The organism is Maritimibacter sp. HL-12, from assembly GCF_900177545.1.
Lineage (GTDB): Bacteria > Pseudomonadota > Alphaproteobacteria > Rhodobacterales > Rhodobacteraceae > Sinisalibacter.
On sequence record NZ_FXBQ01000001.1, the window covers coordinates 3,157,231 to 3,270,278 of the forward strand.

Genomic DNA, 113,048 nt, shown 5'->3' on the forward strand with positions numbered 1-113,048 from the left:
ATCGCGGCCTTGAACCGGGCGGCCTCGGCGAGGGTGCTCGCGTGCAACTCGGGGTAGCCGCCGGGCAGGAAAATGAAGTCGGCGGCCTCGTCCGGGGCTTCGTCGGCCAGCGGCGAGAACGGGATGATCTGCGCCCCGTCCGCGCGCCAGTCGTCGAGGATATGCGGGTAGGCGAAGGCGAAGGCGCGGTCGGAGGCCAGCGCGATGCGGCGTCCCGGCGCGGGCAGCCGGGGCGGCCTCGGCGCAGGCGGCAGCGGCGCGGCAAGGGCTGCGAGCGCGTCGAGATCGACCGCCGCCGCCACCGCGCCCGCCACGTGATCGAGCCAGGCATCGAGATCGGCGCGCTCATGCGCCTGCACCAGCCCGAGATGGCGCGAGGGGTGTTCGAGCCCCGGCTGGCGGTGCAGCGCACCCAGCACCGGCAACCCGAGCGGGGCGAGCGCGCGGCGCAGCATCGCCTCGTGGCGCGGCGAGCCCACCTTGTTGAGGATCACCCCCGCCACCTGCACACTTTCGTCGTGCCGGGCAAAGCCCGCCACCAGCGCCGCCACGCTCTGCGCCATGTGCGCGGCATCGACCACCAGCACCACCGGCAACCCGAGCAGGCGGGCGAGATCGGCGGTCGCGCCCTTGCCTTCGGGTGGCGCGCCGTCGAACAGGCCCATCGCCCCCTCGATGAGCAAAAGCCCCTCGCCCGCGGCAAGCGCGGCGATCCGGTCCCGCGGCATCGCCCAGGCGTCGAGGTTGGGGCAGGGCCGCGCGCAGGCGGCCTCGTGAAAACGCGGATCGATGTAATCGGGGCCGGACTTGGCACCGCGCACGGCCAGCCCCCGCCGGTGAAATGCGCGCAACAGCCCGAGCGTGAGCGTGGTCTTGCCGCTGCCCGAGCCGGGGGCGGCGAGGATCACCCCCCGCCCGGTCATGAGCCCTCGGCGGGGCCGAGGCCGAGCGGGTCGGGGTTGCGCGGGACCGCGCCCGCTTCCAGCGCCTGCCAGTCGAGCGCCTGACGCAGCAGCACCGCCTCGCCGACACAGACGATGGCGGGCGCACCGAGCCCCGCCGCCTCGGCTTGTGCGGCGCAGACCGACAGCCGGGTTTCAAGCACCCGCTGGTCGGGCAAGGTGGCATTCTGCACGATCGCCACCGGCGTGTCGCCCGCACGGCCCGCCGCCATGAGCTTCGCGGCAATCTCGTCGAGGTTGCGCATCCCCATGTAGATCACGATCACTTCCGCGCCGCGCGCGATGGCCTGCCAGTCGAGATCGGGCGCGCGGCCTTTCGGGTCGTGCCCGGTGACCACGGTGAAGCTGGCGTTGACGTCGCGGTGGGTGATCGGAATGCCGGCATGGGCAAGCCCGCCGACGCCCGAGGAAATGCCTGGCACCACCCGGATCGGCACGCCGTGCTGCACCAGCGTTTGCCCCTCCTCGCCGCCGCGCCCGAAAACGTAAGGATCGCCGCCCTTGAGCCGGAGCACCCGGTGCCCGGCGCGGGCGAGATCGACCAGTTCGAGCGAGATGTCGCGTTGCTTCGGCGAGACGGTGCCGCCGCGCTTGCCCATGTCGATCAGCCGCGCCGCCGGGTTGGCCCAGGCGAGGATCGCGGGCGCGACGAGGGCATCGTGCACGATCACCTCGGCCTGCCTGAGTGCGTTGAGCGCCTGCAGGGTCACAAGGCCGGGGTCGCCGGGGCCTGCGCCCACCAGCCAGACCCAGCCGGGGCGCATCTCGGGCCAGTCGCCCGGGGGGAGAAGGGAATCGGTCATGGAGTGATTTATGGCGCGGGCCGGAGCGGGGGGCCAGCCCCCCGGGGCCCGGGGGGCAGTTTTGGAAACATGAAAGGGGTGGAAGTCGGGCCGGGCTTGAGGTCTATCATCGCGGCATGGAGACGCCGAAGACAGAGTTGCGCCGGGGCTGGACCACGGGTGCCTGTGCCACCGCCGCGGTGAAGGCGGCGCTCCTGCGGCTCTGGGGCGGTGCCTTTCCCGAGACCGTGACGATCACCCTGCCGCGCGGCGAACGCCCGAGTTTTGCCCTGGCCGACCGGCGCGAGGGACCGGGCTGGGCCGAGGCAGGGGTGGTGAAGGACGCAGGCGACGACCCCGACGTGACCCACGGCGCGCTGATCCTCGCGCGGGTGTGTGAGGCCGGGGCGGGCGTGATCTTCCGCGCCGGTGCCGGGGTTGGCACGGTGACGAAACCGGGCCTGCCGATCCCCCCGGGCGAGCCCGCGATCAACCCGGTGCCGCGCCAAATGATGTTGCGCGCGGCATGGGAGGCCGGGCTTGCGACGGCGCGGTTCGCGGTGCCGCTGCCCGACGATGAAAAGATCGGGGCGCATTGGGCCGACGCCGGGCTGCCGGGCCTCGAAATCACCATCTCGATCCCCGGCGGCGACAAGATCGCGGCGAAAACCTGGAACCCGCGGCTCGGCATCGAGGGCGGGCTCTCGGTGCTGGGCACCACCGGCATCGTGCGGCCGTTCTCCTGCGCCGCCTGGATCGCCTCGATCCATCGCGGCGTCGACGTGGCGCGGGCGACCGGGCTGACCCATGTGGCCGGCTGCACCGGGGCGACAAGCGAACGCGCGGTGCAGGCGCTCTATGGCCTGCCCGATCACGCGATGCTCGACATGGGCGATTTTGCCGGCGGTATGCTGAAATACCTGGCCCGCCACCCGGTGGCGCGGGTAACCATCGGCGGCGGGCTGGCCAAGCTCGCCAAGCTCGCGCAGGGGGCGATCGACCTGCACTCGGCGCGCAGCCAGGTCAATTTCGTGCGGCTGGCGGACATGGTCGGGGACGCCCGGGTGAAAAACGTGAATACCGTCTTGGAAGCCTATGAGATCATGGGGAAACCGCTTGCCGAACGGATCGCCGAGTCGGCGCTGGAACAGGTGCGCGCACGCTTCGGGCATGAAATCGCTTTCGACGTGGTAGCGGTGTCGCGGGAGGGCGCGGTGATTGCGCGGGCGGGACCGTGAAGCTCTTGCTGCTGGCGGGCACGGCCGAGGCGCGGACCTTGGCCGCGCGGCTGTCGGGCGATCCGCGTTTCAGCGTGATCGCCTCGCTCGCGGGCGAGACGCGCAGGCCGCAAAGCCTCGCGGTTCCGGTCCGGGTTGGCGGGTTCGGGGGTGCGGCGGCGCAAGAAAAATTTATGAGTGACGAGGGGATAGAGGTTGTTGTGGATGCAACGCATCCATTCGCCGCAGAGATTTCCGCGCGCACGCAGGCCATCTGTGCTCGGCGCGGGATGGCCTATCTCCAGCTTCTGCGCCCCGGCTGGCAGCCCGGTGCGGGTGATTCGTGGTGCTTCGTGGATCGCGAGGAAGACGTGGCGGCGGCCCTGCCGGAGGGTGCGGCGGTGTTTCTCGCCACCGGGCCGAAGCGGCTCGACCGCTTCACCGGGCTGGCCGCGCACCGCGTGTTCTGCCGCCGGATCGACCCGGCCGAAGCGCCGTTTCCGCTGCCGCGCGGCGACTGGGTGACCGGCCGACCGCCGTTCTCGGTGGCCGATGAGATCGCGCTGTTCAGGCGGCTCGGGATAGGTGCGCTGGTCGTCAAGGACGCAGGTGGGGCGACAGACGCCAAGCTCCATGCCGCGCGCGCATTGGGCCTGCCGGTGGTGCTGATCCGCCGCCCCACGCCGCCACCGGGCGACAAGGCCGAGACGGTGGACGCGGCGCTGGACTGGCTGGAGCCGCGGCTGTGACTGGCCGGATCATCGCGACGGCGGCGGACCTCGCCGAAGGTGCCGAGGTGCTGGCCGCGCGCGAGCCGCGTTTCGCGGCGGCGCTGGCCGCGGTCGGGCCGCTGCCCCTGCGCCGTCGTCCGGAGGGGTTTGCGCACCTGCTCTGGGCGATCATCGGCCAGCAGGTGAGCACCGCGAGCGCGGCGGCGACATGGGCCCGGGTCGAGACGGCGGGGCTGACCGACCCCGCGCAGCTCGCGCTTGCCGGTGATGACACCCTGCGCGCCGCCGGGCTCAGCCGCCAGAAGGCACGCTATGCCCGGGCGCTCGCGCTGGCCGATATCGATTACCGCGCCCTGCGCCACCTGCCCGACGCGGCGGTGGTGGCCCGGCTCACCGAGGTGCCCGGGATCGGCCGCTGGACGGCGGAGATCTACGCCATGTTCAGCCTCGGTCGGGCCGATGTCTTCGCCGCCGGCGACCTTGCCTTGCAGGAGGCGGCGCGGGCGTTGTTCGGGCTGGAGGCCCGCCCGCGCGAGGCGGTCTTGCGCGCGATGGCCGCCGACTGGTCGCCCTGGCGGGGCGTTGCGGCGCGGCTTTTGTGGGCCTATTACCGGGTGGTGACAAACAGGGAAGGGATGCGTTGATGACGCGGGAGTTGAAGTTCAAGCGCCGGCCGCCGATGTCGGGCGAGGTGAAATCGGTGGTGCTCTTGCTGCACGGCTACGGCGCGGATGGCGACGACCTCCTCGGCCTCGCCGACCCACTGGCGCCGCACATGCCCGACACCGCCTTCATCGCGCCGGACGCGCCGGAGAAATGCGCGGGCAATCCCTTCGGCTTCCAGTGGTTCCCGATCCCCTGGCTCGATGGCTCGACCGACGAGGAAGCCTCGGAAGGCGCCTTTCAGGCGGTGCGCGACATCGACGCCTTCATCGACCAGGTGCTGGCGCAGGAGGGCATCGGCCCCGACCGGCTGATCGTGTTCGGCTTCAGCCAGGGCGCGATGCTGGCCCTGCGCGCCTTGCCGCTTCGCGACAAACCCGTGGCGGGGATCGTGGCCAGTTCGGGCCGGTTGCTCGACCCCGACAGCTTTGCCGACACGGTGCTGTCGAAGCCGCCGGTGCTGCTCATTCACGGCGACCAGGACGAGATGGTGCCGCCGGGGCATTTCAACGAGGCCGGGCAGGCGCTGGAGAAAGCCGGGTTCGAGGTGTTCGGCCACGTGATGGAGGGCACCGGCCACGGCATCGCGCCGGACGGCCTCTCGGTGGCGCTGGCCTTCATGGCCGAGCGGTTGGGAATCGCTCTGGAAGCGGGCTAGGACGGGATCGCCCCGGGCTGCGCCCGGGCCGATCCGCCGGGGGCGCTGCCCCCGGACCCCCGGAGTATTTGACCCAGGAAAAAAGCGCAGGGGGTCTTGCGCTTATGACCGGGTCTGGTCTGCGGCCTAGCGCTCGCGCCGAGCCATGAAGGCAAGCCGTTCGAAGAGGTGCACGTCCTGTTCGTTCTTCAGCAGTGCGCCGTGCAGTTTCGGCAGCGCGGAGGGGCCCTCGCGCTTGAGATCCTCGGCATCGAGGTCTTCGGCGAGCAAGAGCTTGAGCCAGTCGAGCACCTCGGAGGTGGAGGGTTTTTTCTTCAGCCCGGCCTGGTCGCGGATCTCGTAGAATTGCGTAAGCGCAGTGGTCAGAAGCCGCTCCTTGATGCCGGGGTGGTGGACCTCGACGATGCGCCGCATCGTGTCGATGTCGGGGAAGCGGATGTAATGGAAGAAACAACGGCGCAGGAAGGCGTCGGGCAGTTCCTTTTCGTTGTTCGAGGTGATGATCACCACCGGGCGGTGGCGGGCGCGCACCATTTCGCCGGTCTCGTAGACGTGGAATTCCATCCGGTCGAGTTCCTGCAACAGGTCGTTCGGGAACTCGATGTCGGCCTTGTCGATCTCGTCGATCAGCAACACCACCCGCTCCTCGGCGGCGAAGGCCTGCCAGAGCTTGCCGCGCCGGATGTAGTTGGAGACGTCGTGCACGCGTTCGTCGCCGAGTTGGCTGTCGCGCAGCCGGCTCACCGCGTCGTATTCGTAGAGCCCCTGCTGGGCGCGGGTGGTCGACTTGATATGCCACTCGATGATTTCCATGCCGAGCGCGCCGGCAACCTGGCGCGCCAGCTCGGTCTTGCCGGTGCCGGGCTCGCCCTTGACCAGCAGCGGACGCTCCAGCGTCACCGCGGCATTGACCGCGACGGAGAGATCTTCGGTGGCGACATAGGTGGCGGTGGACGTAAATTGCATCGGGGCTTTCCGGGGGTTGGCGCAGGGCTTGGTCTGGCTCCCATATGCCTCGAAGGTGCAGGTGGGGGCAAGCGCATTGGCTAGTGACAACCAACCAAGGGTGGGCTAAATGGGCGCGCAGGAGGACACCGGATGGTCGAGATTTTCGAAAACATGGCGGCCGCCGGCGAGCAGAAGGAGCCTGGGATGAAAGCTGAAGTGTTCCTGCCCGAGGATTACCGTCCCGCCGAGGACGAACCCTTCATGAACGCCCGCCAGCTGGAGTATTTTCGTCGCAAGCTTCAGGCTTGGAAAGCGGATCTGCTCGACGACAGCAAGTCCACGATCGAGGGGTTGCAGGAGGGCACGCGCAACATTCCCGATATCGCCGATCGAGCTTCGGAAGAGACCGACCGGGCGCTCGAACTGCGCACCCGGGATCGTCAGCGCAAGCTTGTCTCCAAGATCGACGCGGCGCTGCGGCGGATCGAAGAGGGCGAGTATGGCTATTGCGAGGAGACCGGCGAACCGATCTCGCTCAAGCGGCTCGATGCCCGTCCGATCGCGACCTTGAGCCTCGAGGCGCAGGAGCGCCACGAGCGGCGCGAGAAAGTGCATCGGGACGACTGAGATATGCGCGAGGCGATGAGCTGAACAGGCACCGGGGTGGCAACGCCCCGGTGTTTTGATGTGAGGGGAGGGCTGGATGCTCAAGGGTCAGGAAATCACCGTTCTGGGCGGGGGAATCGGTGGGCTCGCCGCCGCCGCCGCCCTCGCGATGCGCGGGGCCAAAGTGACCGTTCTGGAACAGGCCCCGGCGATTCGCGAGGTCGGTGCCGGCCTTCAGATCAGCCCCAACGGCGTGGCGGTGCTCGATGCGATGGGGCTTGGCGCCACGGCGCGGGCGCGCTCGGTGGCAAGCAAGGCCGTGGTGCTCAAGGACGGGGTCTCGGGGCGAGACGTGATCCGGCTCGACTTCGAGAAGTTGAAGCCCGGTCGCGAGTTCCTGATGTTCCACCGCGCCGACCTGATCGACATTCTCGCCGAGGCGGCGCGCGCGCAAGGTGTCACGATCGAGACCGGCGCGAAGGTAACCCGCGTCGACGTCGGCCAGAATTCGACTCTGGTCGAGATCGAGGGCCAGCCGACTCGCGAGGCGCATTTTGTCGTCGGGGCCGAGGGGCTGCATTCGCTGATGTATCGCGCCCTCAACGTGCCGCGCGACCCGGTGTTCACCGGCCAGGTGGCCTGGCGCGCGCTGGTGCCCGCCGAGGGGGACGAGGCGGCGGAAGCGACGATCTGGATGGGGCCGGGCCGGCACATGGTCAGCTACCCGCTCAGGGGCGGCCAGATCCTCAACATCGTCGCGGTGCAGGAGCGTTCGGGCTGGGTGGCCGAGGGCTGGAATCACGACGACGATCCGGCCAACCTGCGCAAGGCCTTCGCGATGTATGCGCCCGAGGCGCGGGCGCTGCTGGAGCGGGTCGAGACGGTCAACCTCTGGGGGCTGTTCCGCCACCCGGTGGCCGAGCAATGGCACAAGGGCAACTCGGTGATTCTCGGCGACGCCGCCCACCCGACGCTGCCGTTTATGGCGCAAGGCGCGGTGATGGCGCTGGAAGACGCCTGGGTGCTGGCCGAATGCCTCTCGGTCTCGGGGATTGAAGAAGGCCCGGCGCTCTACCAGGCGCGTCGCCGCCACCGGGTGATCAACGTGGTCGAGGCGGCAAACCGCAACGCCAGCAACTACCACTACGCCAGCCCGGCCTTGAAGTTCGTCGGCCACAATGCCCTGCGCCTCGCGGGGCGTTTCGCGTCAGCGCGGGTGCTCGGTCGGTTCGACTGGGTTTATGAGCACGACGTCACCAGGGCCTGAGCGCGCCGCCGGGCCATGCCGGCGGCGTGCCCGCATTCACCGCAAGCGGCGAGGGGCAGGGCGACGTGCCGCTTGAGGCCTCGCGGCGGTGCGGCAACAGACCGCCAACGCAATCTCGAAACCCTGTCGGAACTTTGACATCTTGGTGGTTTGGTGTGATGATTGATCAAGGCATCGCGCCTTGCGATGAGGCGCTTTGTTGCAGAAATTTGCAAAAGGAGGTGTCTCATGTTTCGACGTTTTCTCACAACAACCTCCATCGCGCTTCTTGCGGCCGTACCCGCCATCGCGGACGGCCCCTCCGATCCGGTGGTGGAACCCGCGCCGACATTCGATGTCGCCCAGCCTGTCTCGGACTGGACCGGCTTCTACGCAGGTGCCAACGTGACCGCCGGGGTGACCGGCGGCGGCACCCAGTTCTGGGGTCCCGGGATTCAGGCCGGCTATCTGTACGACACCGGCGAGTTCGTCTTCGGTGGCGAGGCGAGCTACAACTACCTTATCGGCGGCGATCATTTGGGGGCGGTGGATGCCATCTTCGGCTATGACGCCGGCAATGTTATGCCGCACCTGACGCTGGGTGGCACCTACCTCTCGAACGAGTTCGGCGTGTCCGGCGGTGCCGGCCTGTCGGTCAAGGCAACGGAGAACGTTCTTCTGAACGCGCGCTATCGCTACTCCTATTACCCGGGGGTTCCGGCGCACACCCACCAGGGCATCGTCTCGGTTTCCTACCGGTTCTGATCGGTCGACCCGGGCAGGAAAAAGAGGGCGTTTCGACGCCCCCTTTCGCGTGTGCTCGATTGCTGCCGGGCGCTCTGCGGACATTGTCGCGACTTGGCGCAGCGCCGCTTTCGGGCGTTATCGTCCCTGCCAGATCCAGCCGCCGCCAAACACGCGGCTGCCCTCGGGGTCGTAGAACACGCAGGCCTGTCCGGGGCTCACGCCTTCCTCCGGCGCGAGCAGTTCCACCTCCGCCTCGGTGTCCGAGATCGGCCGGACCACGGCCTCGCGCGGCGGCCTTGTGGAGCGCACCTTCACCGCGAGCCGCCATTCTGCCTTCGAGGTGAAGGGGGCGTCGCCCAGCCAGTTGATCTCGCGCACCGGCACGATCCGGGTGGCGAGCATTTCCTTCGGCCCGACGATCACCCGGGCATTGTCGACATCGAGCTTGACCACGTAGAGCGGGTCTGTCAGCCCGCCGATGCCGAGCCCGCGGCGCTGGCCGATGGTATAGTGGATCACGCCCTCGTGGCGGCCCAGCACCCGGCCCTCGGTATCGACGATCTCGCCGGGTGCGCCGGCACCGGGGCGCAGCTTCTCGATCACGCTGGCGTAATCGCCATTCGGCACGAAGCAGATATCCTGGCTGTCGGGCTTGTCGGCAACCTGCAGGCCGAAGCGGCGCGCGAGCGCCCGGGTTTCGTCCTTGGTTTTCAGGTGGCCGAGCGGGAAGCGCAGGAAGGCGAGCTGTTCCGGCGTGGTCGAGAACAGGAAATACGACTGGTCGCGTGCCGGATCGGCGGCGCTGTGCAACTGCGGACCATCCGCGCCATCGAAGCGCTGGATATAGTGCCCCGTCGCCATGCAATCGGCATCGAGATCGCGCGCCGTGGCGAGCAGGTCCTTGAACTTCACGCGCTCGTTGCAGCGGATGCAGGGCACCGGCGTGGCGCCGGCGAGGTAGCTGTCGGCAAACTCGTCGATCACCGCCTCGCGAAAGATGTTCTCGTAGTCGAGCACGTAATGAGGAAAGCCCATCTCCTCGGCCACCCGGCGGGCATCGTGGATATCGACCCCGGCGCAGCAGGCGTTCTTCTTGGCCAGCGCCGCGCCGTGATCGTAAAGCTGCAGCGTGACGCCGATCACGTCGTAGCCCTCGGCCTTCAGCATCGCCGCCACCACCGACGAATCCACCCCGCCCGACATCGCCACGACAACGCGGGTATCGGCCGGGGCCTTGGGCAGGCCCAGCGTGTTCAGCGGGGTTTCGGTGAGGGTTGTCATTGATCGGCTCGCGCTTGGAACGTCGCAATATAGGAAAATTCGAAGCAACAACAAGGCCGGGCTTCACCGGGCCTTAACCCGGTTTCGTGATTGTGATGCGCACAGACGACGAGGAACGCCCGATGTATCTGAAGAAAGTCGATGGCCCGCGGGCGGTGCGCCTGCCCGATGGCACGATCATGACCCGGGCCGACCTGCCGCCTGCAGACACCCGGCGCTGGGTTGCCAGCCGCAAGGCCGCGGTGGTGCGCGGCGTGCTCCATGGCCTCTTGCCCCTGGGCGAAGCGCTGAAGACCTACGGCTTGTCGGAGGAAGAGTTCGCCGCATGGCAACAGGCCGTCGAACGCCATGGCGAGGCGGCGTTGAAGGCCACGCAGGTTCAGAAGTATAGACAACCCTAGATTGTTTTCGCTAAAAGTTCCGCAACGGTAACGCGCTGTTAACCTATTCACGCCAAGGTGTTTACCAACGGAACGGATTGATAGCGGAGACAAGCAATGCGCATCCTGCTCGTTGAAGACGACCCCACCACTTCGCGCTCGATCGAGCTGATGCTGACGCATGCGAACCTCAATGTCTATGCCACCGACCTTGGGGAAGAGGGAGTCGATCTCGCCAAACTCTACGATTACGACCTGATCTTGCTCGATCTGGGTCTGCCCGACATGAACGGGCTCGAGGTTCTGCGCCAGTTGCGCAGCGCGCGGATCGACACACCGATCCTGATCCTGACAGGCTCCGACGATACCGAGGACAAGCTCAAGGGCTTCGGCTTCGGGGCGGACGATTACATGACCAAGCCGTTCCACCGCGAGGAACTGGTGGCGCGCATCCATGCCATCATCCGCCGCTCCAAGGGCCATGCGCAATCGGTCATCGCCACCGGCAAGATCGCGGTCAACCTCGATGCCAAGTCGGTCGAGGTCGAGGGCAAGCAGGTGCACCTCACCGGCAAGGAATACCAGATGCTCGAACTGCTCAGCCTGCGCAAGGGCACCACGCTGACCAAGGAGATGTTCCTCAATCACCTCTACGGCGGCATGGACGAGCCTGAACTCAAGATCATCGACGTCTTCATCTGCAAACTGCGCAAGAAGCTGGCCAGCGCGACCGATGGCGACAATTACATCGAAACGGTCTGGGGCCGCGGCTACGTGCTGCGAGACCCGGAGCCGGACCAGATCGACAGCCCGCTCGCGATGGGCGCCTGAAGGCCGATTGTTTCCTCCGGGCCCGGTGACCGCTTCGGCGGCACCGGGTTTGGCCTGTCCGGGCCGGTCTGCCGCCTGCTCATCATCGTGCGCTGCGCACCGGGCGAAAACCGCAACGCGGGCCATCCTTGCGGCGGCCCGGCGATTTCGGTTCGCACTGGACGGGGCAGGGGCCGCGTCCTAAACCCGGAGGAAGGCAATTCCGGGGGGATGACGTGGCCGAGAGTGATTTCTCTTCCATCGCGGTTTCGGATCTCGAAGCGCACCAGGCCGAAGCCGAACTGGCCCGGCTCGCCGACCTGCTCGACCGGGCCAACCAAGCCTATCATACCGAGGATGCGCCCGAAATCTCCGACGCGGCCTATGACGCCGCCAAGCTGCGAAACGCGGAGATCGAGGCGCGTTTTCCCGATCTGAAACGCCCCGACAGTCCGACCGAAAGGGTCGGGGCCGCCACTGCGCCGGGCTTTGCCAAGGTGCGCCACGCCCTTCGCATGCTCTCGCTCGCCAACGCTTTCGACGCGCACGATCTCACCGATTTCGACGCCGGCGTGCGCAGCTTTCTCGGCCTCGCGCCGGATGCGCCGCTTGCCTATACCGCCGAGCCCAAGATCGACGGGCTTTCGCTTTCGCTGCGCTACGAGGGCGGCAAGCTGGTGCAGGCCGCAACCCGCGGCGATGGCTCGGAGGGCGAGAACGTCACCGCCAACGCCCGCACCATCGCGGAGATTCCGCAATCGCTCACCGATGCGCCCGAGGTTCTGGAGGTGCGCGGCGAGGTCTACATGAGCCACGCCGATTTCGCCGCCCTCAACGAGCGCCAGGCGGCGGCGGGGCAAAAAACCTTCGCCAACCCGCGCAACGCCGCTGCGGGCTCGCTGCGCCAGCTCGACGCCAACATCACCGCCGCGCGCCCCTTGCATTTTTTCGCCTATGCCTGGGGCGAGATCAGCGCGCCGCTTGCCGATACCCAGTCGGGCGCGATCGACCGCCTCGCAAGCCTCGGCTTCGCCACCAACCCGCTCACGAAACGCTGCCAGAGCCGCGACGAGATGCTGGCGCACTACGGCGATATCGAAGCGCAGCGCGCGACCCTGCCCTACGACATCGACGGCGTGGTCTACAAGGTCGACGACCTCGCGCTTCAGGCCCGGCTCGGCTACCGCTCGACCACGCCGCGCTGGGCCATCGCCTTCAAGTTTCCCGCCGAAAAGGCCTGGACCTGGCTCGAAGCGATCGACATCCAGGTGGGCCGCACCGGCGCGCTCAGCCCGGTGGCGCGGCTGCACCCGGTCACCGTTGGCGGCGTGGTGGTGTCGAACGCCACCCTGCACAACGAGGATTACATCGCCGGGCGCGATTCCAAGGGCAACGAGATCCGCGGCGGCAAGGATATCCGCGTCGGCGACTGGGTCGAGGTCTACCGCGCCGGCGACGTGATCCCGAAGATCTCCGATGTCGATCTTGCCCGGCGCCCCGAGGATGCCGCGCCCTACGCTTTCCCCTCCACCTGCCCGGAATGCGGCTCGCAGGCCGTGCGCGAGGAGGGTGACGCCGTGCGCCGCTGCACCGGCGGCATGATCTGCCCGGCGCAAGCAGTGGAAAAGCTGAAACATTTCGTCTCTCGCGGGGCCTTCGACATCGACGGTCTCGGGGCGAAACAGGTCGAGATGTTCTACAATCTGGGTTGGGTTGAACATGCCTCCGATATTTTTCTCTTGGAGTCGCAGTATGGCAACGCGCTTAGGGAACTTGAGGGTTGGGGTGAAATATCAGCGACCAACCTGTTTGGTGCCATTGACCAGCGCAGAAGTGTGGAATTACCCAGGTTCATTTTCGCTCTCGGTATTCCCAATGTCGGCGAAGAGATCGCTAGGGACTTGGCCAAATACCACGGCACGTGGGCAGCAATTGAAAAGACTAACGAAGACGTCAGGAGGGCGCGCATCGAATTGGCCAAGGAAACTTGGGATGTCGCAGGAAGACGGGGCGATGTTAGATGGTTGGAAGTAGTCGAAACGGTGAATGAACTGCGGGAATTTGAATTGGATTTCTGGAATGAATTGTTCAAATTCAAGGGAGTAGCCGGGATTGGTTTGCTTGGGAACCTACGGACGGTCTTGGGGCGTCGCTTGGATGATATCAGCGGTGACCAGGCCGCCCAAATCTTCGAAAGGACTTTCAAAAACACGAAATCGTACCCAGACAAGTACGAAAAGGCACTTTCCGAATTTGGGAATATAGCGAATTTCGCGGAAACGCTGCGGGAGAAAGCAGACGCGCTACGCTTTCGGTGGAGCCGTCTATCTTCCCTACTGCACGCCAGTCGGCCGGAGGAGCTGTGGGCCAATCCCAGAGGGAGTAGTGCCGTGTCCACGGCGTCAAGCCACCACATCGGCGGTTGGAGCCTTGCTTCCAAGATACTTGAGAAACACGTCGAAGAAGATTCGAAAGTTTGCTCTTTGCTTCTACCGTTGGTGGGGCGCGGGCAAGTAGTGGTGGATTCGATCATTCGTTTTCTCGAGAACGACGAAAACAAAAATGAAATTCGAAGACTGTTGAAACAGGTTGAGCCGAAAGAGTTCGTCCAATCGATTGACACTGAAAGCTCGATTTTCGGCAAGACCCTCGTCTTCACCGGCACGCTCGAGAAGATGACCCGCGCCGAGGCCAAGGCCCGCGCCGAGGCCCTGGGGGCGAAGGTGGCCGGATCGGTCAGCGCCAAGACCGATCTGCTGATCGCCGGTCCCGGGGCCGGATCGAAGGCGAAGAAGGCTTCCGAACTCGGCGTCGAGACGATCGACGAAGACGGCTGGCTCGCCCTCATCGGTGCATCATGACAGGCCGGCCCGAGATCCTGTTTCCGCTCTTCGCGGAGCTTGAAACCCTCGGCGGCATTGGCGAGAAAACCGCGCGTGCTTTCGCCACGCTTGACATCACCCAACCGCGCGACCTGCTGTTCGCGCTGCCCTATAGCGGCGTCGACCGGCGGTTTCGCGCCAGCGTGCAGGAGGTGACCCCGCCGGCGACGGTGACGGTCGAGGTTGAGGTCGGCCGCCACATCCCGCCGCGCACCCGCAACGGGCCCTACCGCGTCGAGGCGCGCGATGCGCTCACCACCTTCCAGATAGTTTTTTTTCACGCCTCGGGCGACTGGCTGACCCGGCAGCTTCCAACCGGTCAGCGTCGGCTGGTCTCGGGCAAGGTCGAATTGTTCGACGGCGTCGCCCAGATGGTGCATCCCGACTACATCCTGCGGCCCGGACAGTCCGACCAGATCCCCGATTTCGAGCCGGTCTATCACCTCGCCGCCGGGATCACCCCGCGGCTGATGATGCGGGCGGTGGGCGAGGTGTTGGCGCGGGTGAAACCGCTTGCCGAATGGGTCGATCCGGCGCTGCTCGCGCGCGAGCACTGGCCCGCCTGGCACGAGGCGGTGGCGGCGGCGCACAGTCCCGAGGGGGCCGACGATCTCTCGCCGCAGGCCCCGGCGCGGCGCAGGCTGGCCTATGACGAGTTTTTCGCCCACCAGCTCACGCTGGCGCTAGCCCGCGCCCGGGTGCGGCGCGGCAAGGGCCGGGTGAGCCAGGGCGACGGGCGGCTGCGCGCGAAGGTATTGGCGGCCTTGCCCTATGCGCCGACCGGGGCGCAGGCCCGCGCGATGGAGGAGATCGCCGCCGACATGGGCGCAGGGCTGCGGATGAACCGGCTGTTGCAGGGCGACGTCGGCGCGGGCAAGACGCTGGTGGCGTTCATGGCGCTGCTGGTGGCGGTGGAGGCGGGCGGGCAGGGGGTGATGATGGCCCCCACCGAGATCCTCGCGCGCCAGCATCTCGCCGCGCTCCGGCCGCTGGCGGAAGCCGCGGAGGTGGTGGTGGAACTGCTCACCGGACGCGACAAGGGGGCCGAGCGAAAGGCCAAGCTCGCGGCGCTGGAACGCGGCGACATTCATATTCTCGTCGGCACCCACGCGGTGTTCCAGGACGACGTGGGCTATCACGATCTGCGCCTTGCCGTGGTCGATGAACAGCACCGGTTCGGGGTGGCCGAGCGGATGCGGCTCGGGGCCAAGGGCACGGTGACGGACGTCCTGGTGATGACGGCAACGCCGATCCCGCGCTCGCTGGCGCTGGCGCAATACGGCGACATGGACGTGAGCCTGCTCGACGAAAAGCCGCCCGGTCGCAAGCCGATCGCCACCGCGCTGATCTCGACCGCGCGGATCGCGGAGGTGGTCGCGCGGCTCAAGCGGGCCACGGCGGAGGGCCGTCAGGCCTACTGGGTCTGCCCGCTGGTCGGCGAGAGCGAGGTTTCGGAACTCACCGCCGCCGAGGAGCGATTCAAGGCGCTGCGCGCGGAGCTGGGCGAGGGCGTCGTCGGGCTGGTGCACGGCCAGATGCCGCCCGCCGAACGTGACGCGGCGATGGCGGCGTTCCAGCGTGGCGAAACCGGCGTGCTGGTGGCGACCACGGTGATCGAGGTGGGGGTGGACGTGCCCAATGCTTCGATCATGGTGATCGAGCGGGCCGAGCATTTCGGACTGGCGCAGTTGCACCAGTTGCGCGGGCGGGTTGGCCGCGGGGCGGCGGAAAGCACCTGTCTGCTGCTCTATCAGCCGCCACTCACCGAGGGCGGTACGCGGCGGTTGCAGACCATGCGCGAAACCGAGGACGGGTTTCGCATCGCCGAGGAAGACCTCGCGATTCGCGGCGCGGGTGACCTGATCGGCACCGCACAATCGGGCCTGCCGCGGTTCCGCGTGGGCGATCTGGAAACCCAGGCCGCGCTGATGGCAGTGGCGCAGAGCGACGCGCGCAACCTGTTGCGAGAAGACCCGAAACTGGCCTCGAAACGCGGCGAGGCGGCGCGGGTGCTGCTCTGGCTGATGCGACAGGATGAGGGGATTCGTTTGATTTCAGTCGGTTAAGGGGGAAGTGCCAAAAAGTTCCGTTTTGTTCTCAAAAAGTTCTTTACAAACGCCGGGGCGATATGAGAACAAAAGGTTAACAAAGGAACACAGCCGGAACGCCGGCACCCCGAGAGCAGGAGCCCGACATGCTGAAAGAGATCCAATCCGTTCTGTCCCGGTCCTCGGCCACGATCTGGCAGGATATCGCTGGCGGGCTCGGGCTCATGGTGGTGCTCTATGGCGGGTTGTACCTGCCGGGGATCATCTGACCGAATTCTGCCTGCGGATTGCCCGGTTCCCCGCATCGTCTGTCCGCGATGCCGGCGGCCCCCACCGCCTGATTCCCACCCGGCCACTGCCTCTGTCCCGGCCGGGACACGGAACCGACCGCACAACTGGCCGCCGCCTCCATCCGGAGCGCGGCGGTTTTTTCATGTGATCCGGTAGGCGAGGCGCAATCCGCCCCAGTGCCGTCCGTTCACGGTGATTGGGGCGGAGGCGTCTTTCATGATCACGAAGTCGCCGCCGCCCATGTCGCGCCGATACACCTGCACGAGGAAGGGCGCGGTGCTGCGCCCGGCCTTGAGGCCGACCCGGTCGTCGAAGATCCGCCGGTTGCGCGCGTGCGCCGCGTTCCAGACCGGGTCGCGCCCCTGGGGCTGCGAGAACCGGGCGTTGTGCGTGGGCAGGTAGCCGTTCACGTCGACGGCGGCGCAGAACACCACCTGTGGGTCAAGCCCGAGCGCATCTTCCTGGATCGACGGCAGCACCCGGTCGGTCAGCGCAGTGAACGGAGCCATGAGTTGTTCGGGGTCGGTCCCGGGGATCGGCGCATAGCTGTGGTCGAACAGGGCGTCGATGGTGATCTCGCCACTGGCGATGGCCTGTTCGAGGGCCTCGGAAACGCGCCCGGCATCGGCCTGCACCCGCTCGATGAACCGTTGATCCTTGGTGCCGCCGCCAAGCGAAACCGTGGCCTGCACCATTGCCTCGGAGCGATCGACCAGTGCCTGCACCCGTTTTGTCGCGGCGGCAACTTCGCGCGAGGTGGCCTCTGCCATGTCGGTGATGGCGTTGAAAACCGGCAGGAACTGGTCGATCGCGGTGCTGACGCTTGCCTGTTCGAGCTGGATGCGCCCGGTGCGTTCGGCGCTGGCACCGGCGGCTTCGGCGATGTTGCCCACCGCCCGGTCGGCCTCCGCGGCGCTCTCGGTGATCGCTTTCGCGGTGGCGGCAACCTCGGTGGTTTCCTGCGTCATCTCGGTGATCTGGCCGCTGAGCGCGAGCACGCGCGTCCCGATCCCCGCAGCGGCGACGGCGGTACGCCCCGACAGCTCGTTGATTGCCTCGGCGACCACGGCAAAGCCGCGCCCGGCATCGCCCGCGCGCGCAGCCTCGATCTTGGCGTTAATCGCGAGGATGTTGACCTGTCGCGCGATCGAGGCGATCTCGGTATTGGATGCGCGCACGGCGGAGAGGGCCTCGGCCATGCTTTGTATGCGCTGCGAGAAGGCCTGAACCCAGGCCGCGATCTCGCGCGCCTGCCCGACCGAGCCGCGCAGCAGGGCCGTCGACCCGGCCACCGTTTCGCGGGTTTCGCCGGCGATCGTTGCGAGGCCTTCGAGCCCTGCCGTCATCCGGGTGTTGGCCGCAAGCACCCCGCGCGCGGCACCGCTGACTTCGCCGATCGCGTCGCGCTGGCCGGCGGCGTGGCGGTTGACCTCGTCGAGAAAGCCCGAGAAATCGACGATCTCGAAGCCGAGGTCGGCCGCGTTGCGGGCGAGGGCCGAGATCCGCGGATCGGGCGCAGGGGTCATCTGGGGGTCGTGTTTCACGCGGGTTCTCCTGATTCCCGCGCAGTTTGGCCCGGCGCTGGTTTCGCCCCGGTTAATTCGCCTTTTCGGTCGAGACCGCCCGGGCCTGGTCGAAGGCATCGAGCGTGGCGTCCCAGGCCAGCAGGATCGAGGGGTGGCGGTTCTTGTAGGCCTGCGCCGGGCGCAGCGCTTCGAGTGCCTCGAAGGGCGCGGGCGGGGTGGGCCCGTCTTCCGTCAGCATCGTGCGCAGCGCCGCCCGCCCGGCCTCGATGGTGGCCCGGTCGAGCCCGACCACCTTTGCACCGAGCACCGCGGCCGAGGCCTGCCCCAAGGCGCAGGCCTTCACGTTCTGGGCGAAATCGGCCACCTTCCCGTCGGCCAGGGTGAGATCGACGGTTACCGTCGAGCCGCAGAGCGGCGAGCGCTTGCGGACGCTGGCATCGGCGGCGGTGAGCTTGCCAGCATGGGGAATATCGCACGCGAGCGCGAGGATCCGCTTGGAATAGAGCTGTTCGAGGCTTTGGTCGGTCATGGGTTTCCCCTCGGGTCTGCAGGTTCTAGATAGAGGTCGGGCACGGTTTTGGAAAGGGAATGCCATGGGGTTCGATCCCGCAACTTTGCGTTACAACGAGGCGGGCCTGGTGCCGGTGATCGCGCAGGAAGCGGCCAGCGGCGAGGTGCTCATGCTGGCCTGGATGAACGCCGAGGCCGTGGCGCGCACGCTGGAAACCGGGCGCGTGACCTACTGGAGCCGCTCGCGCCAGGCCTTCTGGGTGAAGGGCGAAACCTCCGGCCATGTTCAAAAGCTGGTGGAATTGCGCATCGACTGCGACCGTGACGCGCTGCTGGCATTGGTGGAGCAGGAAGGCCCGGCCTGCCACACCAACCGCCGCTCGTGCTTCTACACCGCTGTGCGCGACGGCGGCGAGGTGGTGATCATGGATCCGATGGTTTGAGCGCGGGGCGCGCCTCACTCCGAAGTCGAAAGAAAACTGCTGTGATAGGCGACCAGCCGCTCGAAATGTGCCTGCAAAGAACGCCGTAGATGCTCTTTGTTCTTCACCTGCTGGATATAATCGACGAGGCTGAGGTAATGAGAAATCTGCCTAGGTAAACGAAGTTCGGGCTGGCGACGATCTGCAAGTTCTTCTTCATGGATGACTTGGATCGACTGCGATTCTGGCAGCACAGGAGCGATTTCACCTTGAAACTCCAGTGTCGTGCCGTTCATCAAGCGTTTTTGGCTGTCAAAATGCTCGAAAAGAAATGACTCCAACTCATTGATTTCAGAAACACTTTTCACAGGCCACGCGCGAACAAAAGCAATCTCCCAAACATCGATTTGTCTGTTCGCAATAATGTCGGACCGCGCAGACGTTAGGTGCCGACGCACTCGGGTTCGGATGCCATCAATCGATTGTCCGACATATACTGGCATATTATCCAGATCACATAATGCATAGACGCCTATATCATTGGTCAACTGCGCAAGAGCGTTGTGGCGAAATGCAATTGGGTTGGTCACGCCAGTCGCTCTTGCGAATTCTCGACCACAAGTGGTTGAAGCAGGTGGTCGGCTAGGAACCGTACGACGGGCACCGCCAAGCCATCGCCAGCCAGCTTGTACGCCGCATTGTAGTTTTCCGGAAGCACGTATCCATCATCCAGTCCCATGAGACGAGCGGCCTCTCTCGGCGATACCAATCGGGCACGCGTTTCGGCCCCGTTAATGAACAAGAGCGTTTGTCGTGAAGAGCCCCCTGCGGGGGTCCGCAAGCATCCGGCGATACCGTCGAAGCGAACCTCCGCGCGCTGCCGAACCTGACCAGTTTCGTCGGGCCGCCCTCGCTTATATATGGTCCCAACAACAAGCCGCTCCACGGAACGAGCGTTTTCCACTTTCTGGCGGTTCGTATCGCTCATGATAGAAAGCAAGTAGTCAACTTTCTCGAGAGAGAACCATCTATGGTCGTACTGATCATCCAGAATGTCGATCAGTGATGAGTTGTTCGCCGGAATGGGAGGCAATCGCCACCAAAGCCACTCTTTCGAAACCGAAGGATGGCTTGAAACAAACTTCCTAATTGCTTGCGAGTGGAATGGCTCTGTCGGAACACTCTGCGTCAACGTTCCCGCGATCGGTATGTCAGCCCGGACAGCGACAAGAAACAGTCGTTTGCGGCTATGAGGAACAAAGAACTTCGCATCAATCTCCATTGCGCCAACGCGATACCCGAGCGATGTAAAGGCAGCAACGACCTGAAAAAAGTCTTCTCCTTTGCGCCGTGTCACGAGTCCTGAAACGTTCTCGAAGGCGACGATCTTAGGGCCATAACCTTCACGGACAGCTTGGCGCAATTTGCTAATCCAAGGGAAAAACGTTCCGGATCGGCTTCCTTTCAAACCGGCACCTTTTCCTGCCAAGCTGAAATCTTGGCAAGGGCTGCTAGCCCAATAGAGATCTATCGGTTGTCGAAGGTTTTCAATGTCAAGATCGGCGACATCGCCTTCTAGCAAATCCTCTCCCCCCCAGTTGGTCCGGTATGCCTCGCATTTCAAAGCATCAATGTCATTGGCGAGGACGCATTCCCAGTCTGCGCCCAACGCGGCACGGGCCATACCACCCCCAGCAAAAAACTCAGCAAAACGCATCTACGATTCCCTTTTCCTCTGCTGGTAGTTTACTTAGCCGATTTCGTTATGCAACGTTCTTAGTTTGTTTCATTCCCCGTGCATCTCCTTTGTCGCGCTCAGCGTCAGCTCCGGGTAGTCCCGTTCCGCCCGGTCGATGTCCCATTGCAGGCGGGTGAGGTAGACCACGTCGCCGTCGTTGTCGTGGGCGATGTGCTGCTTGTTGGCGTTCACGAAGCGCTCCATCTCAGCCTTGGGGCCGGTGACCCAACGGGCGGACTTGAACTGCGAGGCCTCGAAGCGCACCGGGAGCCCGTATTCCAGCTCGATCCGGCTTGCCAGAACCTCGAATTGCAGCGCGCCGACCACGCCGACGATGAAACCCGAGCCGATATCGGGCTTGAACACCTTGGCGGCCCCCTCCTCGGCGAACTGCATCAGCGCTTTTTCGAGGTGCTTGGCCTTCATCGGGTCGCCCGCACGCACGCCTTGCAGAAGCTCCGGGGCAAAGCTCGGAATGCCCGTCACCCGCAGCGCCTCGCCCTCGGTCAGCGTGTCGCCGATCCTGAGTTGGCCATGGTTGGGGATGCCGATGATGTCGCCGGCCCAGGCCTCTTCGGCAAGCTCGCGGTCTGAGGCGAGAAACATCACCGGGTTGGTGATCGCCATCGGCTTTTTCGAGCGCACATGGGTGAGCTTCATGCCGCGCCGGAAATGGCCCGAGGCCATCCGCACGAAAGCCACGCGGTCGCGGTGCTTGGCGTCCATGTTGGCCTGCACCTTGAAGACGAAGCCCGACACCGGCACCTCTTCCGGCGCGATCTGGCGCGGCTCTGCCGATTGCGGCTGCGGCTCGGGGCCGTAGTGAGCGATGCCGTCCATCAACTCTTTCACCCCGAAGGAGTTGATCGCCGAGCCGAACCAGATCGGCGTCATCATCCCCGCCGCCACCTCCTCGGGGTCGAGCGCGGGCAGCAGTTCGCGCGCCATCTCGACCTCTTCGCGCAACTGGTCAAGCAGGTGCTGTGGCACATGATCGGCAAGGCGCGGATCATCCAGCCCGTCGATCTTGATGCTCTCGGCCACCTTGTTGCGGTCGGCGCGGTCCATCAGTTCGAGCCGGTCGTTCAGGAGATCATAGCAGCCGAGAAAATCGCGCCCCATCCCGATCGGCCAGCTTGCGGGGGTGACGTGGATCGCCAGCATCTCCTGGATCTCGTCGATGATCTCGAAAGTGTCGCGTGCCTCGCGGTCCATCTTGTTGCAGAAGGTCAGGATCGGAAGGTCGCGCATCCGGCAGACCTCGAACAGCTTCTGGGTCTGGCTTTCCACGCCCTTGGCGCCGTCGATCACCATGATCGCGGCGTCGACCGCGGTAAGGGTGCGATAGGTATCCTCCGAGAAGTCGGAGTGGCCGGGCGTGTCGACGAGGTTGAACCGGTAGGGGCCGAAATCGAAGCTCATCGCCGAGGCCGAAACCGAAATGCCCCGGTCCTTCTCCATCTGCATGAAGTCCGACCGGGTGCGCCGCGCCTCGCCCTTGGCGCGCACCTGTCCCGCCATCTGGATCGCGCCGCCGTAGAGCAGGAATTTCTCGGTCAGCGTCGTCTTGCCCGCATCCGGGTGCGAGATGATGGCAAAGGTCCGGCGCCGGGCGATCTCCGGCGGCAGGGCGGGGCGGTTGGCTTTGGGTGCGTCGAGCATGAGCGCGGATATAGGCGAGGGCGGGGCCAGCGGCAAGCGCGTGGCACCGGGCCCCGGTGCCGTGGCCCGGCAAGGTTCGGAACATCGGCCGGGGCGCGAGAAACGCGCGCCATGCGCCCGGGGTCAGAGCGCGGAGATCCGCTTGAGAACGTCGACCGGGTTCTCGCGACAGGCCAGATCGGCCTCGCCCAGCTCGTGGCCCGGCAAGCGATGGGTGCCGGGCGCATCCGCCAGCCGTTGCGCCACCTCGACCGGCAGGGCCGGGCGGGTGGTGGTGTCGACAAACAGGCTCTCGGCAGCGATGCCCTCGGCATAGATGATCTCGTGCTTGTCGAACAGGATCTGGAAATAATCCACGAAGCCGCCCGGATCCTGGGTGACGCTTGAGCCGTTCACCAGCAGACCGGCCTTGACGAGGATCTCCTTGCGGCCGGCCCCGAGCGCATCGACGCGCTGGTAGATGAACAGCCGGTGATTGGGGCTGACCACCAGCCGCCCGGTGTTGTTGAGGGTGCCCGGCGCGATGGTGATCGGGGCAAAGGCACCGGTGGCGCGCAGGGTTTGCACCCCGGTCCAGCGCACCGGCTGGGGGCCGGAATCGCGGGTCAGCACCTTGTCGCCGGGCCGGATGCTTTCGATCGGCACCTGCTGGCCGTCGGCCATGGTGATATGGGTGCCCCGGGTGAAAGCCACGGTCGCGGTGGCGGCAAGACGGGCGCGCGCGCCCTCGCGTTCGATGGTGACGAGGGTGTAGCCGGTGCGGGGCGCGAACGGAGCCAGCGGCAGCACATAGACCTGCGCGATCGTTCCCGACGCAGGATCGACCTCGACAAACACCAGCGCCTCGCGGGTTTCGCCGGCTGGACCCATGAAGGTGAGAAGGCTGTCGAGGTGTACCGGAGCGCCGGGCTGCCCGGTGGCACTGTCGGCGGCGATGCGGAATTCTTGCGCGGTATCGGTGCAAAGCCCCAACCGCAGCGGCCGTGCCGCCTCGTCGAACGCGTAGACGTCTTCATGCAGCAGGTCGGCGGCATCGGCGAGCGCATCGCCCTCGTTCACGCCATGCACCACGCAGAATGCCTCTGCGCGGAACACCGATAGCTGCCGGATTGGCAGATCGGCCTCGATCGGATGAAACGACATGACAGCTCCTGCGCGGGCCCCACCGCAGCCTCGAAACCCTATGCCCTGGGCCGGGCGCGGTCAACGAATGCTTTACCTTGGCGTGACAATCCCTTGCCGGGCATGGAAAATTGTCGTCGCCGCCGCATCAGAACCGGCCGAGGCGCGGCATTGTCATGCAGTCAGAAACCGGGGGCAGGCATGGGCGAATCGCCACGACCTTGATAACCGGGGAAAAACGGATGGGAGATCGGCAGATGGATTTCGGGATTCGCGGCAAGAGGGCGCTGGTCTGCGCCTCGTCGAAAGGGCTTGGGCGCGGCTGTGCCGAGGCGTTGGCGGGCGAGGGGGTGAGCCTCGTTCTGAACGCGCGCGGCGCGCAGGCGCTGGAGGTGACGGCGGCCGAGATCCGCGCGCGCTTCGGCGTGCCGGTCGAGACCGTGGCAGCCGACATCACCACCGAGGCGGGCCGCGCCAAGGTGCTCGCGGTGGCGGGCGAGGTGGATATTCTCGTCACCAACGCGGGCGGGCCGCCGCCGGGGGTCTGGACCGACTGGACCCGCGACGATTTCATCGCCGCGGTGGATGCCAACATGCTCACTCCGGTGGCGTTGATCCAGGCGCTGGTGCCGGGAATGATGGCGCGTGGCTGGGGGCGGGTCGTCAACATCACCAGCCGCGCGGTCAAGGCCCCGCTGGCGGCGCTGGGGTTGTCAAACACCGCGCGCACCGGGCTGACCGGCTTCGTGGCCGGCACTTCGCGGCAGGTCGCGGCCTCGGGCGTGACGATCAACAACCTGCTGCCCGGTTCGCACGATACCGACCGGATCCGCGCGATGGACGCGCGCAATGCCGAGCTCAAGGGCCTCACGGTTGAAGACCAGAAGACCGAACGGCTGACGACAAACCCGGTGGGCCGCGACGGCACGCCGGAGGAATTCGGCGCGGCTTGCGCCTTTCTTTGCTCGCAACAGGCGGCTTTCATCGTCGGCCAGAATGTTCTTGTCGATGGCGGCGAGGTCAACGCGACGATCTGATTGCGGCGCGCGGCGACCCCGGCGAGGCTTGCCCGCGGCGAAAATATGCTGTTATTGGCGGCGGGACTTGGTATTTCCGATAAGATTGATCGGGTAAGGGCGGATCGGCGCGCGTATGACACCACGGCTGGAAGTGAGAAACATCACCCGGCGTTTTGGCGGCGTCGCGGTGGTGAGCGATGTTTCGCTGAGCGTGATGCCGGGGCAGGTGACCTGCCTGCTCGGTCCCTCCGGTTGCGGCAAGTCCACCACTTTGCGGATCATCGCCGGGGTCGACTGGCCCGACGAAGGCGAGATTCGCATCGACGGCGAGCGCATCGTGGCCCCCGGCCTTTTCGTGCCGCCCGAAAAGCGCGGCACCGGACTGATGTTTCAGGATTTCGCACTGTTTCCGCACCTGAGCGTGTTCGACAACATCGCCTTCGGGCTTGGCGGCACCCGCACCGAGAAGCGGCTGAGGGTGCGCGAACTGCTCGAAAAGGTCGGGCTCCTGCGCTACATCGACGCCTACCCGCACGAGCTTTCGGGGGGGGAGCAGCAGCGCGTGGCGCTGGCCCGCGCGCTTGCGCCCAGCCCGCGCATCATGCTGATGGACGAGCCGTTTTCCGGCCTCGACAACCGGCTGCGCGACGGGATCCGCGACGAAACCCTCGCGATCCTGAAAGACGAGGCCACGGCGGTTCTGCTCGTCACCCACGAACCCGAAGAAGCCATGCGCATGGCCGACGAGATCGCGCTGATGCGCGATGGCCGGATCGTGCAGCAGGGCGCGCCCTACAATGTCTACAACGCGCCGGTGGACCGCGAAGCGGCGGCGTTCTTCTCCGATATCAACGTGATCCGGGGCCGGGTGCAGGGCCTGCTCACGGAAACCGCCTTCGGCAAGTTCATGGCACCGGGGCAGGCCGATGGCACCGAGGTCGAGATCGTGATCCGCCCGCAGCACATCAAGATCGACTTCGACCGGGGCGGGCAGGGCCCGGCACCGAGCCCCGAACACGGGGTCTGGGCGAAGGGCGTGGTGGAGCGTGCGCGGTTCATCGGCAAGGAAAGCCTGGTGGAATTCCGGATGGATTTCGACGGGTCGATGCTCAAGGCCACCGTCCCCAGTGTCTTTTTGCCGAAACCCGGCACGCATCTGTGGATCGCGATCCGCCGCGATCGCTGTTTCGTGTTCCCGGTGGTCCCAAAAAAGAACTGGCGCAAGCGCGCCGGTTGAGGCCGCACCGGCATTTTCTTGCGCGTCGTGCCGCTTTGGGGCTTTGAACTTTCGCCTCGAAGCAATAGATACGGGCGGGAGTTTGAAAAACGTTCCGCGAAAGGAAAGCGAATGTCTCTTGGGCCATGGCAAGTCTTGCTGATTGCGGTTGTTGTCCTCGTCCTCTTCGGGCGCGGCAAGATCGCCTCCTTGATGGGTGAAGTCGGCAAGGGGATCACTTCTTTCAAGAAGGGGATCGATGAAGGCAAAAAGGAAGTCGAAGATCAGGCGGCGGCCGATGCCAAGGACGTCACCCCGGAGAAGGACAAGGACAAGACCGACGTCTGATCTGATCCCGGGGGATCGCCCATGTTCGATATCGGATTCACCGAGCTTCTGGTCATCGGCGTCGTCGCGTTGATCGTGGTCGGGCCGAAGGACTTGCCGGGTATGTTCCGCACGCTCGGGCGGTTCACGGCCCGGTTGCGCTCGCTCGGACGGGAGTTCACCTCCGCGATGAACGCCGCCGCGGACGAGAGCGGCATGCGCGAGGCGTCGAAGGAGCTCAAGGGCCTTGCCAACCCGCGCAGCTACGGGCTCGACAAGCTCAACGAGGCCGCCGATTCCTTCGAGAAATGGGATCCGACCAAGCCATCGAAGCCGAAGGATGGCGAGACCAGCGAGAAAGCGATCTCGAAGGGGCTCGACCCGGACCGCGAGGCCGATATCGCGAAAATTCGCGAGGCCACCCGGAAAGCGGGGCAAGCCCGGCTCGACCGCGAAGCGGCAGAAAAGGCGGCTGCCGGAACCGCGAAGAAGCCGGTGAAGGGCAAGCCGCCGGAGCGGCCGAAACCCACGCCCAAGCCTGCGCCGGCTGCCAAGACCGACACCGGAGGTGAGGTGCCGGCGCAAGATGATGCGCCCGCGAAACCTGCAGCAAAGGCACCGGCGACGAAAAAGCCGGCGGCGAAAAAGGCGGCGACCGAAAAGCCTGCGTCGGCAAAGAAGCCTGCCGCGGCGAAACCCGCTGCTCGCAAGCCCGCCGCCAAGGCGACGACCGCCCGCACGACCAAGGCGCGACCCGCGGCAACCAAGACCGGGGCACAAACTCCTGACAAGGCCGACGACGCATGAGCCGCACCGATGACGAGATCGAAGACAGCTCCGCGCCGCTGATCGAACACCTTGCCGAATTGCGCACCCGCCTGATCCGCGCGGTGCTCTATTTCATCGTGGGATTCGTGATCGCCTTCGTCTTCGCGGGCACGCTTCTCGACTGGCTGCTGGTGCCGATCGAAGTGAGCATGCGCGCGCTGGGCAACCCCAACCCGGTGATGCAGTATACCGCGCCGCAGGAATACTTCTTCACGCTGATCCGCATCGCGATGGTGGCGGGGTTGATGATCTCCTTCCCTTTCGTCGCCAACCAGCTCTGGCGCTTTGTCGCCCCCGGCCTCTACAAGACTGAAAAGGCGGCATTCCTGCCCTTCCTGATCGCCTCGCCCGCGATGTTTCTCGCCGGGGCCGCGTTCGCCCATCTCGTCGTCACTCCGATGGCGATGAGCTTTTTTCTCGGCTTTGCCGATACTGCCTCGATCTTCACCGCCTTCTTCGATCCCGAGGCCGACGAGGGCGTGGAACTCTTGAAGCCGGGCACTGAGAAGGGCATCGACATCGTCTTTCAAGGCAAGGTGAACGAAACCCTCGACATCACGCTCAAACTGATCGTGGCTTTCGGACTGTCGTTCCAGCTGCCGGTTTTGCTCACGCTGATGGGCCGGGCGGGGCTTGCCACCTCCGCCGGCCTCGCGGGCGTGCGCAAATACGCCGTTGTCGGCATTCTCGTGCTCGCCGCCGTTGTCACCCCGCCCGACGTGATCACCCAGGTGATCCTCTTCGTGGTGGTCTACGGTCTCTACGAGGTGTCGATCCTGCTGGTGCGCCGCTTCGAGAAGAAGCGCGAGGCGGAATTGAAGGCCGAAGGGCTCTGGTTCGAGGACGACGAAGACACCGAGAACGACCCGATCTTCGAAGAGTTCGATGACGAAGAAGAGGCCGCAGACGCCGCTGAACACGGTGACGAGAGCGTCTGGGAAATCGACGATGACACCCCCGGCGACGACACCGGCGATGGCGGCAAGGGCGGCGAACCGGATGCGGACGACGAGCCGAAGAAGGGTTCATGACCGAAGCGCTCCTGACCCGCATCGCCGAGGCGCTTGAGCGGATCGCCCCGGCACCGCTCGCCACGCCCGACTTCACGGCGGCCGAGGCCTTTGTCTGGCATGTCGCGCCGGACCGGCTGGAGCCGGTGGACGAGGTGAGCCGGGTCGATATCGGGCTCCTTGTCGGCATCGACCGGTCGCGCGACACCCTGCTCGACAATACCCGCCGCTTCGCCCGCGGCCTGCCAGCCAACAACGCGCTGCTCTGGGGCGCGCGCGGCATGGGCAAGTCGTCGCTGGTGAAAGCGGTGCACGCGGCGGTGAACGGCGAGGGTTTCCCGCTCAAGATCATCGAGTTGCAACGCGAAGACCTGCCGAGCGTGGGCCGCCTCCTGGCCCATCTGCGCGGCGCGCCGCAGCGGTTCCTGCTGTTTTGCGACGATCTGTCGTTCAGCCATGACGACGAGCATTACAAGAGCCTCAAGGCGGTGCTCGACGGTGGCATCGAGGGGCGGCCCGGCAACGTGGTGTTCTACGCCACCTCCAACCGCCGCCACCTGATGCCGCGCGACATGATCGAGAACGAACGCTCCACTGCGATCAACCCCGGTGAAGCGGTGGAGGAAAAGGTTTCGCTTTCCGATCGCTTCGGGCTCTGGCTCGGCTTCCACCCCTGTTCGCAGGATGAGTATCTTGCCATGATCCGGGGCTATGCCGATGCCTTCGGGATCTCGATCGACGACGCGTCCTTGCGCGCCGAGGCGATCGAGTGGCAGGCCACGCGCGGCGCGCGCTCGGGCCGGGTGGCCTGGCAATACGTCACCGATCTCGCCGGGCGGCGCGGCGTGGCGATGCCGCGCGGCTGACGGCGCGGCACCACCCCCGGGACGAGATCATGGCGTCCCGGCCCCGCCGTCCCGCAGCACAGCGCGTTGAAGTTTTCCATTGGCCCCGCGCGGCAGGGTGTCGACCGCTGTGAAAATGCGCGGGCACTTGTAGTGCGCGAGCCGCGCATGGGCATGGGCCGAGAGCGTATCATCCGCAAGGGCAGCCGATTCGGGAACGTAGAAACAGCCGATCACGCTGGCGCTGTCCGACACCGCGATTTCCACGCAGGCCGCTTCGTGCACGCCGGGATGCGCCGCCATCGCCGCCTCCACCTCGATGGGCGAAACCCGGTAGCCGCCCGCGTTGATCATGTCGTCGTCGCGCCCGAGGTAGCGGATCGCGCCGCCCGGCGCCATCGCCGCGTTGTCGCCGGTGACGAACCAGCCGCCGCGATAGCGCTCCGCCGTGGCCTCGGGCGCACCGAGATAGCCCAGCATCAGCCCCGGATCGCCCGCGTCGATCGCGAGCAGCCCAGGCGCACCACGCTGCACCGGCGCGCCGTCCTCGCCCAGCACCGCCACCCGTCGGCCGGGCTGTGCGAAGCCGAGCGTGCCCTCCGGCGCGGGCTGGGCAGGGCACCCGGAGATGAAGGTGGAGCATTCCGACATCCCGAAGGCTTCGTGCAGCGCGGTGCCGGTGTCCGCCTCCCAGCCCGCCCGGATGGTTCCCGCGAGCTTTTCGCCCGCCGAAAGCCCGTGGCGCAGGGCCGGCAGCGGCGGCAGACCCGCGCGCAGCATCTGGCGAAACACCCCGGGTGCGGCGGCGAAGATCGTGGCCTCGTGCTCGGCCATCAGCGCGGGCAGATCGGCGGGGCGGGTGCCGGGGGCAGGGATGAGCGCGGTGGCTCCGCGGCTCCACGGGTCCATCAGCCCGGTGCCGAGGGTGTAGGTCCAGTTGAAGGCACCCGCGTGCATCACCCGGTCGTCCGGCCGCAGCCCATACCAACCCTCCGACATCATCCGCCGCGCCCAGATCGCGCGGTGGGCGTGGAGCACGGCACGCGGCTGGCCGGAGGTGCCGGAGGTGAAGACGGCATAGGCCGGGCGGTCCGGATCGCCCATCACGGCCTCTGCGGGCGTGTGCGCGGCGAGATCGTGCACCTCGGCCTCGCTCAGCACCGGGCAGGGCAGCGGGTCGGGCAGGGCGATCGCCGGCCCGGCCACGATCAGCCTCGGGTCGATGAGGGCCGCCATCGGGCCGATCTCAGGCGTCGTGAGTTGCGACGAGGTCGGCACCGGCACCAGACCCGCCGCGATGCAGCCGAGAAAGGCGAGCGGAAACTCCACGCTGTTGCCCAGCCGCAGGAGCACCCGGTCGCCCGGTGCAAGGCCCAACGCGGCAAGCCCGCCGGCGATCCCGCCGACGGCGCGCGCAAGGCGGGCAAAGCTCCAGTCGTCGCCCCCGCCCGGCCCGATGATCGAGAGCGCCACCTTGTCGGGCGTGGCCGCGCCGCCCGCGAGGACATGGGCCGCGAGGTTGAACCGGCGGGGCGGCGGGGCAAGGGCGGTGCCGGGGGCATCGACGGAGAGCATGGCGCAAATATGCCCGCCGGAGCCGTGCTTGCAAGTGGCCTGCGCAACCGTATATCAAGCGCCATGGACCCCTTGACCCCGCCCCAACCCAGCCTGATCCAGCTTGCCCGCCAGTCGGGCCAGGACGCGCCGGACCCTATGCCGCTCAACCTCGGCGAGCGGGTGCGCTCCTTGCGCAAGTCGCGTGGCTGGACCCTGGAGCAAGCGGCAAACCAGGCCGGGCTTGCCCGCTCGACACTGTCAAAGATCGAGAACGGCCAGATGAGCCCGACCTATGACGCGCTGAAAAAGCTCGCCGTGGGGCTGGAGATTTCGGTGCCGCAGCTTTTCACCCCGCCGCGCGAGGCCAAGGTTTCGGGCCGGATGACGGTCACGAAAACCGGCGAAGGCCAGGCCCATCCGACCGCGACCTACGAGCATGAATTGCTCGCGGGCGCGCTGACCAAGAAGACGATGCTGCCCTACCGCGCCCGGGTGCGCGCGCGCAGCTTCGACGAGTTCGACGGCTGGGTGCGCCACGACGGCGAGGAATTCCTCTACGTGCTGACCGGGGCGATCCGGCTGATCACCGAGTTCTACGAGCCGGTCGAGATGCGAAGGGGCGACAGCGCCTATTACGACGCCTCGATGGGCCACAACGTGATCTCGATCAGCGAGGAAGACGCCACCATCCTCTGGGTGACCTCGCTCTGAGCGAACAGGCACCGGCCGGGCTCGCGGCCACGCGATCGTGAGGCGTGCGTTTTTGGCCGCGAGGGGTCGTTTTCCGGGCGACGGGCCAAGCCCGGAATGTTACGGCGCGTCGGTATCTGTTAGGGATGGGCCATGTTCGACGTTCTGAAAAGTTCCTGGGCACTCTTGATCGGCGTGATGCTCCTGATGGTCGGCAACGGCATTCAGGGCACGTTGCTGGGCTTGCGTGGCGCGATCGAAGGGTTTTCGACCTACGAGATGTCGCTGGTGATGTCGGGCTATTTCGCCGGGTTCCTCGGCGGCTCGCGGGCCACGCCGGGGCTGATTCGGCGGGTCGGACACGTGCGCGTCTTTGCCGCCCTCGGCAGTTTCATCTCGGCGGCGCTGATCCTGTTTCCGGTGATCACCGATCCGATCGCCTGGACCCTGCTGCGGGTGGCGATCGGGTTTTCCTTCTCCGGCGTCTACGTCACCGCCGAAAGCTGGCTCAACCACGCCGCCACCAACCAGAACCGGGGCAAGGCGCTGTCGCTTTACCTGATCGTGCAGATGATCGGCATCATCGCGGCGCAGGGACTCGTGGTGCTGGCCGATCCGGGCGGGTTCATCCTGTTCATCCTGCCCTCGGTGCTGGTCTCGCTTGCCTTTGCGCCGATCCTGCTTTCGGTCAGCCCGACCCCCGCCTTCGCCACCGCCCGGCGGATGACCTTGCGCGACCTGGTGAAGATATCGCCGCTGGGCGTGGTCGGGATCATGCTCATCGGTGGGGTTTTCTCGGCCCTTTTCGGCATGGCGGCGGTGTTCGCCACCCAGGCCGGGCTGAGCATCGGACGTCTGTCGATCTTCATCGCGATGATCTACGTCGGCGGGTTGGTCATGCAATACCCGATCGGCTGGATTTCGGACCGGGTGGATCGCCGCGGCCTGATCCTGACGGTGGCGGCGCTCGGGGCGCTGGCGGCGCTGGTGCCGGTGATCCTGCCGGGCAACTACCCGGTGCTGATCCTGGCCGCGTTCCTGATCGGCGGCACCGCCAACCCGCTCTATGCGCTGCTGCTCGCCTACACCAACGACTTTCTCGAGGTGGAGGACATGCCCGCGGCCTCCGCGGGGCTGATGTTCGTGAACGGGGTCGGCGCGGTGGCAGGGCCGCTGGTGACCGGTTGGGCGATGACCACCTTCGGGCCGCAGGGGTTTTTCGTCTACCTTGCGGTGATGTTGCTGGCGCTGGTCGGCTACGGGCTGTGGCGCACCACCCGCCGCGCCTCGCCCTCGGTGGAGGAAACCCAGAGCTACGCCCCGGTGCTGCCATCGGCATCGCCGGTGGCGATGGACATGGCGCAGGAGATTTATGCCGAAGCGGTCGAAGAAGCCGCCGAGGATGGCACCTCCGACACAAATTGGCGAAGTGATGCGCAATAATCAGAAATCGGCTTGCGTGCATATGAAACTTTTGTAACGCTCGAATCGCCCGGTATAGAGAGGCAAGGAGGCATTGGGTGATGGTCAAACCCGAAGACGTTCTGGCGTTCTGGCTCGATGAAGTCGGCGCCAAGGGGTGGTACCAATCCGACGCGGTGCTCGATGAGCGCATTCGCGATCGGTTTGAAGCAGCATGGCGCAGCGCGCAGGCCGGGGCCTATTCGCTCTGGCTGACATATCCGACAGGGGCGCTGGCTTACGTGATCCTGCTCGACCAGTTCCCGCGCAACATGTTCCGTGGCGAGGCGCGGGCCTTCTCGTCGGACCATGCGGCCCTGGCGGCGGCGAAATGCGCCATCGACAAGGGCTGGGACATGAAGATCGACGAGCCCGCGCGCCAGTTCTTCTACCTGCCCCTGATGCACTCGGAAAGCCAGACCGACCAGGACCGTTGCGTCCGGTTGATGCTGACCCGGATGCCGGAAACCGGCAAGGAAAACCTCATGCACGCCAAGGCGCATCGCGAGGTGATCCGCCGTTTCGGTCGTTTCCCCTATCGCAATGCCGCGCTCGCGCGCACCGATACCGCGCATGAACGCAATTTCGAGCAGGCCGGCGGCTACGGGTCGGTTCTGCGCGAACTGCGGGCCTGAGCCAGATCTAGCCCGACCGGCAGGACGCGGCCGCCCCCTCGGCGGCCGCAGCCGTTTCTGCGCTTGGTGCATGGCAGCATCCCGCGCGCGTCATTGAATCCGCGGCAAAAATAGTTTAATGCCAAACTACTTTTCCCGAAGGAGGCGCGAATGGCCGGAAAGACGCAAGACCTGATCGTGATCGGCGCGGGGCCGGGGGGCTATGTCGCCGCCATCCGCGCGGCACAGCTCGGGCTCAAGGTGACCGTTGTGGAACGCGAGCATCTCGGCGGCATCTGTCTCAACTGGGGCTGTATCCCGACCAAGGCGCTGTTGCGCTCGGCGGAGGTGTTTCACCTGATGGAACGCGCCGGTGATTTCGGGCTCTCGGCCGACAAGGTCGGCTTCGATCTCGGCGCGGTGGTGAAACGCTCGCGCGGGGTGGCCAAGCAGCTTTCGGGCGGCGTTGGCCACCTTCTCAAGAAGCACAAGGTCGAGGTTGTGATGGGCACGGCAAACCTCGCAGGCAAGGGCAAGGTCGCCGTCAAGACCGACAAGGAAGAACTTGTTCTGGAAGGGAAAAACATCATTCTCGCCACCGGCGCGCGGGCCCGCGAACTGGCCGGGCTGGAGGCCGACGGCGATCTTGTCTGGACCTACAAACACGCGCTCCAGCCGCCGCGGATGCCGAAAAAGCTGCTGGTCATCGGCTCCGGTGCGATCGGCATCGAGTTTGCCAGCTTCTTCAACACGATGGGTGCCGATGTGACGGTCGTCGAGGTGATGGAGCGGGTGCTGCCGGTGGAGGACGCCGAGGTGTCCACCTTCGCGAAAAAGGCGTTCGAGAAACAGGGCATGACGATCATGGAGAAATCCACCGTCAAGAGCCTCGATCGTGGCAAGGGCAAGGTCACCGCGCATATCGAGCGCGGCGGCAAGGTGGAGAAGCACGATTTCGACACCGTGATCTCGGCTGTCGGCATCGTCGGCAACGTCGAGGGGCTTGGGCTCGAAGAGCAAGGCGTGAAGGTCGACCGCAGCCACGTGGTGGTCGACGAATACTGCCGCACCGGCGTGGACGGGGTCTTTGCCATCGGCGACATCGCGGGTGCCCCTTGGCTCGCGCACAAGGCCAGCCATGAAGGCGTGATGGTGGCGGAAATGATCGCGGGCGAAAAACCCCACCCGGTGCGCCCCGAGAGCATCGCCGGGTGCACCTATTGCCAGCCGCAGGTGGCCAGCGTGGGCTACACCGAGGCCAAGGCGAAGGAGCTCGGGTTTGAAGTGAAGGTCGGCAAGTTTCCCTTCATCGGCAACGGCAAGGCAATCGCGCTTGGCGAGCCCGAGGGCTTCGTCAAAACCGTGTTCGACGCGAAAACCGGCGAATTGCTCGGCGCGCACATGATCGGCGCGGAAGTGACCGAACTGATCCAGGGCTACGTGGTGGGACGCCAGCTGGAAACCACCGAGCAGGATCTCATGCAAGCCGTGTTCCCGCATCCGACCCTGTCGGAGATGATGCACGAAAGCGTGCTCGACGCCTGGGGCCGCGCGATCCACTACTGAGACCGCTGATCCAGATTTTTTCGCGCCCCGGAAACCATCGGTTTTCCGGGGCGTTTCATCTGCCGAAAGGGCACCCGGCCGCGCCACGAAAAAACCCCGCAGCCGGGTGGCCGCGGGGCGAGTGAGCGTCCGGGAGGGACGTTTGGAATGGCGTGGCTCAGGCGCGTTCGATGTTGCCGCCGGCCATCTGCCAGTGACCGAGGCCGCCGATGTTGTGCACCTCGTCGAAACCGTGCTGCTGGAACACCTGCGCGGCCATCGAGGAGCGCGCGCCGGAGGCGCAGTAGACAGCGATGGGCTTCGAGGTGTCGAGCGCGGGGTGGAAATCGGGCGACGACGGGTTGACCTGCATCTGCAGCACCGAGAGCGGAATATGCACCGCACCCTCGGCCTTTCCGGTCATCATCAACTCGTTGTGGTCGCGCACGTCGACGACGATGACTTCGCCGTTTTTCGATTTGGTAACAGCCTCTTGCGGCGACATCCGGGAGGCGGTGGCCTGGCGGCCCATCATGAAGTTCAGCATGGGTTTGGTCCTTTGCGGTCTGGTTGCCCCCGGCTCCTGTTCGCCTCGGCCGGTGACGGTGTTGCTCTGTTGACGACGATAATATTCACGTTTTTGAATATTACAAGACCCAGATATACGCCAGTGGTCACAAAAATGAGAGGCGCCACGGGGGCGCCTCTCGGGGGTGGTTCGCGCCGCCGTGTCGGGCAGTCAGGGTGCCGTGACGGTGAGCGGTTGGCGGGCGATCACGGTGGGATCGGTGCCGCGCACGAGGTAGCGCAATTCGTAGTCGCCCGGCGTGTCGGGCAACGCGAGCGTGACCGGGCTGCCGTTGCGCACGTAGCCGTAGCTTTCGTAGTCGCGCGGGCGCTCGCCGGGGCGGGCGATGGTGATGAGGTCGTCGTCGTAGGACGGCCCCTCGAACGCCACCGCCACCTCGGCCCCGGCCGGCCCCGAGGCCGGCGCGTCGAGGCGCGCGCTGACGGCGGTCACCGTGAGCGGCTGGCGCGCGATCACCCGCTTGTCGGCCCCGTCGAGTTGGTAGCGCACCTCGTAATCGCCGGGCAGGGTGGGCACCCGGATCTGCACCGGATCGCCTTCACGGACGTAGGCATAGGTTTCGTGTTGCCGGTCTGCGTCGTCTGGCCGGGCAATGGTGATGAGATCGCGATCCCCGCCCGGGCCGGTCCAGCCCACCGCGAGCGTGCTGGCGGAGGCAGCGCTTGCCGGGGCCGCCAGGGTTGCCGTCACCTCGGTGATGGTGATCGGCGCGCGGGCGATCACGGCCTTGCCGTTGTCATTGGCGACGTAGCGCAGTTCGTAGGCCCCCGGGGCGGTGGGGGCATCGAAACGGGCAGGGTTGCCGTTGCCGGTGTAGGCATAGGCCTCATAGCTGCCGTCATCGGCCCCGACTTCGGCGATCGAGATATAGTCGCTGCCGTAGTCCGGGCCGCTCCAGCCGACGCTCAGTTGCGAACCGGCGGCGGCCTCGGCCGGACCATCGAGGCTGGCGGCGACGGGCGTGAGCGTGATCGGGGCGCGGGCCAGCACGGTGCTGTCCTGGCTCATGACGTAGCGCAACTCGTAATCGCCCGGCGTCATCGGCAGGCGCAGGCGCACCGGGTTGCCGCTCTTGGTGTAGGTGTAACCCTCGTAGCGCCGATCGTCGCCGCCGGCCTCGGCAATGGAGATGTAGTCGTTCTGGGCATCGGGGCCGGACCAGTCGACGGTGATGGTCGCGCCCGCCGGGGCCTCTGCGGGGCCGGAAACGCTTGTCGCGGCGTCGGCCACGGTGATCGGCAGACGGGCCGCCACCCGGCCTGAGTCGCCGAGCACGTAGCGCAACTCGTAGTCGCCGGGCGTGGCGGGCATCGTCACCCCGGAGGGATTGCCGGCCTCGGTGTAGGCGTAGGTTTCATATTGTCCGTCATCGCTGCCCGGGCTGGCAACCGCGATGTAGTCGCGCGGGTAGTCCGGGCCGACCCAGGGCACCGGGGCGACCAGCCCGATCACCGGGTTTTCGGGGGCGGTGAGGCGCACCTCGATCGGGGTAACCTCGACCGGGCGGGTGGCGAGCACCTTGCCGCCTTCGGAGTGGATGTAGCGCAGCTCGTAACCGCCGGGGTCGGGCGGCATCTGCAGCCGGACGGCCCGATCGTCGCCATCGGCGACATAGATGTACTCGTGCCACTCGCTGCGGCCCATGTCGGGGCTGGCGACGGCGATGTAATCGCGCTCGGCCCCCGGCCCGGTCCAGCGCACGACAAGTTCCGCCCCGGCCGGGGCGCTGGCGGCGGCATCGAGGCTGGCATCGGGCAGGTTCTCCGACAACACCAGCGTCACGGTCATCGCGGCGTCATCGACCACGGTGAAGCGGGCCTCGGCGGTGGCCTCGTCGGAGACGCGCAGAACCTCGGCGCGCCCGTCGCCCGGCAGGATGTCAAGCAACGGGTTTGGGGCCATGTCGTTGACGGCGACCGGCCCCGCGGCATCAGTGGCGATGTTCCACACCAGCCCTTCGGTGATCTCCGGCCCGTTCTCGCCCGCAATCGCGCGGAAAGTGACCGGGGCGGGGATGATCTCCGGTTCCGGCTCGGGTTCGGGCGCCGCAACCACCACGTCGAGCGCCTGCGCCAGTTCGTCCGCGTTGCCCGCGGTGCGGAACATGCCCCCGGTCTCCTCGGCCAGGCATTGCAGTTGCGCCAGGGCTTCCGGTTCGGCGACGTCGAAGCCGATCACGTGCGCGGTGAAGCCCACCCCGGCGGTTTCAAGCTCGCGACCGACCGCGCAGGGGTCGAGATTGCAGGTTTCGATCCCGTCGGAGACGAGAATCACCGTTGCGCTCTCCTCGGTGTAGCGCAGGGCTTCCGCCGCCTGAATCACCGCCGCTGAAAGGGGCGTCTTGCCCTTGGGATTGATCGCGTTGACCGCCTCGGCGATCGCCTCGCGGTCGGTGCCCGGTTCGATCAGCAATTCGATATCCGCACAATCGCCCTTGCGCCGGTGGCCGTAGGACATCAGCCCCAGTTCCTGTTCGGCGGGAAGGGTGGCGAGCAGGTCGGCCATCACCTCGCGGGCGATCACGATCTTGTTCACCCCGTCGATCTGGCCCCACATCGACCCGGAGCCGTCGAGCACGATGATGGTGCGTGGCGCGCCCTGGGCGGTGGCAAGGCCGGGCAGGAGAAACAGGATAAGGGCCAGAAGACGCAGCATGATCATCTCCGATTCGCTGAATACGGGTATCGTGCCACTCTAGCGCGACGCGTGCTTTCGGATACCGATTGCTTCGATCGGCACGCCGTTGCCGGTCGGCCTCGCGTGTTTACTTTTTGTTCTCTTTTTCCGATTGGCGACGGCCGGGCTTTGGCGTATCAAGGCCGGGTCAGACGAGGTGGGCCATGGCCGAGCAGAAGTTCATCGAGGTGCGCGGCGCGCGCGAGCATAATCTCAAGAGCATCGACGTGGATATCCCGCGCGATGAACTGGTGGTGATCACCGGGCTTTCGGGCTCGGGCAAATCCTCGCTGGCCTTCGACACGATCTATGCCGAGGGCCAGCGCCGCTACGTCGAATCGCTCTCGGCCTATGCCCGGCAGTTTCTCGACATGATGCAGAAGCCGGACGTGGACCATATCTCCGGGTTGTCGCCTGCGATCTCCATCGAGCAACGCACCACCAGCAAGAACCCGCGTTCGACGGTGGGCACGGTGACGGAGATCTACGACTACCTGCGCCTCCTGTTCGCCCGCGCCGGCACGCCCTATTCGCCCGCCACGGGGTTGCCGATCGAGGCGCAGCAGGTGCAGGACATGGTCGACCGGGTCATGGCCATGCCCGAAGGCACGCGCGCCTACCTGCTCGCGCCGATCATCCGCGACCGCAAGGGCGAATACCGCAAGGAATTTGCGGAACTCCGCAAGCAGGGCTTTCAGCGGGTGAAGGTGGATGGCGGGTTCTACGAGCTCGAAGACCCGCCGAAGCTGGAGAAGAACTTCCGCCACGATATCGACGTGGTGGTGGACCGGATCGTGGTGCGCGAGGGGCTGGAGACGCGGCTGGCCGATTCCTTGCGCACCGCGCTCGACCTCGCCGACGGCATCGCGGTGCTGGAGACCGCGCCGAAGCCGGAGGACGGCGAACCCGAGCGCTTCACCTTCTCGGAGAAATTCGCCTGCCCGGTGAGCGGGTTCACCATCCCAGAGATCGAACCGCGATTGTTCTCGTTCAACGCGCCCTTCGGGGCCTGCCCGGCCTGCGACGGGCTGGGGGTAGAGCTGTTCTTCGACGAGCGCCTCGTGGTGCCCGATATCACGCTCAACGTCTATGACGGCGCGCTCGCCCCCTGGCGCAAGGGCAAGTCGCCCTATTTCCGCCAGACCATCGAGGCCATCGCAAAGCACTACGAGTTTGACCGCGACACGCCGTGGAAAGACCTGCCCGCCCATGTGCAGCAGGTGTTTCTCTACGGCACCGGCGAGGAGGAGATACGCTTCCGCTTCGACGAGGGCGGGCGGGTCTACGAGGTCACCCGCCCCTTCGAGGGGGTGATTCCCAACATGGAACGGCGCTACCGCGAGACCGATTCGAACTGGATCCGCGAGGAATTCGAGCGCTACCAGAACAACCGCTCCTGCGGCACCTGCGGCGGCTACCGGCTGCGCGAGGAGGCGCTGGCGGTGAAGATCGCCGGGTTGCACGTGGGCCAGGTGGTCGAGATGTCGATCCGCGAGGCCTTTGACTGGTGCGAGACGGTGCCCGCGCACCTCACGGCGCAGAAGAACGAGATCGCCCGCGCGATCCTGAAGGAAATCCGCGAGCGGCTCGGGTTTCTCAACAATGTCGGGCTGGAATACCTCACCCTCAGCCGCAACGCGGGCACGCTCTCGGGTGGCGAGAGCCAGCGCATCCGGCTTGCCTCCCAGATCGGCTCGGGGCTGACCGGCGTGCTCTACGTGCTCGACGAGCCTTCGATCGGGCTGCACCAGCGCGACAACGGACGGCTGCTCGACACGCTGAAGAACCTGCGCGACCAGGGCAACACCGTGATCGTGGTGGAGCACGACGAAGAGGCGATCCGCGAGGCCGATTACGTCTTCGACATCGGCCCTGGCGCGGGGGTGCACGGCGGCCAGGTGGTGGCGCAGGGCACGCCCGAGGACGTGGCCGCCAACCCCGCCTCGCTCACCGGGCAATACCTCACCGGCGCGCGCGAGATCGCCGTGCCCGCCAGCCGGCGGCCTGGCAACGGCAAGGCGGTGCGGGTGGAAAACGCCACCGGCAACAACCTGCAAGGGGTCTCGGTTGAGTTTCCGCTCGGGCAGTTTGTCTGCGTCACCGGCGTGTCGGGCGGCGGCAAGTCCACCCTCACCATCGAAACCCTGTTCAAGACCGCCTCGATGCGGCTGAACGGCGCGCGCCAGACGCCCGCGCCCTGCGATGCGGTGAAAGGGCTCGAACATCTCGACAAGGTGATCGACATCGACCAGCGCCCGATCGGCCGCACCCCGCGGTCCAACCCGGCCACCTATACCGGTGCCTTCACCCCGATCCGCGACTGGTTCGCCGGGCTGCCCGAGGCGCAGGCCCGCGGCTACAAGCCGGGGCGGTTCAGCTTCAACGTCAAGGGCGGGCGCTGCGAGGCCTGCCAGGGCGACGGCGTGATCAAGATCGAGATGCACTTCCTGCCCGATGTCTACGTCGAATGCGAAACCTGCAAGGGCGCGCGTTACAACCGCGAAACGCTGGAGGTGACCTTCAAGGGCAAATCCATCGCCGACGTGCTCGACATGACGGTGGAAGACGCGCAAACCTTCTTCAAGGCGGTGCCCTCGATCCGCGAGAAAATGGACGCGCTGATGCGGGTGGGCCTGGGCTACATCAAGGTTGGCCAGCAGGCCACCACGCTCTCGGGCGGCGAGGCGCAGCGGGTGAAACTCTCAAAGGAACTTTCCAAACGCGCCACCGGGCGCACCCTCTACATCCTCGACGAACCCACCACGGGGCTGCATTTCGAGGATGTCAGGAAGCTTCTCGAAGTGCTGCACGAGCTGGTCGAGACGGGCAACACCGTGGTGGTGATCGAGCACAATCTCGACGTGATCAAGACCGCCGACTGGATCATCGACATCGGCCCCGAGGGGGGTGACGGCGGCGGCAGGATCGTGGCCGAGGGCACGCCGGAAGACGTGGCGAGGGTGGCCGGGAGCCACACCGGGCATTACCTCGCCGAGATGCTGAAGCCGCGCCACAGGGCCGCCGAATGAGCCCCGCCGCGCCGGTGCTGGGCGTGCTCGCGGTGGCGCTTCGGCCGGGCGCGGCGCTCCTCGTGCAGCGTGCCAACCCGCCCGATCAGGGCCTGTGGGGCTTTCCCGGCGGCAAGGTCGAGGCGGGCGAAACCGTGGTCGACGCGGCCTTGCGCGAACTTGCCGAGGAAACCGGGCTTCGCGCCTGCGCGGGGCCCCAGCTTGGCAGCAAGGAGATCCTTCACCACGCGCCCGACGGGCGGCTGCTCTACCACTTCTTTCTCGTCGCGGTTGCCTGTGAGGGGGCTGAAGGCGAGCCCCGTGCCGCCGACGATGCCGCAGATGCGCGCTGGGTGCCCGACGCCGAGATCAAGGCGGGCGCGCTGGCGTTGTCGGAAGGGGTTCCGGCGCTGCTCGCCGCCGCCCGGGCGCGTCTGGGCTGATTTGCGAGCGGGCAGGCGGCAAACCGCATCGCGGCGGCCCTTGCCACGACCGCCGCGCGGACGCAAACTCCGGCTATGAACAGACGACCGAAAATCGGCCTGGCCCTCGGATCGGGCGGCGCGCGCGGCTGGTGCCACATCGGCGTGCTGAAGGCGCTCGACGAGATCGGCATCACCCCCGACGTGGTGGCGGGCACCTCGATGGGCGCGATCGTCGGCGCGGCCTGGGCCGGGCGGCGGCTGGAGGCGCTGGAGGACTGGGTGCGCGCGCTCACGCCCGGACGCTTCGTGTCGATGATGGACCTGCGGTTGCGGTCGGGCGGGCTGGTTGAGGCGCGCGAGATCGAAACCGTGCTCAAGGAATTGGGGGTGCCGGACCGGATCGAAGACATGGCCCACCCCTTCGCCGCCATCGCCACCGACATGGAGACCGGGCGCGAAATCTGGATCGACCACGGACCCACCTACAAGGCGGTGCGCGCCTCGGCGGGCATTCCCGGGGTGATGTGCCCGATCAATATCGACGACCGCTGGCTGCTTGACGGCGGGTTGGTGAACCCGGTGCCGGTATCGGCGGCGCGGGCACTGGGGGCGGAGGTGATCGTCGCGGTCAACCCCAACGGCAAGCCGCGCGGGCGTATCTGGCTGCCCCCCAAGCCGAAGCCGGGCGGAACCTGGGTGGCCTCGGTGTTGCCCGACGCCTTGCACGAGGCACTCGGCATCGACCCCGAGGCGAGCGCCAAGGCGATCACTCCGAATTACTTCGACGTGCTCAGCGCCGCCATCGACGTGATGACCGAGACGATCCGGCGCGCACGGTTTGCCGGCGAGCCGCCGCACGTGCAGTTGAACGGCGAATTCACGGCCCTGACCATGCTGGAGTTGCACCGTGGCCGCGAAGCGATCGCGCGCGGCGAGGAGATGGTGCGTGAAAAGGCCGATGAATTGCGCGCGGTCTGCCTGGGCGAATGGGCGTAGCGGCGACCGCGTTAAAGGGCGTCGGGCGCGGCCCGGCCGGCACGAAAACGGGCGCGCCAATCGCGCGCCCGTCTCGAAGGATCTGACGGTCGGCCACCGCAGTGGCCAACCGCAACGCTGTAGCCCGCGCCTCAGCCGTCGAAATCGACGATCTGGATCAGCTTGAGCGCATCCGGGCGCAGACCGGCAATGTCCATCAGGTTCACGTCATCCGGCGTGAAGCTGCCCCAGCTTTCAACCAGCGCCGAGTTCGGCACGTCTTCCTTCACCGGGAATTCGTTGACGGCTTCGGCGTAGATCGCCTGGGCGGTGTCGGAGGCGAGGAATTCCATGAAGGCGAGCGCTTCGTCGCGGTTCGGCGCGGCCTTGGTCATCGCCATGCCGGAGACGTTCATGTGGGTGCCGCCGTCCTCGAAGGTGGGGAACTCGATGCGCACGGAATCGGCCCATTCCTTCTGCTCTTCGTCCGCAAGCATCGCGCCCATGTAATAGGTGTTGCCGAGCGAGATGTCGCATTCGCCGGCCCAGATCGCCTTGACCTGGCCACGGTCGTTGCCCTGCGGCTTGCGCGCGAGGTTGGCCTTGACGCCTTCGAGCCAGGCGGTGGCACCTTCTTCGCCGTGGTGGTGCAGCACCGCCGCGGTCAGCGCGACGTTATAGGCATTGGTGCCCGAACGGATGCAGATCCGGCCCTTCCACTTCGGGTCGACGAGGTCTTCGTAGGTCGTCACCTCACCCTCGGCCACACGCTCCTTCGAGGCGTAGACGATGCGCGCGCGGGTGGTCAGCCCGAACCACTCGTTGCCCGGATCGCGGAACTCGGACGGGATCTGCGCGCTCAGCACCTCGCTGTCCACCGGCTGGGTGACACCGGCGTCCACCAGTTCGGCAAGCCGCGAGATATCGACAGTCAGCACCACGTCGGCGGGAGAGCGGTCACCCTCGGCCTGAAGCCGCTCGACCATGCCCTTGTCGAGGAAGGCCACGTTGGTCGCGATACCGGTTTCCTCGGTGAAGGCGTCGAGCAGCGGCTGGATCAGTTCCTGCTGGCGGTAGGAATAGATGTTGACGTCGGCCGTTGCTGGCAGCGCGGTGAGCGCGGTGGCAAGGCCAAGTGCGGCGGTCAGGGAAAGTTTCAGGGTCATGCGGTCCTCCATGCATCAATGCGCTGGAGATACCCGAGCGATTTTGTCGGGTCAATACCTGATAAAGTTAGTCAGCTATTCCGGGAGGTCAATCTCGACCCAGATCGGCAGGTGGTCGGAGGCCACCCGCGCCAGCTTCGTTTCCACCACGCCGCCGTGCTTGAGCGCGATCTCCGGGCTGAGACCAACCCGGTCGAGCGCCGCCATCGGGCGCGAGGAATGAAACGACTTGCCCGGCGCGACGATCTCGAAATGATCCTGGAATTCCTCCATCCCGGCATGCGGCGACCATTCGTTGAAATCGCCGAGCACGGCGGTGGGCCGGTCGCAATGCTCCAGCGCCTGCCGGATCTGGCGCAACTGGCCGTGGCGGTGGCGCCGCATCAGCCCGAGGTGGACCCCCACCACCCGCAGTTGCCCGCCGATCACCGCCGAGACCGCGCCGCGTGGCTCAAGCCCATGCAGGACGATGCGCTGCGGGTCGCTCACGTCGACATCCTTGCGCACGAGGATCGCGTTGCCGTGAAAACCGATCGACACGTCGGTGATGGCCAGATCGACGGGGGCATAATCGGTGTGATCGGCGATGAGCTGGCGCGGCAGCGCCGTGGGCCGGGGCCCGAGCCGCTTGTCGGCTTCCTGCAGCACGATCACGTCGGCCCCGATCTGGTTGACCACATCGAGGATACGCCCCGGATCGCGGCGGCGATCAAGGCCAACGGCCTTGCGTATGTTGTAGCTTGCGAGTTTCATGCCTGCCTGATCTCAATATAGGGGCAGGCGCGCGCCACACAAAGCCTTCTGCGCTCAGGTGCCGCAGAAGGTCTGGCGCACCCGCTCGTCGGGGCGCGGCGGCTTGGCGTATTCGGCCGTGTCGGGCCCGTCATCGAAAGGATCGGCGAGCACCGCCATCAGCCGGTGGAACGGGGCGAAATCGCCCTGGGCGGCGGCCGTGATCATCTCTTCCACCCGGTGGTTGCGCGGGATGACGGCGGGGTTGGCGCTGCGCATCGTCGCGCTGGTATCGCCCGGTTCGCGGGCCAGCCGCGCCCGCCAGTCGGGGGCCCAGCTTTCCCACGCGCCCGGGTCGGTCACCAGCGCCGAAGCATCGCCGCTCGAAGCCAGCGCGCGGAAGGTGTTGGTGAAATCCGCACCGCTGGTCGACATCCGCTGCATCAACCCGACGATCAGCGCCTCGTCGCCCTCCTCGGCGCGGGTGAGACCGATCTTGGCGCGGAAGCGCGTGAGCCATGCCGCGCGGAAGACCGGGGCGAAGCCGTCGAGCGCATCCTGCGCGGCGGCAATGGCGGCGTCCTCGTCGGGGTCGATCAGCGGCAACAAGGCACTGGCGAGCTGGGCGAGGTTCCACATCGCGATATCGGGCTGGTTCTGGTAGGCGTAGCGCCCCATTCGGTCGATCGAGGAAAACACCGTGGCACCGTGGTAGGCATCCATGAAGGCGCAGGGGCCGTAGTCGATGGTTTCGCCGGAAATCGCCATGTTGTCGGTGTTCATCACGCCGTGGATGAAGCCGACGCTCATCCACCCCGCGACGAGCCGCGCCTGCGCCTCGCTGACCGCTGTGAGCAGCCCGAGCGGGCCTTCTGCCTCGGGGTAGTGCCGGGCGATGGCGTGGTCGGTGAGGGCTGCCAGCCCCTCGGTATCGCGCCGCGCCGCCAGCGCCTGGAAGGTGCCGACGCGAATATGGCTTGCCGCCACCCGCGCCAGAACCGCGCCGGGCATCGGCCCTTCGCGGTAAACCTCTTCGCCGGTGGTGGCCGCCGCGAGCGCGCGGGTGGTGGGAATGCCAAGCGCGTGCATCGCCTCGGAGACGACGTATTCGCGCAACACCGGCCCGAGCCAGGCCCGCCCGTCGCCGCCACGCGAAAACGGCGTGCGGCCTGCGCCCTTGAGCTGGATGTCGCGCCGGTTGCCGGCGTTGTCGATGACCTCGCCGAGCAGCACCGCGCGCCCGTCGCCAAGCTGCGGCACCCAGTTGCCGAACTGGTGGCCGGCGTAGAGCTGGGCGATCGGCTCGGCCCCCTCGGGCACCACGTTGCCGGCGATCACCTCGGCAGAAATGCTCTCGGGGGCGATGCCAAGCTCGCGCGCAAGCGACGCGTTCACCGCCACGAGGGCGGGGCTGGCCACGGGAACAGGGGCTTGCCGGGCAAACAGCCGCTCGGGCAGCCGGGAATAGGAATTGTCGAATGTCGCGCGCATGGGAGAAATATGGGGCGGGCGGAGCGGATGTCCAGCGCAGGCGCACGATTTCGCACGCGCCCTCAGCGCCTCAGGGCAGCCGCGCGAGCCGTTCGGTGAGCAGGGCGAAGAAGCCGTCGGCATCGAGATCGCCGATGAACATCGCGTTGGGGGCGCGGTCTGTCACGCCCCACCAGTCGGCCACGGTCATCCCCCGGGTGAGGTCGGAGCGGGTTTCGATCTCGACGTTGATGTGACGCCCCGTGAACAACTCCGGCTTCAGCAGCCAGGCGATGGTGGTCGGGTCGTGCAGCGGGCCGCCCTCGGAGCCATACTTGGCGATGTCGAAGCGCTCGAAGAAATCCAGCATCTCGGCGGTGAAGCGCCCGGTGCGGGTGCCAAGGGTTGCAAAGGCGTCGAGCCGGGCGCGGGTGACCAGCGCCTTGTGCGTCACGTCGAGTGGCATCACCGTGAGCGGAACACCGGAGTGAAACACGATATCAGCGGCTTCCGGGTCAACGTAGATGTTGAACTCGGCCGCTGGCGTGATGTTGCCGACCTCGAAGTAGGCCCCGCCCATCAGCACGATTTCCGCGATGCGGGGCGCGATATCAGGCGCGCGCACGAGCGCGGTGGCGATGTTGGTGAGCGGGCCGATCGGGCAGAGCGTGACCGTGCCCGCAGGCTCGGCGCGCAGCGTGTCGATGATGAAGTCGACCGCGTGACCGGGTTGCAGCGGCATTGTGGGGTGCCAAAGCTCCGGCCCGTCGAGGCCGGTTTTTCCGTGGACGTGCTCGGCCGTCACCAGCGGGCGGCGCATCGGGGCGTCGCAGCCGGCAAACACCTTCACATCCGTCCGCCCCGCCAGTTCGCAGACGATCCGGGCGTTCTCGGCGGTGCGCGCCAGCGGCACGTTTCCGGCCACAGCGGTGAGGCCCAGAAGCTCGATCTCGGGGCTGGCGAGGGCCAGCAGGATGGCCACGGCATCGTCCTGTCCCGGGTCGGTATCGATGATGATTTTTCGCGCCATGATATGAATTTAAGCCGCGAGGTTCACCCAGATCGGGACATGGTCGGAGGGCTTTTCACGGGCGCGCACCTCCTTGTCGATCCGGCAATCTTCGAGCAGGTCGGCGCATTGCGGCGAGAGCAGGAAATGATCGATGCGGATACCGTCGTTGCGGGCCCATGCCCCGCGCTGGAAATCCCAGTAGGTGTAGAGCTCCGGTGCGTAGGTGCGGGCGCGCAGGGCGTCGGTGAGGCCGAGATTGACGAGGCGGCGGAAGGCCTCGCGGGTCTCGGGCAGGAACAGCGCGTCGTCCTTCCAGGCCTCCGGGCGGGCGGCGTCGACGGCTTGCGGGATGACGTTGAAATCGCCCGCCATCAGGAAGCATTCTTCTTGTGAAAGCAGATGCTTGGCGCGCGTAGTCAATCTTTCCATCCAGCGCAGCTTGTAGTCGTATTTCGGCCCCGGCGCAGGGTTGCCGTTGGGCAGGTAGAGGCCGCAGATCCGCACCGCCCTGTCGCCCACCACGGTGGCTTCGATGTAGCGCGCCTCCGCGTCGTCGATGCCGTCACGGCCCGCACCTTGCGCGTCTGGCAACCCGCGCCGCACGTCTTCGAGCGGCAGTTTCGAGATCAGGGCGACGCCGTTGAAGCTCTTTTGTCCATGGGTTTCAACGTTGTAGCCGAGGTCTTCAAAGGGCTCGCGGGGAAAGCCCTCGTCCATCGTCTTGATTTCCTGAAGGATCGCCACGTCGGGCGTGGCCTCCTTCACCCAGTCGAGCACGGCGGGAAGACGGGCCTTGATGCCGTTGATGTTGAAACTGGCAATCTTCATCGCGCGCTCCCCGGGGCTGGTTCGGCGCGAGATTAGCGGGCTTGCCACCGGGGCACAACGCATCGGCGATGGGGGGCCGGGCGCAAAGGGCTTGCCGCGTGGACATGCAATGATGCTATTATCTGAATACTCGCATTGATAAGCGAGCTACCCAAGGGAGGACTGAATGGGACGTATCAAGACCTTGGCCGCGCTTGGCGCGGCTGCCGTAATGCTGTCGGCGGCGCCGGTTGCCGCCGGCACCACCGAATGGCTGCGCGAAGGCACACAGATCATCAATGTCACCGACGATGGCGGACGGTTGTTCTGCACACGCGCCTCGGACGGATTCGAGATGTGCCACGGCATGCTTCAGGAGAGCCCCGGGACCTGGAAGGGCCCGAAAATGAAGCACCCCGACATGCCGGGGTTCATGACCTTCGCCGGCACCGTGCTGATCGGCAGCGACAAGCTCAAGATCGAGGGTTGCGTGCTTGGCGGGGCGGTCTGCGACGCCGAGATCTGGACCAAACAGTGATCGGTCCGCGCCGGGTGGCCTATGGCTGCCCGGCAATCGACGTGCCCGCCGCATGGGCCGAGGACCAGGCCCATTGGAAGTTGTAGCCGCCAAGCCAGCCGGTCACGTCGACCGCTTCACCGATGAAGTAGAGGCCGGGCAGGTGGCGCGATTCCATCGTCTGCGATGAAAGCCCCGCGGTGTCGATGCCGCCCAGCGTCACCTCCGCCGTGCGCCAGCCCTCGGAGCCGGTCGGGGTGAGCTGCCAGCCGTGCAGCGCGGCGGCGATCTCGGCAAGCCGCGCGTCGGGCTGATCGGCAAGGCGGGCGGCAAGGCCAAGCGCGGGGGCGAGGTGGTCGACCAGCCGGGCGGGCAGGGCAGCCGCAAGCACGCTGGCAAGCGCCCGCCGCCCGGCGCGCTGGCGCTCGCTGCGCAGGAGATCAAAAAGGTCGCGCCCCGGCGCGAGATCGAGCGTGATCGCCTCGCCCTCGCGCCAGTAGGACGACAACTGGAGCACCGCCGGGCCGGAGAGGCCGCGGTGGGTGAACAGGATTTGCTCGTTGAAACCGGTGCGGGCGTTGGAAACCCGCGCAGGCAGCGAAACGCCGGAGAGCGGTGCGAAGCGGTCGCCGAAAGTGAGCGGCACGAGGGCGGGGCGCGGCTCGACCAAGGCGTGGCCGAACTGGCGCGCCACGTCATAGGCAAAGCCGGTGGCGCCCATCTTCGGGATCGACTTGCCGCCGGTCGCGATCACCAGGTTCCTGGCCGTGAACGTGCCTGACTCGGTGGTCACCCGGAAGCGGCCATCCGCATGGGCAAGGTCGCGCACCGGGGTGGCGAGGCACAGCTCGGCCCCGGCGGCGCGGGCCTCGGTGAGCAGCATCTCGACCACCTGCGTGGACTTGCCGTCGCAGAACAACTGGCCAAGGGTCTTTTCGTGCCAGGCGATGCCGTGGCGGGCGATGAGGTCGATGAAATCCCACTGGGTGTAGCGCGCCAGCGCCGATTTGGCGAAATGCGGGTTTTCCGAGAGGAAATTCGCCGCCGTCACGTCGAGGTTGGTGAAATTGCAGCGCCCGCCGCCGGAAATGCGCACCTTTTCGGCGGGTTTGGCGATATGATCAAGCACCAGCGTGCGCCCGCCGGTATGGGCCGCGCAGAACAGCCCGGCCGCGCCGGCACCGATGATGATGGTGTGATAGACCCCGCTCATGGACCCGGGTTGAGCACGCAGCGCCGCCGGTGACAAGGCCGCCGCAGCGCCGTTGCGCAATTGCCGCCCGGGGGTGTGCCGTTACATGGCGATGCTAGACAAGGCGCGCGGGAGGTCGTAACAGGCGGGCGCGAGGCGCTTCGTTAGCGCTAACCCAATTCGAAGGAGCAGAACCATGGTTTCGCGTGTCATCCCGGTGGAGGCCTTCGACCTAGTGATCTTCGGCGGCACCGGCGATCTCGCCCGGCGCAAGATCCTGCCCGGGCTGTTTCGCAGGTTCAAGGATGGCCAGATCCCCGATGAAGCTCGAATCATCGGCGCGGCGCGCTCCGACATGACGTCCGAGGATTACCGCGCACAGGTCTTTGATGCGCTGAACGAGTTCCTGCCGATCTCGAAGCGCGATCAGAAGGCGCTCGACGCCTTCCTCGCGCGGATCGACTATGTTGGCATCGACGCGACGGGCACCCATGGCTGGTCCGATCTGGCCAGGTTGATGCGCCCGGGACTGGTGCAGGCGTTCTATTTCTCGGTCGCGCCGGCGCTGTTCGGCGACCTTGCCAAGCGGTTGCACAAGCACAAGATCGCCGGTCCGGAGGCGCGGATCGTGGTGGAGAAGCCTTTCGGCCACGATCTGACCTCGGCGCGCGACCTCAACGCCACGCTGGCGCGGCATTTCGACGAGCAGCAGATCTACCGGATCGACCATTATCTCGGCAAGGAGACGGTGCAGAACCTGATGGCGGTGCGCTTCGGCAACCTGTTGTTCGAGCCGCTGTGGCGCAACCAGTATATCGACCATGTTCAGATCACCGTGGCCGAAACCGTGGGCGTGGGCGGGCGCGGGGCTTATTATGACAAGTCGGGCGCGATGCGCGACATGGTGCAGAACCACCTGATGCAGCTTCTGTGCCTGATCGCGATGGAGCCGCCGGCGCGGTTCGACCCCGACGCGGTGCGCGACGAGAAGCTCAAGGTGATCCGCGCCCTCGAGCCGGTGGAGCCGGGCGAGGTGGTGCGCGGGCAATACAAGGCCGGGGCCGAGACGCTTTCCTACCGCGACGACGCCGAGAACCCCGCGAGCCGCACCGAGAGCTTCATCGCGATGAAGCTGCACGTGGCGAACTGGCGCTGGAACGGCACGCCGTTCTACCTGCGCACCGGCAAGCGGATGAAATCGCGGGTCTCCGAGATCGTGGTGCGCTTCAAGGAGCCGCCGCATTCGATCTTCGAGGAAGACACCGGCCAGAGCGCCAACGAGCTGACCATCCGGCTTCAACCAAACGAGGGGATGGACCTCACGGTCACGATCAAGGAACCCGGCCCGGGTGGCATGCGGCTGATCGACGTGCCGCTCGACATGACCTTCGCCGAGGCGCTCGGCGAGGAGGCGGCGGATGTGCCCGACGCCTACGAGCGGCTGATCATGGATGTGATCCGCGGCAACCAGACCCTGTTCATGCGCGGCGACGAGGTTGAAGCGGCCTGGGCCTGGACCGATCCGGTGATCGCCGCCTGGGAGGCGCGCGAGGAAAAGCCGATGGGGTACGAACCCGGCTCGACGGGGCCGGAAGAGGCGCTTATCCTGATGCACAAGGATGGCCGCCGCTGGAGGGAGATCGGATCATGAAACTCGTTGAATATTCCGACAAGGACATGCTGTGGCTCGCGTTGGCCGACACCATCGCGGGCGAGTTGAACGGGGTGCTCGTCACCGGCGAGCGGGCCTCTTTCGCGGTGCCGGGCGGCACCACGCCGGGGCCGCTGTTCGACCTGCTCTCGGTGATCTCGCTGGACTGGGCGCGCATCGACGTGTTGTTGACCGACGAACGCTGGGTGCCCGAGACCAGTCCGCGCTCGAACGCGCGGCTGTTGCGCGAGCGGCTGTTGATCGACAAGGCGGCGGCGGCGACCTTTCTGCCCTACTACACCGGCGGCGATGCACCCGATGTCGATCTCGCCGATGTGGCGGGCCGGGTCGAGGCGTTGGCGCCGCTTACCGTGGTGTTGCTCGGCATGGGCGAAGACATGCACACCGCGAGCCTGTTTCCCGGTGCCGACAATCTCGAAAAGGCGCTGCGCCCGGGTGCGCCTGCGCTGGTGGCGATGAGCGCGCCGGAGGCGGGCGAGCCACGGGTGACGCTTTCGGCCGAGGTGATCAACGGTGCGATGAACAAGCACCTCGTCATTCTGGGGGCGGCCAAGCGCGCGGCGCTGGAACGGGCCGAGGCGCTGGGGGATCCGATGGAGGCCCCGGTATCCGCCGTGCTCGACGGGCTCACGGTGCATTGGGCGGAAAGCTGACAGGCGGAGACACGCGACATGGTTTGGGCGGAACTCAAGGCGCACCGTGCGGCGCAGGGAGACCTGCGCATCGAGACGCTGTTCGAGGATGCGGCCCGCGCGGGTGAGTTCTCGGTGCGGGCCGATGGCCTTCTGTTCGACTATTCGAAAACCCTGATCGATGCGGAGGCGCGCGCGCTGCTCTTGAAGCTCGCCGACGAGGCGGGCGTGGCGGCGCGGCGCGGCGCGATGTTTGCGGGCGAGAAGATCAACGAGACCGAAGGCCGCGCGGTGCTGCATACCGCGCTGCGCCACCCCGGGCCGGGGCCGGTGGAGGTGGATGGCGTCGACGTGTTGCCCGGCGTGCACGAAACCCTCGCGCGGATGGAGGATTTCGCCGAAGGTCTGCGCTCGGGCCGGGTGCGGCCGCCCGGCGGCGGGCGTTTCACCGACGTGGTCAACATCGGCATCGGCGGCTCCGATCTCGGGCCCGCGATGGCGACGCTGGCGCTGGCCCCCTACCACGACGGGCCGCGGGTGCATTATGTCTCCAACGTCGATGGCGCGCATATCCGCGACGTGCTCGACCGGATCGACCCCGCCTCGACGCTGGTGATCGTCGCCTCCAAGACCTTCACCACGATCGAGACCATGACCAACGCCGCCACCGCCCGCGACTGGCTGTCGCGCAGCGTCGGCGCGGAGGCGGCAAGCCGGCATTTCGCGGCGCTCTCCTCGGCCACCGACAAGACCGCCAACTGGGGGATCGACCCGTCCCGGGTGTTCGGTTTCGAGGATTGGGTCGGCGGGCGCTATTCGCTCTGGGGGCCGATCGGGCTCGGGCTGATGATCGCGGTGGGGCCGAAGTATTTTCGCGAGATGCTCGCGGGCGGCCACGCGATGGATGTGCATTTCCAGCGCGCCGAGGGGGCCGACAACATGCCGCTGATGCTCGCGCTCACCGGGATCTGGCACGCGCAGGTCTGCGGCCATGCCACCCGCGCGGTGCTGCCCTATGAGCAGCGGCTGGCGCGGCTGCCGGCCTATCTCCAGCAACTCGAGATGGAATCGAACGGCAAGCGCGTGGCGATGGACGGCGCGGCGCTGGGCGTGGCCTCCGGCCCGGTGGTCTGGGGCGAGCCCGGCACCAACGGCCAGCACGCCTTCTACCAGCTCATCCACCAGGGCACCCAGGTGGTGCCTTGCGAGTTCATGGTCGGGGCCAAGGGCCACGAGCCGGACCTTGCCCATCAACACCGCCTGCTGGTGGCCAATTGCCTTGCGCAATCGGAGGCGCTGATGAAGGGGCGCGGGCTTGACGCGGCGCGCGCGCTGATGCTGGAGGCCGGGTTTTCCGGTGACGAGCTGGAACGCCAGGCCCGCCACCGGGTGTTTCCCGGCAACCGGCCTTCGACCACGCTGGCCTATCCGAAGCTCACGCCCTTCGTGCTCGGCCAGATCATCGCGCTCTACGAGCACCGGGTGTTCGTCGAGGGGGTGATCTTCGGGATCAATTCCTTCGATCAATGGGGCGTGGAGCTTGGCAAGGCGCTGGCCCGCGATCTGGAGCCGATCGTGGCCGGCGAGGTGAGCCCCGAGGGCAAGGACGGCTCGACGGCGCAGCTCGTGGCCTACCTGCGTGCGGGGCAAGGCTGAACGACCGGCCCCCCCCGGCGTCAATCGCGCGGGCGGGCGCGTTTTTCGAGCCGGGCCGGTGCAGTGCCGCGTCCAAGGCACGACGCGCCGTGGACAGCATGCCCTGCGGGCCGGGGACCCGACCAAGGACGGGGTAACACGCCCGCCGCGTTGCGGGGCCTGTCGGGGCGAGTTTCAGCTTGAAGGACCGGCCCGGATCACGTAGTGCTCATTTTTGAGCGACTGTCGATGACCACGCGTTCCAGATCTCTGTCTATCCCTGCACGGGCCGCGATGGCAAGGCCCGGTGCGGTAGCCGTGGCGCAAGGGCGCGCGGCGTGACCCGGCGCGAGGCCGCACGCGAAGAGGCGCATTTCCAGGTGCTGCGCCTGCTCGGGGACAACCCCGAACTCAGCACCCGCGAGATCGCCGACGCGGTGGGGGTGTCGAACGGCTCAGCCTATTACCTGCTGAAGGCGCTCGCCGAGAAGGGATTCGTGAAATTCGAGCGGTTCATCTCGTCGAGCCACAAGGGGCGCTACGCCTACATCCTGACACCGAAGGGCCTGTCGGAGAAATCCCGCCTCACGGCGCGGTTCCTCGGCCGCAAGCTCAAGCAATACGAGGCGCTGCAGGAAGAGATCGCCGAGCTTCGGCGTGATCTGGAGGGGGCGGGGGACGCAGGTGGCGTGGTGGCGGGGAAGTCGGGGGAGTGAAGCGGTGTGGTGTGTGTGTTGCGTTATCGGGCGTTTGGGGGGGATTGCATGCATATGGGAGAGGCGTCCGGCGGAGCATGTCATGGTGGTAATCGAAGCATGAATCCGGTGATGATCCCGATTGACCATGTCGGGGACGTCCGAAAGCAAGGGCATGGCCTTGGCTGACGTGCCGGACAGCCGCACTTTGAGGAACCGCGTCTCTGCGCGCCTGTTCGGCGGTGCCTCTGGTGGGGTGTTCCGCGGGATGGCGACACTGGCCCTCGGGAGCGGCATCGGCCGGGTGATCGGGATTGCCGCTATCCCGATCCTGACGCGGCTCTACAGCCCTGAGGATTTCGGCGTCCTGGCCGTCTTCACTGCGCTGGTGGCAATCCTCGCGCCGCTGGTCACGCTGCGCTATGTGCTGGCACTGCCCTTGCCGCGCCATGACGGGGTGGCAATGAACCTGTTGGCGATCTCGGTCGGGCTGATGCTGGTGCTCTCGGCTGTGGTCGCGCTGGCGTTGTGGTTGGGGGGCGAGGCGCTGCTGGGCCTTGTCTCGATGCAGGTTCTGGCACCGTGGTGGTGGTTAATCGCGCTCGGCGTTCTGGGCACGGCGACCTATGAGATGCTGACGCTCTGGGCCACGCGTAAGCGCGCCTACAAGGTGATCGCGCAAACCAAAGTTACGCAGAGTGCTGCGGGTGCGGTGATCAAGATCGCGCTCGGTCTTGCTTCGCTCCAGCCGCTGGGGCTGCTGGTGGGGCAGGTGGTGGCACAGGCGGGCGGGATCGGAAGGTTGATGCGCGGGTTCCTGTCCGAGTTCCGGGCGTCTTGGCGTCATGTCAGCAGGTCGCGGATGAGGAAAGCCGCTAGGCGGCACAGGGGATTTCCGATCTGGCGGGTGCCTTCGCAGTTTCTGATGGTTTTCTCAGTGCAGGCACCGATGTTGTTCATAGCTGCACTCTACGATCCGCAGACGACGGGACAGTTCGGTTTGGCGGTTATGGCGCTCTCGGTGCCAATAAACCTGCTCGGACGCACCACCTCGCAAGCGTTTTTCGCCGAGGCGTCATTACTTGGAGCGCGACGCTCTAGCGAGATCAGGACGATGTTGAAATCGGTCATGTTTCGCCTGGGAGCCGTTTCGGTGCTCCCCGCTTTGGTCCTCCTCGTGTTCGGCGAGCCGCTTTTCGCGTTTTTGTTCGGAGGCGAATGGGTCCAGGCTGGCTTGTTCGCGCAAGCGCTCGCAATCTATCTCTTCTTCCAGTTTATCCAGGCCCCCGTGGCGCATGTTTTCAATATCTTTGATGGGCATCGGCAGTTGCTGTTTCTCAATGTTCAGCGGGTTGCATTGATTGCCGCCGTGTTCGGCATGTCACATGGTCTGTCCTGGACATCAGAATTCGCGGTATGGGCATATGCCCTGACGCTTTCGCTGCACTATGCCTTGAGCGCGGTCTATGCCTATCGCTTTATCCCAATCAGGTCTCGGGGAAGATAGATGGAACTCATCACAAACGGCAGGAGCAGCCTAAATGGCAGCGTAACGGTTAGCGGAGCTAAAAACTCGGCGACAAGAGTATTGGCCGCTGCACTGCTGAGCGAAGAAAGCGTCACGCTGAGGAATTTTCCACTCGAATTGGAAGACGTAAAGTCAAAAATGGCTTTCATCAGGGCAATGGGTGCGCTTCTGATCATTGATCCCGAAAACGAAGAACTTCGCATCGATGGCCGTGATCTTGGTTTTGACCAGATTACCGATTTTGAGCTCCCTATCCGAACCACCTATCTGCTCGCAGGTGGTGCCTTGGCGCGCCACGGTCATGCGCGCGTACCCTACCCGGGGGGGTGCAAAATCGGTAGCCGTGGCTATGATTTGCACATCATGGTATGGGAATCCTTGGGCTGCAAAGTCGAGGAGAAGCCGAATTATATAGAGATAGCAGGGTACCTGCGCGGTGGCGAGATTGACTTTCCTATCTCGACCGTTGGAGGAACTGAAAACGCACTGATTTGTGCAGCCGTAGCTCAAGGTAGCACCAATATTCGCAATGCTTATGTAACTCCTGAAGTTCAGGATCTGATCAGTTTTCTCATAGAGATGGGCGCGCGCATCAAGCTGGAAGGCAGTAGTCACATTCATGTTGAGGGCGCAGCGGGGTTGCTAGGCAGCGCAACGTTCTCAATCATGCCGGACCGAATTGAAGCGCTGACTTGGATTGTGCTTGGCGCAGTGAATGGCGGGCGGATTCTAATTCGGAACGTGCCGTTTGATACCATGCAAGTCCCGCTTATCCATTTACGAGATGCAGGTTTGGACTTTTTTGCAAACAGCGATACAGTGCTGGTTGGCCCGGATTGTATAGGCCCTCATGGATTGCAGCCTTTCGAACTTGCAACAGGAACACATCCCGGCGTGATTTCTGATATGCAGTCCTTTTTTGTTTTTTTGGCGTTGTTCGCCAACGGTCGATCTATTGTTCATGATTATCGCTACCCTGAACGGATCGCCTACGTACGGGAACTCGCAAATTTTGCTCCGGGGGCAGTTGACGCGGAACCTTCACGGATAACGGTTCGAGGTCCAGTGAAGCTTACCGGTTCGAAAACCAGATCGACTGACCTCAGGGGTAGCATGGCCCAAATCATGGCGGCGCTTTGTGCTGAAGGCTCCAGCCGAGTTGAAGGTGTCGAAATGGCATTGCGCGGATACAACCGACTACCAGAAAAACTGCGCTCGCTTGGGGCGGATGTGAAATGGACCAGCTGAACGAGGCCGCTATCGCCGAGCTAACCGCGCTTTGCCCCGGTGGCGTTGCGCGTGATGTGGACCTTTCCGCAATCAGCCGATGGCGGATCGGCGGGCGCGCTGATCTGGTGCTGCGTCCGTCATCGACTGCGGAAGTTTCGGCATTGATGCGTTGGTTTTCGGCACAAGGCATCCGACCCGTCGTGATCGGCCTGACCAGCAACCTGCTCTTTGACGATGCCGGGCTGCGTGCCCCCTGCATCCAGATCGGGGAACGCATGGCGCATGTTAACATCAAAGGTCAGCAGGCATGGGCCCAAGCCGGGGCCTGGGTCCCGGGGTTTGCACGCAAGCTCATGCAGGCCTGGCTCAGTGGTGCCGAGCATATTTGCGGCATTCCCGGCACCTTGGGGGGGTTGATCTGCATGAATGGCGGCAGCCAGCGAAAGGGTATCGGTAGCAGTATTGTGGAGGTAGAGAGCGTGGACGCTACGGGCAAGGTCCGCAACCGGCCAGCGCAGGACTGCGCTTTCGGCTATCGCCAATCGGTGTTCCAGACGAATGGCGAGATCATCACCGCCGCCAGCCTGCGTTTTTCGTCCCGCCCGCGCGCGGAAATTCGATCCGAGATGCGTACGATCCTCGCCGAGAGGCGCCGCAAGTTCCCGCGCAAGGAGCCCAATTGCGGGTCAGTCTTCAAATCAAACCCTGCAATGTATGCCGAGATCGGCCCGCCGGGCGCTGCGATCGAACGTTTGGGTTTCAAAGGGGCACGCGAAGGTGGCGCACTCGTTTCACCACAGCACGCGAACTTCATCGTAAACACGGGCAGAGCCACGGCTACCGAAGTACTGACGTTGATCGCCCGTATCGGCAGTGCAGTCGAGGCGGCGACAGGTTACCGTATGGCGGCCGAGGCGTGCTTCGTACAGGCCGACGGCACCATCCAGCCCGCTGACACCGTCTTGAATGAGATCACCATATGACCGAAGCGCCGCCCAAGGTCTCTGTTGTCTGCGCCTGGTATAACCGCGCCGACTTCATCCGCGACACGATCGACAGCCTGCTCGCACAGGATTATCCCAATTTCGACATTACCGTCGTCAATGACGGCAGCCCCGACCCACGTGTGCGCGAGATACTCGACAGCTATGACGACCCCCGCCTGCGTGTAATTCATCAGGACAACACAGGTTTCACGCGCGCCATCCGTCGCGCGATCGATGAGAGTGATGGAGAATACATAGCGATACAAGGGGCCGGGGATTTGTCGTTGCCGCGGCGGTTGTCCGCGCAGGTTGAAGCGATCACAATAGATAATAGATTCTCAATTGTAGGATGTTGGTATTCAGACCAAAGCGAAAACAGTGAATCCGAAGTGCTACGGCGTCCCGAAGCATCTTGCGAGAGACAAATGGCCTATTTCATGTTCTCGCAAGGTGAGCTGATGTATCGTAGGAAAACGTATGATAGTGTTGGGGGCTATCGAACATTATTCACCGTCGGCCAAGGAGCTGATTTATGGATGCGGATGCTTAGGACAACAACCTCATACGTCCTGGAAGACAAACTGTATATCCGGCGTTTGTTCGCAGATGGCGTTTCCAATAATTCCAGAAAACTACGTCTACGGAATGAACTAACCAAATTAAGAATAGCTAGTGAAATATACTATAGAAGAACAAATATTGATCCAATTGACGAATATGGGCAGTACGCACCATTATTTCTATTTAAGGCGACATATTCTGTAAGAGTGTTCCTTGGATTGGAGGTGCTCCGCAATTTTTTCAGGTTCCCAAGAAAATGACTTTCAGCGTTGTAATTCCCGTTCACAATAAAGAAGCATACATTGCAAGATCAATTGAATCCGTGCTTGCGCAGGAGTTTCAGGATTTCGAAATTCTAGTCGTCGAAGATGCTTCTACAGATGCAAGCGCAAGAATCATAGAGTCATTGGTGGATGATCGTATAACTATCATTAAAAGATTCAGACCCGGTCCAGGAGGATACCTTGCAAGAAATGAAGGAGCAGACAAAGCAATTGGAGATTGGATCGTATTTCTGGATGCAGATGATGAGTGGGATCGAAATCATCTCTCAACGTTAGACGAGTTAATCAGTAAGTATCCTAAAGCTGACTTTTTAGCAACAGGATATCGCGTTTGTGATGGGCGTCGGGTCAAGGAGGTTCACGTTCCTTATGAATGCTCTTTTTCTCCTTGCAAGGCGCTAAAGAGAATCCTCCATGTAGACTATATACATACCAACTCTACTTGTATACGTCGGTCTCTGTATAAGCGCGTAGAAGGCTTCAATACAAAGATGGGGTGGAAGCGTGGTGGCGATACTGAGTTTTGGCTTAGACTTATCTCATCTGCGAGGGAAACAGCGTTCTCCGACAAAGTTACTACTACGTGGAAATATGACCGGAGCGAAATTACAAGAGCGAATATACCTCATGACCTTCAACATCCTGTTATTACGCACCTAAATTCACACAGTTTATCCGGATTTATTCATTGCCAAGGAGTTTTAAAATCATACGTTTTCAAAAAGTGGTTAACATGGGAAGTGCTTAGAAGCAAGGGGTTCGTGAGGATTCTATGGATTGCTATATTGGTTCCGACGCATCCCATCGTGTCCGTGCGTTTTTTTGTAGATGCCATTGTAAGAGGCCTTAGCCGAATTTGGTAAAACGAATCTTTTTATAGGAAGTGGACCACCTTGTATGGGGCGTTCTAGCGCCATGGATCGCCGCACTTGATGTTCAGATGAGCCGGGGTTAAGATCGAAGGCGGAGACGAGTGACTCACCCGCCAGCACATTGGCCTCAATAGGGGCTGGTGCAAATGAAGCTCAGCATCACCGAAGAACCGCTGGAGATACGCGCCGTCGAGTTTACTGGTCGCCATATCCGTGTCGCCCCGCTGGTTCCCGGTTTCTCTGTCGGATCGCAGATGACAAGGAGACAGGAAACGGTGCGGGAGACGGTGCTTAAGAGCCTAGAATCTACCATGATGCCCTCGGGCATCGCTGCGCTTATGCTTACAATCCGTCCCCACAGGAACGAGTAGCCCCGGACGACACTCATGGCCGGAGCGAAGGATCAAAACTTGGCCTTGAAGAAACCAAAAAAACCCGAAAAGCCCTCTGGAAACCATGAAGTGAGTATTCCCGCCAAGACTGGGAATATACTAAGAAGCTTGATGTGAAACTGCAGAGCCTACGGTTCATGGCTTGGTACTACTCCCACCAGGTTCCAGACTTCCGAGTTCGGACGGCCGTGTTGAAACGCTACACGCGTGCCGGGAGTTTTATCACAGTAATCGCGAGATTGGTCTGTCCTTGGGAAAGGGAAACCCGGCAATCATCCCTTCGTTTACCAAAGCCAATTCTCTATGCTAAGTGTTCACTTGTGAAAGGAAAAATTGTGCGTTTGTGTGAAATACAATGCCTATAGAGATTGCTATCATTTGGGGAATTCAGTTGGGATGAAGTGCGTACTTCATTTTTGCGTGGAAGAGTCAAACCGCGCTACAGATTTCGGTGGTGGTGTGGGTGGCTATACAACATACACCAATAGATTGATTGCAGCGCAAGACAGTTTCCTAAAAAGTGGCTTTGAGATGCATTTTTCTCGAGTGACTCCCCCACTCAAATTGAAGCCAAAACTTCTTGTGGATTTGTTTAAGTTACTTTTTGATGCAGGTCGAGCTCTGTATTCCATGTTTAGATATCGTCCAGACGTGATCCACATACATGGAATGTACTGGCGATCAACATATCGCGAAGTAATTTTTTTGGTTTTGGGGCGCATATTTTCTGCAAACGTCTTCTACGAAGCGCGAGGCGGGTCATTCTCCGAGTGTATTCAGCATCGAAGTTTGCAAGGGCATCTCGCACGGTTCTTGCTTAGAAGTGCTCAAGTCGTGTCGATCCAGGGGGAAAAGGAGATTGGTTCTCTGGCAGGTATTGCGGGTAGATCTATCTTGTACATGCCCAATGTAATTAGCCCACAACTTGAACGGATGCGATTTGAGAACAAGAAGTTTAGCGAGCGTGACGTTGACTTTTGTTTCCTTGGCTATGTGTCGCGAGCAAAGAATATTGAGCTATTCTTCAACATTGCAGAGCTGAATCCAGACAAAAAATTCACTTGCATAGGGTTCGTGGAGAGGGGCTTGTTGGATGCGGTTAGTCTACCCAAGAATGTGAGTTTGCTCGGTAGATTGGATAAAGTCGATGCATTTCGAGTGCTTCAAAACACAAAGTTCTTCCTTTTTCCAAGTAAAATGAGAAGCGAGGGTCAACCAAACGCAATTCTTGAGGCGATCTGGGCTGGGTGCGTTCCTATTGCATTCAATCACGGCTTCATCGCTGATCTTATTCAAGATGAAACGTTGATGCTTGATCCAAATGTGGAGGATCTGACAGCCTTGAACAATCAAGTCATGAAGCTGTACAGAATGAAAGACAAGACCAATAGATCACATCGTTCGGAGTTGATAAGTTTCACGCGGTCGCACGCCGAAGTTGAAAGATTGATTGAGGTCTACCGTCACTTAGTTAAGTAAACGGCGAAGATGGGCTATACCAGGTGCTTGAATCGAAATCGTGAGATGCGCATATACCGAGTTGTGGTGACAGTTGGTGTTCTATGGTGAGGCCTAAGTTGATCGATTTCGTGAGATAGGTTTTGAGAGCCTATAGCTGTACAATGAGGGTTTTTGGGATGTCTTTTCGCTTTGACACCTGGAAAGGCGTCACCGGAGCGAGTGGTGCCGTTTATTCTGCGAAGGCGATTTCATGACTGCTCCGCACATTTGGGATAAATAAGTAGAAAAGAAAATGTTTAAAGGGATGTTCTTAAGGTTAGGACTGAATGAATGACTGACAACTGCGGTTCGCTCGGTGGTCGCCACTCGAAGTCTGTACCGGCTTCCTCGATTCCATTTGGCTTCTTTTTACTTGCACTGTTGTTCAACCCGTGGAATTCAGCCCTGATGTCAAGCTTTCGCGCAAATGATCTTTTTTTGCTTGCGAGTCTTTTGACAATCATTCCTCTTAAACGGGTTTCTGGTGTATTTCTGTTGCTTTGGTACATTTGGATGGTGATTCTTCTGGTTTCGCTAACACGGTCGTCGCTGGTTTCGTACCCGCACGATTTGTCTCGATTAGCTTTCTTTTACAAGTATAGCTTAATATTTTTTGTTCCATTGGTTTTTTTGGCGCTTGTGGATCGAGTTTCCCGTCTTCGTTTAGTCGAGGTATTTGTGTTTGTCACCTTTGTATTCTTGATTGCTTGGGCATACTTTTATCCAATCGCCATCAATCGCGGTGTGCTAATTGGCGTCTCGAGGGCTAGTTTCCCAGGCCCAGCAAGTTTTGAGATCTCCGACGCCCACCTATACAGCAACTACCTTGCGGTTAGTCTCTTATACTATATGATTTACTATCAAAAGATTAGGCGGCACAGCGCATTCCTGACATTTGCGGTAGTGTTGAGCGCGCTCGGTGCGCTAGTTTTGACTGGCAGCAGGAACGGGTTTGTTGTGCTCGGACTTGGCGGTGTTGTTTGGTTTTTGTTTGTTGGTTCGTTTCGATCGCGGGTTTCAAAAGGGGTGGCTTTTCGAGTGTTGGCGTTGGTTGTTGTTTCGGCAATGCTGTCGATTGCTTTTTGGGAACAGATTTCCGATTTTCTTGGCGGCGCCGCTGCGCGTGCTTTCAATTTTTCGTTTGGTAGTGATGCGAGCGCCCAGAATCGTCTGGTTTTGCTCGGTGTCGCTGTGGACGACATGATTCATTCGTCAGTTTTGTTCGGTGCCAGTTTAATTGGCGCGTCTGTACTTTGGTATGACAGTGGCTTTGGAATCTTGCTCGCTCACTCGGGTTTCGCGGGTGTTATCTATATTGTTTTTTTGTTGTTATTGTTTTTCTTGCTTTATTTCCCGCTTAGACTACGAATTGAGTACAGGACGAGTTTGGTTTTGTTTATTGTTTATGCGTTTTCAAATATGATTACAGAGTTTGCATTGGTGACCCGAAGTGTTCTGCCGAGTATTGTCTGCATCATGATCCCACTTGTTTCGGCTAATCTGCGTAAGAAGGTTGTCAAATAGACCGGTTCTGTTTGTGACGCGTCGCAAGCGATCACGCGAGACTGTGGCAACTTTGACTTCCTGTTTTTCACAAGTCCTCAGCCCGAACGTGATTCGAGCCAGTTCCTTGTTCTGCATGAACCCCTTCTATAGGTTTCCAAACCAAAATAGTTTTCGTCTTCATTGCCGCCTACAACTCGCAGACGACGATCGGCGATTCCGTTGAGTTCTTCCCCTCTCAGGACCGCCTTGACATGGAGTTAATTGTCATTGACGGTGCGTCTGAGGACGGCACTTGCGCGATTGTCGAGGGGTTCAACAGTCCCACTATTAGATTTTGCAGCCAATCCGACCAAGGCATCTACGACGCTCAAAACAAAGGCATGGCGTTGGTCGACGGGGAGATGACCGGCCTTTCGCATACCGATGACCTGTTTGCACGGCAGAGCGTTCTAGCTCAGGTGGCGAAGGCGTTTGGATCAGGCAATATCGATGGTGTCTACGGCGACCTGGAGTATGTCGCCCGCGACTGTCCCGGCCGTGCGAGCCTCGATTGGCGTGTAGGGGCTTGCAGTCCGAAGCCGCTGCGCAAGGATTGGATGCCACCGCACCCTTTGCTGTTTCTGCGCCGCGACGTGTTTGAGAAGCACGGGAGCTATGAGATCGGTTTTCGCGTTGCGACCGATTTTGAGGCAATCCGGCGGTGGTTGACCAAGGGGAAGCTTCGATTGGCATATAGTCCTGTAGTCCTGTTTCGAATTCGGGTTGGGGACGAGAGCTACCGGTCTCTAGGTTGGGTTATCTGCAAAAGCCGCGAAGTTTTACGCGCTTTCCGCCGGTATAGCATTGGAGGGCGCGGGTTTTGTTGGCCAAGAACCTCAGCAAGCTATGTCAATTCACAAGTCGGGAAAGTGCCCAGAATATGAAGGATATCTAACCTCATGACGAAACGTGCGCTCATCACGGGTATCACAGGCCAAGACGGCAGCTATCTGGCTGAGTTTCTCCTCGAGAAAGGCTACGAAGTCCACGGCATCAAACGACGGGCGTCGTCGCTCAACACTCAGCGGATCGACCACATCTACGAGGACCCGCATGAGCCGAACCCCAAGCTCAAACTGCATTACGGTGATCTTACGGATACCTCCAACCTCACCCGCGTCATCTCGGAGATTCAACCTGATGAGGTCTACAACCTTGGGGCGCAGAGCCATGTGGCGGTGAGTTTCGAGAGCCCGGAGTATACGGCGGATGTCGATGGGATCGGCACGCTGCGGTTGCTTGAGGCGATCCGGTTCCTCGGGCTCCAGGAGAAAACGCGCTTCTACCAGGCGTCGACCTCTGAACTGTTCGGCCTCGTGCAGGAAACCCCCCAGCGCGAGACCACGCCGTTTCACCCGCGCTCGCCCTATGCCGTCGCCAAGCTCTATTCCTACTGGATCACGGTGAACTACCGCGAGGCTTACGGGATGTATGCCTGCAACGGGATCCTGTTCAATCACGAGAGCCCGCGCCGGGGCGAGACCTTTGTGACCCGCAAGATCACCCGGGGGCTTGCCAATATCGCGCAAGGTCTCGAGGATTGCCTCTACATGGGCAACATCGACGCGAAGCGCGATTGGGGCCACGCAAAGGACTACGTCCGCATGCAGTGGATGATGCTTCAGCAGAACGAGGCGGAGGATTTCGTGATCGCGACGGGGGTGCAATACTCGGTGCGCGAATTCATCGACTGGTCGGCAAGGGAGCTGGGGATCCGCTTGCGGTTTGAGGGCGAGGGAGTCGACGAGATCGGGATCGTCGAGGCGGTCGAGGGCGAGAACGCGCCCGAGGTGAAGCCCGGTGACGTGATCCTGCGGATTGACCCGCGATATTTCCGCCCCGCCGAAGTCGAAACCCTGCTTGGTGATCCCTCCAAGGCTAAGCAGAAGCTTGGCTGGGAGCCGGAGATCACCACGCGCGAGATGTGCGCAGAGATGGTGGCCGAAGATCTGAAGTCCGCCAAGCGCCACGCCTTGCTGAAAGCGCATGGGTTGGAACTTCCGGTCTCGTTTGAGAACTGAGGGTGACGCGATGAAAACCTACGTTGCAGGCCACCGCGGCATGGTGGGTGGGGCGATCCTTCGCAAGCTCGAAGCGCGCGGGATCGAAACCGTCACCCGCACCCATGCGGAGTTGGACCTCACCAGCCAGGCCGAGGTGCGCGATTTCATGAAATCCGAAAAGCCCGGCCGGGTGATCCTCGCCGCCGCCAAGGTGGGCGGGATCATGGCCAACAACACCTATCCGGCTGCGTTCATCTATGAAAACCTGATGATCGAGGCCAACGTGATCCACCAGGCCTTCGAGGCCGGGGTGCATAGCCTGTTGTTCCTGGGCTCGTCCTGCATCTATCCCAAGATGGCCGCGCAGCCGATGCGCGAAGACGCGCTTCTGACTGGCACGCTTGAGCCCACCAACGAGCCCTATGCCATTGCCAAGATCGCCGGGATCAAGCTTTGCGAGAGCTACAACCGGCAATACGGCACGGATTACCGCTCTGTCATGCCCACCAATCTCTACGGGCCGGGTGACAACTTTCATCCTCAGAACAGCCACGTTTTGCCCGCGCTGATCCGGCGGTTTCACGAAGCGGCGCGTGGTGGCGTTGATGAGGTTGTGGTCTGGGGCACCGGCACGCCGATGCGCGAGTTCCTTCATGTCGACGACATGGCCGAAGCCTCGCTCTTCGTCGCGGATCTCGCGCCCGAGATCTACGAACGCGAGACCGAGCCGATGCTGAGCCACATCAACGTCGGCACCGGCAGCGACGTGACAATCCGCGAGCTCGCCGAAACGGTGGCCCGGGTCACCGGCTTTGACGGCAAGATCACCTTCGACGCCAGCAAGCCCGATGGAACGCCGCGCAAGCTTCTGGACGTGAGCCGGCTCGCGCGGCTTGGCTGGACGGCGCGGATCGCGCTCGAAGACGGTATCCGCGAGACCTATGACTGGTTTCTTGAACAACGCGATGACGGCCTCAGGATGGCCTGATATCGCGTAGAGGTTGAATGACCGAGTACAGGAAGGAAGTTTCTCGATGATCACGCCCGTCCTTCTCAGCGGCGGCTCCGGCACCCGGCTCTGGCCGCTGTCGCGCAAGTCCTACCCCAAGCAATTCGTGCCTCTGGTCGGTGACGAGACGCTGTTCCAGGCTTCGGCGCGGCGGCTCTCGGGGGCGGGGTTCGCGGTGCCGCTGGTGCTCACCAATGCCGATTTCCGCTTCATCGTGACCGAGCAGCTTGGCGCGATCGGGATTGATCCGGGCGCTGTGCTGATCGAACCCGAGGGGCGCAACACCGCGCCCGCCGTGCTCGCCGCCGCGCTCTGGCTCGAGCAGGCCGACCCGGACGGGCTGATGCTGGTGGCGCCGTCGGATCACGTGGTGCCCGATGCGGCAGCCTTCCGCGCGGCGGTGGAGATCGGCCGCGCGGCGGCGGAGGCGGGCAAGCTGGTGACCTTCGGGATCACCCCCGACCGCGCAGAGACCGGCTATGGCTACCTCGAGCTTGGCGAGCGCCTCGATCCGGGCGCGCCGCGGCTGATGGACCTTGTGCGGTTCGTCGAAAAACCCGACGCCGCAAGCGCCGCCGAGATGGTCGCCACCGGGCGGCACTTGTGGAACGCAGGCATCTTTCTGTTCTCGGTCCGGGCAATCATCGACGCGTTCAAGGCCCATGCGCCGGAGCTTGTGGGGCCGGTGGGCGATGCGGTTGCGAAGGGCCGGGCCGATCTGGGCTTCCACCGGCTCGATCCGGCGGCCTGGGCCACGGTCGAGGATATCTCGATCGACTACGCGGTGATGGAGCGGGCGGGCAACCTCGCGGTGGTGCCCTTCGCCGCCGGGTGGTCCGATCTCGGCGGCTGGGATGCGGTCTGGCGTGAAAGCGGGCCGAACGGCGATGGCGTGGCCACAGCAGGCAACGCCACGGCGATCGACTGCCACAACACGCTCCTGCGCTCGGAGGATGAAAATCTCGAAGTCGTCGGCCTCGGGCTTGAGGGCATCATCGCCGTGGCGATGCCCGATGCGGTGCTCATCGCCCACAAGGACCGCGCGCAAGAGGTCAAGGCAGCGGTGACGGCGCTCAAAGCCAAGAACGCGCGCCAGGCGGAATCCTTCCCGCGCGATCACCGGCCCTGGGGCTGGTTCGAAAGCCTGGTGATCGGCGAGAGGTTCCAGGTCAAGCGTATCGTCGTGCATCCCGGCGCGGCGCTGAGCCTGCAATCGCACCACCACCGCGCCGAGCATTGGATCGTGGTGCATGGCACCGCCAAGGTGACCATCGAGGACCGCGTCGATCTCGTGAGCGAGAACCAGTCGATCTACATCCCGCTCGGGCAAAAGCACCGGCTGGAGAACCCCGGCAAGCTGCCGATGGTGCTGATCGAGGTTCAGACCGGGTCGTATCTCGGCGAAGACGACATCATCCGCTACGAGGACGTCTATGCCCGTGACTGATCTGACCTGCTTCAAGGCCTACGATATCCGCGGGCGTCTTGGCGAGAACCTCGACGAAGACATCGCCCGGCGGATCGGGGCGGGGTTCGCCAAGGCGCTCGGCGCGCGTAAAGTGGTGCTCGGGCGCGATATCCGGGCCTCGTCGGAGGCGCTTTCGGCCGCCGTGGCCGAGGGGCTCACGGGGCAGGGGGTGGAGGTGCTCGATCTGGGCCTGTCGGGCACCGAGGAGATGTATTTCGCAACCACGCATTTCGGCGCGGATGGCGGCATCTGCGTGACCGCCTCGCACAACCCGATGGATTACAACGGGATGAAGATGGTGAAGGCGGGATCGGCCCCGCTCGATCCGGCCACGGAACTGGCGCGGGTCAAGGCGATGGCCGAGGCCGACCTTGCGCCGGTCGCCACGCGCGGTGAGGGTCTGCCCGCCGAGGGCGCGCGCGCAGCTTACATCGCCCGCGTGCTCTCTTTTGTCGATATCGCGGCGCTGAAACCGCTGAAGCTGCTCGTCAATGCCGGCAACGGCGCTGCGGGGCCGACCTTCGATGCGATCCTTGAGGCGCTGGTCGCGCAGGGCGCGCCGCTCGAAGTGGAGCGCCTGCACCACGATCCCGACCCGAGTTTTCCGAACGGCATCCCGAACCCGCTGCTCGATGAGAACCAGCCCGTCACCGGCGCGGCTGTCCGCGCCCAAGGCGCCGATCTCGGCATTGCCTGGGACGGCGATTTCGACCGCTGCTTCCTGTTCGACGCCGAGGGCCGCTTCATCCCCGGAGAATACGTGGTCGGGCTGCTCGCCGAGGCCTTCCTCGTCAAGGAACCGGGGGCAAAGATCGTCCACGACCCCCGCGTGGTCTGGAACACGCAAGACATCGTCGCCCGCCTCGGCGGCGAGGCAGTGCAATCACGCACCGGCCACGCCTTCGTCAAACAGGTGATGCGCGAGACGCGCGCGGTCTACGGCGGCGAAATGTCGGCGCATCACTATTTCCGCGACTTCATGGCCTGCGATTCAGGGATGATCCCCTGGCTGCTGGTGATCGAACTCATGAGCCGACGCGGCCAGCCGCTCGCCGCCCTCGTCGATGACCGCCGCGCCGCCTTTCCCTCGTCGGGCGAGATCAACTTCCGGGTGGATGACGTGGCCGATGTGATTGCCCGCATCGAGGCGACCTATGCCCCCGACGCCACGACCCGCGACGACACCGACGGGCTTTCGCTTGCCTTCGACACCTGGCGCTTCAACCTGCGCGCCTCGAACACCGAGCCGCTGCTCCGGCTGAACGTGGAGGCGCGGGGAGATGCGGACCTGCTCGCAGCCCGTGTGGAGGAATTGCGCGCGCTGATCGAGACGTGATTGCTGGGCGGGTTGTGTAGGGGCGGTGGAAGGCCGATCATAGGCGATGATCGTCAATCATTTGGACCATCCCCCGTCATGCACCGTGACGACGCCCCTTAAGCCCACATATTATGTTCCGCCCGCTCAAGATAACACGCCAGCACATTCACGGATTTCCAGCCGCCCGCGCGCATGAGCGCGATCAGTTTCCAGCGGTGCGATTTGCGGTGCGGGGTCAGCGCAAGCGTGCCCCAAGAGGTCTGGCGGGTCGGGTCGACCTCTGATCCGCAGGACGAATGTCGATGGCCTTCCCGCAAGTCGGCGCGGGAAGTGGTCGTTTCCGCGTGGATGGTTTCCGGTATTGAGGCGGTCGGCACGACGGACCTTGCCCCCCGGGTTGGGCATCCCCAGCGCCAGATCGCGGGAAACCCTGCCGGCCCATCCACGAGACCTGGCCCGGCGCGCGCCGCCTCAGGGGTAGTATTTCAGGGGATCGTGGAACCGCATCAGGTGACTTTCCACCCAGCTGAACGGGTCGTAAACCACCTCCGGTCCGGCCGCCGGGGCCAGAACCGGTCCCGAGGATGGGCTTGGCGCGCCGAGGTTGGGCGACGCGGGATTGGCCGCGGGCGCGGATGGGCTGCCGGAGGGGGCAAATTCCCCGGGCAGCGGGCCTTCGGGAGCGGCATCGGGCAGGAGCACCTGGGCCAGTCGAATGCCCACCCCCGGCCGGGTCGCAAGGGAAGCCTGCGCCGCGGCGGAAGCCGAGAGCGCCAGCCCCCGGGAACCGAATGCCGGGATTTCGCCGGGCCCGGCCCATGCCGCGCTGGCCAAGAGGCAGGCCATCGCTGTTGCCATCATTGCGAACCGCATCACTCGCCCTCCTCGTTGTCAAAACCGCCTTGCATCTGCTCCAGAAGATCCCTGATCGCGGGGTCCGCGACCGGGTCGAGGCCTTGTGGCGCGGCGGTCTGCGCCGGTGGCCCGGAGGGCGCGCCATTGAGCGCCTCCGCCCCCGGACCCGTGGCGGTCAGGATCCCGTCGGCCCCGAAGAGCCCCGCGAAAGGGGACTGCTCTGCGGGCAGAACCGAGAACGCGGTGATCAGCATGGCCCCGTCCCCGGTGCGGATCACCAGAAGCCGCGCGCTGATCGGCATGGCGGGGGCCTCGCCAAGCCCGATCATGCCGAAAAGGTCTTCGCCCGCGATATGGAACCGCCCGGCGGTGAGGTCGAAGGGGGTATCCTCGCGGACCTCGCTGAGCATCTCGTCGCGCAGGGCCCGCGCCGCGGAGTCGCGCAGCGCCGCGGGGTCGGGCCAGGGGTCGCCGTCTAGGGTCGATACGGTCACCGCGATCAGGCCCGACTGCGGAGACGGCGGCTGCCATTGCTCGGCGCGCAGGTGCCAGACCTCGATCGCGGCGTCATGGTGCTGTTCGACTTTCCAGCCCCGCGCTGGAGGGTTGAGAGAAATCCCGCTCCCCCCGAGATCAAGCGCCATCGCCTCAAGCGGTGCCAGTGCGACCCCGATCAGGATGGCCACGGCATTTGTCGTCCAGTGCATTTGCGCCTCCTCTTACCGCGTCGCCTGCCATGTGCCGCGATGGCGATCAGACCCGTTGCCGACATCCCAGCCGCCGCGGGCACCGGCCTCTGCGACCATCCCCCATATCTGCCCCTCGATCGGCCAGTCCATGTAGGGATCGGTGATCGTGCCCCGGATCGGCACCCGGAACTCGGGGCCCGTGGCAGGGCCGGAAAAACCGAGGTCTACCCGGTCGCCATCCCATATCCCGCGCACCGTCCCCACCACCTCGCCACCCCGCATCGTGAAGGATATCGCGATACCGGCGTTGCCGTCGATCGTGCCGGCATAGACCCCCTCGAACGATTGCGCTGCCGGTGGTGCAGGCGGTGCGGTCGTCGCCCCGAGATCCCGCACCGGCTGCAGTTCAACCCAGACGATCCCGCGTTGACCTGTCTCGGCATTGGTGGCCCAGGTTTCGGGGCTGCTGTCGATAACCGTGTAGCGCCCTGCCGGGATAACGATGTCGGGGTGAACGGCCCAGACCGCGTTGGGCACACCGCCCTGGCCGGGTCGCCCTTCGGCGGCCCAGCGGCCCTGCATTTCCCCGCGTTCGTTGACAAGCCCGATGGTGCCGGGCGTGGCACCCTGCCCGAAGTTCCAGTGATAGGTCATCAGCGATGTCAGCAGGCTTGGCCCGTCAACCTGGATGCGCGAGGGCCGGGTGGGGCCGTTCTGAACCGCGGCGATGCTGTCGATGGCGACCTTTTCGGGCGCGCCGTGAGGTTGCCAGGCCGGGGCCGGGCGTGCCTCGGGGGGCGGTCCTTGCGGCGATGCGACCGGCGGCGGTGCGGCCTGTTCGGCGGCGGCCCGGCGGGCCGCTTCGGCCTGTGCCTCGACGCTGCGGATCGTCGCCTCCACTTCCGCAATCAGCGCCGAGGTTGCGGCGTCGGGGCAGATTGACTGCGCCTCTTGCAGGCTGTGGAGCGCCTCGGCGTTCTGCCCCGCCTTCTGCGCAACCTGTGCCGATGCCAATGCCCGGGCAACCTGCGCATGGCGCGCGCCGCCCGGGCTGCAATCTGCCCGGGCTTGCGCGGCAACGCTATCGAGCGTGGGTGTCGCTGGGGCGACAGGGACGGTCGCGCGCTCGTCCGGCGGCGGCGCAACCGGGGCGAGACGCGCGCGCAACGCTGCAAGCTGCTCGGCGCGTCCTGGATCGGGGCAAAGCGCCAGTGAGGCTTCGAGATCGTTCAAACCCTCGCCGACGGCCCCGGCCGCCACCTTGCCAAGCCCGGCGTGCCAGACCTCGGCGGCGCGGTCGATATCCGGCCCGCCCGGATCGCACCGCGCCGGATCTTTTGCGGGCGCTGGTGCCTCGGGCCGACCGCCTTCGGGTGCCGCCGCTGCGAGCCGGTTCCGCAGCATCTCGACCTGGTTGGCGCGCGCGTCGTCCGGGCACAGGGCGAGCGCGCGCGCAAGTTCGTCCAGCCCGGCCGTGGTGCGGCCCGCCGCGACCAGATCGAGCCCGGATTGCCAGAAGCCCGCCGCCTGCTGTGCAGATCGCGTGCCGGGGGCGCAACCGGACGGTGTGTCTTGTGCCGGAGGGGCAACGGATGCCGGGGCAGGAGGTGCCCCGGTGGCCCGGCCCGCGTCTGTCGACGGCCCCGACGGCAGAGGCGTTGACGGGGGCGACACCCCAGCCGGCGCGGCGGGGGTGGGCTCCGCAGGGTCATCGGCCGCCACCTGCGGCGGTGGTGCGGCTTCGTCCACGGGTGGTGCCATTGCGAGGGCCTGGGCCGCGACGGCAAGGTTGATCGAGCCGCGTCCGAGTTCGCGCCCGTCGCGGTCGCGCGCGACCACCTCGGCAGTGATCGTGCCCGGCTCGGACCGGGTAACCGTCGGGCTCTGAACCGCGGCGTTGAAGATGGTGGTGCCGGGGTTCACGCTCCAGTCCCAGCGCGGGGCTTCGGGGGCTTCGCCGGTGAAGGAAGCCGAAAGGGTGATCTGCTGGCCGGTCAGCCAGCGCCCATCGGGCGCATCGACCAGACCGCCCGCCGCGGCATCCCAGACCTTGAGGCGCGGCCCGAGAGCCTTCGCGGTAATCTCGAGCGTGCCCGCGGAAAAATTGTAACTCGCCGTGATCGTGCCGATGTCGTCGCCCCAATAGGCGGTGCGCAGATCTGCGTCGAAATCGATCACCTCGTCGGCACCGCCGCTGAAACGGATCGTCGCCCCGGTGCCGTCGAGTTCGAGGCGATTGGAGGAGGAGGGCGCGCGCCATGTCACGCTGAACAGGTCTTCGTCGAGCGAAGGGCTGGTGAGGATACGCGCGGTGATCTCCTGCCCCGGCATCGCGCCGCGCACGGGATCGAACTGCAACGACAGCGAGGGCAGGCCAACGTCCACCTCCTCCTGCCGCCCCTCGGCGATGGTCTCGCCGTCGCGCAGGATCTGCGCCCAGACCAGCGCCCGGCCGGGGCGCTCGAAGCGCGCCACCGTGCGCCCGTCGGTCGAACTTGGCGGATCGAAGCGCACGCCCTCGCTGCCGTGCCAGATGAAGGTGAGCGGTGCGGGCGCGCCGACGCTGCCGCCGATGTCTTCCTCGGTCGGGCTGGCGATGGTGACACGCGCCGGGGCGTTGCCCGCCTCGGTCTTGCCGGGCAAGGCGGCAGCACCGCCCGGCTCGGTCCATTGGGCGAGAATGGCGATCCGGTCGCCGAGCCAGACCTGTCCGCCCAGGCCGGTGAGCGGCACCTGTGTGCCCATCCCGGGGGCAGCCTCGTCGGAAGCCGATGTCGCCATGCCGTCGCTGTCTGGCGTGTCCGGCCCGGTTTCCCCGCCACCTGCGCGGTCTGGTTGCGGATCGGGATCCGCGAGCGGGACAGTTTCGGTCGGCGCGCTGCCGACCGCGACATCGGGATCGGGGGTGAGGGTTTCGACGTCTTCGGCCGCATCGCCGGCTTCTTCGGCAGGAGGGGCCTCGGGCAAGGGCGGGATCTCCACCGGCGCGCGGGGCGGGCGTGGCTCGCCTGCGATGATCCGCGTGATCGCGTCGGCTACGGCTTGTGCAGCGGCCCTTGCCATGTCCTCGGCCCGCTCTTCGGCCTCCCGGGCGGCGCGCGCGCTGGCCTCGGCCCGGTCGCGGGCCTCCCGCGCGGCCTGTTGCGCCTCGGCAATCGCGCGTCTGCGCGCCGCGTCCTCCGCCTCGGCGGCGCGTCGGGCCGCTTGCGCCGCCGCCTCGTCGTCCGGTTCGGGCTCAAGGCCGATCTTGGCGTAGGCGCGATCCGGCGAGAGGGGCAGGTGCAGGGTTTTCGGCAAAAACCCCTCGGCGGTGATCTCGATGGCAAGCGGAGCACCGAGATCGGCGAGGGCGCTGAGGCGGAAAATCCGGGCGGCAAGCGGAAAGACATATGTGCCATCGCGGCCATCAACGAGACGGGTTCCGTTCACCACGATCACCGGGTTGCGCGGTGCGGCGGGCTGCGACCAGTCGGACGAGACGAGATCGAGCCGGATCACGCCATAATCGCCGTATCGCGCGACGAGGTCCTGCATCAATCGGCTCATCGCCGGATCGAACAGGCACAGCCCGAGAACCTCGTCCGCATCTGTCAGACCCGGCCAAAGCCGGGTGCCGCCCCGCGTCTCGATCGGTTCCAGCCGCGGCACAACGCCGAGGGCGACCAGCGTTTCGGCAAAGCGGGGCGACGAGAGCAGGCTTGCTGCCTTCCGGCACGGGGCTTCGGCCACGATCCGGCGCGCATGGGTGGTGACGATGGCGCGCGACATGAAGGTGTCGGGATTGGCCCTCGCCCGGTTGCCGGGGTGCCCCGATGCCGCCAGCGCCCGATAGCCGCGCATGAGCGTGGCCATGTCGGCGGCGGAGAGATAGGCCGAAGCGCCATCGGCATCGCGCCAGATGAAGGTTTCTCCGTGGCTGTAATGCTCCCAGACTTTCAGCGGGCGGAGATCGGCTTCGGCGCCGTAATCGGTCATATAAAGGGCGCATTCGCCGCCGGTGATGTGGTGGTCGAGCGCCTTGAGTTCCTCGACGAGATAGCCGAGCTGGCCGCAGAGCGATCCCGCGCGCGCCTCCTTGACCTTGGCATCGAGCCGTTCCAGCGCACCGGCAAACGCCATCGCCGCCTCGGAATAGAAGCCGATGAAGTCGCCAAGGCCGGGGATTTCTCCGGTGATGTCCTGCATGTAGGTCAGCACCGCGCCCACCGACTTGAGCCGCCCGATGGGACCGTCGGCGGCATTGTTGTTCGGATCGAACAGCGCCACGAATTCGATCATCCGTCCGGCATCGCCGAGATAGGCCTCGCCCTTCTCGAACAGCGCCTCGGCCTGCGCGAGCGTCTTCGCCGCCGCGCTGTCGCGAAAGGCCCGCTCGTAGATCGAGAGGTTGTACATGAAGCCGTAGCGATTGGCGAAATCGTCGGGATCGCGGATCAGGTCGAGCATCCGCGCCGGGTCGGGCAGCAGGATCTCCTTGCCGGTCACCGCCTCGATCTTCTTGAGCGCGGCGAGCGCGTCGTCGCCGAGCATCTGGGCCACCATCTCGTCGCGGGCGACGGTCATGCCGCTGGCCACGAGGCCTTCGATCCGCTTGATGCTCGCATCCTGCTGCGCGCGGCGCACTGCGTTTCGCCATTCCACGACGGCCGCCTGCGCTTCCTTCACGGGTCCGTATACCTTGTCGAACGCGGCCTTGGTTTCGTCGAACGCGGCCTTAACCTCCTTGTAGCCCTGCTCGTAGACCTTCTGTTCGGCGTCATTGGCGGCGAGCGACGGGGTGAGGGACAAAAGGGCGATGAGCAGCGCGCCGAACAGGCGGCGGAGGGTGGCTTGGGCAACAGGCGGGCAGGGTCGCATCGGGGCCTCCAGGTCAGCGCATGGGCAGATCCATAAACTCGAAAGAAACATCCGGGCGGCCGCGCCCCAGCACATCGACCAAAGCACCATAGCCCGGGTCGATCAGGCTCAGATCCCATTGCCCGTTGGCGTCGAACAGCCGCACCAACAGCGGCGAGATGTAGCTGTTGCTGGCGGCGACGCGCGGGTCGTGGGGAAGCTCCACGCCGAATACCGGCCATGTGTCGTCCCGGCACAGGGCGACGAAGCGGAGCAGGGCACCATTCGCGGCCAGCACCGCGCGGGTCGGGTGATGCCAGCGGTCGAGGTCGAGCAGGCGGCAATCGCCCGCGCCATGGCGCGCGTTCATAAGGTCGAGCCATTCCGCCCCGGCCGGTTGCGTGGCTGCCACCACGGGCGCGGCCGGTGTTGCGGCAATCGCCGACGAGGCGGTGCCGGACACGGCCGGCACTCCGGCGACCACCAGTTCGGCCCCGAGCCGCTGGAACAGGGCCTGATGCTCGGCCAGTTCCGCGCCCAATTCGAGGTTGCCGATGAGCTGGAACAGAAAAACCCGTCCCTCTGCGTCGCGGGGCTCGAAGATGTATTCGAGGAAACGCTCGCTGGCGAACTCGCTGTGTCTGAAGAGCGCGTCCTGTCCGGCGATGGTCAGGGGGCCGTGGGCCACGATATCGTCGTAGCCGAGCAGGGGTTCGTCGGGAAACCACAGCCGCGCCCAGAGCGCATAGCGCCCGTCCGGGCTCGCGAGGTCGATCTCGTCGTCGCGCCGCAGCGTCACCGCCCAGCTTTCGGGCGCACCAAAGGCGTAATCACCAAGGTTGTAGCTGCGCCATTGCTCGGCGGCCACGAGCGTTGGCCACCCGATCAGGATCGCGAGCGCGCCTGCGAGCATCCGTCCCATGTCATCCTCCCTCGACAGGCTCCGTCTGCCCGGGTGTCTGCGAACGATTCGACGGCTACCGACCGCCGGAGGAGACAAGCGAAGACGCAGCTGATCTTCTTTTACGGCCTTGCGCGGTGCCCGCCTTGCGATGCGTCAAGTCCGGCGAAAAAAATCGCTGTCCCAGACCTGGGCACCGGTCAATCTTGCGGGTTTTGGCGCAGGAACGGGCCCCAAGGGCCTGGTCGAGGTGACGGGCTGGGGTTGCTCCGCCCGATTTGGTCGGCGCGATCGGGGCGTCTCCGTCAACGGAAACACAGATCTCCCCCCTACGCCCAGACGTTATGTTCCGCCCGCTCAAGGTAGCGTGCCAGCACATTCACTGACTTCCACCCACCTGCGCGCATGATCGCGGCGGTGTCGAAACCCTTCTTCAGGAGATCCTGCGCGGCGCCGACGCGCAGGGAATGGCCGCTGAACTCCCCGACGACCGAGGGATCGAGCCCCGCGCGTGTCGCGGCGGTCTTGATCAGGCGTTTGACCGTGGTGGTGCTGAGAGCGCGGTCGATCGGGTGGCCCTGGTAGATCGGGCAGAACAGCGGTGCGATGTCGGCCCCGCGCCAGTCGAGCCAATCCGCGATGCGGGCGGCGGTGGTGCGCGAGGTGAAGGCGAGGCGGCCCTCACCGAAGGGGTCGGCCTTCGAGCGGCGCACGATCACCTGCAGGGTGCCATCGGTGCGGAACTCGATATCGTCGGTCTTGAGTGCCACCAGTTCGGAGCGGCGCGAGAGCAGCTCGTAGCCGAGCGAGAGCATCGCCTTGTTGCGCAGCCCCCAAGCCGTGTCGGGCTCGCCCGCGATGAAGGCGTCGAGAAAATCGCGGGTGAGGCCCTTGGCCTGTTTCGGGCGGGTCGGCCTGGCGCGCCGGACGCGTCGGAGCGACAGGTTGATGTCCTCGTCATGGGTTGGGTCGGGCAGGCGCATGAGCCGGTGGGCCTTGCGGATCGCATAGAGGCGGCGTCGCACGGTCGACGCCGCCTTTTCTGCGCCTTGAGCTTCGAGGAAGGCGCAGACGGTATCGACATCGGCGGGGAAGGGCGGCCGTCCTTCACCGGCGCACCAGTCGACAAAGGCCTGCACGTCGGCGTAGTATGATTTCATCGTCGAAGGGGCGTAGGCGCCTTCGAGACGAGCGAACTGAGAGCGCCAATCTGGGGTGATGCAACAATGCTTCATGTGTCACAAAATATGCCACTATGAGTCAGATTGCAACGGGCTCTCAGTTGCGAGCTGCGCGAAATGCCTTGGGTTGGTCACTTCATGAGCTTTCCCAGAGGTCCGGAGTGTCGGTTCGAACCTTGATCCGTTACGAAGATGTGGATGACGTTCCGGCAAGTCGGGGCGGAAATATGGGGTTGGTCGTCTCCACACTAGAATCCGCCGGCATCGAGTTCATCGGCACGCCCGACGATGCCCCCGGTATCCGCATCCACCGCACCGGACCCGACCGCGCGGACTGACCCGCCGTCGTCGCCCGGTCGCCCCCCCGCGGGTGCCCCGGCCACCGTGTCCGCCGCCCCCGGGGGAAAACCGGTTGATCCATCGCCGAGATCGGGCCAGTCTTCCGGCATGCGGACCCCCAACTGGGACATATCGCTCGAGACGCCGCGGTGGTGTGGCACATGACCCGATCCCCCTTGATGACACGGTCAAGTCAAACCCTCGGCGCGGCGCTTTTGTGCGCCTTGATCGCAGACCCCTTGAACGCCCAGGCCGCCGGTCCTCTGCCCTGCGACCAGGTCTCCCTCGAGGTCGTCCCCAGATCCGCGCACTGGGCGGGCTTCTCCGGCTTCGAAATCAAGTCGAACGGGCTCGAGGTTTCCTGCGGGTTCCACCTCCCGCTGTCGGATCAATTCACCCTGGTCACCGGGTTCAGCGCGATGTCGTTCGTCAACAGCTTCGACGTGCAAAGCTACGCCGTCGGCACCTCGGCGGAGGTGCAATACCGTCCTGATGCGTTGGACAATTTCGGCCTCTACGCCGGCCTCGATGGCGGGGTCGTCCTCGGTTACGACGGGTTTTTCCCCGAAGACCGCATGGTCGGCCCCTTCACGTTCGCCGGGAACCTGAAGGGGGGCGTCCTGTTCGACATCCCGCAAACGAACATGACCCTGTTCGGGGGCGTGCGCGCCGTGCCCCCGGTGTTCGGCCATCGGGGGATCATCGCGCCCGGCCTCGGCGTGACCTACCGGTTCTGATCCGCCCGAACAGCCGCGCGCCCGGCGCTTGCCCGATTCATCCCAGACTCGGAACCGCGACTCTCCCACCGCGAAGCCTGCTCGCCTCGGGTCTGGGCGCGCGCCTCGGTCGTATTGGCGAGCGTTCGGCAATGCAGGATCCGACGAAGCCGCACACGCGGTGCCGGCATCGGCGCTTCGAAGCGACGCATCTGGCTGCTAGTTTTTATCCTATCTCAACCGGGCCCAGTCTGAACATCAACTGGGCCCATTTAAAAATAATTAAAACAATGGTTTAGCTCGTTTCCGGGGTGGTTTGTCGGCGCGATTGGTGATAGATTGATCACCATTAAGTAAATCAAGGGAGACAATCATGACGCAGACCACCCCCACCCGAACCAGGCCCGAGATCGACGACATGGTACCGGGGCTCAAGCTGCAGGCCGGAGATAACCACGCAACCCTTGAGGCCCTGCGTGATCTGCTTCTCGAGGAGCTGGATACGCAGACGGCCTATGAGGAGCTCGTGGCCGGCAACCTCGTGGCGCTCGAACTCGATGTGAACCGGTTGCGCAGAATGGTCGACCGTCTTGTCGTCGAGGCGATGTTCGCCGTCGCACACGACAAGCTCACCGCCCGGCTCGGGCTGGACTACGACAGCTCCGGTGCGCCCGTATCGCCTGAAGGCGGCGACGTATTCGCGCAGATCGACGCCGTGACTGACCGGATTGCGGTGATGAAGCGCCGGGTCTGGCAGGCAGAGCCTGACATCGTGGCGATGATCGAAACGGTGTTGCTGGAAGAGGGCCTCGATCCGGTGCTGATCCAGGCCTTGGCGCGGAGCAGGAACGCCGTGATTATCGATCCCTACGAGATGCGTCTCGTGGCGAGCGAGCAGCGTCGGCGCCGGCTGATGGAGGACTACCGGCGCTTGCAGGCGGCGCGCCCCGAGGAGGTCGAGGATGAGGAGGATTTCGATGACTACGATTTCGGGGTCTGAGCGCAAGGCGCACGCGAACCGGGTGAACGCGCAGAAGAGCACCGGCCCGCGCACGGCCCAAGGCAAGGCCCGGTCGCGGCAGAACGCCCGCAAACACGGGCTGACCACGCCGCCGGACGCGGTCGAGGTGGCCCGCGTGGTGCGGTTGCTGATGGAGGATTTGCCGAGCGGGATGCCGCCGTCGGAGCGCGCGGCGCGCCGCGAGACCGCCTGGGCGCTGGCGCAAGCCGAGGTCCAGGTGGCCCGGGTCGGCCATCACATCGCCCGGGTGATCGACCGGCTCGATGATCGCGCCCGCCGCCCGCCGCGGCCCGAGACAGTGTTGCGGGATCTGGAGCGCACGGCATCGCTCGTGCCCGTTCTGTTCGAGCCCAAAGCGCACCGGTTCATCAGGAAGATCCTGGCAGTTTATACCCGGGACTACGGCGATCTCGCGGGTGAGTTGCGGCGTCTGGATCGCTACCTGCGCGAGGCGGAGGCGCGGCGGCGCAAGGCCTTGCGGCGCTGGCTTGATACCTGCGAGGCACAAAATCCCGAAACGAAGCCAGTTTCAACCTGAGCGGGAAATATTCGGGAAATGCCCGATAACGCCTGCCGCCTGACCTTGCCCGGCTCAGGCCCGGCGCCACTCCAGCTTGATGGCGCAGTCGAGCGTGTTGCTCACGGTGCAGATTTCCTTGGCTTGCGCCACCATCCGCCGGGCCTCGGCGGCGTCGTCGGCCAGATCGCCGCAGATCACGCAGTCGATCGATTGCAACCGCCCGGGGCTGTCGATCGCCTTCTCTCCGCCCGCCGAGACGTGGAACGCGGGCAGGGTGACGCCCTCGCGTTTCGCCACCATCCGGAGCGATATCAGGAGGCACTGGCTGACCGCGGCCAGAAGGGTGAGCACCGGCTTGTCGTTCGGTGGATGACTGTGCCGCTCGCCGGCCTCGCTGGTGGCGAATGTGGTGCCCCCCGCGCCATCGTCGAACACGAAGACGGGGGCGAAACGCTTCGGCTTGAAGCTGGGAGCCATGGGGATGCCTCGTCAGAACAGAAGGTTGGGGAGGAACAGCGCGATGATCGGGAAGGCGGTGAGCACGACCACGGCGAACAGGTGGATCATCCAGTAGGGCACCGTGGCCTTGGCGACCCGGCCGAGGCTGATCTCGTTGTTGGTCAGGCTGGAGAGCACCGAGAGGTTGAGCCCGACAGGTGGCGTCACCTGGCCGATCTCGATCACGATGGTGATCAGCACGCCGATCCAGATCGGATCGAAGCCCAGGCCGGTGAGCAGCGGAAAGACAACCGGTAGCGTCATGATCATCAGCGACAGCCCGTCGAAGAAACAGCCGAGGATCAGGTAGACCAGCACCACGATCAACAGGATGCTGTAGCGGTCGAACCCGCTTTCGGCGACCAGGTTGAGGATCTGCTGCGGCACGCCGAGAATGCTCACCGACTGGGCAAGGATGGTGGCACCGAGCACCACGAAGCCGATGGCAGCGAACAGAAGCGTGGAATGGAAGATCGCGTCGAGCAGCTTGCGAAAGGTCAGATCGCCCCAGATCGACGAGATGATCGCGGCCAGCAGCACGCCGATCCCGGCGGCTTCGGTGGGCGTGGCGATGCCGCCGATGATGCTGCCGATCACCGCCAGAACCAGCACCAGCAGGGGCCAGACCTGGCCGAAACCGCGGATGATCGCAAGGAGCGGCAGAGCGCGCGCGTCATGCGGGGCGAGGTGCGGATTGCGCAGGGATCGCACGAAGATATAGGCCATGAACATCGCCCCGATCATCAGCCCGGGCAGGATGCCGGCCACGAAAAGCCGCCCGATCGAGGTCTCAGTAAGTGCGCCGAAGATCAGGAACGACAGGCTGGGCGGGATCAGCAGCCCCAGCGTGCCGCCGCCGGCGAGGCTGCCCACGATCATGTTCTTGTCGTAGCCGCGGCGTGTCATCTCCGGGTAGGCGACAGAACCCACCGCGGCAGCGGTCGACAGGCTCGACCCGCTGACCGCGCCGAACAGGGTGCAGACTGCGATATTGGTGTGCAGAAGCCCGCCGGGCACCCGGCGAAACACCGGCGCGAAGGCGGTATAGGCCCGGCTGCTCACGCCGCTGCGCAGGAGGATTTCGCCCAGGAGGATGAACAAGGGCACCGCGCTGAGGGTGAAGGAATTGAACACGCTCCAGATCGCGTCGACCGCAAGCGAGGTCGCGCCGTTGGAATAGACGTGCAGGAGGGCAAGGCCGGTCAGCCCGAGCGCCGCGCCGAGCGCCACCCCGGTCGAGGCGCTCACCACCATGATCCCGATCAGGTTTGCCCAGAACATGTTTCAGCCGTCCTTCTTTACCGGCGCGATGGGCGTCAGATCTTCAAGACTGCCATGGCGTTCGGCGTCGAGCAGGCCGAGGAGACGGGCGAGATAGATCACAAATGTCAGCCCGACCGAAAGCGGCAGGACCGCCATCCAGGGATAGAGCAGGAGCCGCGCGGTCTCGGTTTTCAGCCCGCGCTTCCAGGCGAACTCGAACCACGGGATGCTCTCGAACAGGATCCAGCCGAAGAAGGTCACCCCCACCAGCATCGCCGCGATGCGCAGCGCGGTGTCGAAGCGGTCCTTCAGGGCATCGGCGACGATCGACACCCGCACGTGCTGCGAGCGCAGCGTGACCAGCGGCAGGCCGAGAAACAACACCGCACTCAGCATCAGCCCGACGACATCCTCGGTGATGTGCAAGGGCGTATTGAAGAAACGCCGCATGACCACGCCGGTGACGATGATCGCGACGATCCCGACCATCGCGAGCGACGCGAGCACGGCCATCGCAAGGGCCAGGCCTTCCAGCCCTTGCGCGAGGTATCTGCGGACCGACCGCATCGGCGCGGATCAGCGCCCGAGTGCAGTCAGAACACGCTCGCGATACTCCATCGCGTTGCCGCCGGCTTCCTCGGCCAGCATCGCCCAGGTTTCCGACACCGCGTCGAGGAACAGCGCGCGGTCGGACTCGGGGAAGTCTTCGCCCCAGGTCACGCCCATCTCGGAGAGCTTTTCACGGGCTTCGAGTTCGAGCTCGAGATCCTTGTCATACTGGTTGGTGCGCGCCCAGAGCGCGTCGGCGGCGGTGACGATGGCATCGCGGATCTCGGGATCGGTCGCCTCCCACTTGTCGGTGGCAACGCCGAGCGAATAGGGCGCGGAGGCCATCGGGTAGAGGAAGGAGGCGTAGCTCGTCACCTCCTGCAGCGAGATCGTGTGGGCGTAGAGCGCCGGGTAGAGCGCGCAATCGACCACGCCGGTCTTGAGCGCGACGTAGGTTTCTTCCTGCGGAATGATCTGCGCGGACACGCCGAGGTTGGTGAAGGTCTCGACCTGCTCGCGCGCCCAGACCCGCAGCTTGATGCCCTCGAGGTCCGCAAGCGTGTTCACCGGCTCGTCGGCGCAGAACACCGAGACCGACAGCGTCGGGATCGCGACGAATCCCACCGTTGTCACGCCCCAGTCATTGTATTCCTCGGTGTAGATCTCCTGCGCCACCGGCAGAACCGCCTTGAGTTCCTCGACCGTGCTGATCGCGCCCTGCACGAAGACCGAGCTCAGCGCCGGCGCGTCGCGGCCGAGGTAGTTCGACCACATCAGGCTCATCTCCACCGCGCCGCGCGGCAGAACGCGCAACAGATCGGTGTTCTTGATGCCGAGCGAGCCGCCGGGGTAGTGGGTGAGGGTGAAATCCTTGTCGGCCAGCGCCGCGTTCACATCGTCGGTGAATTGTTGGATCTGCGCCGATTCCGGTCGGGTTTCGGGCAGGAAGTTGTTCAGGCGCCAGTCTTCGGCGGTGGCGGCGGGTGCCACGAGGCCGGTCAGCGCGGCGCCGAGGGCTGCGGTTTTCAGGGTTGGTTTCATGGTGTCTCTCCTGTTGGTCGGGCGTTTTGCCCTGTTCTTGTCGAGATGGCGGATCAGGTCGCGCCCGCAATCTCCCGGTTCATCACGTGGTCCGGTGTCTCCGCGCCCCAGGCCCGGGCAAGGCTTGAGACGGACTCAAGAATCTCGCGCACCGTATTGTCTGTCATCAGAACACTGAAGTTCAATCGCACGAAACCGGGTTTTTCCTCGTCGTGCCCGTCGAGGATGCGCGCGCGCAGGGCGGCGGAGCGGTCCGGGTCGATCGCGAGAAGGTGGTGGGCGTAGGGTCCGGCGCAGGCACAGCCGCCGCGTGCCTGGACGCCGTAGGTCTGCGAGAGCGCGCGGGTGAAATCGGCCGGGTCGATCCCGAGATCGGCGCGCGGCACGAAGGAAAAGATCGGCAGCCGGTCGCGGTGCTCTGGGGCCAGCAGGCCGACGTGGGGGTCGTTGCTCCAGGCCGCGAAGGCGCGCGCCGCCATTTCGCGGTTGCGCGCCGTGATCGCGTCCTGGCCGATGACGTCCTTCACGATCATCACAAGGGCGGCGCGGATATCGCCAAGGATGTTCGGCGTGCCGCCCTCTTCGCGGTGTTCGAGATCGCCGAGGTAGTCGTGGCGGGTATCGTTGACGAAGGCGACGGTGCCACCGCCGCTGCGGTAGGGGCGGCGGCTGTGCACCGCGTCGCGGCGCAGGATCAGCACACCGCTGGCCCCCGGCCCGCCGATGAACTTGTGCGCGGAAAACACGATTGCGTCGATCTCGCTGCCCTCTGGCGACATCGTCATCGGCAGGTAGGGTGCCCCGGCGGCGTAGTCCCAGACCATTGTTGCGCCGTGGCGTTTCACCAGCGCGGTGGTCGCGGGCACGTCGGCGAGAATGCCGGTGACGTTGGAGGCGGCGCTCATCGCGACGATCAGCCGGGCCGTGCCCGCGGCTTGCGCGAGCCGGGCCTCCAGCACCGCGAGGTCTGGCCCGCCCTCGGCGGCCTCCGGGATGGTCTCGACCTCGGCACCGCTCTCGCGCCACGGCAGGATGTTGGAATGATGTTCGTAAGGGCCGGTGAACACCCGCACCGGCTCGCCCCGCGCGATGGCCTCGGTCACCCCGAGGAGGTGGACAAGCTGGTTCAGCCCGGCGGTTGCGCCACTGCCCGAAAAGATCACCGCATGATCCTCGGCGCGCGCGCCGCAAGCCCGCGCAATGGTGGCGCGCGCCGCTTCCCGCAATCCGGTGGTGAACGATCCGCAGAACGAGCTTTCGGTATGGCTGTTGGCGTAGAACGGCAGAACCTCGTCGAGCATGAAGCTCTCGATCTGCTTCAGCGCGCGCCCCGAAGCGACGTAGTCGGCGTAGATCAACTTGCGCGGCCCCGAGGTGGTGTCGATCCGCGCGTCATGGCCGACGAGCCCGGCGCGCAGGGCCGCGATCGGGTCGGGTTCCGCGCGCAGGGTGGCTTCGAACCTCTCAAGGGGCGTGGCTGAAGAGTGTTCAGGCATCGTGCCGTCCGTTTTCCGTTTTCTGGTTTGCCTTGTCGAGATAGCACGGAGATTGCGGGAAAAACTCACAGAAATTCTTGATGAATGGCAATATGTTGTGATTAATGAACGAAGAAAATCCTAGTTCATCTATCAAACCCAAACATGCAACCAACCGGAGGGCTGAACTTGAGCGTGGACAGGATCGACCGCAAGATCATGAGCGAACTGCACAACGACGCCTCGCTCGCGCAGCGCGAACTGGCCGACCGGATCGGGCTGTCGCAAAACGCACTGTGGCGGCGGCTCAAGCGGCTGGAGGCCGACGGGCTGATCCTTGGCAGCAAGGCGCAGGTCAACCTTGCCGCGATGGGCTATGATCTGACCGTGTTCGTGATGGTGCAGACCCGCAACCATTCGATGGAATGGGCGAAGGTGTTTCGCGACCACGTCGCGGGCATCCCCGAGGTGGTCGAGATGCACCGCATCGGCGGGGAATGGGATTACATGCTGAAGATCGTCACCAAGGGCATGGCCGGCTACGACAAGGTCTATCAGCGCCTGACCACGGGGGCGGAACTGGAACGCGTGACCGGGTATTTCTCGATGGAAACCATGCTTGAGAACCGGCTGCCGAACCTGCTCGACATCGGCTGAGGCAGCACTCGGACAGAATCGCCAAGTGATCCGCCGGCATCTGGTGCCCTGACGCAGGCCAGGTGTCGTGTCGGCACGAAGGGCTTGATCGAAAGGGAAAGGCGGGCGATCCTGCCAACTGGAGGCGGACCGCTCGCGGATGATGTCCGGGCTCGCCAATCATGGCCAGGGCAGACTCTCCGGAGGGGTAACTTGGACGACACCTCAGACGCCACCTGGGCAACTGCCTCGCCGGATCTTCGCCCGCGCCCCGATAGCGAGGTGGGCTGGTGGTTCCTGCAGGGCAGGGTGGCTCTCCCCGACAAAAGTTCCGTTCATGTGATGGTCGCGTTCTTCCAGGTCCACGCGCAGGATGGCAGGGATCGCGCCGACATGCTCCTGTTGCACGCCTTGCCCTCGCGGCCGGGCGCGCCGCCCCTTGTCGTCAGTCGGGTGACGCCCGGACTGGCCCGCATGCACGAGACTATCGCCCATCGCCTCGCGGGTCACGTTCTGCCCGGTCCCCTGGCGCGGCTCATCGTGCGTCGGCACACGGTGGTGATGTCGCAAAGGGCGCGGCTCGACGGGGTCGAGACCTTCGATGACCACGCCGAGGTTGCGCCGATAGGGCTCGATATCCGCTGGCGCGATTTCGCGCTGGCCGATGCGCCCGACGGCAGCCTGACGCTGACGATGCCCGTTGACACCGAGGGCACCCGCCTCACCTTGAGCTTGCGCCCCGAACGCCCGTGGATGGAAGATCACGGGCACCGACTCGATCCGAGGAACCAGCCTGACTATGCCTACCTGTGCTGCCCGCGCCTGTCGGCCACGGGCAGCCTCGGCGATCAGCCGGCGCAGGGAACGCTCTGGATGGACCGGCAATGGGGCGGTTTCGAGAACTGGTTCTTCCTGCGCAGACGCCGCCAGGTCCGACTGGTCGGCTGGCATTGGACGGGGCTGTCGCTCGACAACGGGCACGACTTCCTGACCTGGCGGCGGATGGTGGTTGGTGATCGCCGTCAGAATGACTGCTATGTCGTCCGCTTCGATGATGACGGTGTCGCGATGATCGAGGGGCAACTCGAGCCCTTGCCCGCGCCCCCCTGGATCAGCCCGCGCAGCGGCATCGGTTACCCGCTCAGGCATCGGCTGGTGCTGCCCGAGCTGGCGGGCGAGATCGAGATAAGGCCGGTGATCGACGACCAGGAAATCCCGGTCTTCGGCGTGCCGTCGATCTGGGAAGGAGCGGTGACCGCGCGCGGCCGCCTCGAAGGGCAAGAGGTGACCGGGCACGGTCGGCTGGAACTCTATGGCCACGGCTACGCGACCTCGTTCGGCGATTATCTGCGCCAGCAAATGCGCCACCGGCTGCGTCGCCGCGGCTGACGCGCCCTTGCGGGAAGAACGGACCAGCGCCGTGCCGGCAAAGGAGTGGCCCGGCGAGCGCGTTTGCGACCGGGCCTGTTGCGAACGACCTGCAACATGGAATTCCGGGAACCGCGCATCGCCCACGTGTTTCGTCGCGCACCGGGAACCGCCGACCGGGACATCGGCTGGGGCGGCGCTCGGGTTATGAGCCCACCGGTTCCGTCAGCAGGTAGCAGGCGGCCGCGCCGGTGGCGGTCGGGGTTTGCGCGGGCGGGTCGCCCCTGCAGATGTCCATCACGTGCGGGCAGCGCGGGTGGAAGGTGCAGCCCGACGGCGGGTTGATCGGGTTCGGGATCTCCCCCGTCACCGGCGTGCGGCGGCGGCCCGACAGGGCCAGATCGGGCACCGCGTCGAGCAGCATCCTCGTGTAGGGGTGCTGCGGATCGGTGAACAGCCGCTTGCTGTCGGCCACCTCCACGATCCGGCCGAGATAAAGCACGCCGATCCGGTTGGCCATGTGGCGCACGACGCTCAGATCGTGGCTGATCAACAGGTAGGTGAGGCCGAACTCGTCCTGAAGATCGCGCATCAGGTTGAGGATCTGCGCCTGCACCGAGACATCGAGCGCCGAGGTCGGCTCGTCGCAGACGATGAATTCCGGTTTCGACGACAGCGCCCGGGCGATGGCGATGCGCTGGCGTTGGCCGCCGGAAAACTCGTGCGGGAACTTGCCCGCGTCGGTGGCCGAAAGCCCGACAACCTCGAGCAGCCGGGCCACTTCGCGGTGCACGTCGGCACCGCTGGCAAGCCCGAAGGTGCGGATCGGTTCGGCGATGATCTCGCCGACCCGCCAGCGTGGGTTGAGGCTGGCGAAGGGGTCTTGAAAAATCATCTGGAAGCGCCGGCGCAGGTTGCGCATCGCGGTCCCGGATTCAAAGCTCATCGGCTGGCCGTCGAAGGCGATGGTGCCGCGGCTGGGCTTGAGCAGGCCCACGATCAGCTTGGCGATGGTCGACTTGCCGGAGCCGGACTCGCCCACCAGCGCGAAGGTTTCGCCCCGTTCGATGCCGAAGGTCACGTTATCGACGGCGGTCAGGAACTGCTTGTGATCGCGCTCCAGCACCCGGTTGAGCCAGGGCTTCGAGACGTCGAAGGTGCGCGTGAGCCCTTCCACCTGCAAGACGGTGTCAACCATGGTGCACCTCCTCCCTGACGGCCTCGTAGAGCCAGCAGGCCACCTCGCGCTTGCTGCCGCGGGCGATCAGGACCGGCCGGTCATGCCGGCACCGGTCCATGACATGCGGGCAGCGCGGGTTGAAGGGGCAACCTTTTGGAATGGCGTCGAGCCGCGGCATCGAGCCGGGGATCTGGACGAGGCGGGTATCGGTCTGGGTCAATGTCGGGATCGAGCCCATCAGCCCTTGGGTGTAGGGATGCTCGGCGGCCTGGATCACGTCGCGCACCGGGCCGATCTCGGCGAGCCGCCCGGCATAAAGCACCGCGACGCGGTCGGCGGTTTCGGCGATCACCCCCATGTCGTGGGTGATCAGCATCACCGAGGCACCGCGCTCGGCGCAGATTTCCTTCAGAACGTCGATGATCTGGGCCTGCACCGACACGTCGAGCGCGGTGGTCGGCTCGTCGGCGATCACCAGGTCCGGCTCGGCGGCGAGCGCCAGCGCGATCACCACCCGTTGCCGCATGCCGCCGGAAAAGTGGTGCGGGTAGTCGTCGATCCGCCGCCGCGCGGCAGGGATGCCGACGCGGTCGAGCAGGGCGATGGCGCGTTCGCGCGCCACGCGCTCGGTGCAGGAAATATGGGTGCGGATCGTTTCGATCAGCTGCTCGGCCACGGTATAGAGCGGGTTGAGGCTGGTGAGCGGGTCCTGGAACACCATGCCGATCCGTTTGCCGCGGATGCGGCGCATCGGCTCGGCGGCGAGATTGTCGATCCGCTCGCCGCGCAGCAGGATTTCACCCCCGGCGATGCGCCCCGGCGGCTCCAAGAGGCCGATGATCGCGGCCCCGGTCAGCGATTTGCCGGCACCGGATTCGCCCACCATGCCGAGCACCTCGCCCTCGGCGATGTCGAAGGAGACATCGTCGATGGCCCGCAGGGTGCCGCGCCGGCTGGGAAACTCCACCACGAGGTTGCGAACGGAGAGAAGCGGTATTTCGGCCATCAGCGAAGCCTCGGGTTCAGTGCGTCGCGCAGCCAGTCGCCCAGCAGGTTGACCGAGAGCGCCAGCGCCAGCAGCGTGATCGAGGGGAACAGCAGGATCCACCATTCGCCGGAGAACAGGAAGCCCTGGCCGATCCGGATCAGGGTGCCGAGGCTTGGCTGGGTCGGCGGCACGCCGACGCCGAGGAAGCTCAGAGTGGCCTCGGCGATGATCGCCAGCGCCAGCCCGATGGTGGCGATCACCAGCACCGGCCCGAGCACGTTGGGCAGGATGTGGCGCAGCACGATCTTGGCCGGATGCGCGCCGATCACCTTGGCGGCCTGCACGTATTCCTTGTTTTTCTCGACCATCGTGGCACCGCGCACGACGCGGGCATATTGCACCCAGTCGGACAGGCCGATTGCTACGATCAGCACCCAGATCGCCATTTCCTCGCGGTAGGCGGGCGGGATGAAGCCGCGCGCGATGCCGAAGATCAGCAGCGCCAGCAGGATCGAGGGGAAGGTAAGCTGCACGTCGGCGAAGCGCATCAGCAGCCCGTCGACCCAGCCGCCGCGGTAGCCCGCCACCAGCCCCGCGGCGATGCCGAGCACCATGGCGAGGATCACCGCGGCAAAGCCGACGAACAGCGAGATCCGCGCACCATAGAGGATGGTGGAAAACACGTCGCGGCCCTGGTTGTCGGTGCCGAGCCAATAGACGTTGCCGGTAAAGGCATTCGGCTCCATCGGCGGGGTGAACCCGTCCATCAGGTTGAGCGTTGCGGGATTGAACGGATCGTGAGGCGCGATCAACGGGGCAAAGATCGCGGCAAGGATGATCAGCACCGAAACCGCGCCGGCCACGATCGCGACCGGTGAATGCCGGAACGACCAGGCGATATCGCTGTCCCACGCGCGGGCGAGGCGTCCGGGGGTCTTGCCCCGCTCGGTCTGGCTCTGCTCGGTCTGGCTCATGACGGTTCCCCTAGTGCCCGGCGCCGGCGCGATCCACCCGCAAGCGGGGATCGACCACGTAATACAGAAGATCGACGATCAGGTTGATCACCACGAAGACCAGCGCGATCAGCATCAGGTAGGCCGCCATCACCGGCACGTCGACGAAGCGCACCGAGTTGATGAACAGAGCCCCGACGCCAGGCCACTGGAACACGGTTTCGGTGATGATCGCGAAGGCGATGATCGAGCCCAGTTGCAGACCGGTGATGGTGATCACCGGCACCAGCGTGTTTTTCAGCGCATGGCCGAAGTGCACCGCGCGGTTGGTCAACCCGCGTGCCCGGGCGAACTTGATGTAGTCGGTGCGCAGCACCTCAAGCATCTCGGCGCGCACGAGGCGCATGATCAGGGTCATCTGGTAGAGCCCGAGGGTGATCGCCGGCAGGATCAGCGAGGCCCGGCCGCTCTCGGTCAGCAGTCCGGTGCGCCACCAGCCCCCGAGATCGACCACGTCGCCCCGCCCGAACGACGGCAGCCACTGGAACTCGACGGCGAAGACCCAGATCAGCAGCACGCCGATCAGGAAGGTCGGCAGCGAGACGCCGATCAGCGAGATCGTCATGATCGAGCTCGACAGCCAGCCACCGCGGCGCAGCGCGGTGTAGACGCCGAAACCGACGCCGAAGATGAAGGCGAAGAATCCCGACACCAGCGCCAGTTCCAGCGTGGCGGGCAGGCGCGACAGGATCAACTCCATCACCGGCTGTTGCAGCCGGTAGGAAATGCCGAAATCGCCCACCACGGCGCGGCTGACGAAGGTGAAGAACTGGACGATGAAAGGATCGTTCAGCCCCAGCATCTCGCGCAACTCCTGCCGTTCGGCGAGCGTGGTTTCCTGCCCGACCATCGAGGCGATCGGGTCGCCCACGAAGCGAAACAGCGCAAAGGCCACGAGCGCGACCGTGAGCATGACGAGGATGGACTGCAACAGCCGTCGGATGATGAAGGCAGTCATGGCGGATCCCCGGTTGCGGCGGTGGGTGTCATTCCCACCAAAAAAAACGTCCGCGTGGGCTATGCCACGCGGACGTCATGGTCAAGTGCGCATCACTCGAAGGTGACGGTGGTCATCCGGGGCTGGTTCTCCGGGTGAACGTCGAGGGTGATGTCGTCGCGCATCGCGTAGGCGAGCACCTGGTTGTGCACGTTCAGGAAGACGCGGTCTTCCATCACCTGCTCCCAGATCTCGGCGATCACCGCGTTGCGCGCCTCGAGGTCGGTCATCGTGGCGAGCGACTCGATCTTGGCGTCAAGCTCCTCGTTGGCGTAGCGCGAGCCGTTGAAGGCACCGTAGGAGCCGCCGCGGCTGTGCACGAGGAAATCGAACACATATTGGCTGTCGAAGGTCGGAACCCCCCAGCCCAGCATGTAGAAATCGGTTTCCCAGTTCTCGATCAGCGGGAAGTGCAGCGAACGGGTCTGCGCCACCAGTTCGACGTCGATGTTGATCCGCGAAAGCATGCCGACCAGCGCCTGGCAGATCGCCTCGTCGTTCAGGTAACGGTCGTTCGGGCAGTTCAGCGTGACCGAGAAGCCTTCAGGATAGCCGGCCTCGGCGACCAGTTCCGCGGCGCGTTCCACGTCCGGGGTCGGGAAGGCGTGCATCTCTTCGGTCCAGCCGTTCACGAAGGGCGGCAAAGGGGCCGCCGAGGGCTGCGATTCGCCGCGCATCACGACCTGGCGGATCGCCTCGCGGTCGATCGCCATTGCCATGGCTTCGCGCACTTCGGGCTTGGCGAAGGGATTGTCCTCGGCGTTGGAGGAGTCCAGCGTCTCCGAGGTCATGTCGTAGGAGAAGAAGATGTTGCGGTTTTCCGGACCGCGCACAACCTTGACGCCGTCGGTCTGTTCAAGCCGCGCGATGTCCTGCACCGGCACGTCCTGCACGATGTCGACCTCGCCCGAAAGCAGCGCGGCCACGCGGGTCGCGGCTTCGGAGATCGGGGTATAGATGATCTCGGTCACTTCCGGCGCATCGTCCCAGTGATCTTCGAATACCTCGAGCACGGTGCGCACTTCCGGGTCGCGCTCGACGAGCTTGTAGGGGCCGGTGCCATTGGTGTTGCGCACCGAATAGGCTTCCTCGCCGGCGGCGAAGTTCGGCGAGGTCTCGACGTCGTTGGCCTCGGCCCAGGCCTTCGACATGATGAAGGTGTTGGTGAGGTTCTGCACATAGAGCGGGGCCGGGCCCGACATGCGCACATGCACAGTGGTGTCGTCGACCGCCGTCACTTCCTCGACGGCGGCGTGCAGCGCGGCCATGCCCGACGGCGGGGTGCGGGCGCGGTCGAGCGAGAACACCACGTCTTCGGCGGTCATATCGGTGCCGTCGTGGAATTTCACGCCTTCGCGGATCTTGAACACCCAGACGCTGTCGTCGTCCTCGCTGATGCCCCATTCGGTGGCGAGGCGCGGCACCAGCGTGCCGTCGTCGGCGCGGCCCACGAGGGTTTCGTAGATATGGTGGTTAAGGGTGTGAGTCGGCCCCTCGTTCTGGCTGTGCGGGTCCATCGTCAGCGCATCGCCGACGCGCGCCCAGCGCAGGGTTTCGGCACTCGCCGCGCCGGTCAGCGCCAGCGATACCGCCGCCGCGCCAAGCATGAGCCGGCTGCGCGAGGTCTTGAGGATATGATGCATGGACATCTCTGTCTCCCTGTTTCGGTTTCTTTTTCCCCGGCTCAGAGCCGGATGGAGCATGGCAAGAGGTTCAAGATAACTGATCAAGGAGTCAATTCCTTTTCCGACGTTCCGTGACGGGAGCATCGCTGCAACGCGGCCTCATCCCGCCGGCAGGCCGCCATATGTGCGTTCGCCAAGCGGGTGCCGGGCGATCAGCGCATGGAAACGGTCGAGCAGCGCGGCCTCGGCCGCGGCGCGCTTGCGGCGCGGGTTGGACAGCAGGAAGATGTCGATCGCCGGCAACCGGGTGAGCGGCGGCAACTGGCGCAGGAGACCGAGTTTCACGTCGCGTTCGGCGACGTGAACGGGCAGGCCCCCCACGCCGATATTCGCGATGATCATGCGGCGGATCTCGGGCAGGTTGGCCGAAACCCCGCGCAGCCCCGGGGCCAGCCGCGCCCGCTCGCGCAGCCGGGTGACGGCATCGAGCGGGCCGCCGTCAAGCTCGGTCTGGAATGCCACCGAAGCCTCGCCGCGCAGGTCGGCCATGGCGATCTCGGGCTTGCCGAACAGCCGGTGTCGCGGGCCGCAATAGAGCGCGAAATACTCGCGGTAGAGCACCCGGGCGTCGAGCGACTTGGGAACCGCGCCAAGCAGGCAGATGCCGAGGCTGGCGCGGTTCTGCTCGATCCGCGCGACCACCTCGGTGCTCTCCGCCACCACGACCGAAAAAGTGACCTTGGGGTTTTCCCGGGCAAAGGTTTCGAGCACGCTGTCGACATGCGGGCTGACCACGTGGCTCGCCGAGACGATGCTGATATGGCCGGTCAGTTCCTCGCCGCCCGCCTGCAGGAGCGACGGGATCTGCGCCACCGATCCAAAGATCGTGGAACACTCCGAATAGAGCGCCCGGCCCGCGCGGGTGACGCGGAACTGGTTCGGCTTGCGCTCGACGAGACGCTGGCCGACGCTGTCTTCCAGCCGTTTGAGCGCGCTGGAAATCGTCGGCTGTTTCAACCCCAGAAAATTGGCCGCGCGGGTCACGCCGCCTTGCTCCACCACCACCATGAAGGTGCGCAGGAGGTTCCAGTCGAGAGTCCAGGGGAAGCGTTGTTCGTAGGGCCGGAGCATAGATTTCATCAATGATGTAAATTTTCATTATCTATTTGCATGATGATGGCGGCCATGCAAGCGTCTGACGCAGGGCGCGTACCGCTCGATCGTCGCGACAGGTGCGGGCCGAACCAATAACCAACGCGACCGACATGGGAGATATATATGACTACGCGTAGGACACTTGTGAAATCGGTGGCCGCGGCGGGGATCGCCGCGATGGGCCTTGGCTTTGCCTCCGTGGCCGTGGCCGAGGAACTCGACACCATCAAGGAAAAGGGCGTGATGCGGATCGCCATGAGCGGCGCCTACCCGCCGTTCAACTTCGTCAACGACCAGAACGAGGTGGTTGGCTTCGACGCCTCGATCGGCACCGAGATCGTCGAGCGCATGGGCCTCGAGGTGGAGATCATCACCACCAACTGGGACGGCATCATCGGCGGGCTGCTCGCCAACAAGTACGATGCCATCGTCGGCTCGATGACGATCACCGAGGAACGTGACGAGGTGGTGGATTTCGTCGGCCCCTACTACACCACCAAGCGCGCCATCTTCACCAACCCCGGCAGCGAATTCACCTCGATCGACCAGCTCGATGAGGCCGATATCGGTGTGACGCTCGGTGAAACCCACGAGGAATGGGCGCGTGATCGGGGCTGGACCGTGCGCACCTACAAGGGCCTGCCGGAACTCCTGCTCGAGCTCGAGAACGGCCGCGTCGATGCGATCGTCAACGATTCGATCGCCGCGATTCTCGCGATGGGCGAGAAGGGCCAGGAGTTCGAGACCATCGAGTTCGAAACCGAGGAATTCGGTGCCGGGATCGCGATCCGCGAAGGCAACCCGGAGCTCGCCGCCGCGATGCAGGCCGCGCTCGACGAGATGATGGAAGACGGCACCTATACCGAGATCGCCATGGAATGGGTCGGCGCCGATATACGCTGACCTGCTCTCTCTCTGGCCCGCCGGTTGCCCCGGCGGGCCAATTCTCCTGACATGGCAAGAACATGACCCCTCAGTACGGAAAACTGACCTGGGAACAGGTGCGCGATGCCGACAAGGATCGCGTGGTGATTCTCAACGTCTCGGCAACCGAGGACCACGGCCCCCACATGCCGCTCGACACCGATACGGTGCTCGGCATGGCGGTCGCCAATGGCGTGGCCGAGATGGCCCCCGACGAGGTCTTCGTGATGCCGCCGATCGCCTACGGCTTCAACGAGCACCACAAGGACTTTCCGGGCGTGATCTGGATTCAGCCCGAAACCCTGATCGCCTTCGTTTGCGACGTGACGAAGTCGCTCGCCCACCACGGCTTCCGGCGTATTCTCCTGCTCAATTCGCACGGATCGAACCATCCGGTGCTCGATCTCGCCGCGCGCAAGACGGTGATCGAGACCGAGATCATCTGCGTCTCGGCGTCCTACTGGAACCTCTGCGCCGACCGGATCAACGAACACCGCAAATCCGAGATCGGCGGGATCGCCCATGCCGGTGAATTCGAGGCGGCGATGTATGCCCACCTCGAACCCGAGCACGTCAATCTCGACAAGGCGGCGAACCAGAACCTGCATGATCCGAACAGCCGGTTTTTCAACCTCGACCTGGCGCGCGGCGGCGGCAAGGCGATGCTGATGCGCTGGTGGTCGGCGGTCTCGCCAGACGGCACCATGGGCGACCCGACGGTCGCCGACCCGGAAACCGGCAAGCAATTCCTGCGCGCCGCGATCGAGGAAACCACCGCGCTGGTGCGCGAAATCCGGGCGTTGCCGATCTTGCAGCGCAAGGATCACCACTAGGGAGGCGCGGCGATGGATATCGACCTGATGATGCGGGTCTACCCCTTCTTTCTGACGGCGGCCTGGGTGACGGTGCAGCTTTCGGTCTATACCGCGCTGCTCGGCCTTGCCTGCGGCGCGCTCGGGGCCTCGATGCGGCTCTCGCGCCATGCCCTGCTGCGCTTCATCGGTGCTGCCTACGTCAGCGTCTTTCGCGGCACGCCGGCACTGATCCAGCTTTTCATCCTCTATTTCGGCGGGCCGCAGATCGGCATCCAGCTCACCGCCTTCGAGGCCGGCGTGATCGGGCTCGGCGTCAACATCGGTGCCTACATGACCGAGACGATCCGCGGCTCGATCATCGCCATCGACAAGGGCCAGCGCGAGGCCGCCCGCACGCTCGGGATGAGCGGCTGGCAAACGATGCGCAAGGTGATCCTGCCGCAATCCGCGCGGCTGATGATCCGCCCGCTCGGCGTCAACATCAACGCGCTGATCAAGGGCACTGCGCTGGTGGCGGCGATCTCGGTGGTGGAACTGACCTATACCGCCCAGCGCTACATCGGCTCGACCTACAAGCCCTTCGAGATGTTCATGCTTTCGGGCGTGCTCTACATGGTCATCATCTACGGCACCGGCCAGGCCATCAAGTGGCTCGACCGCAAGGCGCGCATCGTATGAGCCGCGCGCGTCACAAGGGAGGCCGCCATGGGTCTTGATTTCACCGTTGTCCCCGGCTACCTCGATTTCATCCTGCTCGGGGTGCTCTGGACCATCGCCATCACCATCGGCGCAGCACTTCTGAGCTTTTTCATCGGGATTTTCTTCGCGGTCATCGCGCTTTACGGCCCGTGGTTCATCCGGCTGCCGTTTCGCGCCTTCGAATGGCTGTTCATGGGAACGCCACTGCTGCTGCAACTCTTCCTGATCTATTTCGGCCTCGTCCAGATCGGTATCGACCTGCCCGCCTTCGTGGCCGGTGTGATCGGGTTGGGGCTGCATTTCGCGGTCTACAATTCCGAACTGATCCAGACCGCGATCATCGCCGTCGACCGCGGCCAGATGGAGGCCGCGCGCACCCTCGGACTGTCGCGCGGGCAGGCGCTGCGCAAGGTGGTGGTGCCGCAGGCGGTGCGCGACGTGATCCCGCCGATCGGCAACAACATGATCGCGCTCCTGAAGGACTCGGCCCTGGTTTCGGTGATCGGGGTGTCGGAACTGACGCTTTCGGCGCAGCGCGCCATCGGCAACACCTACCGGCCGTTCGAGTTCTACGTCGTTGCCGCCGCATTCTACTACCTCATCAACCTCGGCATGGAATGGGTGCTGCGCCGGATCGAGCGCCGCATCCAGGCCGCCCGCTGAGCGAAGGGAACCCCAGCCATGACCGACCAGAAACCCTTCCTCGATATCCGCAACGCCCAGAAAAGCTACGGCGATCTCGAGGTGCTCAAAGATATCAGCCTGCAGGTGCAGCGCGGCCAGATCGTCGCCATCATCGGCCCTTCCGGCTCGGGCAAGTCCACCCTCCTGCGCGCGATCAACGATCTCGATCCGCTCACCGGCGGCGAGGTCTGGCTCGAAGACATGCAGATCAACAAGAAGCTGCCGCACCGGCAGTATGAAAAGCATATCAACCAGGTGCGCCAGAACATCGGCATGGTGTTTCAGCACTTCAACCTGTTCCCGCACCTCTCGGTGCGCGGCAACGTCACGCTGGCCCCGAAGATGCTCAAAGGCATTTCCGACGACGAGGCCAACGCCCTTGCCGAGGAACAGCTCGAAAAGGTCGGCCTGCTCGACCGGATCGACTACTACCCCTCCCGGCTTTCCGGCGGCCAGAAGCAGCGCGTGGCGATCGCCCGCGCGCTGGCGATGAAACCCAAGGTCATGCTGTTCGACGAGGCCACGTCGGCGCTCGACCCGGAACTGGTCGAGGAGGTCAACCTGGTGATGAAAAAGCTCGCCGAGGAGCACATGACGATGGTCATCGTCACCCACGAGATGGGCTTTGCCGAGGCGGTCTGCGACCGGGTGCTGTTCATGGATCAGGGCGTGGTGGTGGAGGAGGGACCGCCTTCCAAGATCTTCCGCAACCCCGACAACGAACGCACCCAGAACTTCCTGCGAAAACACCTCGCCAACGCCAACAGGTAATCCCCGATGTCGAACCTCTTCTACCAGTCGCGCCAGCCGCGGCCATTTCTGGACCGTGGCGAAGGCATCTATCTCTACGACGTGGACGGCAAGCGCTACATCGACGGCTCGTCGGGCGCGATGGTCTCCAACATCGGCCATTCCAACCCGCGCGTGCTCGCGGCGATGCAGGCGCAGATGGCGCGCGCCACCTTCGGCTACCGGCTGCATTTCCGCACCGAACCCTCCGAGGCGCTGGCGACGAAAACCGCCTCGCTGATGCCCGAGGGGCTCGACCGGGTGTTCTTCGTCTCCGGCGGTTCGGAAGCGGTGGAAAGTGCGATCAAGCTCGCCCGGCAATATGCGCTCACGCAAGGGCAAGGCAGCCGCTGGAAGGTGATCTCGCGCTTCCCCTCCTACCACGGCTGCACGCTGGGCGCGCTCGCGCTCACCGGCTACGACCCGCTCGCGCGGCCGTTCGATCCGATGATGCGCGACATGCCCAAGATCGCGGCCCCCACAACCTATCTCGACCGCGACAACCTCACCGAGGCGGAGCGCGGGCTGAAATATGCCGAGCTTCTGCGTGACGAGATCCTCGCGCAAGGGCCCGACAGCGTGCTCGCCTTCATCATGGAGCCGGTCGGCGGCGCCTCCACCGGCGCGCTGGTGGCCCCCGACAGCTATTACGGGCGTATCCGCGAAATCTGCGATGAGTTCGGCATCCTCCTGATCTACGACGAGGTGATGACGGGGGCAGGGCGCACCGGCAAATTCCTTGCCGCCGAGCACTGGGGGATTACCCCCGATATCGTCGCGCTCTCCAAGGGCTTCGCCGCCGGCTACGCGCCGCTCGGCGCGATGGTGGCGCGGGGCGACATCGTCGAGGCGGTGCTCGACGCGGGCGGCTTCCTGCACGGCTTCACCTATGCCGGCAACCCGCTCGCCTGCGCCGCCGGGCTGGCGGTGATCGACGAGATCGAGCGCGCCGGGCTGGTGGAGAACGCCGCGCGGATGGGCGCAGTGCTCAAGGCCCGGCTCGAAGGGCTGATGGTGCGCTATCCCTTCATCGGCGACGTGCGCGGGCTGGGGCTGCTGCTCGCCTTCGAGATGGTCTCCGACCGCGAGACGATGGAGCCGCTGCCGCCGTCTCTGAACGCCCATTCCCGACTGGTCGATCTCGCCTATGAGCGCGGGCTGATCATCTACTCGCGCCGCACCCGCGGCGGCATCACGGGCGACCATTTCATGATCGCACCCCCGCTGATCATCACCGAGGCACAGATCGACGAGATGATGGCGCTCCTGACCGACGCGCTCGACGCCTTCGCGCTGGAAGCCGGGCTGGCGGTAGCGGCGTGACGGGGCACACCGATATCCGGCCCGCGCGGCCCGACGACGCACCCGCGATCGCTGAAATGCTGGTACGCATGGGCGAGGATCTGAACGATCCGCCCTCGGCCACCGAGGCCACGATCCGGGCGGATGGTTTCGGCCCCGCTGCACGGTTCTCCACCCTCATCGCGGAAGCGGATGGCCGCCCGGTCGGCTTCACGCTCTATTTTCCGCATTACTCCACCACGCGCGGCGGCCCGGGTGTCTACCTTCAGGACATCTGGACCGCGCCCGAACAGCGCGGGCAGGGGCTTGGCGCGGCGCTTCTGGCCGCCGTCGCCGCCCGCGCGGCGCGCGACTGGGGCGCGGGCTATCTCGCGCTCAGCGTCCACGGCCACAATGCCGATGCCGAACGGCTCTACAGCCGCCTCGGCTTCACCCCCGACCGGGGCCTGCGCCCGATGGCGCTGACCGGCGAAGGCTTCTCCGCGCTGGCCGGGGAGGGCGTGGCATGAGGCTGCCCGACAAGACCTGCACCATCGAAGACGCCATTGCCCGGATTCCCGAGGGGGCCACGGTGATGGTGGGCGGCTTCGGCGTGCCGGGCACGCCCTTCACCCTGATCCGCGAGCTGGTCCGGCAGGGCCAGCGCAACCTCACCCTCATCAAGAACGATGCCAACGAGCGTGGCATGGGGATCGACCACCTGATCGCCAATGGCCAGGTCGCGCGACTGATCACCACCCATATCGGCCTCAACCCCCGCGCCATCGAGATGCTGAACGCCGGTCACCTCGCGGTGGAATTCAACGCGCAAGGCATCCTTGCCGAGCGGGTGCGGGCCGGGGGCGCGGGGCTCAAGGCCATCGTCACCGATATCGGGCTTGCAACCGAACTGGCCGATGGCAAGCCGCGGATCGAGATCGCCGGCAAACCGGCGCTCGTCGAAACCGCGTTGCGCGCCGACGTGGCGCTGATCCACGCCCACCGGGCCGACGTGTTCGGCAACCTCGATTACGTCGCCACCGCGCGCAATTTCAACCCGCTCATGGCGATGGCCGCCGACATGGTGATCGCCGAGGCCGAGGCGGTGATGCCGCTGGGCGATCTCGCCGCCGACGAGGTGCACACGCCGGGCCCCTTCGTCGATCACGTCGTCGGCCTCACCGAGATCAGCGAGGAATACGCCGTTGTCCGACGCTAGAAACAGGATGGTCGCCCGCGCCGCGCGCGAGATCGCGCCGGGCATGGTGGTGAACCTCGGGATCGGCTTGCCGACCAAGGTGGTGGACCATCTTTCCGCCGATTTCCCGGTCTGCCTGCACACCGAGAACGGGCTCTCCGGAATCGGCCCGACGCTGCCGCCCGAGGCCGCCAACCGCAACCTGATCGACGCCGGCGGGGCTTACGTCTCCACCGTGCCCGGCTCGGCCTTCTTCGACAGCGCGGTGAGTTTTGCCCTTGTGCGCTCGGGGCGGCTCGATCTGACCATGCTGGGCGCTTTCGAGGTGGCCGAAACCGGCGATCTCGCCAACTGGAAGATCCCCGGCAAGTTTTCCCCCGGCGCGGGCGGCGGGATCGAACTGGCGCAGAAGGCGCGCCGCGTGGTGGTGCTCACCACCCATACCGACCGCGCGGGCAACCCCAAGCTCAAATCCGCCTGCGCGCTGCCGATCACCGCGCGCGCCTGCGTCAACCGGGTGTTCACCGATCTTGCGGTGATCGACATCACGCCTGCGGGATTTACCTTGCGTGAACTGGCCGTAGGCGTGAGCCTTGCGGAAGTGACCGAGGCCACCGGCGCGGCGCTTTTGCTGCCCGGGGGCGAAATTCCCACCTTCTGAGGAGGCGCGCATGGACGCAGAGACCGCAACCCGCATCCTGAACGCCGTCGACGCCCGCTTCGACGCGCAGGTGGCCTTCCTCGCCGAACTCACCCGCTTTCCCTCGACGCGCGGCAATGAACAGGGCGCGCAGGAATTCATGGCCGCCGAGATGGCATCGCGGGGCTACTCCGTGGATCGCTGGCAAATCGACGTGGACGAGATCCGCGCCCTGCCGGGCTTCTCGCCGGTGCTTGGCCCCTACGAGGATGCGGTCAACGTGGTCGGCACGCGGGTTGGCACCAGCGGCAAGGGCCGCTCGCTGATCCTCAACGGCCATATCGACGTGGTGCCCGAAGGCCCGCACGAGATGTGGGACAGCCCGCCCTACGCGCCGCGGGTGGACGATGGCTGGATGTATGGCCGCGGCGCGGGCGACATGAAGGCAGGACTGGCCTCCAACCTCTTCGCGCTCGACGCGCTCGCCGCTTGCGGCCTCGCCCCGGCGGCGGATGTCTTCGTGCAATCGGTCGTCGAGGAAGAATGCACCGGCAACGGCGCGCTGGCCTGCCTCGCGCGCGGTTACAAGGCCGAGGCGGCGCTGATCCCCGAACCCTTCGCCGAAAGCCTCGTGACCGCCCAGGTCGGGGTTCTGTGGTTTCAGGTTCACCTCAAGGGCCTGCCCACGCATGTGGCCTATGCCGGGACAGGGGCCAACGCCATCGAGGCGGCGATCCCGCTGATCGCCGCGCTGCACGGGCTGGAAGACCGCTGGAACGGCGAGGAGCACCGCCACCCCGAGTTTGCCCACCACCACCACCCGCTCAACCTCAACATCGGCAAGATCATCGGCGGCGACTGGTCGAGCTCGGTGCCCGCCTGGTGCGTCTTCGATGTGCGCATGGGGCTGTTTCCGGGGCAGGACATGGCAGCAGCCAAGGCCGAGATCGAGGCTGTTCTGATGGAGGCCGCGCGCGAAAATGCATTTCTGCGCAACAGCTTGCCGGAGGTTGTTTATCACGGCTTCGAGGCCGAGGGCTACGCGCTCGCCGAGGATGACAGCGCCACGGCCAAGGCCGCCATCGGCGCGCTGGAGGTGGCCCACAACGCTGTCACCGGTGCAGCCCTCGACCGGCTCGCAATCACCGCCACCACCGATGCCCGCTTCTTCGGCCTCTATGCCGATACGCCCGCGCTGGTCTATGGCCCGCGCGCCGAGGCGATCCACGGCTTCAACGAGCGCGTGGAGCTGGAAAGCATGCGCCGGGTCACACAAGCCACCGCGCTGTTCATCGCCGGTTGGTGCGGGCTGGAACTACTCTGAAAGGACCAACCATGCGCGACGCCGTCATCGTCTCCACCGCCCGCACGCCGATCGGCAAGGCCTATCGCGGCGCGTTCAACAACCTCGAAGGCCCGGCGCTCGGGGCCCATGCGGTGCGTGCCGCCGTGGCCCGTGCGGGGCTTGAGGGCGGTGAGATCGAGGAGGCGATCTTCGGCTCGGCCCTCACCCAAGGTTCCACCGGGGTGAACGTTGCCCGCCACGTCGCCCTCGCGGCGGGGCTGCCTTCGAGTGTCGCGGCGGTGACGCTCGACCGGCAATGCGCCTCCGGCCTGAACGCCATCGCCAGCGCCGGCCACATGATCCGCGCCGAGGGGGTCGACGTGGCGCTGGCGGGCGGGCTGGAAACCATCTCGCTGGTTCAGAACGAGCACTGGAACGGTCACCGCTACCTCACGCCGGGAGTGGCCGAAGGCTATTACTTCTCGATGCTCGACACCGCCGAGGTGGTGGCCGCGCGCTACGGGGTGAGCCGCGAGGCGCAAGACGCCTACGCGCTGCAAAGCCAGCGCCGCACGGCGGGCGCGCAGGCGGCCGGGCGGTTCGACGACGAGATCGTGCCGGTCGAGGCGGTCAAGCTGGTGATCGACAAGGCCACGGGCGAGACACGCGAGGCGCGCGTGGTTCTGGAGGCCGACGAGTGCAACCGCCCGGCCACAACGCTCGAAGGGCTGGCGGGCCTCGCGCCGGTGCTCGGCGAGGGCAAGACGGTGACGGCCGGTAACGCCAGCCAGCTTTCCGACGGGGCGGCGGCGCTGGTGGTGATGGAAGCGGGCGCGGCGGCGCGGCGCGGGTTGGCACCGCTCGGGCGGCTGAGGGGCTTTGCCGTGGCCGGGGTGGCGCCCGAGGAAATGGGGATCGGCCCGCTGGTGGCGATCCCGCGCCTGCTGGAGCGCCACGGTCTCAGCATCGACGAGATTGACCTGTGGGAGATCAACGAGGCCTTCGCCGCCCAGCTCCTCCCCTGCCGCGACGGCTTGGGCATTCCCGACGAGCTTCTCAACGTGAACGGCGGCGCGATCTCGATCGGCCATCCCTACGGCATGTCGGGCGCGCGGATGGCGGGGCACCTGCTGCTGGAGGGCCGCAGGCGGGGGGCCAAGCTCGGCGTTGTCGCGATGTGCGTCGGCGGCGGGCAGGGCGCGGCGGGGCTGTTCGAAATCTTCTGACCGCCCGCGCGCCTCAGACCACGCCCGCCAGCTTGTCGAGCATCGGTCCGAGGAAGGGCTCGTAGCGCCGCCAGGCCTCGGAACTGCCGGTATACATCTTCTCGCGGACCTGGCTGGCTGAGACCGTGCGCACCGCGCGCTTGGTGCGGTGGAAATCGAGGCAGGTGTCCTCCCAGTCCAGCCCGGCGGCGGCAAGGAGCTTGCGGGTTTCCTCCTCCTGGTGCTCGGTCAGGCGCTCGTAGGGCACCGTGGCGATCCGGTCGGGGTAGAGGCTGGCCCAGAACGCCATCAGGTCGAGATGGGCAAGATACATCGCCGCGGTATCTTCCATGTCGTTGCCGAAGTTGTTCGACGAACCCACGAAGGAGTTGGAATAGTTCGACCAGCAGGTCGCCCGCGCATCGCGGCGCATGAACAGCACCCGCGCCTCGGGCATCGCGGCAAGCGCGTGGCCGAGGTGGCGGAAATTGAGCGGGGTCTTGTCGGTGATCACGGGCTTGCCCGCCCCGAGCCGGCCGAGCGCGCCGAAGTAGTCGCGCCGCAGCGCCATCAGCGTGTCGCGGTCGGGCGGCGCACCGATCTCGGCATCGCGCCAGCCCAGCCGCGCCATGCCGGTGCCGATCGCGGGCAACTCGCCCGCCCCGTGCACCTGGCTGTGGCTGGCGAGGATCTGCTCGACCAGCGAGGTGCCCGACCGCGGCATCCCGACGATGAACAGCGGGCGGTGCGGCGCGGGCACCTCGGCGAGAGCGGCCGTGTCGAGCGGGGCGATCCCGCCTGCAAATTGCGCCTTCATCGCCGCGAACATGGCGAGATGGGCCTCGATGTCATAGGGCTCGGCCTTGCGCCGCATGCGGTTGGCGCGGTCGAGACGGGCGAAGGCCGCTGCCTCGTCGCCGGCCTTGTCCAGCGCCTTGAACAGGGTGAAGCCGATGATTGTGCGCTGTCCCGGGCTCACTGCCGGGTCGTCGAACAGCGCCTCCATGCGGGCAAAGTCCGGGTGATCGAGCGGCAGCGTGTCGATCTGCCAGCGCATGGCGAGCGGTTCCGGCGTTGCCGGGTCGAGCGCGAGGGCCTTGTCGTAGGCCTCGATCGCGCGCGCCTTGTCGCCCAGTTCGCGGTGCATGTTGCCAAGCAGGTTCCATGTCTTGGCATCCTTCGGATCGCGCGCGAGAGCGGCTTCGCAGGCGGCCAGCGCCTCTTCGCTGCGGCCGACGTCTCCCAGCGCGCGGGCGTGGTTGCTGTGCAGCACGGCAAGCTCGGGCTTGAGCGCGGCGGCGCGGCCCAGAGCCTCCACCGCCTCGTCGACCCGGCCGAGCGCATTGAGCGCATTGCCGATGTTGTTGAGCACGTCGATGTTGCCCGGCTCCAGTGCCTGCGCGGCCTCGAAAGCGTCGAGCGCCCTCTGGGCTTGGCCGAGGGCAGCACGGGCATTGCCCAGCCCGATCTGCGCTTGCACCAGTTTGGGCGCGCGGGCTACGGCCTGCTCGAAACACGCCAGCGCCGCATCGGCGCGTTCGGTGTTGACCAGCGCATAACCCAGGATGAGCTGCGCCTGCACCATGTTCGGGTCAAGCTTCAGCGCGGCGCGGGCGGCGGCTTCGGCGTCGTGGTGTCGGCCCATCTGGGCGAGCGCCGTGGCCCTGTTGGCATGCGCCCCGGCGAAGCCGGGATCGAGCGCGCTGACCCGGTCGAACCCGGCGATCGCGGCATCGAGCCTGCCGGCCCGCATCTGCGCCAACGCCAGCAGGTTCAGGATCGCGGGGTCTTTCGGAAACAGCAGCGCCAGCCGTTGCCCCTCGGCGAGCACGCTGGCGATGTCGCCGCGCTGCATCAGGCGTTGCAACGCCTGCATCTGTTGGGGCGCGGGGCCCGGGGCGCGCGGCGCGGCGGCCTGCCGGGCGGCACCGGGGGTGGCACCGGGGCGACCGGCCTGCGCCGTGGCGAGGGCCTCCAGCCCCTTGCGCGCGGTGGCATTGCCGGGAAACTTCGCCAGAACCTCGCGGTAGAGCGCTGCCGCACCGCCGCGGTCGCCTTGCTTCGCCAGTTTGGCTGCCTTGCGCAATGTAGCGTCAACCGACATCGCCCGTCTCCCCCGGTGTTGTTCCGGCCCGTTTTCTCACGCGCTCGCGGCGAAGGCCAGTGCCGACCGGCGTTTCAGCCGCCATAGCGCGCGACGAAGTTGCGCAGGATCAGTTCCGGGTAGCGCACGTCTTCGCCGCGCACCGTCTCGATCAGCGCCGCCGCCGTTTCGGGCGGGAAATAGCCCTTGTGCTTGTAGATATGGATGCGGGTCTCGAAGCCTGCGGCGTCGGCCTCGGGGTGAAACTGCGTGGCATAGACGTTGGACCCGAAGCGCAGCATCTGGAACGGGGTCGGCTCTGACGCGACCAGCCGCACCGTGCCTGGTGGCAGCGCCTGCACCGCCTCCTTGTGGCCGACGAAGGCACGGAAATGCGCGGGCACGCCCGCCATCAGTGGATCGGCGCGGCCGTCGTCGGTCAGGCTGCAATCGACCGCGCCCACCGGCTCGCCGTAGGCGGCCTTCGAGACGATCCCGGGGCTCAAGTGGTGGCCGAGAATGCCGATGCCGTAGCAGCAGCCGAGAAAAGCAAGGTCGCGACCGCAGATCTCGGGCATCAGGCCCATGATCGCGTCTTCGATGTGCTTTTCTAACGCGTCTTTCTCGTCTTCGGGGTCGGACACGCAGCCCGGGCCCCCGCCGACGATCACGCCGCTGTAGCGGTCGAGATCGAGATCTGCGGGCAGGTCGTCGAGATCGAGGCGGATCCGGTGCACATCGCCGGGCGCGAGCCCGCCCTTGGCAAGAAAGGCGGCAAACTCGTTGTCGGCGGCCTCGGTCTCGGGGCGCAGTTGCAGGATCAGGAACGGTTTCATGGCATGTCCGCTAGCCGGTGATACGCGATCGGTCAAGCCGAACCGGGCGGCGCAGGGCGATCAGAACGTCGCCCCGAGCAGACGGTCGATCGGGGCGAAATCGTCGGTCAGGATCATTTCGCCGTGCTCGGCGCGCAGGGCGGCCAGAAAGTTCTTGGGAAGACGGCCGAACCCCTTGGGCGCGGGCGTGAGGGTTTCGACGAACTCCGCCGGGCTGGCCCCGTCGCCCGCCGCGAGCACGAAAACCCGCTGCGCGCCGGGGTCGAGCCGTTCGGCGCTGGTCCAGACCTCGACCACCGGAAACACCGCCTCGGCGGTAGCGAGGATCGCGGCCAGCGCGGCGAGGCTGCCGGCGTGGTCGATCACGTTCATCAGGTAGACCCCGCCGGGCGCGAGGCGCGAGGCGGCAAGCTCGAAGAACTCGCGGGTGATCAGGTGCTGCGGCACCGCGATATCGGTGAAGGCGTCGCCGATGATGACATCGTAGCGATCAGCGCGGCGGGCGAGGGCGCGGCGGGCGTCTTCGTGCAGGATCTCGACGCCGTCGGGATCGAACCAGAAATCGGCGATCGCCATCTCGGTCACCGCCGGGTCGATCTCGGCCACGGTCATCTCCGGGCGCGGCGCGCGGGCATCCCAGGCGCGCGGGATCGAATAGGTGCCGCCGCCGATGAAGAAGGCACCGAAGGGCTGCGCGCCCATGCGCAGCCGGGCGATGACCTCGAGCAAGGCGGCGTGGTCGGTGTGCATCACCTCCGGGGCATCGCGCGCCGAGATGCCATGGGCGAGATGATCGAGCACCATCAGCCGCTGCGGTGCCTGTGGATCGGACGAGACATCGAGGCTGCGCAGGCAGAAATAGCGGCTCTCCACGCTGCAGGGCGAGGGCGCGGCGAGGGCGGTGGCGGCCAGCGCCAGCGGCGCGACCAGGGCCCCGGTCATCAGCGCCAGCGCGGGCACCTCTCCGGCGCGACGGCCAAGGCCGAAGAGGATCAAGGTGGCGAGCGCATAGGCCAGCGTGACCGCGGCGAGGGTGCCGATCGAGCCGAGCCAGGCGATGAACAGGAACCCCGCGAGCAGGGTGCCCGCGATCGCGCCGATCGCCCCGGCGGCGAACATCGCGCCGAGCGCGCGGCCCTGTCGCTCGGGCGCGGCGGCCACCGCGATGGCGGCGAGCACCGGGGCGGGAATGCCGGCAAACAGCGAGGGCAGGAAGAAGGCGATCATGCTGAGCGCGACAATCGCGGTCACCGCGTTGTCAGTGGCAGGCAGCACCAGCGCAGCCCCCCAGCGCAGCAGGAAGACCGCGCCCGCCGTGGTCAGCGCCGCCGCCGCCAGCGCCCAGCCGGTGGCAAGAAGCGCGCGGCCGGGCGCACGCTCGGCGATGATCCCGCCGATCCAGTGGCCCACCGAGAAGCCCGCCAGCACCACCGCGATCACCGATGTCCAGGTATAGAGCGACATGCCCACGTAAGGCGCAAGCATCCTGCCCGCGACGATCTCGACCACCAGCGAGGCGGCCGACACCGCGCCCTGAAGCAAGACGAGAAGCCAGACGGGGGGCAGGGCGCGGGCAGTCATGCAGGCTCCTCGGCGGGTGGACCGGGAGCGACTGTGCGTCGGCCACGGGTTTCGGGCAAGGACAAACTCGGCCCGACGGGCTGCCCCTGCGGCAATTCGTGCCCTCGCAACAGGGCGGAGAAAAGGAACATAACGAATATGAGATATGTATGGTTCGGTTCCCCCCAAGGGTGCCGGATGGGAGGAGACAGCAATGCAACGACTGGCAAGCAAGGCTTGGCTCGTGCTCGGGTTGGGCCTTTGGCTCGGTGTGGCGGGCAGCGGTCTGGCGCAGAACGAGAGTGTCACCACCGGGGCGCCGCCGCCGCCCGAGCGGGTGGCCGTGCCCAGCACCTCGACGGCGGATCACTCGAAATTCGAGATCCTCCAGAAGGAATTCGCCTCCGGACCGGAGGTCACCGCGGCTTGCCTGAGTTGCCACACCGAGGCCGACGACCAGGTCATGCACTCGATCCACTACCAGTGGAAATTCGACTCCTCGTCCGGTCAGACCCTCGGCAAGAGCGAGGTGCTCAACTCGTTCTGCGGCAACGTTGCCGGCAACGAGCCGCGCTGCACCTCCTGTCACGCCGGCTACGGCTGGGACGACATGGCGTCACCACCCCCGGCGCAATCCAACGCCGTCGATTGCCTCGCCTGCCATGACCGTTCGGGACAATACACCAAGCTCGCCGACGCCGCCGGGCATCCGCCGCTGGAGCCGGTGAAGGCCGGTGCGGTGACGATCTCCGGCCAGCCGGCCTGGGCCGTCGATCTCGCCAAGGCGGCGCAGAGCGTCGGCCAGCCCGGGCGCGACAATTGCGGCAACTGCCACTTCTACGGCGGCGGCGGCGACAACGTGAAACACGGCGACCTGTCGTCGGTGCTTTTCGAGCCCTCGCTGGCGGTGGATGTCCACATGTCGCCCGAGGGTGAAAACTTCACCTGCTCCACCTGCCATGTCTCCGATCAGCATGAATGGGCGGGCTCGCGCTACGAGGTGCATGCCACCGACCCCGGCACCGGCAAGCCCGGCGAACGGCGCGACGTGGCGACCTGCGAAAGCTGCCACTCGGCCGATCCGCATCCGACCTCGCTGATCGGCATGAAGCTCAATGATCACGTCGACGTGGTGGCCTGCCAGACCTGTCACATCCCCGAGTTCGCGCGTGGGGGCGTCGCCACCAAGACGGTTTGGGACTGGTCGACCGCCGGCAGGCTCTCGCCCGAGGGCAAGCCGATGCACGAGGAAAACTACGTGCAGGGCGACGGCAAGGCGCTGCACACCTACCTATCCACCAAGGGCGATTTCGAATGGGGCGAGAATGTCGTGCCGCATTACGCCTGGTTCGACGGGCAGGTGGACTACACCACCGGCGACATGGAGATCGACCCCAGCGAGATTGTCGAGGTCAACCGCGTTCACGGCGCGCGTGAGGATGGCCGGAGCCGGATCTGGCCGTTCAAGCTCATGGAAGGCAGCCAGTCCTACGATGCCGGGTTCAACAAGCTGGCCTATGCCCAGGTCTGGGGGCCGGACACCGACACGGCGTTCTGGACCAACTTCGACTGGTCGAAGGCCATCGAGGCGGGGATGAAGGCGGCGGGATCCGAGTATTCCGGCGAGTTCGGCTTTGTCGATACCCACATGTACTGGCCGATCACCCACATGGTGGCCCCGGCCTCCGACGCGCTCGACTGCGTCGCCTGCCATGCCGAAGACAGCCGCCTCGCGGGGCTGGCCGGGGTCTACATGCCGGGCACCGACACGATGTCCTGGATCGGGATCCTCGGCCGGCTGATGGTGCTGGGCGCGCTCCTCGGCGTCATCGGCCACGGCCTTCTGCGCCTCGTCAACCGCTCGAAGGGAGGAAGCCACCATGGCTAATCGCATCGTCAAGGTTTTCCCGCGGTTCGAGCGGTTCTGGCACTGGACCCAGATGGCGTTGATCTTCGTGCTGATCTTCACCGGCTTCGGGTTGAACGGGGTGCATGGGCTGATCCCGTTCCGGATGGCGGTGACCTTGCACACGGTCGCGGCGCTGGTGCTGCTGGCGGTCTGGATCTTTGCCACCTTCTGGCTCTTCACCACCGGCACCTGGAAACAGTTCCTGCCAAAAGTGGAGGGGATGCTGGAAGTGGCGCGGTTCTACGCCTGGGGCGTGTTCAAGGGCGAGGAACATCCCTATCGCAAGATCTTCTGGCGCAAGCACAACCCGTTGCAGGCGGCGACCTACTTCGCGCTGAAATGGATGGTCTTCCCGGCGATCTGGGGCACCGGACTGGTCTATCTCGCCTACAATTTCTGGGAGCCGTTGCCGAACGCGGTGTTCTTGCTCAAGATCGTCGCCAACCTGCACCTGCTGGCCGCCTACGTGATCGTGACCTTCGTCATCCTCCACGTCTATCTCCTGACCGTGGGCCACGGGTTCCGCGAGCACGTCAAGCCGATGGTGACCGGGTTTGACGAAATCGAGCTGACGCCGGAACAGGAAGCCTACCTGGAACAGAACGAGCCCTGGCGACTGAAGCACTGATCCGGGCTTTCGGGTCGAGGCAAGGCCGGTGTCTGCGGGGGCGGACACCGGCCTTTTTCATGGCGCAGGTCGTGGTCACACCCCGGTGAGGTGGCGCAGGCGGGGTTGATCCGGGCCGCGGCACCGGGGGAGGGTGGTGGTAAAACCGAAACCGAAAAGGAGAGGTTGGCATGCCCCTTACCGAACAACAGGAAGCGCTCTGCCGCGACAACACCACAGATTTCTCCGATCTGAGCGCGGTCTTCATCAACACCTCGCTGAAGCGCGATCCGGACGAGAGCCACACCCGGCTCCTGATGAACGTTTCCGCCACGATCATGGAACGCAACGGGGTGCACGTGGATCACCTGCACATGCTGTCGTACCAGGTTCCCCCCGGGGTTTACCCCGACATGACCGAACACGGCTGGGACACCGACGACTGGCCGACGCTGTGGGAGCGGGTCAAGGCCGCCGATATCCTCGTCGTCGGCACACCGCTCTGGCTCGGCGAGGAGAGCAGCGTCTGCCGGGTGCTGATCGAACGGCTCTACGGCATGTCGGGCCTGCTCAACGACAAGGGCCAGTCGATCTATTACGGCAAGGTCGCGGGCAGCGTGATCACCGGTAACGAGGACGGTGTGAAACACGCGGCGATGACGATCGGCTATGCGCTCTCGCATCTCGGCTACACAATTCCGCCGCAAGCCGATTGCGGCTGGATCGGCGAGGCCGGGCCGGGTCCGTCCTATGGCGACATGGTCGAAGGCGAGCCCACCGGGTTTGACAACGATTTCACCCAGCGCAACACCACGATCATGAGCTGGAACATCCTGCATCTCGCACGGATGCTGAAGGACGCGGGCGGCTATTCCAATCACGGCAACGATCGCAATGCGTGGAGCGCGGGGTGCCGGTTCGACTATGACAATCCCGACTATCGGCGCTGAGGGGCGATGGCCGGACCGCAAAACCCCGGCGCCGGCCCGGGGAGTGCGAAAGATCTAAGATGTCGGGGTTGACCGGAGGGCTCAGCCGCCCCAGGTGCGCACCACGCCACAATCCATGTGCACGAAGTTCGAGCCGGAATACTTGCCGACACCGCCGGCCCTGCAGGCGGTCGCCGCCTTGAACATCTGGTGCACCGAGCGGGATTTCAGCCGAAGATCGGCGGCCTGGCCCTTGAGATGCAGCGAGTTTTTCGCAACGCCGCTCGAGCGGGACCGCAGCATCGCGTTGGTTTCCGGGCTGCGGTAGCCGGACAGCAGCATGTAGGGCTCGTTCACGTCGAGCAGCCCGTGTGCGGCGGCCATGATGTCGACGGTGCGGGCGTCGATCTGGATCGTCTTGTTGTTGCGCCAGTCGCGCATGAAATGGTTGATCTCGGCGATCGCCTCGGGGATGTACTTGCCTTCGATCCAGTAGATCGTGTCGATCCGCTCGCCGGTGCGGCCCGAGTACATCACGATGCGGCGGATATCGCCACCGCCACGCAGGAAACCGGCGGCCTTGGCGAATGTGGGTGCGGCGGTGACGGCTGTTGCCGCGAAAGCGCCCAGTAGAGCGCGCCGGCTCAGCCCGTTAAAGCTTGTGCTTGTCATCTGTCCGAGTTCGTCCCGTATTCTGCTTGGTGCCGCGCCACGCTGCCTCGCGCGCCACGGTTGCGATTGCGCCTGACCCCCCAGACACGAAGACGTTATGCCATACAACGAATCGTCCTCCAACCCCTCGCGTTGCCGCAGGTTCCACGGACAAGCAAAATCGGCAGAAATCTGCTGAAACTCGCTAACTTCCGGTTAACTGTGGCCACCATGTCGCAGCCGCCAAGGCGAAGCAGGCCAGAAGGCGGTTTTGGCGCTTTTGTGAATGGACAGGCGTTCGCAAGCTGGCAAACTGGCGTGAAACCGGGAATCCATTAGTGATTTGAGCATTCAAGACGGGGAAATTCCAAGATGTCGCTGCCGCGCCTTCGCAAGACTTTTGTTCACGCCCTTGCCGCGGCCGCCGTGCTCGGTCTCGCCTCGCCGGCCGCCGCCACCTCGGCGGATCTGCGCTTTCCCGCCTTCGCCCAGGCCGTTGCCGAGGCCGCCCTCGGCCATGACGAAGTCGCCGCCTTCTACCGCGAGACCGGCTACCAGCCGATCTGGACCGGGCAGGCACCGGGCGAGCGGGCCCGGCTGGAGGCGCTCCTGAAGGCGATCCTTTCGGCCGGCGATCATGGCCTGCCGGTCTCGGCCTACGACACCACCGAGCTTCAGGCGATGATGCGCGCGGTGTCGTCGCCTCGCGACCGGGGCCGGGTCGAGGTTGAGCTCACCCGGCTGTTCCTGACCTATGCCCACCAGCTTCAAAGCGGTATCGTCACGCCGAGCCAGATCGACCCGGGGATGGTCCGGGTGCCCGACCGGCGCGACAGCACCGCGTTGCTCACCGGCTTCATCGAGGCCGAGAACCCCGAGGCGTTCATGCACACCTTGGTGCCGACCTCGGACGAATACGCCCGGCTGATGCACAAGAAGTTCGAGCTTGAGCGGCTGATCGCGGCAGGCGGCTGGGGGCCGGGCGTGCCGGGCAGCGCGCTAAGGCCCGGCGACGTCGGGATGCCGGTGGTCGCGCTGCGCAACCGGCTGGTGGCGATGGGCTACCTCGATCGCTCCGCCACGATCACCTACGACGCCGATATCCAGCGCGCGGTGCAGCGGTTTCAGGAAAACGCCGGGCTGAACGCCGACGGCGTCGCCGGGCCATCGACGATCCGCGCGCTCAACGTCGAGCCCGAGGAGCGGCTGAAGTCGATCATCGTGGCGATGGAGCGCGAGCGTTGGCTCAGCATCGACCGGCAGAAGCGCTATATCTGGGTCAACCTGACCGATTTCACCGCCCGCGTCGTCGATGGCGGCGAGATCACCTTCGAGACCCGTTCGGTGGTCGGCCAGAACCGGGGCGACACCCGCACGCCGGAGTTTTCCGACGAGATGGATCACATGGTGGTCAACCCGAGCTGGTATGTGCCGCGCTCGATCTCGGTGAACGAATACCTGCCCGGCATGATCGCTTCGGGCGGGGCCAGTGCCGGACACCTCCAGTTGATCGACGGCCGGGGCAACGTGGTGCCGCGATCCGCGGTGAACTGGGAAGAGGTCAACCCGCGCAATTTCCCGTTCGATCTCAAGCAACCGCCCTCGCGCGGCAACGCGCTGGGGCTGGTCAAGTTCATGTTCCCCAACCAGTACAACATCTACCTCCACGACACCCCCTCGAAGAGCCTGTTCAACAACGAGGTGCGAACCTACTCGCATGGCTGCGTGCGGCTGGCCGACCCGTTCGACTTCGCCTATACCCTGCTGGCACCGCAGACCGCCGATCCCGAGGGCTATTTTCACTCGGTGCTCGACACCGGGCGCGAGACCCGGGTGGACCTCGAACCTGCGGTGCCGGTGCACA

103 protein-coding genes (2 of these 103 only partly in view) are annotated in these 113,048 nt (G+C 65.3%); 64 read left to right on the plus strand and 39 right to left on the minus strand.

Going from position 1 to position 113,048, the window contains the following annotated elements; translation table 11 throughout:
- Together B9Y97_RS15605 and cobA are read right to left on the minus strand one after the other, a co-directional pair.
- Nucleotides 1–923, minus strand: partial view of a cobyrinate a,c-diamide synthase gene (locus tag B9Y97_RS15605; RefSeq protein WP_085527611.1) — the 5' portion only. It extends 349 nt beyond the left edge of the window; 923 of the gene's 1,272 nt are visible here — the first part of the coding sequence; the start codon lies at nt 921–923; its stop codon lies off the left edge, out of view.
- On the minus strand, nt 920–1,765 hold the full coding sequence (gene cobA, locus B9Y97_RS15610; protein WP_085527612.1) for a uroporphyrinogen-III C-methyltransferase: 846 nt from the start codon (nt 1,763–1,765) through the stop codon (nt 920–922). The genes B9Y97_RS15605 and cobA overlap by 4 nt, the downstream gene beginning before the upstream one ends.
- A gap of 116 nt (nt 1,766–1,881) precedes the next feature.
- On the opposite strand from cobA, the gene B9Y97_RS15615 reads away from it, so the two are divergent.
- From B9Y97_RS15615 to B9Y97_RS15630, 4 genes are read left to right on the plus strand one after another with little or no spacing between them, the layout of a single operon-like run.
- Nucleotides 1,882–2,982 carry a cobalt-precorrin-5B (C(1))-methyltransferase gene (locus B9Y97_RS15615; protein WP_085527613.1) on the plus strand — a complete coding sequence of 367 codons (1,101 nt, stop codon included), beginning with the start codon at nt 1,882–1,884 and terminating at the stop codon, nt 2,980–2,982.
- The gene (locus tag B9Y97_RS15620) at nt 2,979–3,710 is read left to right on the plus strand and encodes a cobalt-precorrin-6A reductase (protein ID WP_085527614.1); all 732 of its coding nucleotides are present in this window, start codon (nt 2,979–2,981) and stop codon (nt 3,708–3,710) included. Before B9Y97_RS15615 ends, B9Y97_RS15620 begins: the two co-directional genes overlap by 4 nt.
- Complete coding sequence (locus tag B9Y97_RS15625) at nt 3,707–4,336, plus strand: DNA-3-methyladenine glycosylase family protein (protein WP_085527615.1); 630 nt, start codon at nt 3,707–3,709, stop codon at nt 4,334–4,336. The genes B9Y97_RS15620 and B9Y97_RS15625 overlap by 4 nt, the downstream gene beginning before the upstream one ends.
- Nucleotides 4,336–5,013: an alpha/beta hydrolase gene (locus B9Y97_RS15630; protein WP_085527616.1), complete on the plus strand. Its 678-nt coding sequence runs from the start codon at nt 4,336–4,338 to the stop codon at nt 5,011–5,013. The genes B9Y97_RS15625 and B9Y97_RS15630 overlap by 1 nt, the downstream gene beginning before the upstream one ends.
- Before the next feature lie 126 nt (nt 5,014–5,139).
- Here the strand turns inward: B9Y97_RS15630 and B9Y97_RS15635 are convergent, their stop codons facing one another.
- Nucleotides 5,140–5,979: an AAA family ATPase gene (locus B9Y97_RS15635; RefSeq protein WP_085527617.1), complete on the minus strand. Its 840-nt coding sequence runs from the start codon at nt 5,977–5,979 to the stop codon at nt 5,140–5,142.
- A gap of 186 nt (nt 5,980–6,165) precedes the next feature.
- Between B9Y97_RS15635 and dksA the strand changes: the two genes are divergently transcribed.
- The 3 genes from dksA (at nt 6,166) to B9Y97_RS15650 (ending at nt 8,578) form a co-directional block, all read left to right on the plus strand.
- Nucleotides 6,166–6,588, plus strand: coding sequence for an RNA polymerase-binding protein DksA (dksA, locus tag B9Y97_RS15640; protein WP_085528302.1), 423 nt, complete (start codon nt 6,166–6,168; stop codon nt 6,586–6,588).
- 76 nt (nt 6,589–6,664) lie between these two features.
- Nucleotides 6,665–7,834 carry an FAD-dependent monooxygenase gene (locus B9Y97_RS15645; RefSeq protein WP_085527618.1) on the plus strand — a complete coding sequence of 390 codons (1,170 nt, stop codon included), beginning with the start codon at nt 6,665–6,667 and terminating at the stop codon, nt 7,832–7,834.
- 228 nt (nt 7,835–8,062) lie between these two features.
- A complete protein-coding gene (locus tag B9Y97_RS15650; RefSeq protein WP_085527619.1) occupies nt 8,063–8,578 on the plus strand; it encodes an outer membrane protein in 516 nt (171 codons plus the stop codon).
- A gap of 117 nt (nt 8,579–8,695) precedes the next feature.
- Here the strand turns inward: B9Y97_RS15650 and mnmA are convergent, their stop codons facing one another.
- The gene (gene mnmA / locus B9Y97_RS15655) at nt 8,696–9,841 is read right to left on the minus strand and encodes a tRNA 2-thiouridine(34) synthase MnmA (protein ID WP_085527620.1); all 1,146 of its coding nucleotides are present in this window, start codon (nt 9,839–9,841) and stop codon (nt 8,696–8,698) included.
- A 122-nt stretch (nt 9,842–9,963) separates the two neighbouring features.
- Between mnmA and B9Y97_RS15660 the strand changes: the two genes are divergently transcribed.
- From B9Y97_RS15660 to B9Y97_RS18390, 5 genes are all read left to right on the plus strand, one after another.
- Nucleotides 9,964–10,242, plus strand: a complete 279-nt coding sequence (locus B9Y97_RS15660; protein WP_085528303.1) for a CtrA inhibitor SciP — start codon at nt 9,964–9,966, stop codon at nt 10,240–10,242.
- Nucleotides 10,243–10,338: 96 nt separating this feature from the next.
- The gene (gene ctrA, locus B9Y97_RS15665; protein ID WP_085527621.1) at nt 10,339–11,052 is read left to right on the plus strand and encodes a response regulator transcription factor CtrA; all 714 of its coding nucleotides are present in this window, start codon (nt 10,339–10,341) and stop codon (nt 11,050–11,052) included.
- Nucleotides 11,053–11,291: 239 nt separating this feature from the next.
- Nucleotides 11,292–13,892 carry an NAD-dependent DNA ligase LigA gene (gene ligA, locus B9Y97_RS15670; RefSeq protein ID WP_139828443.1) on the plus strand — a complete coding sequence of 867 codons (2,601 nt, stop codon included), beginning with the start codon at nt 11,292–11,294 and terminating at the stop codon, nt 13,890–13,892.
- On the plus strand, nt 13,889–15,979 hold the full coding sequence (gene recG, locus B9Y97_RS15675) for an ATP-dependent DNA helicase RecG (RefSeq protein WP_085527623.1): 2,091 nt from the start codon (nt 13,889–13,891) through the stop codon (nt 15,977–15,979). Before ligA ends, recG begins: the two co-directional genes overlap by 4 nt.
- 128 nt (nt 15,980–16,107) lie before the next feature.
- On the plus strand, nt 16,108–16,230 hold the full coding sequence (locus tag B9Y97_RS18390) for a hypothetical protein (protein WP_254900939.1): 123 nt from the start codon (nt 16,108–16,110) through the stop codon (nt 16,228–16,230).
- Between the two features lie 162 nt (nt 16,231–16,392).
- Here the strand turns inward: B9Y97_RS18390 and B9Y97_RS15680 are convergent, their stop codons facing one another.
- Nucleotides 16,393–17,796: a methyl-accepting chemotaxis protein gene (locus tag B9Y97_RS15680; protein WP_254900940.1), complete on the minus strand. Its 1,404-nt coding sequence runs from the start codon at nt 17,794–17,796 to the stop codon at nt 16,393–16,395.
- A gap of 52 nt (nt 17,797–17,848) precedes the next feature.
- The gene (locus tag B9Y97_RS15685) at nt 17,849–18,307 is read right to left on the minus strand and encodes an iron-sulfur cluster assembly scaffold protein (protein WP_085527625.1); all 459 of its coding nucleotides are present in this window, start codon (nt 18,305–18,307) and stop codon (nt 17,849–17,851) included.
- Nucleotides 18,308–18,371: 64 nt separating this feature from the next.
- Here B9Y97_RS15685 and hisI point away from each other — a divergent pair, with 64 nt between their 5' ends.
- The gene (hisI, locus tag B9Y97_RS15690) at nt 18,372–18,731 is read left to right on the plus strand and encodes a phosphoribosyl-AMP cyclohydrolase (RefSeq protein ID WP_085527626.1); all 360 of its coding nucleotides are present in this window, start codon (nt 18,372–18,374) and stop codon (nt 18,729–18,731) included.
- A 14-nt stretch (nt 18,732–18,745) separates the two neighbouring features.
- Here the strand turns inward: hisI and B9Y97_RS15695 are convergent, their stop codons facing one another.
- The 4 genes from B9Y97_RS15695 to B9Y97_RS15710 form a co-directional block, all read right to left on the minus strand.
- Nucleotides 18,746–19,300, minus strand: coding sequence for a GIY-YIG nuclease family protein (locus B9Y97_RS15695; protein ID WP_254900941.1), 555 nt, complete (start codon nt 19,298–19,300; stop codon nt 18,746–18,748).
- The gene (locus B9Y97_RS15700) at nt 19,297–20,427 is read right to left on the minus strand and encodes a DNA cytosine methyltransferase (protein WP_085527628.1); all 1,131 of its coding nucleotides are present in this window, start codon (nt 20,425–20,427) and stop codon (nt 19,297–19,299) included. Before B9Y97_RS15700 ends, B9Y97_RS15695 begins: the two co-directional genes overlap by 4 nt.
- A 69-nt stretch (nt 20,428–20,496) precedes the next feature.
- On the minus strand, nt 20,497–22,110 hold the full coding sequence (locus tag B9Y97_RS15705) for a peptide chain release factor 3 (protein ID WP_085527629.1): 1,614 nt from the start codon (nt 22,108–22,110) through the stop codon (nt 20,497–20,499).
- A gap of 123 nt (nt 22,111–22,233) precedes the next feature.
- Nucleotides 22,234–23,253, minus strand: coding sequence for a Hint domain-containing protein (locus B9Y97_RS15710; protein ID WP_085527630.1), 1,020 nt, complete (start codon nt 23,251–23,253; stop codon nt 22,234–22,236).
- 236 nt (nt 23,254–23,489) lie between these two features.
- Between B9Y97_RS15710 and B9Y97_RS15715 the strand changes: the two genes are divergently transcribed.
- From B9Y97_RS15715 to B9Y97_RS15740, 6 genes are all read left to right on the plus strand, one after another.
- Nucleotides 23,490–24,269 (plus strand): SDR family oxidoreductase, encoded by a 780-nt coding sequence (locus B9Y97_RS15715; RefSeq protein ID WP_085527631.1) that lies wholly within the window; start codon nt 23,490–23,492, stop codon nt 24,267–24,269.
- A gap of 115 nt (nt 24,270–24,384) precedes the next feature.
- The gene (locus B9Y97_RS15720; RefSeq protein WP_085527632.1) at nt 24,385–25,488 is read left to right on the plus strand and encodes an ABC transporter ATP-binding protein; all 1,104 of its coding nucleotides are present in this window, start codon (nt 24,385–24,387) and stop codon (nt 25,486–25,488) included.
- A gap of 111 nt (nt 25,489–25,599) precedes the next feature.
- The gene (gene tatA / locus B9Y97_RS15725; RefSeq protein ID WP_085527633.1) at nt 25,600–25,815 is read left to right on the plus strand and encodes a twin-arginine translocase TatA/TatE family subunit; all 216 of its coding nucleotides are present in this window, start codon (nt 25,600–25,602) and stop codon (nt 25,813–25,815) included.
- Nucleotides 25,816–25,836: 21 nt separating this feature from the next.
- Nucleotides 25,837–26,601, plus strand: coding sequence for a Sec-independent protein translocase protein TatB (gene tatB / locus B9Y97_RS15730; protein WP_085527634.1), 765 nt, complete (start codon nt 25,837–25,839; stop codon nt 26,599–26,601).
- Complete coding sequence (gene tatC / locus B9Y97_RS15735) at nt 26,598–27,653, plus strand: twin-arginine translocase subunit TatC (RefSeq protein ID WP_085527635.1); 1,056 nt, start codon at nt 26,598–26,600, stop codon at nt 27,651–27,653. Before tatB ends, tatC begins: the two co-directional genes overlap by 4 nt.
- The gene (locus B9Y97_RS15740) at nt 27,650–28,498 is read left to right on the plus strand and encodes an ATP-binding protein (RefSeq protein WP_085527636.1); all 849 of its coding nucleotides are present in this window, start codon (nt 27,650–27,652) and stop codon (nt 28,496–28,498) included. Before tatC ends, B9Y97_RS15740 begins: the two co-directional genes overlap by 4 nt.
- 27 nt (nt 28,499–28,525) lie before the next feature.
- Here the strand turns inward: B9Y97_RS15740 and B9Y97_RS15745 are convergent, their stop codons facing one another.
- On the minus strand, nt 28,526–30,052 hold the full coding sequence (locus B9Y97_RS15745) for a class I adenylate-forming enzyme family protein (protein ID WP_085527637.1): 1,527 nt from the start codon (nt 30,050–30,052) through the stop codon (nt 28,526–28,528).
- A 63-nt stretch (nt 30,053–30,115) separates the two neighbouring features.
- Between B9Y97_RS15745 and B9Y97_RS15750 the strand changes: the two genes are divergently transcribed.
- The 4 genes from B9Y97_RS15750 (at nt 30,116) to lpdA (ending at nt 34,365) form a co-directional block, all read left to right on the plus strand.
- Nucleotides 30,116–30,745, plus strand: a complete 630-nt coding sequence (locus B9Y97_RS15750) for a helix-turn-helix domain-containing protein (protein WP_176224390.1) — start codon at nt 30,116–30,118, stop codon at nt 30,743–30,745.
- A gap of 132 nt (nt 30,746–30,877) precedes the next feature.
- Nucleotides 30,878–32,167 carry an MFS transporter gene (locus B9Y97_RS15755; RefSeq protein WP_085527638.1) on the plus strand — a complete coding sequence of 430 codons (1,290 nt, stop codon included), beginning with the start codon at nt 30,878–30,880 and terminating at the stop codon, nt 32,165–32,167.
- A gap of 80 nt (nt 32,168–32,247) precedes the next feature.
- Entirely contained in the window at nt 32,248–32,820 is a 573-nt protein-coding gene (locus B9Y97_RS15760; RefSeq protein WP_085527639.1) for a DUF924 family protein, read from the plus strand.
- A gap of 150 nt (nt 32,821–32,970) precedes the next feature.
- On the plus strand, nt 32,971–34,365 hold the full coding sequence (lpdA, locus tag B9Y97_RS15765; protein WP_085527640.1) for a dihydrolipoyl dehydrogenase: 1,395 nt from the start codon (nt 32,971–32,973) through the stop codon (nt 34,363–34,365).
- 157 nt (nt 34,366–34,522) lie between these two features.
- Here lpdA and B9Y97_RS15770 read toward each other — a convergent pair whose 3' ends face one another.
- Nucleotides 34,523–34,891 (minus strand): rhodanese-like domain-containing protein, encoded by a 369-nt coding sequence (locus B9Y97_RS15770; protein WP_085527641.1) that lies wholly within the window; start codon nt 34,889–34,891, stop codon nt 34,523–34,525.
- A gap of 192 nt (nt 34,892–35,083) precedes the next feature.
- A complete protein-coding gene (locus B9Y97_RS15775; protein WP_176224391.1) occupies nt 35,084–37,588 on the minus strand; it encodes a VWA domain-containing protein in 2,505 nt (834 codons plus the stop codon).
- 185 nt (nt 37,589–37,773) lie between these two features.
- Here B9Y97_RS15775 and uvrA point away from each other — a divergent pair, with 185 nt between their 5' ends.
- The 3 genes from uvrA to B9Y97_RS15790 all read left to right on the plus strand — a co-directional run bounded on the left by uvrA (nt 37,774) and on the right by B9Y97_RS15790 (nt 42,038).
- The gene (gene uvrA, locus B9Y97_RS15780; protein WP_085527643.1) at nt 37,774–40,638 is read left to right on the plus strand and encodes an excinuclease ABC subunit UvrA; all 2,865 of its coding nucleotides are present in this window, start codon (nt 37,774–37,776) and stop codon (nt 40,636–40,638) included.
- The gene (locus tag B9Y97_RS15785) at nt 40,635–41,060 is read left to right on the plus strand and encodes an NUDIX hydrolase (protein ID WP_085527644.1); all 426 of its coding nucleotides are present in this window, start codon (nt 40,635–40,637) and stop codon (nt 41,058–41,060) included. Before uvrA ends, B9Y97_RS15785 begins: the two co-directional genes overlap by 4 nt.
- 75 nt (nt 41,061–41,135) lie before the next feature.
- Entirely contained in the window at nt 41,136–42,038 is a 903-nt protein-coding gene (locus B9Y97_RS15790) for a patatin-like phospholipase family protein (RefSeq protein WP_085527645.1), read from the plus strand.
- A 131-nt stretch (nt 42,039–42,169) separates the two neighbouring features.
- Here B9Y97_RS15790 and B9Y97_RS15795 read toward each other — a convergent pair whose 3' ends face one another.
- From B9Y97_RS15795 to xth, 5 genes are all read right to left on the minus strand, one after another.
- Nucleotides 42,170–43,183 carry a Fe(3+) ABC transporter substrate-binding protein gene (locus B9Y97_RS15795; RefSeq protein WP_085528305.1) on the minus strand — a complete coding sequence of 338 codons (1,014 nt, stop codon included), beginning with the start codon at nt 43,181–43,183 and terminating at the stop codon, nt 42,170–42,172.
- A gap of 75 nt (nt 43,184–43,258) precedes the next feature.
- Nucleotides 43,259–43,936 carry an endonuclease/exonuclease/phosphatase family protein gene (locus tag B9Y97_RS15800; RefSeq protein WP_085527646.1) on the minus strand — a complete coding sequence of 226 codons (678 nt, stop codon included), beginning with the start codon at nt 43,934–43,936 and terminating at the stop codon, nt 43,259–43,261.
- Nucleotides 43,937–43,990: 54 nt separating this feature from the next.
- On the minus strand, nt 43,991–45,406 hold the full coding sequence (locus B9Y97_RS15805) for a protein adenylyltransferase SelO (protein WP_085527647.1): 1,416 nt from the start codon (nt 45,404–45,406) through the stop codon (nt 43,991–43,993).
- A 70-nt stretch (nt 45,407–45,476) separates the two neighbouring features.
- The gene (locus tag B9Y97_RS15810) at nt 45,477–46,415 is read right to left on the minus strand and encodes a nucleoside hydrolase (protein WP_176224392.1); all 939 of its coding nucleotides are present in this window, start codon (nt 46,413–46,415) and stop codon (nt 45,477–45,479) included.
- A gap of 9 nt (nt 46,416–46,424) precedes the next feature.
- Nucleotides 46,425–47,225: an exodeoxyribonuclease III gene (gene xth, locus B9Y97_RS15815; protein WP_085527649.1), complete on the minus strand. Its 801-nt coding sequence runs from the start codon at nt 47,223–47,225 to the stop codon at nt 46,425–46,427.
- 166 nt (nt 47,226–47,391) lie between these two features.
- Here xth and B9Y97_RS15820 point away from each other — a divergent pair, with 166 nt between their 5' ends.
- On the plus strand, nt 47,392–47,742 hold the full coding sequence (locus B9Y97_RS15820; RefSeq protein ID WP_085527650.1) for a DUF2147 domain-containing protein: 351 nt from the start codon (nt 47,392–47,394) through the stop codon (nt 47,740–47,742).
- Nucleotides 47,743–47,761: 19 nt separating this feature from the next.
- Here the strand turns inward: B9Y97_RS15820 and B9Y97_RS15825 are convergent, their stop codons facing one another.
- Nucleotides 47,762–48,934 (minus strand): BaiN/RdsA family NAD(P)/FAD-dependent oxidoreductase, encoded by a 1,173-nt coding sequence (locus tag B9Y97_RS15825; RefSeq protein WP_085527651.1) that lies wholly within the window; start codon nt 48,932–48,934, stop codon nt 47,762–47,764.
- 175 nt (nt 48,935–49,109) lie between these two features.
- Between B9Y97_RS15825 and zwf the strand changes: the two genes are divergently transcribed.
- The 16 genes from zwf (at nt 49,110) to B9Y97_RS15910 (ending at nt 68,261) form a co-directional block, all read left to right on the plus strand.
- Nucleotides 49,110–50,564: a glucose-6-phosphate dehydrogenase gene (zwf, locus tag B9Y97_RS15830; protein ID WP_085527652.1), complete on the plus strand. Its 1,455-nt coding sequence runs from the start codon at nt 49,110–49,112 to the stop codon at nt 50,562–50,564.
- The gene (pgl, locus tag B9Y97_RS15835) at nt 50,561–51,238 is read left to right on the plus strand and encodes a 6-phosphogluconolactonase (protein ID WP_085527653.1); all 678 of its coding nucleotides are present in this window, start codon (nt 50,561–50,563) and stop codon (nt 51,236–51,238) included. Before zwf ends, pgl begins: the two co-directional genes overlap by 4 nt.
- Before the next feature lie 18 nt (nt 51,239–51,256).
- On the plus strand, nt 51,257–52,873 hold the full coding sequence (pgi, locus tag B9Y97_RS15840; protein WP_085527654.1) for a glucose-6-phosphate isomerase: 1,617 nt from the start codon (nt 51,257–51,259) through the stop codon (nt 52,871–52,873).
- Between the two features lie 317 nt (nt 52,874–53,190).
- Entirely contained in the window at nt 53,191–53,568 is a 378-nt protein-coding gene (locus B9Y97_RS15845; RefSeq protein ID WP_085527655.1) for a MarR family EPS-associated transcriptional regulator, read from the plus strand.
- Nucleotides 53,569–53,695: 127 nt separating this feature from the next.
- Nucleotides 53,696–55,054 carry an oligosaccharide flippase family protein gene (locus B9Y97_RS15850; RefSeq protein WP_085527656.1) on the plus strand — a complete coding sequence of 453 codons (1,359 nt, stop codon included), beginning with the start codon at nt 53,696–53,698 and terminating at the stop codon, nt 55,052–55,054.
- Nucleotides 55,055–56,323 carry a UDP-N-acetylglucosamine 1-carboxyvinyltransferase gene (locus B9Y97_RS15855; protein ID WP_085527657.1) on the plus strand — a complete coding sequence of 423 codons (1,269 nt, stop codon included), beginning with the start codon at nt 55,055–55,057 and terminating at the stop codon, nt 56,321–56,323.
- Complete coding sequence (murB, locus tag B9Y97_RS15860; RefSeq protein ID WP_085527658.1) at nt 56,311–57,288, plus strand: UDP-N-acetylmuramate dehydrogenase; 978 nt, start codon at nt 56,311–56,313, stop codon at nt 57,286–57,288. The genes B9Y97_RS15855 and murB overlap by 13 nt, the downstream gene beginning before the upstream one ends.
- Nucleotides 57,285–58,112, plus strand: coding sequence for a glycosyltransferase family 2 protein (locus tag B9Y97_RS15865; protein ID WP_085527659.1), 828 nt, complete (start codon nt 57,285–57,287; stop codon nt 58,110–58,112). Before murB ends, B9Y97_RS15865 begins: the two co-directional genes overlap by 4 nt.
- A complete protein-coding gene (locus B9Y97_RS15870) occupies nt 58,109–58,999 on the plus strand; it encodes a glycosyltransferase family 2 protein (protein WP_085527660.1) in 891 nt (296 codons plus the stop codon). Before B9Y97_RS15865 ends, B9Y97_RS15870 begins: the two co-directional genes overlap by 4 nt.
- Nucleotides 59,000–59,820: 821 nt before the next feature.
- Nucleotides 59,821–60,879: a glycosyltransferase family 4 protein gene (locus tag B9Y97_RS15880; protein WP_176224394.1), complete on the plus strand. Its 1,059-nt coding sequence runs from the start codon at nt 59,821–59,823 to the stop codon at nt 60,877–60,879.
- 312 nt (nt 60,880–61,191) lie between these two features.
- Complete coding sequence (locus tag B9Y97_RS15885) at nt 61,192–62,424, plus strand: hypothetical protein (RefSeq protein WP_139828348.1); 1,233 nt, start codon at nt 61,192–61,194, stop codon at nt 62,422–62,424.
- A gap of 161 nt (nt 62,425–62,585) precedes the next feature.
- Entirely contained in the window at nt 62,586–63,329 is a 744-nt protein-coding gene (locus B9Y97_RS15890; protein ID WP_254900982.1) for a glycosyltransferase, read from the plus strand.
- 15 nt (nt 63,330–63,344) lie between these two features.
- Nucleotides 63,345–64,466 carry a GDP-mannose 4,6-dehydratase gene (gene gmd, locus B9Y97_RS15895; RefSeq protein WP_085527665.1) on the plus strand — a complete coding sequence of 374 codons (1,122 nt, stop codon included), beginning with the start codon at nt 63,345–63,347 and terminating at the stop codon, nt 64,464–64,466.
- A 10-nt stretch (nt 64,467–64,476) separates the two neighbouring features.
- Complete coding sequence (locus tag B9Y97_RS15900) at nt 64,477–65,436, plus strand: GDP-L-fucose synthase (protein ID WP_085527666.1); 960 nt, start codon at nt 64,477–64,479, stop codon at nt 65,434–65,436.
- A 46-nt stretch (nt 65,437–65,482) separates the two neighbouring features.
- Nucleotides 65,483–66,904 (plus strand): mannose-1-phosphate guanylyltransferase/mannose-6-phosphate isomerase, encoded by a 1,422-nt coding sequence (locus B9Y97_RS15905; protein WP_085527667.1) that lies wholly within the window; start codon nt 65,483–65,485, stop codon nt 66,902–66,904.
- Nucleotides 66,897–68,261: a phosphohexomutase domain-containing protein gene (locus B9Y97_RS15910; protein ID WP_139828349.1), complete on the plus strand. Its 1,365-nt coding sequence runs from the start codon at nt 66,897–66,899 to the stop codon at nt 68,259–68,261. Before B9Y97_RS15905 ends, B9Y97_RS15910 begins: the two co-directional genes overlap by 8 nt.
- A gap of 453 nt (nt 68,262–68,714) precedes the next feature.
- Here the strand turns inward: B9Y97_RS15910 and B9Y97_RS15915 are convergent, their stop codons facing one another.
- The 5 genes from B9Y97_RS15915 to B9Y97_RS15935 form a co-directional block, all read right to left on the minus strand.
- Nucleotides 68,715–69,116: a hypothetical protein gene (locus tag B9Y97_RS15915; RefSeq protein ID WP_085527668.1), complete on the minus strand. Its 402-nt coding sequence runs from the start codon at nt 69,114–69,116 to the stop codon at nt 68,715–68,717.
- Nucleotides 69,116–69,805: a hypothetical protein gene (locus tag B9Y97_RS15920; RefSeq protein WP_085527669.1), complete on the minus strand. Its 690-nt coding sequence runs from the start codon at nt 69,803–69,805 to the stop codon at nt 69,116–69,118. The genes B9Y97_RS15915 and B9Y97_RS15920 overlap by 1 nt, the downstream gene beginning before the upstream one ends.
- A gap of 12 nt (nt 69,806–69,817) precedes the next feature.
- Nucleotides 69,818–74,644, minus strand: a complete 4,827-nt coding sequence (locus B9Y97_RS15925; protein ID WP_085527670.1) for a hypothetical protein — start codon at nt 74,642–74,644, stop codon at nt 69,818–69,820.
- Nucleotides 74,645–74,657: 13 nt separating this feature from the next.
- A complete protein-coding gene (locus tag B9Y97_RS15930; RefSeq protein ID WP_139828350.1) occupies nt 74,658–75,545 on the minus strand; it encodes a hypothetical protein in 888 nt (295 codons plus the stop codon).
- Nucleotides 75,546–75,853: 308 nt separating this feature from the next.
- Nucleotides 75,854–76,759, minus strand: coding sequence for a tyrosine-type recombinase/integrase (locus tag B9Y97_RS15935; RefSeq protein WP_085527672.1), 906 nt, complete (start codon nt 76,757–76,759; stop codon nt 75,854–75,856).
- A gap of 20 nt (nt 76,760–76,779) precedes the next feature.
- Between B9Y97_RS15935 and B9Y97_RS15940 the strand changes: the two genes are divergently transcribed.
- The 4 genes from B9Y97_RS15940 to B9Y97_RS15955 all read left to right on the plus strand — a co-directional run bounded on the left by B9Y97_RS15940 (nt 76,780) and on the right by B9Y97_RS15955 (nt 79,319).
- On the plus strand, nt 76,780–77,043 hold the full coding sequence (locus B9Y97_RS15940) for a helix-turn-helix domain-containing protein (RefSeq protein WP_085527673.1): 264 nt from the start codon (nt 76,780–76,782) through the stop codon (nt 77,041–77,043).
- 240 nt (nt 77,044–77,283) lie between these two features.
- A complete protein-coding gene (locus B9Y97_RS15945) occupies nt 77,284–77,781 on the plus strand; it encodes a hypothetical protein (protein WP_176224396.1) in 498 nt (165 codons plus the stop codon).
- A 352-nt stretch (nt 77,782–78,133) separates the two neighbouring features.
- Nucleotides 78,134–78,760 (plus strand): hypothetical protein, encoded by a 627-nt coding sequence (locus B9Y97_RS15950; RefSeq protein ID WP_085527675.1) that lies wholly within the window; start codon nt 78,134–78,136, stop codon nt 78,758–78,760.
- Nucleotides 78,738–79,319, plus strand: a complete 582-nt coding sequence (locus B9Y97_RS15955) for a hypothetical protein (protein ID WP_139828352.1) — start codon at nt 78,738–78,740, stop codon at nt 79,317–79,319. Before B9Y97_RS15950 ends, B9Y97_RS15955 begins: the two co-directional genes overlap by 23 nt.
- Nucleotides 79,320–79,373: 54 nt before the next feature.
- Here the strand turns inward: B9Y97_RS15955 and B9Y97_RS15960 are convergent, their stop codons facing one another.
- Genes B9Y97_RS15960 through B9Y97_RS15980 form a run of 5 tightly spaced genes read right to left on the minus strand, consistent with a single transcriptional unit; the run spans nt 79,374 to nt 84,148 of the window.
- A complete protein-coding gene (locus tag B9Y97_RS15960) occupies nt 79,374–79,778 on the minus strand; it encodes an OsmC family protein (RefSeq protein ID WP_085527677.1) in 405 nt (134 codons plus the stop codon).
- A gap of 12 nt (nt 79,779–79,790) precedes the next feature.
- Complete coding sequence (locus tag B9Y97_RS15965; RefSeq protein WP_085527678.1) at nt 79,791–81,080, minus strand: TRAP transporter large permease; 1,290 nt, start codon at nt 81,078–81,080, stop codon at nt 79,791–79,793.
- A 3-nt stretch (nt 81,081–81,083) separates the two neighbouring features.
- Nucleotides 81,084–81,629 (minus strand): TRAP transporter small permease, encoded by a 546-nt coding sequence (locus B9Y97_RS15970; RefSeq protein ID WP_254900942.1) that lies wholly within the window; start codon nt 81,627–81,629, stop codon nt 81,084–81,086.
- 9 nt (nt 81,630–81,638) lie between these two features.
- A complete protein-coding gene (dctP, locus tag B9Y97_RS15975; protein ID WP_085527679.1) occupies nt 81,639–82,652 on the minus strand; it encodes a TRAP transporter substrate-binding protein DctP in 1,014 nt (337 codons plus the stop codon).
- 53 nt (nt 82,653–82,705) lie between these two features.
- Nucleotides 82,706–84,148 (minus strand): aminotransferase class V-fold PLP-dependent enzyme, encoded by a 1,443-nt coding sequence (locus B9Y97_RS15980; protein ID WP_085527680.1) that lies wholly within the window; start codon nt 84,146–84,148, stop codon nt 82,706–82,708.
- 162 nt (nt 84,149–84,310) lie between these two features.
- Between B9Y97_RS15980 and B9Y97_RS15985 the strand changes: the two genes are divergently transcribed.
- Together B9Y97_RS15985 and B9Y97_RS15990 are read left to right on the plus strand one after the other, a co-directional pair.
- A complete protein-coding gene (locus B9Y97_RS15985) occupies nt 84,311–84,784 on the plus strand; it encodes an Lrp/AsnC family transcriptional regulator (protein WP_254900983.1) in 474 nt (157 codons plus the stop codon).
- A gap of 192 nt (nt 84,785–84,976) precedes the next feature.
- A complete protein-coding gene (locus B9Y97_RS15990; protein ID WP_139828353.1) occupies nt 84,977–86,152 on the plus strand; it encodes a lipocalin family protein in 1,176 nt (391 codons plus the stop codon).
- Between the two features lie 184 nt (nt 86,153–86,336).
- Here the strand turns inward: B9Y97_RS15990 and B9Y97_RS15995 are convergent, their stop codons facing one another.
- From B9Y97_RS15995 to B9Y97_RS16020, 6 genes are all read right to left on the minus strand, one after another.
- Nucleotides 86,337–87,329: an ABC transporter ATP-binding protein gene (locus B9Y97_RS15995; protein ID WP_085527683.1), complete on the minus strand. Its 993-nt coding sequence runs from the start codon at nt 87,327–87,329 to the stop codon at nt 86,337–86,339.
- Nucleotides 87,322–88,317: an ABC transporter ATP-binding protein gene (locus tag B9Y97_RS16000; RefSeq protein ID WP_085527684.1), complete on the minus strand. Its 996-nt coding sequence runs from the start codon at nt 88,315–88,317 to the stop codon at nt 87,322–87,324. The genes B9Y97_RS15995 and B9Y97_RS16000 overlap by 8 nt, the downstream gene beginning before the upstream one ends.
- Complete coding sequence (locus B9Y97_RS16005; protein ID WP_085527685.1) at nt 88,317–89,273, minus strand: ABC transporter permease; 957 nt, start codon at nt 89,271–89,273, stop codon at nt 88,317–88,319. Before B9Y97_RS16005 ends, B9Y97_RS16000 begins: the two co-directional genes overlap by 1 nt.
- Before the next feature lie 10 nt (nt 89,274–89,283).
- The gene (locus B9Y97_RS16010) at nt 89,284–90,270 is read right to left on the minus strand and encodes an ABC transporter permease (protein ID WP_085527686.1); all 987 of its coding nucleotides are present in this window, start codon (nt 90,268–90,270) and stop codon (nt 89,284–89,286) included.
- 92 nt (nt 90,271–90,362) lie between these two features.
- Nucleotides 90,363–91,958: an ABC transporter substrate-binding protein gene (locus B9Y97_RS16015; RefSeq protein WP_369596653.1), complete on the minus strand. Its 1,596-nt coding sequence runs from the start codon at nt 91,956–91,958 to the stop codon at nt 90,363–90,365.
- Between the two features lie 135 nt (nt 91,959–92,093).
- Nucleotides 92,094–93,074 (minus strand): LysR family transcriptional regulator, encoded by a 981-nt coding sequence (locus B9Y97_RS16020; RefSeq protein WP_254900943.1) that lies wholly within the window; start codon nt 93,072–93,074, stop codon nt 92,094–92,096.
- Between the two features lie 138 nt (nt 93,075–93,212).
- Between B9Y97_RS16020 and B9Y97_RS16025 the strand changes: the two genes are divergently transcribed.
- From B9Y97_RS16025 to B9Y97_RS16075, 11 genes are all read left to right on the plus strand, one after another.
- The gene (locus tag B9Y97_RS16025; protein WP_085527688.1) at nt 93,213–93,992 is read left to right on the plus strand and encodes a transporter substrate-binding domain-containing protein; all 780 of its coding nucleotides are present in this window, start codon (nt 93,213–93,215) and stop codon (nt 93,990–93,992) included.
- A 62-nt stretch (nt 93,993–94,054) separates the two neighbouring features.
- Complete coding sequence (locus B9Y97_RS16030; RefSeq protein ID WP_085527689.1) at nt 94,055–94,846, plus strand: creatininase family protein; 792 nt, start codon at nt 94,055–94,057, stop codon at nt 94,844–94,846.
- 12 nt (nt 94,847–94,858) lie between these two features.
- Nucleotides 94,859–95,506 (plus strand): amino acid ABC transporter permease, encoded by a 648-nt coding sequence (locus B9Y97_RS16035; protein ID WP_085527690.1) that lies wholly within the window; start codon nt 94,859–94,861, stop codon nt 95,504–95,506.
- Between the two features lie 27 nt (nt 95,507–95,533).
- Nucleotides 95,534–96,190, plus strand: a complete 657-nt coding sequence (locus tag B9Y97_RS16040) for an amino acid ABC transporter permease (RefSeq protein WP_085527691.1) — start codon at nt 95,534–95,536, stop codon at nt 96,188–96,190.
- Nucleotides 96,191–96,208: 18 nt separating this feature from the next.
- On the plus strand, nt 96,209–96,982 hold the full coding sequence (locus tag B9Y97_RS16045; protein ID WP_085527692.1) for an amino acid ABC transporter ATP-binding protein: 774 nt from the start codon (nt 96,209–96,211) through the stop codon (nt 96,980–96,982).
- A gap of 6 nt (nt 96,983–96,988) precedes the next feature.
- Entirely contained in the window at nt 96,989–98,323 is a 1,335-nt protein-coding gene (locus B9Y97_RS16050; RefSeq protein ID WP_085527693.1) for an aminotransferase family protein, read from the plus strand.
- Complete coding sequence (locus tag B9Y97_RS16055) at nt 98,320–98,811, plus strand: GNAT family N-acetyltransferase (RefSeq protein WP_085527694.1); 492 nt, start codon at nt 98,320–98,322, stop codon at nt 98,809–98,811. Before B9Y97_RS16050 ends, B9Y97_RS16055 begins: the two co-directional genes overlap by 4 nt.
- A complete protein-coding gene (locus B9Y97_RS16060) occupies nt 98,808–99,500 on the plus strand; it encodes a CoA transferase subunit A (protein ID WP_085527695.1) in 693 nt (230 codons plus the stop codon). The genes B9Y97_RS16055 and B9Y97_RS16060 overlap by 4 nt, the downstream gene beginning before the upstream one ends.
- Nucleotides 99,487–100,140 carry a CoA-transferase subunit beta gene (locus tag B9Y97_RS16065; RefSeq protein ID WP_254900944.1) on the plus strand — a complete coding sequence of 218 codons (654 nt, stop codon included), beginning with the start codon at nt 99,487–99,489 and terminating at the stop codon, nt 100,138–100,140. The genes B9Y97_RS16060 and B9Y97_RS16065 overlap by 14 nt, the downstream gene beginning before the upstream one ends.
- A gap of 10 nt (nt 100,141–100,150) precedes the next feature.
- Nucleotides 100,151–101,443: an ArgE/DapE family deacylase gene (locus tag B9Y97_RS16070; protein WP_085527697.1), complete on the plus strand. Its 1,293-nt coding sequence runs from the start codon at nt 100,151–100,153 to the stop codon at nt 101,441–101,443.
- 11 nt (nt 101,444–101,454) lie between these two features.
- The gene (locus B9Y97_RS16075) at nt 101,455–102,630 is read left to right on the plus strand and encodes an acetyl-CoA C-acyltransferase (RefSeq protein ID WP_085527698.1); all 1,176 of its coding nucleotides are present in this window, start codon (nt 101,455–101,457) and stop codon (nt 102,628–102,630) included.
- A 13-nt stretch (nt 102,631–102,643) separates the two neighbouring features.
- On the opposite strand, the gene B9Y97_RS16080 is transcribed toward B9Y97_RS16075, so the two are convergent.
- From B9Y97_RS16080 to B9Y97_RS16090, 3 genes are all read right to left on the minus strand, one after another.
- Nucleotides 102,644–104,713, minus strand: a complete 2,070-nt coding sequence (locus B9Y97_RS16080; protein WP_085527699.1) for a tetratricopeptide repeat-containing sulfotransferase family protein — start codon at nt 104,711–104,713, stop codon at nt 102,644–102,646.
- 74 nt (nt 104,714–104,787) lie between these two features.
- Nucleotides 104,788–105,528 (minus strand): glutamine amidotransferase, encoded by a 741-nt coding sequence (locus B9Y97_RS16085; protein ID WP_085527700.1) that lies wholly within the window; start codon nt 105,526–105,528, stop codon nt 104,788–104,790.
- A 60-nt stretch (nt 105,529–105,588) separates the two neighbouring features.
- Nucleotides 105,589–107,109, minus strand: coding sequence for a fused MFS/spermidine synthase (locus tag B9Y97_RS16090; protein WP_085527701.1), 1,521 nt, complete (start codon nt 107,107–107,109; stop codon nt 105,589–105,591).
- 193 nt (nt 107,110–107,302) lie between these two features.
- On the opposite strand from B9Y97_RS16090, the gene B9Y97_RS16095 reads away from it, so the two are divergent.
- From B9Y97_RS16095 to B9Y97_RS16105, 3 genes are all read left to right on the plus strand, one after another.
- On the plus strand, nt 107,303–108,976 hold the full coding sequence (locus B9Y97_RS16095) for a tetrathionate reductase family octaheme c-type cytochrome (RefSeq protein WP_085527702.1): 1,674 nt from the start codon (nt 107,303–107,305) through the stop codon (nt 108,974–108,976).
- Nucleotides 108,969–109,625, plus strand: coding sequence for a cytochrome b/b6 domain-containing protein (locus B9Y97_RS16100; RefSeq protein WP_085527703.1), 657 nt, complete (start codon nt 108,969–108,971; stop codon nt 109,623–109,625). The genes B9Y97_RS16095 and B9Y97_RS16100 overlap by 8 nt, the downstream gene beginning before the upstream one ends.
- Nucleotides 109,626–109,795: 170 nt before the next feature.
- Entirely contained in the window at nt 109,796–110,554 is a 759-nt protein-coding gene (locus B9Y97_RS16105) for a flavodoxin family protein (RefSeq protein WP_085527704.1), read from the plus strand.
- Nucleotides 110,555–110,635: 81 nt separating this feature from the next.
- On the opposite strand, the gene B9Y97_RS16110 is transcribed toward B9Y97_RS16105, so the two are convergent.
- Nucleotides 110,636–111,205 carry a peptidoglycan L,D-endopeptidase MepK gene (locus B9Y97_RS16110; protein ID WP_085527705.1) on the minus strand — a complete coding sequence of 190 codons (570 nt, stop codon included), beginning with the start codon at nt 111,203–111,205 and terminating at the stop codon, nt 110,636–110,638.
- A gap of 351 nt (nt 111,206–111,556) precedes the next feature.
- Between B9Y97_RS16110 and B9Y97_RS16115 the strand changes: the two genes are divergently transcribed.
- Nucleotides 111,557–113,048, plus strand: partial view of a L,D-transpeptidase family protein gene (locus B9Y97_RS16115; protein WP_085527706.1) — the 5' portion only. Its footprint extends 131 nt past the window's final position; 1,492 of the gene's 1,623 nt are visible here — the first part of the coding sequence; its start codon is at nt 111,557–111,559; the stop codon falls past the right edge of the window.

Bases quoted from the DNA above. Each gene is read 5' to 3' on its own strand.
- B9Y97_RS15660 (WP_085528303.1), top strand. From the start codon at position 9,964: ATGTATCTGAAGAAAGTCGATGGCCCGCGGGCGGTGCGCCTGCCCGAT.
- B9Y97_RS16005 (WP_085527685.1), bottom strand. From the start codon at position 89,273: ATGAGCCAGACCGAGCAGAGCCAGACCGAGCGGGGCAAGACCCCCGGA.
- B9Y97_RS15855 (WP_085527657.1), top strand. From the start codon at position 55,055: ATGGAACTCATCACAAACGGCAGGAGCAGCCTAAATGGCAGCGTAACG.
- B9Y97_RS15865 (WP_085527659.1), top strand. From the start codon at position 57,285: ATGACCGAAGCGCCGCCCAAGGTCTCTGTTGTCTGCGCCTGGTATAAC.
- B9Y97_RS15685 (WP_085527625.1), bottom strand. From the start codon at position 18,307: ATGACCGACCAAAGCCTCGAACAGCTCTATTCCAAGCGGATCCTCGCG.
- B9Y97_RS15820 (WP_085527650.1), top strand. From the start codon at position 47,392: ATGGGACGTATCAAGACCTTGGCCGCGCTTGGCGCGGCTGCCGTAATG.
- B9Y97_RS16080 (WP_085527699.1), bottom strand. From the start codon at position 104,713: ATGTCGGTTGACGCTACATTGCGCAAGGCAGCCAAACTGGCGAAGCAA.
- B9Y97_RS15915 (WP_085527668.1), bottom strand. From the start codon at position 69,116: ATGCGGTTCGCAATGATGGCAACAGCGATGGCCTGCCTCTTGGCCAGC.
- dctP (WP_085527679.1), bottom strand. From the start codon at position 82,652: ATGAAACCAACCCTGAAAACCGCAGCCCTCGGCGCCGCGCTGACCGGC.
- B9Y97_RS15900 (WP_085527666.1), top strand. From the start codon at position 64,477: ATGAAAACCTACGTTGCAGGCCACCGCGGCATGGTGGGTGGGGCGATC.
- cobA (WP_085527612.1), bottom strand. From the start codon at position 1,765: ATGACCGATTCCCTTCTCCCCCCGGGCGACTGGCCCGAGATGCGCCCC.
- tatB (WP_085527634.1), top strand. From the start codon at position 25,837: ATGTTCGATATCGGATTCACCGAGCTTCTGGTCATCGGCGTCGTCGCG.
- B9Y97_RS15825 (WP_085527651.1), bottom strand. From the start codon at position 48,934: ATGAGCGGGGTCTATCACACCATCATCATCGGTGCCGGCGCGGCCGGG.
- B9Y97_RS15760 (WP_085527639.1), top strand. From the start codon at position 32,248: ATGGTCAAACCCGAAGACGTTCTGGCGTTCTGGCTCGATGAAGTCGGC.
- B9Y97_RS16015 (WP_369596653.1), bottom strand. From the start codon at position 91,958: ATGTCCATGCATCATATCCTCAAGACCTCGCGCAGCCGGCTCATGCTT.
- B9Y97_RS16060 (WP_085527695.1), top strand. From the start codon at position 98,808: ATGAGGCTGCCCGACAAGACCTGCACCATCGAAGACGCCATTGCCCGG.
- recG (WP_085527623.1), top strand. From the start codon at position 13,889: ATGACAGGCCGGCCCGAGATCCTGTTTCCGCTCTTCGCGGAGCTTGAA.
- dksA (WP_085528302.1), top strand. From the start codon at position 6,166: ATGAAAGCTGAAGTGTTCCTGCCCGAGGATTACCGTCCCGCCGAGGAC.
- xth (WP_085527649.1), bottom strand. From the start codon at position 47,225: ATGAAGATTGCCAGTTTCAACATCAACGGCATCAAGGCCCGTCTTCCC.
- B9Y97_RS16105 (WP_085527704.1), top strand. From the start codon at position 109,796: ATGCCCCTTACCGAACAACAGGAAGCGCTCTGCCGCGACAACACCACA.
- B9Y97_RS15720 (WP_085527632.1), top strand. From the start codon at position 24,385: ATGACACCACGGCTGGAAGTGAGAAACATCACCCGGCGTTTTGGCGGC.
- tatC (WP_085527635.1), top strand. From the start codon at position 26,598: ATGAGCCGCACCGATGACGAGATCGAAGACAGCTCCGCGCCGCTGATC.
- mnmA (WP_085527620.1), bottom strand. From the start codon at position 9,841: ATGACAACCCTCACCGAAACCCCGCTGAACACGCTGGGCCTGCCCAAG.
- B9Y97_RS15960 (WP_085527677.1), bottom strand. From the start codon at position 79,778: ATGGCTCCCAGCTTCAAGCCGAAGCGTTTCGCCCCCGTCTTCGTGTTC.
- B9Y97_RS15645 (WP_085527618.1), top strand. From the start codon at position 6,665: ATGCTCAAGGGTCAGGAAATCACCGTTCTGGGCGGGGGAATCGGTGGG.
- B9Y97_RS15905 (WP_085527667.1), top strand. From the start codon at position 65,483: ATGATCACGCCCGTCCTTCTCAGCGGCGGCTCCGGCACCCGGCTCTGG.
- ctrA (WP_085527621.1), top strand. From the start codon at position 10,339: ATGCGCATCCTGCTCGTTGAAGACGACCCCACCACTTCGCGCTCGATC.
- B9Y97_RS15950 (WP_085527675.1), top strand. From the start codon at position 78,134: ATGACGCAGACCACCCCCACCCGAACCAGGCCCGAGATCGACGACATG.
- B9Y97_RS16095 (WP_085527702.1), top strand. From the start codon at position 107,303: ATGCAACGACTGGCAAGCAAGGCTTGGCTCGTGCTCGGGTTGGGCCTT.
- B9Y97_RS15755 (WP_085527638.1), top strand. From the start codon at position 30,878: ATGTTCGACGTTCTGAAAAGTTCCTGGGCACTCTTGATCGGCGTGATG.
- B9Y97_RS15940 (WP_085527673.1), top strand. From the start codon at position 76,780: ATGAGTCAGATTGCAACGGGCTCTCAGTTGCGAGCTGCGCGAAATGCC.
- B9Y97_RS18390 (WP_254900939.1), top strand. From the start codon at position 16,108: ATGCTGAAAGAGATCCAATCCGTTCTGTCCCGGTCCTCGGCCACGATC.
- pgi (WP_085527654.1), top strand. From the start codon at position 51,257: ATGGTTTGGGCGGAACTCAAGGCGCACCGTGCGGCGCAGGGAGACCTG.
- uvrA (WP_085527643.1), top strand. From the start codon at position 37,774: ATGGCCGAGCAGAAGTTCATCGAGGTGCGCGGCGCGCGCGAGCATAAT.
- B9Y97_RS15740 (WP_085527636.1), top strand. From the start codon at position 27,650: ATGACCGAAGCGCTCCTGACCCGCATCGCCGAGGCGCTTGAGCGGATC.
- B9Y97_RS16070 (WP_085527697.1), top strand. From the start codon at position 100,151: ATGGACGCAGAGACCGCAACCCGCATCCTGAACGCCGTCGACGCCCGC.
- murB (WP_085527658.1), top strand. From the start codon at position 56,311: ATGGACCAGCTGAACGAGGCCGCTATCGCCGAGCTAACCGCGCTTTGC.
- B9Y97_RS15790 (WP_085527645.1), top strand. From the start codon at position 41,136: ATGAACAGACGACCGAAAATCGGCCTGGCCCTCGGATCGGGCGGCGCG.
- B9Y97_RS15635 (WP_085527617.1), bottom strand. From the start codon at position 5,979: ATGCAATTTACGTCCACCGCCACCTATGTCGCCACCGAAGATCTCTCC.
- B9Y97_RS16075 (WP_085527698.1), top strand. From the start codon at position 101,455: ATGCGCGACGCCGTCATCGTCTCCACCGCCCGCACGCCGATCGGCAAG.
- B9Y97_RS15715 (WP_085527631.1), top strand. From the start codon at position 23,490: ATGGATTTCGGGATTCGCGGCAAGAGGGCGCTGGTCTGCGCCTCGTCG.
- B9Y97_RS15995 (WP_085527683.1), bottom strand. From the start codon at position 87,329: ATGGTTGACACCGTCTTGCAGGTGGAAGGGCTCACGCGCACCTTCGAC.
- B9Y97_RS15800 (WP_085527646.1), bottom strand. From the start codon at position 43,936: ATGAAACTCGCAAGCTACAACATACGCAAGGCCGTTGGCCTTGATCGC.
- B9Y97_RS15705 (WP_085527629.1), bottom strand. From the start codon at position 22,110: ATGCTCGACGCACCCAAAGCCAACCGCCCCGCCCTGCCGCCGGAGATC.
- tatA (WP_085527633.1), top strand. From the start codon at position 25,600: ATGTCTCTTGGGCCATGGCAAGTCTTGCTGATTGCGGTTGTTGTCCTC.
- B9Y97_RS15700 (WP_085527628.1), bottom strand. From the start codon at position 20,427: ATGCGTTTTGCTGAGTTTTTTGCTGGGGGTGGTATGGCCCGTGCCGCG.
- B9Y97_RS16000 (WP_085527684.1), bottom strand. From the start codon at position 88,317: ATGGCCGAAATACCGCTTCTCTCCGTTCGCAACCTCGTGGTGGAGTTT.
- B9Y97_RS15935 (WP_085527672.1), bottom strand. From the start codon at position 76,759: ATGAAGCATTGTTGCATCACCCCAGATTGGCGCTCTCAGTTCGCTCGT.
- B9Y97_RS15965 (WP_085527678.1), bottom strand. From the start codon at position 81,080: ATGTTCTGGGCAAACCTGATCGGGATCATGGTGGTGAGCGCCTCGACC.
- B9Y97_RS16010 (WP_085527686.1), bottom strand. From the start codon at position 90,270: ATGACTGCCTTCATCATCCGACGGCTGTTGCAGTCCATCCTCGTCATG.
- hisI (WP_085527626.1), top strand. From the start codon at position 18,372: ATGGGGTTCGATCCCGCAACTTTGCGTTACAACGAGGCGGGCCTGGTG.
- B9Y97_RS15980 (WP_085527680.1), bottom strand. From the start codon at position 84,148: ATGCCTGAACACTCTTCAGCCACGCCCCTTGAGAGGTTCGAAGCCACC.
- B9Y97_RS15870 (WP_085527660.1), top strand. From the start codon at position 58,109: ATGACTTTCAGCGTTGTAATTCCCGTTCACAATAAAGAAGCATACATT.
- B9Y97_RS15710 (WP_085527630.1), bottom strand. From the start codon at position 23,253: ATGTCGTTTCATCCGATCGAGGCCGATCTGCCAATCCGGCAGCTATCG.
- B9Y97_RS15805 (WP_085527647.1), bottom strand. From the start codon at position 45,406: ATGCGCGCGACATTCGACAATTCCTATTCCCGGCTGCCCGAGCGGCTG.
- B9Y97_RS16020 (WP_254900943.1), bottom strand. From the start codon at position 93,074: ATGAAATCTATGCTCCGGCCCTACGAACAACGCTTCCCCTGGACTCTC.
- B9Y97_RS16035 (WP_085527690.1), top strand. From the start codon at position 94,859: ATGGATATCGACCTGATGATGCGGGTCTACCCCTTCTTTCTGACGGCG.
- B9Y97_RS16045 (WP_085527692.1), top strand. From the start codon at position 96,209: ATGACCGACCAGAAACCCTTCCTCGATATCCGCAACGCCCAGAAAAGC.
- gmd (WP_085527665.1), top strand. From the start codon at position 63,345: ATGACGAAACGTGCGCTCATCACGGGTATCACAGGCCAAGACGGCAGC.
- B9Y97_RS16110 (WP_085527705.1), bottom strand. From the start codon at position 111,205: ATGACAAGCACAAGCTTTAACGGGCTGAGCCGGCGCGCTCTACTGGGC.
- B9Y97_RS15745 (WP_085527637.1), bottom strand. From the start codon at position 30,052: ATGCTCTCCGTCGATGCCCCCGGCACCGCCCTTGCCCCGCCGCCCCGC.
- B9Y97_RS15650 (WP_085527619.1), top strand. From the start codon at position 8,063: ATGTTTCGACGTTTTCTCACAACAACCTCCATCGCGCTTCTTGCGGCC.
- B9Y97_RS15770 (WP_085527641.1), bottom strand. From the start codon at position 34,891: ATGCTGAACTTCATGATGGGCCGCCAGGCCACCGCCTCCCGGATGTCG.
- pgl (WP_085527653.1), top strand. From the start codon at position 50,561: ATGAAACTCGTTGAATATTCCGACAAGGACATGCTGTGGCTCGCGTTG.
- B9Y97_RS15920 (WP_085527669.1), bottom strand. From the start codon at position 69,805: ATGCACTGGACGACAAATGCCGTGGCCATCCTGATCGGGGTCGCACTG.
- zwf (WP_085527652.1), top strand. From the start codon at position 49,110: ATGGTTTCGCGTGTCATCCCGGTGGAGGCCTTCGACCTAGTGATCTTC.
- B9Y97_RS15850 (WP_085527656.1), top strand. From the start codon at position 53,696: ATGTCGGGGACGTCCGAAAGCAAGGGCATGGCCTTGGCTGACGTGCCG.
- B9Y97_RS15795 (WP_085528305.1), bottom strand. From the start codon at position 43,183: ATGACCCTGAAACTTTCCCTGACCGCCGCACTTGGCCTTGCCACCGCG.
- B9Y97_RS15970 (WP_254900942.1), bottom strand. From the start codon at position 81,629: ATGCGGTCGGTCCGCAGATACCTCGCGCAAGGGCTGGAAGGCCTGGCC.
- B9Y97_RS15615 (WP_085527613.1), top strand. From the start codon at position 1,882: ATGGAGACGCCGAAGACAGAGTTGCGCCGGGGCTGGACCACGGGTGCC.
- B9Y97_RS16050 (WP_085527693.1), top strand. From the start codon at position 96,989: ATGTCGAACCTCTTCTACCAGTCGCGCCAGCCGCGGCCATTTCTGGAC.
- B9Y97_RS16030 (WP_085527689.1), top strand. From the start codon at position 94,055: ATGACCCCTCAGTACGGAAAACTGACCTGGGAACAGGTGCGCGATGCC.
- B9Y97_RS15930 (WP_139828350.1), bottom strand. From the start codon at position 75,545: ATGGGACGGATGCTCGCAGGCGCGCTCGCGATCCTGATCGGGTGGCCA.
- B9Y97_RS15785 (WP_085527644.1), top strand. From the start codon at position 40,635: ATGAGCCCCGCCGCGCCGGTGCTGGGCGTGCTCGCGGTGGCGCTTCGG.
- B9Y97_RS16085 (WP_085527700.1), bottom strand. From the start codon at position 105,528: ATGAAACCGTTCCTGATCCTGCAACTGCGCCCCGAGACCGAGGCCGCC.
- B9Y97_RS16040 (WP_085527691.1), top strand. From the start codon at position 95,534: ATGGGTCTTGATTTCACCGTTGTCCCCGGCTACCTCGATTTCATCCTG.
- B9Y97_RS16025 (WP_085527688.1), top strand. From the start codon at position 93,213: ATGACTACGCGTAGGACACTTGTGAAATCGGTGGCCGCGGCGGGGATC.
- B9Y97_RS16100 (WP_085527703.1), top strand. From the start codon at position 108,969: ATGGCTAATCGCATCGTCAAGGTTTTCCCGCGGTTCGAGCGGTTCTGG.
- B9Y97_RS15810 (WP_176224392.1), bottom strand. From the start codon at position 46,415: ATGGCGCGAAAAATCATCATCGATACCGACCCGGGACAGGACGATGCC.
- B9Y97_RS15750 (WP_176224390.1), top strand. From the start codon at position 30,116: ATGGACCCCTTGACCCCGCCCCAACCCAGCCTGATCCAGCTTGCCCGC.
- B9Y97_RS16090 (WP_085527701.1), bottom strand. From the start codon at position 107,109: ATGACTGCCCGCGCCCTGCCCCCCGTCTGGCTTCTCGTCTTGCTTCAG.
- B9Y97_RS15885 (WP_139828348.1), top strand. From the start codon at position 61,192: ATGACTGACAACTGCGGTTCGCTCGGTGGTCGCCACTCGAAGTCTGTA.
- B9Y97_RS15630 (WP_085527616.1), top strand. From the start codon at position 4,336: ATGACGCGGGAGTTGAAGTTCAAGCGCCGGCCGCCGATGTCGGGCGAG.
- B9Y97_RS15955 (WP_139828352.1), top strand. From the start codon at position 78,738: ATGACTACGATTTCGGGGTCTGAGCGCAAGGCGCACGCGAACCGGGTG.
- B9Y97_RS15775 (WP_176224391.1), bottom strand. From the start codon at position 37,588: ATGCTGCGTCTTCTGGCCCTTATCCTGTTTCTCCTGCCCGGCCTTGCC.
- B9Y97_RS15925 (WP_085527670.1), bottom strand. From the start codon at position 74,644: ATGCGACCCTGCCCGCCTGTTGCCCAAGCCACCCTCCGCCGCCTGTTC.
- lpdA (WP_085527640.1), top strand. From the start codon at position 32,971: ATGGCCGGAAAGACGCAAGACCTGATCGTGATCGGCGCGGGGCCGGGG.